Annotated in this window: 104 protein-coding genes and 1 riboswitch (2 of these 105 running past the window's edge); of the genes, 58 read left to right on the forward strand and 46 right to left on the reverse strand. The window is 67.3% G+C overall.

The genetic code is table 11. The features are described from left to right. From H7H34_RS03095 to H7H34_RS03115, 5 genes are all read right to left on the reverse strand, one after another. Window positions 1-649 carry the 5' portion of an ABC transporter ATP-binding protein gene (locus H7H34_RS03095; protein ID WP_185924218.1) on the reverse strand. The gene continues 446 nt to the left of window position 1, outside the view, so the window shows 649 of its 1,095 coding nt (coding positions 1-649); its start codon is at window positions 647-649; its stop codon lies beyond the left edge, outside the window. Continuing rightward, window positions 646-1,749 carry an ABC transporter ATP-binding protein gene (locus H7H34_RS03100; protein WP_185924219.1) on the reverse strand — a complete coding sequence of 368 codons (1,104 nt, stop codon included), beginning with the start codon at window positions 1,747-1,749 and terminating at the stop codon, window positions 646-648. Before H7H34_RS03100 ends, H7H34_RS03095 begins: the two co-directional genes overlap by 4 nt. Next, window positions 1,749-2,654 carry an ABC transporter permease gene (locus H7H34_RS03105; protein WP_185924220.1) on the reverse strand — a complete coding sequence of 302 codons (906 nt, stop codon included), beginning with the start codon at window positions 2,652-2,654 and terminating at the stop codon, window positions 1,749-1,751. The genes H7H34_RS03100 and H7H34_RS03105 overlap by 1 nt, the downstream gene beginning before the upstream one ends. Continuing rightward, window positions 2,651-3,616, reverse strand: coding sequence for an ABC transporter permease (locus tag H7H34_RS03110; RefSeq protein WP_120268490.1), 966 nt, complete (start codon window positions 3,614-3,616; stop codon window positions 2,651-2,653). The genes H7H34_RS03105 and H7H34_RS03110 overlap by 4 nt, the downstream gene beginning before the upstream one ends. A gap of 110 nt (window positions 3,617-3,726) precedes the next feature. Continuing rightward, complete coding sequence (locus tag H7H34_RS03115; RefSeq protein ID WP_120268491.1) at window positions 3,727-5,352, reverse strand: ABC transporter substrate-binding protein; 1,626 nt, start codon at window positions 5,350-5,352, stop codon at window positions 3,727-3,729. A 259-nt stretch (window positions 5,353-5,611) separates the two neighbouring features. On the opposite strand from H7H34_RS03115, the gene fahA reads away from it, so the two are divergent. The 3 genes from fahA to H7H34_RS03130 are packed head-to-tail and all read left to right on the forward strand — an operon-like array spanning window position 5,612 to window position 8,462. Next, window positions 5,612-6,892 carry a fumarylacetoacetase gene (gene fahA, locus H7H34_RS03120; RefSeq protein WP_185924221.1) on the forward strand — a complete coding sequence of 427 codons (1,281 nt, stop codon included), beginning with the start codon at window positions 5,612-5,614 and terminating at the stop codon, window positions 6,890-6,892. After that, window positions 6,889-7,740 carry a fumarylacetoacetate hydrolase family protein gene (locus H7H34_RS03125; protein ID WP_185924222.1) on the forward strand — a complete coding sequence of 284 codons (852 nt, stop codon included), beginning with the start codon at window positions 6,889-6,891 and terminating at the stop codon, window positions 7,738-7,740. Before fahA ends, H7H34_RS03125 begins: the two co-directional genes overlap by 4 nt. A 26-nt stretch (window positions 7,741-7,766) precedes the next feature. Next, window positions 7,767-8,462, forward strand: coding sequence for a fumarylacetoacetate hydrolase family protein (locus tag H7H34_RS03130; RefSeq protein WP_185924223.1), 696 nt, complete (start codon window positions 7,767-7,769; stop codon window positions 8,460-8,462). 86 nt (window positions 8,463-8,548) lie between these two features. On the opposite strand, the gene H7H34_RS03135 is transcribed toward H7H34_RS03130, so the two are convergent. From H7H34_RS03135 to H7H34_RS03165, 7 genes are all read right to left on the reverse strand, one after another. Next, window positions 8,549-10,249, reverse strand: a complete 1,701-nt coding sequence (locus H7H34_RS03135) for an FAD-dependent oxidoreductase (protein ID WP_185924224.1) — start codon at window positions 10,247-10,249, stop codon at window positions 8,549-8,551. Beyond that, window positions 10,246-11,007, reverse strand: a complete 762-nt coding sequence (locus tag H7H34_RS03140) for an SDR family NAD(P)-dependent oxidoreductase (RefSeq protein WP_185924225.1) — start codon at window positions 11,005-11,007, stop codon at window positions 10,246-10,248. Before H7H34_RS03140 ends, H7H34_RS03135 begins: the two co-directional genes overlap by 4 nt. Window positions 11,008-11,033: 26 nt before the next feature. Next, window positions 11,034-11,768: an SDR family NAD(P)-dependent oxidoreductase gene (locus tag H7H34_RS03145; protein WP_120268497.1), complete on the reverse strand. Its 735-nt coding sequence runs from the start codon at window positions 11,766-11,768 to the stop codon at window positions 11,034-11,036. Between the two features lie 83 nt (window positions 11,769-11,851). Beyond that, on the reverse strand, window positions 11,852-12,973 hold the full coding sequence (locus tag H7H34_RS03150) for a C4-dicarboxylate TRAP transporter substrate-binding protein (protein WP_185924226.1): 1,122 nt from the start codon (window positions 12,971-12,973) through the stop codon (window positions 11,852-11,854). A 69-nt stretch (window positions 12,974-13,042) separates the two neighbouring features. Then, window positions 13,043-14,347: a TRAP transporter large permease gene (locus H7H34_RS03155; protein ID WP_185924227.1), complete on the reverse strand. Its 1,305-nt coding sequence runs from the start codon at window positions 14,345-14,347 to the stop codon at window positions 13,043-13,045. A gap of 10 nt (window positions 14,348-14,357) precedes the next feature. Continuing rightward, window positions 14,358-14,882, reverse strand: coding sequence for a TRAP transporter small permease subunit (locus tag H7H34_RS03160; protein WP_209006141.1), 525 nt, complete (start codon window positions 14,880-14,882; stop codon window positions 14,358-14,360). A gap of 2 nt (window positions 14,883-14,884) precedes the next feature. Next, on the reverse strand, window positions 14,885-15,643 hold the full coding sequence (locus H7H34_RS03165; RefSeq protein WP_185924229.1) for an SDR family NAD(P)-dependent oxidoreductase: 759 nt from the start codon (window positions 15,641-15,643) through the stop codon (window positions 14,885-14,887). A 142-nt stretch (window positions 15,644-15,785) separates the two neighbouring features. Here H7H34_RS03165 and H7H34_RS03170 point away from each other — a divergent pair, with 142 nt between their 5' ends. Further along, entirely contained in the window at window positions 15,786-16,529 is a 744-nt protein-coding gene (locus H7H34_RS03170; protein ID WP_185924230.1) for a GntR family transcriptional regulator, read from the forward strand. Between the two features lie 20 nt (window positions 16,530-16,549). Beyond that, window positions 16,550-17,164, forward strand: a complete 615-nt coding sequence (locus H7H34_RS03175) for a glutathione S-transferase (RefSeq protein WP_185924231.1) — start codon at window positions 16,550-16,552, stop codon at window positions 17,162-17,164. Between the two features lie 134 nt (window positions 17,165-17,298). Here H7H34_RS03175 and H7H34_RS03180 read toward each other — a convergent pair whose 3' ends face one another. After that, window positions 17,299-17,946 carry a LysE family translocator gene (locus H7H34_RS03180; protein ID WP_185924232.1) on the reverse strand — a complete coding sequence of 216 codons (648 nt, stop codon included), beginning with the start codon at window positions 17,944-17,946 and terminating at the stop codon, window positions 17,299-17,301. A 463-nt stretch (window positions 17,947-18,409) separates the two neighbouring features. Between H7H34_RS03180 and H7H34_RS03185 the strand changes: the two genes are divergently transcribed. From H7H34_RS03185 to H7H34_RS03235, 11 genes are all read left to right on the forward strand, one after another. Then, entirely contained in the window at window positions 18,410-19,387 is a 978-nt protein-coding gene (locus H7H34_RS03185) for an acyl-CoA desaturase (protein ID WP_245164955.1), read from the forward strand. A 33-nt stretch (window positions 19,388-19,420) separates the two neighbouring features. Next, complete coding sequence (locus H7H34_RS03190; RefSeq protein WP_185924233.1) at window positions 19,421-19,708, forward strand: acyl carrier protein; 288 nt, start codon at window positions 19,421-19,423, stop codon at window positions 19,706-19,708. A gap of 11 nt (window positions 19,709-19,719) precedes the next feature. Beyond that, a complete protein-coding gene (locus H7H34_RS03195; RefSeq protein WP_067220263.1) occupies window positions 19,720-20,607 on the forward strand; it encodes an SAM-dependent methyltransferase in 888 nt (295 codons plus the stop codon). A gap of 143 nt (window positions 20,608-20,750) precedes the next feature. Next, window positions 20,751-22,043 carry a cytochrome P450 gene (locus tag H7H34_RS03200; protein WP_185924234.1) on the forward strand — a complete coding sequence of 431 codons (1,293 nt, stop codon included), beginning with the start codon at window positions 20,751-20,753 and terminating at the stop codon, window positions 22,041-22,043. Next, a complete protein-coding gene (locus H7H34_RS03205) occupies window positions 22,040-22,870 on the forward strand; it encodes a thioesterase II family protein (protein ID WP_185924235.1) in 831 nt (276 codons plus the stop codon). The genes H7H34_RS03200 and H7H34_RS03205 overlap by 4 nt, the downstream gene beginning before the upstream one ends. Continuing rightward, the gene (locus H7H34_RS03210; protein WP_185924236.1) at window positions 22,846-24,645 is read left to right on the forward strand and encodes a fatty acyl-AMP ligase; all 1,800 of its coding nucleotides are present in this window, start codon (window positions 22,846-22,848) and stop codon (window positions 24,643-24,645) included. Before H7H34_RS03205 ends, H7H34_RS03210 begins: the two co-directional genes overlap by 25 nt. A gap of 76 nt (window positions 24,646-24,721) precedes the next feature. Further along, window positions 24,722-25,147: a PaaI family thioesterase gene (locus H7H34_RS03215; protein WP_067220273.1), complete on the forward strand. Its 426-nt coding sequence runs from the start codon at window positions 24,722-24,724 to the stop codon at window positions 25,145-25,147. Window positions 25,148-25,186: 39 nt separating this feature from the next. Further along, window positions 25,187-26,212 carry a TauD/TfdA family dioxygenase gene (locus H7H34_RS03220; protein ID WP_185924237.1) on the forward strand — a complete coding sequence of 342 codons (1,026 nt, stop codon included), beginning with the start codon at window positions 25,187-25,189 and terminating at the stop codon, window positions 26,210-26,212. Between the two features lie 64 nt (window positions 26,213-26,276). Further along, on the forward strand, window positions 26,277-27,086 hold the full coding sequence (locus H7H34_RS03225) for a class II aldolase/adducin family protein (RefSeq protein ID WP_120268507.1): 810 nt from the start codon (window positions 26,277-26,279) through the stop codon (window positions 27,084-27,086). A 92-nt stretch (window positions 27,087-27,178) separates the two neighbouring features. Beyond that, window positions 27,179-28,081, forward strand: coding sequence for a Pnap_2097 family protein (locus tag H7H34_RS03230; RefSeq protein ID WP_371811347.1), 903 nt, complete (start codon window positions 27,179-27,181; stop codon window positions 28,079-28,081). A gap of 323 nt (window positions 28,082-28,404) precedes the next feature. After that, a complete protein-coding gene (locus H7H34_RS03235; RefSeq protein ID WP_185924239.1) occupies window positions 28,405-31,437 on the forward strand; it encodes an AMP-binding protein in 3,033 nt (1,010 codons plus the stop codon). Here the strand turns inward: H7H34_RS03235 and H7H34_RS03240 are convergent. The 6 genes from H7H34_RS03240 to H7H34_RS03265 form a co-directional block, all read right to left on the reverse strand. Next, a complete protein-coding gene (locus H7H34_RS03240) occupies window positions 31,434-33,173 on the reverse strand; it encodes a trypsin-like serine peptidase (RefSeq protein ID WP_185924240.1) in 1,740 nt (579 codons plus the stop codon). The genes H7H34_RS03235 and H7H34_RS03240 overlap by 4 nt on opposite strands. A 2-nt stretch (window positions 33,174-33,175) precedes the next feature. Then, on the reverse strand, window positions 33,176-34,351 hold the full coding sequence (locus H7H34_RS03245; RefSeq protein ID WP_185924241.1) for a S1 family peptidase: 1,176 nt from the start codon (window positions 34,349-34,351) through the stop codon (window positions 33,176-33,178). 67 nt (window positions 34,352-34,418) lie between these two features. Further along, window positions 34,419-35,717: a trypsin-like serine protease gene (locus H7H34_RS03250; RefSeq protein ID WP_185924242.1), complete on the reverse strand. Its 1,299-nt coding sequence runs from the start codon at window positions 35,715-35,717 to the stop codon at window positions 34,419-34,421. Between the two features lie 8 nt (window positions 35,718-35,725). Beyond that, window positions 35,726-37,111, reverse strand: coding sequence for a hypothetical protein (locus tag H7H34_RS03255; protein WP_185924243.1), 1,386 nt, complete (start codon window positions 37,109-37,111; stop codon window positions 35,726-35,728). A 15-nt stretch (window positions 37,112-37,126) separates the two neighbouring features. Beyond that, window positions 37,127-38,512, reverse strand: a complete 1,386-nt coding sequence (locus tag H7H34_RS03260) for a hypothetical protein (protein ID WP_185924244.1) — start codon at window positions 38,510-38,512, stop codon at window positions 37,127-37,129. 29 nt (window positions 38,513-38,541) lie between these two features. Continuing rightward, window positions 38,542-39,453: a hypothetical protein gene (locus H7H34_RS03265; protein WP_185924245.1), complete on the reverse strand. Its 912-nt coding sequence runs from the start codon at window positions 39,451-39,453 to the stop codon at window positions 38,542-38,544. Window positions 39,454-39,658: 205 nt separating this feature from the next. Between H7H34_RS03265 and H7H34_RS03270 the strand changes: the two genes are divergently transcribed. From H7H34_RS03270 to H7H34_RS03320, 11 genes are all read left to right on the forward strand, one after another. Further along, complete coding sequence (locus H7H34_RS03270) at window positions 39,659-41,371, forward strand: type I secretion system permease/ATPase (protein WP_185924246.1); 1,713 nt, start codon at window positions 39,659-39,661, stop codon at window positions 41,369-41,371. A gap of 1 nt (window position 41,372) precedes the next feature. After that, on the forward strand, window positions 41,373-42,713 hold the full coding sequence (locus H7H34_RS03275; RefSeq protein WP_185924247.1) for an HlyD family type I secretion periplasmic adaptor subunit: 1,341 nt from the start codon (window positions 41,373-41,375) through the stop codon (window positions 42,711-42,713). 46 nt (window positions 42,714-42,759) lie between these two features. Beyond that, window positions 42,760-42,863: riboswitch (TPP riboswitch) on the forward strand. 135 nt (window positions 42,864-42,998) lie between these two features. Next, window positions 42,999-43,859, forward strand: coding sequence for a bifunctional hydroxymethylpyrimidine kinase/phosphomethylpyrimidine kinase (gene thiD / locus H7H34_RS03280; protein WP_185924248.1), 861 nt, complete (start codon window positions 42,999-43,001; stop codon window positions 43,857-43,859). Then, the gene (thiO, locus tag H7H34_RS03285) at window positions 43,856-44,866 is read left to right on the forward strand and encodes a glycine oxidase ThiO (protein ID WP_185924249.1); all 1,011 of its coding nucleotides are present in this window, start codon (window positions 43,856-43,858) and stop codon (window positions 44,864-44,866) included. The genes thiD and thiO overlap by 4 nt, the downstream gene beginning before the upstream one ends. Beyond that, a complete protein-coding gene (gene thiS / locus H7H34_RS03290) occupies window positions 44,835-45,032 on the forward strand; it encodes a sulfur carrier protein ThiS (RefSeq protein ID WP_097175695.1) in 198 nt (65 codons plus the stop codon). The genes thiO and thiS overlap by 32 nt, the downstream gene beginning before the upstream one ends. A gap of 3 nt (window positions 45,033-45,035) precedes the next feature. Further along, the gene (locus H7H34_RS03295) at window positions 45,036-45,809 is read left to right on the forward strand and encodes a thiazole synthase (protein ID WP_120268520.1); all 774 of its coding nucleotides are present in this window, start codon (window positions 45,036-45,038) and stop codon (window positions 45,807-45,809) included. Further along, window positions 45,806-46,408, forward strand: coding sequence for a thiamine phosphate synthase (locus H7H34_RS03300; RefSeq protein WP_185924250.1), 603 nt, complete (start codon window positions 45,806-45,808; stop codon window positions 46,406-46,408). Before H7H34_RS03295 ends, H7H34_RS03300 begins: the two co-directional genes overlap by 4 nt. A gap of 32 nt (window positions 46,409-46,440) precedes the next feature. Next, on the forward strand, window positions 46,441-47,376 hold the full coding sequence (locus H7H34_RS03305) for an ABC transporter substrate-binding protein (RefSeq protein ID WP_185924251.1): 936 nt from the start codon (window positions 46,441-46,443) through the stop codon (window positions 47,374-47,376). Continuing rightward, window positions 47,373-48,101, forward strand: coding sequence for a TenA family protein (locus tag H7H34_RS03310; protein ID WP_185924252.1), 729 nt, complete (start codon window positions 47,373-47,375; stop codon window positions 48,099-48,101). The genes H7H34_RS03305 and H7H34_RS03310 overlap by 4 nt, the downstream gene beginning before the upstream one ends. Beyond that, window positions 48,098-48,856: an ABC transporter ATP-binding protein gene (locus H7H34_RS03315; protein WP_185924253.1), complete on the forward strand. Its 759-nt coding sequence runs from the start codon at window positions 48,098-48,100 to the stop codon at window positions 48,854-48,856. The genes H7H34_RS03310 and H7H34_RS03315 overlap by 4 nt, the downstream gene beginning before the upstream one ends. After that, complete coding sequence (locus H7H34_RS03320; RefSeq protein ID WP_067220304.1) at window positions 48,853-49,635, forward strand: ABC transporter permease; 783 nt, start codon at window positions 48,853-48,855, stop codon at window positions 49,633-49,635. The genes H7H34_RS03315 and H7H34_RS03320 overlap by 4 nt, the downstream gene beginning before the upstream one ends. Here H7H34_RS03320 and H7H34_RS03325 read toward each other — a convergent pair. Next, entirely contained in the window at window positions 49,632-50,288 is a 657-nt protein-coding gene (locus H7H34_RS03325) for a thiamine diphosphokinase (protein WP_185924254.1), read from the reverse strand. The two genes, H7H34_RS03320 and H7H34_RS03325, sit on opposite strands and share 4 nt — an antisense overlap. Window positions 50,289-50,381: 93 nt before the next feature. Between H7H34_RS03325 and H7H34_RS03330 the strand changes: the two genes are divergently transcribed. Next, window positions 50,382-51,725: an NAD(P)H-dependent oxidoreductase gene (locus H7H34_RS03330; protein ID WP_185924255.1), complete on the forward strand. Its 1,344-nt coding sequence runs from the start codon at window positions 50,382-50,384 to the stop codon at window positions 51,723-51,725. 11 nt (window positions 51,726-51,736) lie between these two features. Here the strand turns inward: H7H34_RS03330 and H7H34_RS03335 are convergent, their stop codons facing one another. Then, window positions 51,737-53,119, reverse strand: coding sequence for an L-serine ammonia-lyase (locus H7H34_RS03335; RefSeq protein ID WP_185924256.1), 1,383 nt, complete (start codon window positions 53,117-53,119; stop codon window positions 51,737-51,739). 181 nt (window positions 53,120-53,300) lie between these two features. Next, window positions 53,301-54,008, reverse strand: coding sequence for a GntR family transcriptional regulator (locus H7H34_RS03340; RefSeq protein WP_185924257.1), 708 nt, complete (start codon window positions 54,006-54,008; stop codon window positions 53,301-53,303). A 153-nt stretch (window positions 54,009-54,161) separates the two neighbouring features. On the opposite strand from H7H34_RS03340, the gene kynU reads away from it, so the two are divergent. The 8 genes from kynU (at window position 54,162) to H7H34_RS03380 (ending at window position 61,859) form a co-directional block, all read left to right on the forward strand. Then, window positions 54,162-55,424 carry a kynureninase gene (gene kynU / locus H7H34_RS03345; RefSeq protein ID WP_185924258.1) on the forward strand — a complete coding sequence of 421 codons (1,263 nt, stop codon included), beginning with the start codon at window positions 54,162-54,164 and terminating at the stop codon, window positions 55,422-55,424. 17 nt (window positions 55,425-55,441) lie between these two features. Then, window positions 55,442-56,299, forward strand: a complete 858-nt coding sequence (gene kynA / locus H7H34_RS03350; RefSeq protein WP_245164957.1) for a tryptophan 2,3-dioxygenase — start codon at window positions 55,442-55,444, stop codon at window positions 56,297-56,299. Window positions 56,300-56,378: 79 nt separating this feature from the next. Then, the gene (gene kynB / locus H7H34_RS03355) at window positions 56,379-57,008 is read left to right on the forward strand and encodes an arylformamidase (protein ID WP_185924259.1); all 630 of its coding nucleotides are present in this window, start codon (window positions 56,379-56,381) and stop codon (window positions 57,006-57,008) included. A gap of 113 nt (window positions 57,009-57,121) precedes the next feature. Further along, window positions 57,122-57,892 (forward strand): ABC transporter ATP-binding protein, encoded by a 771-nt coding sequence (locus tag H7H34_RS03360; protein ID WP_185926417.1) that lies wholly within the window; start codon window positions 57,122-57,124, stop codon window positions 57,890-57,892. Further along, on the forward strand, window positions 57,889-58,596 hold the full coding sequence (locus H7H34_RS03365) for an ABC transporter ATP-binding protein (RefSeq protein WP_120268531.1): 708 nt from the start codon (window positions 57,889-57,891) through the stop codon (window positions 58,594-58,596). Before H7H34_RS03360 ends, H7H34_RS03365 begins: the two co-directional genes overlap by 4 nt. Before the next feature lie 5 nt (window positions 58,597-58,601). Continuing rightward, a complete protein-coding gene (locus H7H34_RS03370; RefSeq protein ID WP_185924260.1) occupies window positions 58,602-59,474 on the forward strand; it encodes a branched-chain amino acid ABC transporter permease in 873 nt (290 codons plus the stop codon). A gap of 14 nt (window positions 59,475-59,488) precedes the next feature. Further along, entirely contained in the window at window positions 59,489-60,472 is a 984-nt protein-coding gene (locus H7H34_RS03375; protein ID WP_120268533.1) for a branched-chain amino acid ABC transporter permease, read from the forward strand. A gap of 187 nt (window positions 60,473-60,659) precedes the next feature. Continuing rightward, window positions 60,660-61,859, forward strand: coding sequence for an ABC transporter substrate-binding protein (locus H7H34_RS03380; protein WP_120268534.1), 1,200 nt, complete (start codon window positions 60,660-60,662; stop codon window positions 61,857-61,859). A gap of 127 nt (window positions 61,860-61,986) precedes the next feature. Here the strand turns inward: H7H34_RS03380 and H7H34_RS03385 are convergent, their stop codons facing one another. Further along, the gene (locus tag H7H34_RS03385) at window positions 61,987-62,472 is read right to left on the reverse strand and encodes an Rrf2 family transcriptional regulator (RefSeq protein WP_120269218.1); all 486 of its coding nucleotides are present in this window, start codon (window positions 62,470-62,472) and stop codon (window positions 61,987-61,989) included. A 664-nt stretch (window positions 62,473-63,136) separates the two neighbouring features. Here H7H34_RS03385 and H7H34_RS03390 point away from each other — a divergent pair. From H7H34_RS03390 to H7H34_RS03410, 5 genes are read left to right on the forward strand one after another with little or no spacing between them, the layout of a single operon-like run. Continuing rightward, entirely contained in the window at window positions 63,137-63,910 is a 774-nt protein-coding gene (locus tag H7H34_RS03390; protein ID WP_371811348.1) for a TetR/AcrR family transcriptional regulator, read from the forward strand. After that, window positions 63,907-64,716 carry an enoyl-CoA hydratase/isomerase family protein gene (locus tag H7H34_RS03395; protein WP_185924261.1) on the forward strand — a complete coding sequence of 270 codons (810 nt, stop codon included), beginning with the start codon at window positions 63,907-63,909 and terminating at the stop codon, window positions 64,714-64,716. Before H7H34_RS03390 ends, H7H34_RS03395 begins: the two co-directional genes overlap by 4 nt. Next, entirely contained in the window at window positions 64,713-66,251 is a 1,539-nt protein-coding gene (locus H7H34_RS03400; RefSeq protein ID WP_245164959.1) for an AMP-binding protein, read from the forward strand. The genes H7H34_RS03395 and H7H34_RS03400 overlap by 4 nt, the downstream gene beginning before the upstream one ends. Beyond that, window positions 66,248-66,631, forward strand: a complete 384-nt coding sequence (locus H7H34_RS03405; protein ID WP_371811349.1) for a MaoC/PaaZ C-terminal domain-containing protein — start codon at window positions 66,248-66,250, stop codon at window positions 66,629-66,631. Before H7H34_RS03400 ends, H7H34_RS03405 begins: the two co-directional genes overlap by 4 nt. After that, the gene (locus H7H34_RS03410) at window positions 66,628-67,011 is read left to right on the forward strand and encodes a hotdog family protein (protein WP_185924262.1); all 384 of its coding nucleotides are present in this window, start codon (window positions 66,628-66,630) and stop codon (window positions 67,009-67,011) included. Before H7H34_RS03405 ends, H7H34_RS03410 begins: the two co-directional genes overlap by 4 nt. A gap of 99 nt (window positions 67,012-67,110) precedes the next feature. Here H7H34_RS03410 and H7H34_RS03415 read toward each other — a convergent pair whose 3' ends face one another. From H7H34_RS03415 to H7H34_RS03445, 7 genes are all read right to left on the reverse strand, one after another. Continuing rightward, window positions 67,111-67,323, reverse strand: a complete 213-nt coding sequence (locus tag H7H34_RS03415) for a cold-shock protein (RefSeq protein ID WP_067220344.1) — start codon at window positions 67,321-67,323, stop codon at window positions 67,111-67,113. Between the two features lie 258 nt (window positions 67,324-67,581). Then, complete coding sequence (locus H7H34_RS03420; protein WP_185924263.1) at window positions 67,582-68,406, reverse strand: alpha/beta fold hydrolase; 825 nt, start codon at window positions 68,404-68,406, stop codon at window positions 67,582-67,584. Further along, window positions 68,403-69,461: a branched-chain amino acid ABC transporter permease gene (locus H7H34_RS03425; RefSeq protein ID WP_185924264.1), complete on the reverse strand. Its 1,059-nt coding sequence runs from the start codon at window positions 69,459-69,461 to the stop codon at window positions 68,403-68,405. Before H7H34_RS03425 ends, H7H34_RS03420 begins: the two co-directional genes overlap by 4 nt. A 7-nt stretch (window positions 69,462-69,468) precedes the next feature. Next, on the reverse strand, window positions 69,469-70,452 hold the full coding sequence (locus H7H34_RS03430; protein ID WP_208979843.1) for a branched-chain amino acid ABC transporter permease: 984 nt from the start codon (window positions 70,450-70,452) through the stop codon (window positions 69,469-69,471). Between the two features lie 41 nt (window positions 70,453-70,493). Then, on the reverse strand, window positions 70,494-71,219 hold the full coding sequence (locus H7H34_RS03435; RefSeq protein WP_185924265.1) for an ABC transporter ATP-binding protein: 726 nt from the start codon (window positions 71,217-71,219) through the stop codon (window positions 70,494-70,496). Further along, window positions 71,212-72,003, reverse strand: a complete 792-nt coding sequence (locus tag H7H34_RS03440; RefSeq protein WP_185924266.1) for an ABC transporter ATP-binding protein — start codon at window positions 72,001-72,003, stop codon at window positions 71,212-71,214. The genes H7H34_RS03435 and H7H34_RS03440 overlap by 8 nt, the downstream gene beginning before the upstream one ends. Before the next feature lie 164 nt (window positions 72,004-72,167). Further along, window positions 72,168-73,364: a substrate-binding domain-containing protein gene (locus H7H34_RS03445; RefSeq protein WP_185924267.1), complete on the reverse strand. Its 1,197-nt coding sequence runs from the start codon at window positions 73,362-73,364 to the stop codon at window positions 72,168-72,170. 271 nt (window positions 73,365-73,635) lie between these two features. On the opposite strand from H7H34_RS03445, the gene H7H34_RS03450 reads away from it, so the two are divergent. Then, window positions 73,636-73,977, forward strand: coding sequence for a BA14K family protein (locus tag H7H34_RS03450; RefSeq protein WP_185924268.1), 342 nt, complete (start codon window positions 73,636-73,638; stop codon window positions 73,975-73,977). 104 nt (window positions 73,978-74,081) lie between these two features. Here H7H34_RS03450 and H7H34_RS03455 read toward each other — a convergent pair whose 3' ends face one another. The 3 genes from H7H34_RS03455 to H7H34_RS03465 form a co-directional block, all read right to left on the reverse strand. Continuing rightward, window positions 74,082-75,341, reverse strand: coding sequence for a BaiN/RdsA family NAD(P)/FAD-dependent oxidoreductase (locus H7H34_RS03455; RefSeq protein ID WP_245164961.1), 1,260 nt, complete (start codon window positions 75,339-75,341; stop codon window positions 74,082-74,084). Window positions 75,342-75,370: 29 nt separating this feature from the next. Next, complete coding sequence (locus H7H34_RS03460; protein WP_185924269.1) at window positions 75,371-76,144, reverse strand: FkbM family methyltransferase; 774 nt, start codon at window positions 76,142-76,144, stop codon at window positions 75,371-75,373. Between the two features lie 65 nt (window positions 76,145-76,209). Beyond that, complete coding sequence (locus H7H34_RS03465) at window positions 76,210-77,022, reverse strand: glycosyltransferase family 2 protein (RefSeq protein ID WP_185924270.1); 813 nt, start codon at window positions 77,020-77,022, stop codon at window positions 76,210-76,212. A 406-nt stretch (window positions 77,023-77,428) separates the two neighbouring features. Between H7H34_RS03465 and H7H34_RS03470 the strand changes: the two genes are divergently transcribed. Both H7H34_RS03470 and H7H34_RS03475 read left to right on the forward strand, forming a co-directional pair. Then, window positions 77,429-78,622: a porin gene (locus H7H34_RS03470; protein WP_185924271.1), complete on the forward strand. Its 1,194-nt coding sequence runs from the start codon at window positions 77,429-77,431 to the stop codon at window positions 78,620-78,622. Window positions 78,623-78,921: 299 nt separating this feature from the next. Beyond that, the gene (locus tag H7H34_RS03475) at window positions 78,922-80,088 is read left to right on the forward strand and encodes an acetyl-CoA acetyltransferase (protein WP_120268550.1); all 1,167 of its coding nucleotides are present in this window, start codon (window positions 78,922-78,924) and stop codon (window positions 80,086-80,088) included. Window positions 80,089-80,183: 95 nt separating this feature from the next. On the opposite strand, the gene H7H34_RS03480 is transcribed toward H7H34_RS03475, so the two are convergent. Next, entirely contained in the window at window positions 80,184-80,885 is a 702-nt protein-coding gene (locus H7H34_RS03480) for an HAD family hydrolase (RefSeq protein ID WP_185924272.1), read from the reverse strand. Between the two features lie 527 nt (window positions 80,886-81,412). On the opposite strand from H7H34_RS03480, the gene cysG reads away from it, so the two are divergent. The 9 genes from cysG (at window position 81,413) to H7H34_RS03525 (ending at window position 90,166) form a co-directional block, all read left to right on the forward strand. Then, window positions 81,413-82,858, forward strand: coding sequence for a siroheme synthase CysG (cysG, locus tag H7H34_RS03485; protein ID WP_185924273.1), 1,446 nt, complete (start codon window positions 81,413-81,415; stop codon window positions 82,856-82,858). Between the two features lie 21 nt (window positions 82,859-82,879). Continuing rightward, window positions 82,880-83,185: a DUF2849 domain-containing protein gene (locus H7H34_RS03490; RefSeq protein ID WP_120268553.1), complete on the forward strand. Its 306-nt coding sequence runs from the start codon at window positions 82,880-82,882 to the stop codon at window positions 83,183-83,185. 76 nt (window positions 83,186-83,261) lie between these two features. Further along, on the forward strand, window positions 83,262-84,920 hold the full coding sequence (locus H7H34_RS03495) for a nitrite/sulfite reductase (RefSeq protein ID WP_185924274.1): 1,659 nt from the start codon (window positions 83,262-83,264) through the stop codon (window positions 84,918-84,920). Then, window positions 84,907-85,662 carry a phosphoadenylyl-sulfate reductase gene (locus H7H34_RS03500; protein WP_185924275.1) on the forward strand — a complete coding sequence of 252 codons (756 nt, stop codon included), beginning with the start codon at window positions 84,907-84,909 and terminating at the stop codon, window positions 85,660-85,662. Before H7H34_RS03495 ends, H7H34_RS03500 begins: the two co-directional genes overlap by 14 nt. 2 nt (window positions 85,663-85,664) lie before the next feature. Continuing rightward, entirely contained in the window at window positions 85,665-86,189 is a 525-nt protein-coding gene (locus H7H34_RS03505) for a DUF934 domain-containing protein (RefSeq protein WP_185924276.1), read from the forward strand. Between the two features lie 73 nt (window positions 86,190-86,262). Then, the gene (locus H7H34_RS03510; protein WP_371811350.1) at window positions 86,263-87,084 is read left to right on the forward strand and encodes a ferredoxin--NADP reductase; all 822 of its coding nucleotides are present in this window, start codon (window positions 86,263-86,265) and stop codon (window positions 87,082-87,084) included. Window positions 87,085-87,162: 78 nt separating this feature from the next. Further along, entirely contained in the window at window positions 87,163-87,792 is a 630-nt protein-coding gene (locus H7H34_RS03515) for an NUDIX domain-containing protein (protein WP_120268558.1), read from the forward strand. 42 nt (window positions 87,793-87,834) lie between these two features. After that, entirely contained in the window at window positions 87,835-88,839 is a 1,005-nt protein-coding gene (locus tag H7H34_RS03520) for an NADP-dependent oxidoreductase (RefSeq protein WP_185924277.1), read from the forward strand. Window positions 88,840-88,945: 106 nt separating this feature from the next. After that, window positions 88,946-90,166, forward strand: coding sequence for a lytic murein transglycosylase (locus H7H34_RS03525; RefSeq protein WP_185926422.1), 1,221 nt, complete (start codon window positions 88,946-88,948; stop codon window positions 90,164-90,166). Window positions 90,167-90,203: 37 nt separating this feature from the next. On the opposite strand, the gene H7H34_RS03530 is transcribed toward H7H34_RS03525, so the two are convergent. The 3 genes from H7H34_RS03530 to H7H34_RS03540 all read right to left on the reverse strand — a co-directional run bounded on the left by H7H34_RS03530 (window position 90,204) and on the right by H7H34_RS03540 (window position 93,309). Then, window positions 90,204-91,457 carry a diguanylate cyclase gene (locus H7H34_RS03530; protein WP_185924278.1) on the reverse strand — a complete coding sequence of 418 codons (1,254 nt, stop codon included), beginning with the start codon at window positions 91,455-91,457 and terminating at the stop codon, window positions 90,204-90,206. 503 nt (window positions 91,458-91,960) lie between these two features. Continuing rightward, window positions 91,961-92,596 (reverse strand): CoA transferase subunit B, encoded by a 636-nt coding sequence (locus H7H34_RS03535; RefSeq protein ID WP_067340059.1) that lies wholly within the window; start codon window positions 92,594-92,596, stop codon window positions 91,961-91,963. A gap of 17 nt (window positions 92,597-92,613) precedes the next feature. Then, window positions 92,614-93,309, reverse strand: coding sequence for a CoA transferase subunit A (locus H7H34_RS03540; RefSeq protein ID WP_120268562.1), 696 nt, complete (start codon window positions 93,307-93,309; stop codon window positions 92,614-92,616). Window positions 93,310-93,585: 276 nt separating this feature from the next. Here H7H34_RS03540 and H7H34_RS03545 point away from each other — a divergent pair, with 276 nt between their 5' ends. After that, window positions 93,586-95,370 carry an AsmA family protein gene (locus H7H34_RS03545; RefSeq protein WP_185924279.1) on the forward strand — a complete coding sequence of 595 codons (1,785 nt, stop codon included), beginning with the start codon at window positions 93,586-93,588 and terminating at the stop codon, window positions 95,368-95,370. 32 nt (window positions 95,371-95,402) lie between these two features. Here H7H34_RS03545 and H7H34_RS03550 read toward each other — a convergent pair whose 3' ends face one another. From H7H34_RS03550 to H7H34_RS03570, 5 genes are all read right to left on the reverse strand, one after another. Continuing rightward, complete coding sequence (locus tag H7H34_RS03550; protein WP_120268564.1) at window positions 95,403-96,224, reverse strand: ABC transporter permease; 822 nt, start codon at window positions 96,222-96,224, stop codon at window positions 95,403-95,405. 52 nt (window positions 96,225-96,276) lie between these two features. Next, complete coding sequence (locus H7H34_RS03555) at window positions 96,277-97,203, reverse strand: ABC transporter permease subunit (protein ID WP_120268565.1); 927 nt, start codon at window positions 97,201-97,203, stop codon at window positions 96,277-96,279. A gap of 50 nt (window positions 97,204-97,253) precedes the next feature. Continuing rightward, window positions 97,254-98,402 carry an ABC transporter ATP-binding protein gene (locus H7H34_RS03560; protein ID WP_185924280.1) on the reverse strand — a complete coding sequence of 383 codons (1,149 nt, stop codon included), beginning with the start codon at window positions 98,400-98,402 and terminating at the stop codon, window positions 97,254-97,256. A 66-nt stretch (window positions 98,403-98,468) separates the two neighbouring features. After that, window positions 98,469-99,560, reverse strand: coding sequence for a polyamine ABC transporter substrate-binding protein (locus H7H34_RS03565; RefSeq protein ID WP_185924281.1), 1,092 nt, complete (start codon window positions 99,558-99,560; stop codon window positions 98,469-98,471). A gap of 222 nt (window positions 99,561-99,782) precedes the next feature. Then, on the reverse strand, window positions 99,783-101,174 hold the full coding sequence (locus H7H34_RS03570) for a glutamine synthetase family protein (RefSeq protein ID WP_185924282.1): 1,392 nt from the start codon (window positions 101,172-101,174) through the stop codon (window positions 99,783-99,785). 108 nt (window positions 101,175-101,282) lie between these two features. Between H7H34_RS03570 and H7H34_RS03575 the strand changes: the two genes are divergently transcribed. The 4 genes from H7H34_RS03575 to H7H34_RS03590 all read left to right on the forward strand — a co-directional run bounded on the left by H7H34_RS03575 (window position 101,283) and on the right by H7H34_RS03590 (window position 106,287). Then, a complete protein-coding gene (locus tag H7H34_RS03575) occupies window positions 101,283-101,999 on the forward strand; it encodes a GntR family transcriptional regulator (RefSeq protein WP_185924283.1) in 717 nt (238 codons plus the stop codon). 110 nt (window positions 102,000-102,109) lie between these two features. Beyond that, window positions 102,110-103,507, forward strand: coding sequence for a glutamine synthetase family protein (locus tag H7H34_RS03580; RefSeq protein WP_120268570.1), 1,398 nt, complete (start codon window positions 102,110-102,112; stop codon window positions 103,505-103,507). Between the two features lie 55 nt (window positions 103,508-103,562). Then, entirely contained in the window at window positions 103,563-104,960 is a 1,398-nt protein-coding gene (locus H7H34_RS03585) for an aspartate aminotransferase family protein (RefSeq protein ID WP_185924284.1), read from the forward strand. Between the two features lie 34 nt (window positions 104,961-104,994). Next, window positions 104,995-106,287: an NAD(P)/FAD-dependent oxidoreductase gene (locus tag H7H34_RS03590; RefSeq protein ID WP_371811351.1), complete on the forward strand. Its 1,293-nt coding sequence runs from the start codon at window positions 104,995-104,997 to the stop codon at window positions 106,285-106,287. Window positions 106,288-106,300: 13 nt separating this feature from the next. Here the strand turns inward: H7H34_RS03590 and H7H34_RS03595 are convergent, their stop codons facing one another. The 4 genes from H7H34_RS03595 to H7H34_RS03610 form a co-directional block, all read right to left on the reverse strand. Further along, window positions 106,301-108,013, reverse strand: a complete 1,713-nt coding sequence (locus H7H34_RS03595) for an ABC transporter permease (protein WP_245164963.1) — start codon at window positions 108,011-108,013, stop codon at window positions 106,301-106,303. Window positions 108,014-108,175: 162 nt separating this feature from the next. After that, the gene (locus H7H34_RS03600) at window positions 108,176-109,228 is read right to left on the reverse strand and encodes a Fe(3+) ABC transporter substrate-binding protein (protein WP_097175732.1); all 1,053 of its coding nucleotides are present in this window, start codon (window positions 109,226-109,228) and stop codon (window positions 108,176-108,178) included. Window positions 109,229-109,447: 219 nt separating this feature from the next. Further along, window positions 109,448-110,410 (reverse strand): threonine dehydratase, encoded by a 963-nt coding sequence (locus H7H34_RS03605; RefSeq protein WP_185924285.1) that lies wholly within the window; start codon window positions 110,408-110,410, stop codon window positions 109,448-109,450. Window positions 110,411-110,542: 132 nt separating this feature from the next. Next, window positions 110,543-112,506, reverse strand: the final stretch of a protein-coding gene (locus tag H7H34_RS03610) for an ATP-binding protein (RefSeq protein WP_209006143.1). 2,362 nt of this gene lie beyond the right edge of the window; the window shows 1,964 of its 4,326 coding nt (coding positions 2,363-4,326); the start codon falls outside the window, past its right edge; its stop codon occupies window positions 110,543-110,545.

The following is a 112,506-nucleotide window of genomic DNA, read 5'->3' on the forward strand; positions in this document are numbered from 1 at the left end:
GGCCGAGCTCTCGCGACAGCTCGTCGAGCAGTTCCAGCACGCTCGCCTGGATCGACACGTCCAGCATCGACACCGGCTCGTCGGCGACGATGAAGCGCGGCTCGAGCACCAGCGCCCGGGCAATGGCGATGCGCTGGCGCTGGCCGCCGGACAGATCGCTGGGGAACCGGTGGATGTTTTCCGCTGCCGGAATCCGCACCAGATCGAGCGCCCGCTCGACCTTGGCACGGCGTTCGGCTGCCGAGCCGATGCCGTGGATGACGAGCGGCTCTTCGATGATCTGGCCGATGGTCAGGCGCGGATTGAGCGAGCTGTAGGGGTCCTGGAAGATGATCTGCGCCTGCCGGCGGTAGTCCTTCAGCTTGCGCCCCTCAACATGGGTGATGTCGTCCTCGCGGAAGGTGATGCTGCCGGAGGTGGGCTGGTACATGCGCACCAGCGACATGCCGAGCGTGGACTTGCCGCAACCCGATTCCCCGACCAGGCCGACGATCTCCTTCTCGCGAATAGCGATGTCGACGCCATCGAGCGCGCGGGCGACCGGCGGCGTGACGCCGGCCAGCGCGGTGAAGATGCCGGTGCGGCCCTGGAAATGGGTCTTGAGGTTGCGAGCCTCGATCACCGGGCGAGTGGCGGTGGTGTCGGTCATGCGCCTACCCTCATGTTGCGCCAGGTTTCGGGGCGGGCAGCGGCCGCGCGGAACTCGTCGGCCCGGTCGGTGTAGTGACAGGCGGCCGACTGGGCACCGACGGTGTGGAGCTGCGGCGCCGTGGTGCGGCACAGGTCCGTCGCGAACGGGCAGCGGCTGGCGAAGCGGCAGCCCGAGGGCGGCAGCAGCAGGTTCGGCACCGTGCCGGGGATCGAGATCAGCGGCTGGCGCGGCTGGCCGCGCACCGGCAGACGCGGGAAGGCGTTCTGCAGGCCCATTGTGTAGGGGTGCAAGGGGCGCTCCAGCACGTCGGCCGTCGGCCCGCTCTCCGCGACCTTGCCCGCATACATCACCACGACCGTCTCGCAGGTCTCCGCCACCACGGCGATGTCGTGGGTGACGAGGATCATCGAGCGGCGCATGTGCTCGTGGATGCCGCGGATGCGCGACATGATCTGCGACTGCATGATCGGGTCGAGCGCGGTGGTCGGCTCGTCGGCCAGCAGCATGCCGGCGTTGAGCGCCAGCGCCATGGCGATGACCGCGCGCTGGCGCATGCCGCCGGAGAACTGGTGCGGGAATTCGTAGAGACGCGCGGCCGGCAGGCCGACGAGGGCGAACATCTCTTCCGCCCGCGCCCAGGCGACCGCCTTGCCGACCTTCTCATGCGCGAGGATCGCCTCGCAGATCTGGTCGCCGATGCAGTAGACGGGGTCGAGCGAGTTCATCGCGCTCTGGGTGATGAGCGAGATGCGGTTCCAGCGGATCGGCTCGAGCTCCGCGTCCGACAGGCCGAGGATGTTCTCGCCGTCGAGCAGCGCCTCGCCGGAAATGCCGGTGAACTCCGGCAGGAGGCCCATCAGGGCCTTGACCACCGTGCTCTTGCCGCAGCCGCTCTCGCCGACAAGGCCGAGATTGGTGCCGGCACGCACCTCGAAGCTGACATCCTCCACCGCGTGGAAGCGTCCGCGCAGGGTCGAGTAGCCGATGGACAGGCCGTTCACCTTCAGGTGGGCGGCCGGCTTTGCCGAAAGCCGTTCGTCGAGCCGGGCAAGATCCCTCGCGAGCGCGGGGGAGCGGGTGTTGGCGGATCCGGCCATCAGCGCCTCCTCAGCCGCGGGTTGGTCTGTTCCTCATAGGCGCGGCCGATGAGGTAGAGCGAGGAGACGAGCAGGACCAGCGCCAGCGAGGGCGGGACCACCCACCACCAGGCGGTGCGCAGGTTGCCGCTGCTGAAGGCGGTGTTCAGCATCTGGCCCCAGCTCACCACGGTCGGGTCGCCGAGGCCGAGGAAGGAGAGGCTGGCCTCCGTCAGGATCGCGAAGGCGACCGACATGGTCACCCACAGGAAGACGATGCGCACGATGTTGGGCAGGATGTGCCGCATGATGATGTGGAAGTGCGAGGCGCCGGCGGCGCGCGCCCACTTCACATAGATGCGCTCGCGTTCCGTCAGGACGGCGGAGCGGATGATGCGTGCGCCGTTGCGCCAGAACAGGATGGTGATGACGAGAATGATGTTCTCGATGCTCGGCCCCAGCAGAGCCACCGCGACGATGGCGAAGGGCAGGGTCGGGATCGACAGCGCGATGTCGGTAAGGCGCATCAGGAAGTCGTCGACATAGCCGCCGAAGTAGCCCGACAGCACGCCGAACACCGTGGAGATGAACCCGACGGCGACGGCCGCGACCAGGCCGACGATCAGCGCCACACGGAAGCCGTGCAGGAACTGGCTGAGCACGTCGTTGCCGAAGGCGGTGGTGCCGAGCAGATGGGTGGCATTGGGCGGCGACAGGCGGTTGAGCCGTCCGGTTTCGGTCATCATCGCCTTGAACGGCTCGAACGGCGCGAGCCATGGGCCGATGATGGCCAGCAGGATGAAGATCGCGAGGATCGCCACGCCCACGACCGCGAAATTGTCCTCCATCAGCAGGCGGAACGACTCTCGCGCCGAGCTGAAGAGGCTGCGCCCTCGAATGGCGCCCTGATCGGGAACTTGCGTCATTTGTAGACAACCCTGGGATCGAGCTTGCCGTAGACGAGGTCGGCGGCGAGGTTGGCCAGCACGATCATCACGGCGAGAAGGAAGAAGGCCGCCTGGGCGAGCGGATAGTCCTGGCGGGTCACGGCGAGCACGAGCTCGCGTCCCACGCCCGGCCAGGAGAAGACGATCTCGATGACCACGATGCCGGCGATGGTCTCGGCCAGTGCCGGAAACAGCCAGGTGATCAGCGGCAGCATCGAGTTGCGCGCGGCATGCCAGGCGACACGCCGCTGCGGCACGCCCTTGGCGCGGACCAGCTCGATATAGTCCTCCGTCCGGTTCTCCACGACGCCCGAGCGCATCAACAGCAGGTTCTCGGGCATGAAGTAGATGATGACCGCGATCAGCGGCAGCGCCAGGTGATGCAGGAAGTCTAGGGTGAAGTAGCGGGCAAAGCCCGTCGTCTCGCCCGGATCGCCCATGCCGAAGCCGGGAAACCAGCCGAGCGTCGAGGAAAACACGGTGAGCAGCGCGATGCCGATGACGAAGTTCGGCACGCCGCGGATGACGGTGGCAAGAAAGATGCCCGAGCGCTCCAGCTTGCCGCCGCGCCGGGCCCAGCCGACGGCCGTGCCGATGGCCGCGCCGAGGGCGGCGCCCAGCAGCAGACCGGGAACGGCGATCCACAGCGTGTTGACGATCAGCGGCCACAGAACTTCCCACACCGGCTTGCGGTAGAAGAAGGAGGAGCCGAAATCGCCCTGGAGAAGGTTGCCCAGATAGGCGAGGTACTGGTCCCACATGGTGCCGGTCAGGCCCCACTGTTCCAGCAGCGCCTGGCGCGCTTCGTCGGTGAGGCCGCGCTCCAGCAGGATCGCGGTCGGGTCGGCGGGCATCACGCGGAACATGAAGAACATGATCGTCGTGACGGCCCATACGACGAGCACGCTCTGGGCGAGACGTCGAAGGATATAGGCGCGCATGGCTTACTCGGGCTGGCTTGTGCGGGACCGTGCCCCGCTGCGACAGGGCGCGGCGGGGTGGTCAAGTCAGTCGGGGAGCCGGGGCGCGGAACGCCCCGGTCCGGGATGGCTTACTTCTTGGGGAAGTGCAGGCGGCCCTGTCCGTCCCAGCCGTAACCCGCGTCCTCGAGGATCTTGCGGGCGGCGTCGACGTCGAAGGGAACCTGCGGCAGCTCGGAGTTGTGCCACATGCCGAGCTGGACCGGCACCGGGCCTTCGCCGGCCGGGACGGCGAAGCCGAGCCAGCCTTCGATCGCAGCCCGCTGCTTGGCGGTGGCAACGCGCAACGCCTTGCGGAACGCAGGGTCGGTGAACGGGGCCTTCTGGTTGTTCAGCCAGATGAGCATGGAGCCGTGCGAGGGGATCTCGAGGAAGTCGAGATGGTTGTTCTGCGCGGCAAGGTCGCTCATCGCGGCAACCGGCAGCACCATGCTGGCGATATCGCCGGTGCCCGAGAGCATGGCCGAGCGGATCGCATCCGCCTGGCCGAGCGCCAGACGACGCACGCCGTCATATTCGGCAGCGTGGAAGTGCTCGGTGAAGGTCTCGAGCTCATGCGTCTCGTTGACCCGCCAGCTCTTGAACTTGAAGGGACCGGAGCCGATCACGGCGCCGTCGGCGACGACATCGCGAGCGACCTTGTCGCCTTCATAGTTCGCCCAGTGATGCTCGGGCAGGATGAACAGGTAGGTGAGGACGGTCGTCACGAAGGACGCGTCCGGAGCCTTCAGCTTCACGTTGAAGGTGAGGTCGTCGACCTTCTCCGCGCCGGCCAGGTTGGCGATGCGCGAGGACATTGCCGGCGGCTGCAGCTCGACCACGGTGTTGATCGTGAAGACGGCGTCATCCGCGTTCACGGCCTCGCCGTCGTGGAACTTCATGCCTTCGCGCAAGGTGACCTTCACCGTCTGCGGATCGGTGAATTCCCATGCGGCGGCGGCCCACGGCACGGTCTCGCCCTTGGAGTTGTTCTTGGCGAACGTGTCGAAGATGAAACGCACCCAGCCCACGGCGCCTTCTTCGGCCATCGGGTTGTAGGTGGTCACGTCCTCGTAGTGCGCCCAGTCGAGGATGCGGTCGTCGGTCTTCGGCTTGGCCGAAAGCCACGGATCGACCAGGCCCTCATGCGCGGCGACCGGCGCCGGGCTGGTGACGTTGTCCCACTTGTCGCTGTTCCACAGGATGCCGTAGACGGTGTTCGTCGCCGGCCACCAGGGCGCGACATCGTGGAAATACTTCTGCGCCTCGTGCACCAGCGCCAGGCGCTCGTCCTGGTTCACCAGTTCGCGCTGCTTCTTGACCATCTCGGTATAGGCTTCGTCGCACCACTTGGCGCCGTTGCGCCGGGCGCCGCAGGCGCCGAGGTCATGAAGCCAATAGGTCGGATCCACGCGATCCGGGTCCGCGCCGACGGTGAAGACGGCCATGTCCTCGAGGCCGCCGCCGACCATGATGTTGGAGATGAAGCTGCTGAACTGGACCGGCTGCATCTGGAAGGACAGGCCGAGCTTGGCCCATTCCTCGCTCAGGACGCGTGCGGACTGTTCGTACATCGGGCCCATGTCGGCCGCGTAATAGGCGATCTGGAGCTGGGGAACCGGCTCTCCGAGATCCTGGGCCATGGCGGGCGCGCAAAGCGCAGCAATACCGGTCGACAGCGACAGCGTCGCGGCCAACCGCCTGATCTTGGCAGTCATAGCGTTGTTTCCTCCCACGCACCTTGCCTTGTTTCCTCCTCGAGACCGGAACGGTGCGGCTTTGCCGCGCGTTTCGGATCCCTCGTTTCGGTAGGTGCTGATCAAAAGTGTATACGAAAATGCCGACTGTCAATGATTTCGATCTTGATTTCCTGCCATCAATGTCAAAAGTGAATGCAATACAACGTTGCCAGCTGGCGCAAGCCGGAGGACGGACAAGGGGCAAACACCCTTTGGGCAGCGTCTTTGGGAGGAAAAAATGCAATCTTCTTGGGTGCCTGGGGCCAATTCGCCCTCAGGAGACTTTCCCTTGGCGAATCTGCCATACGGGGTGTTTTCGCGTGGCGGGGACGCTCCGCGCTGCGGTGTCGCCATCGGCGATCATGTGGTCGACCTTGCCGCGCTGGCGGCATCCGGCCTGCTCGGCGAGGCCGCCGGCGGCTGGGGTCTTGACGAGCCTGGCATCAACAGCTTCATGGCGGCCGGTCCGAAGGCCTGGGCTGCCCTGCGCGCCCGCCTGACCGACCTGCTCGCCGAGGACGGCTCGCCGGACCTGCGCGACAATGCGGCGCTCCGCGCCTCGGCCCTTCCGCTGATGAGCGAGGTGCGCATGCACCTGCCGTTCCGCGTCACCGGCTACACGGATTTCTATGCCGGTCGCCAGCACGCCTTCAATTCCGGCTCGATCCTGCGCGGCCCGCAGAATGCGCTGACGCCGAACTGGCCGCACATGCCCATCGGCTACAACGGCCGGGTGTCCACCGTCGTCGTCTCGGGCACGCCGGTGCGCCGGCCGCTTGGCCAGGTGCGGAGCGAGGGCGCCGAGATGCCCGAGCTGACCGCCTGCCGCCGGCTGGACATTGAGGTCGAGTTCGGTGCCGTCGTGGCCCTGCCGACGCAGATGGGCGAGACCCTGTCGGTCGCCGAGGCGTGGGAGCACCTGTTCGGCTTCGTGCTGCTCAACGACTGGTCGGCGCGCGACATCCAGCGCTGGGAGGGCCAGCCGCTCGGACCGTTCCAGTCCAAGGCCTTCGCCACCTCGATCAGCCCCTGGGTCGTGACCCGTACGGCGCTCGAGCCGTTCCGCTGCGGCCCGCCTGAGCGCGACACCCCGCTGCTGCCTTATCTGCAGGAGCCGGAGGACTATTTCTTCGACCTGACGCTGGAGGCGCATCTGACGCCCGAGGGCGGCGCGCCGAGCCGCATCGTGCGCACCAACACCAGGCATCTCTACTACTGCGCACCGCAACTGCTGACCCATCACGCCCTGTGCGGCTGCCGGATGCAGACCGGCGACCTGCTCGGATCCGGCACCATCTCCGGGCCGGAGCGCGAGGCTTTCGGCTGTCTGATGGAACAGACCTGGGGCGGCCGCGACCCGGTGGAGCTGTCCGCCGGCGGCTCGCGTGTCTTCCTGGAGGACGGCGACAGCGTGACGCTGACCGGCTGGGGCGAGGTGAACGGCCAGCGGATCGGATTCGGACGGTGCGAGGGAACGATCCTGCCCGCGCCGCAAAAGGTCGGGAGGACCGGACAATGAAACTGTGTCGTTTTGGAGAAAACCGCCTGGGCGTGGTGCGTGGAGAGGGCGTTCACGACGTCTCCGCCGTGCTGGAGGACCTGCCGTCCCACACCTATCCGCTGCCCGATCATGACCCGCTGATCGCCGCGCTGGACGGGCTGCGCCCGAAGATGGAGGCGCTTGCCGACGAGACGCCGGCCGTGCCGCTCGCCAGTGTGCGCCTGCTGCCGCCGGTTGCCTCGCCGCGCAAGATCATCGGCGCGCCGGTGAACTACCGCCTGCATCTCGACGAAGCGCTGGAAGACCCGAACATCCATCACGGCACCAACATCATGCCGATCGACAAGGCGGGCCTCTTCCTCAAGGCGACGAGCTCGCTGATTGGGGCGAGCGAGCCGGTGACGATCCGGTTTCCGGAGGTCCGCAACGACCACGAGGTCGAACTGGTCGCGGTAATCGGCCGCAAGGCCGACCGGGTGTCGCGGGAGACCGCGCTGGACCATGTCGCCGGCTATGCGATCGGGCTCGACATGACCGTGCGCGGCACGCAGGAGCGCAGCATGCGCAAGTCCTGCGACAGCTACTCGGTGCTCGGCCCCTGGATGGTGACGGCGGACGAGATCCCCGACCCGTCCGATCTGGAGCTGGAACTGGCCGTGAACGGTGTGACGCGGCAGAAGGCCCGCACCGCCGATCTCATCCGCGACCTGGCAACGCTGATCGAGCGCGCCTCGTCCTTCTACACCCTGATGCCGGGCGACCTGCTGTTCACCGGCACGCCCGAGGGCGTCAGCGAGGTGAAGGCCGGCGACGAGATGCGCGCCAAGATCAGCAGCATCGGAACCATGACGGTCGCGGTCCGCTGACCGCGACGAGGAGGGAAGGAAAGACCATGGATTACATCTTTGAGCCGACACCGGTCAGCAGCCTGCCGGTCGCCGGTGAGACTGGGCGGTTTCCGGTACGCCGGATCTTCTGTGTCGGCCGCAACTACGCCGACCACATTCGCGAGATGGGCTTTCAGCCGGAGCGCGAGCCGCCGTTTTTCTTTACCAAGCCGGCCGACGCGCTGGTGCAGGACGGCGAGACGGTCGCTTATCCGCCGCTGACCGAGAACTTCCACCACGAGGCCGAACTGGTGATCGCCGTCGGCAAGGAAGGCGCGGACATTCCGGTCGAAAAGGCGCTGGAGCATGTCTACGGCTATGCGACCGGCAACGACCTGACGCGCCGCGACATCCAGATCGCGCTGCGCGACCGCGGCCGCCCGTGGGACTGGAGCAAGGCGTTCGATCGTTCCGCCGTCTGCGGCGAGATCACTCCGATGCCGGGCAAGGCGCTGCCGGACGAGACCCGCGTGCTGCTCACGGTCAACGGCGAGACCCGCCAGGATGCAACGCTCGACCTGCTGATCTGGTCGGTGCCGGAGATCATCGCCGCACTGTCTTCGTCCGTGACCATCCGCCCCGGCGATCTCGTCTACACCGGCACGCCGGCCGGCGTCGGCGCGATGGTGCCGGGCGATGTCTGCCGTGTCGAGATTTCCGGCCTTGCGCCGGTGACGACGACAATCGGACCGCGCGGCTGAACGCAGCCACAGTCTACCCCAACGCATTGCGGCCTGCTCCGGCAACCGGGGCAGGCCGCAGTCGTTTCAGGGGTTTGTCGATGAGCTCAAGGCTCCAGCCCTGCCGCCGTGTGGCCGACGATATAGCCGAAGGTGAGGGCGGGGCCGAGCGTGATGCCGGCGCCCGGATAGCTGCCGGCCATGATCGAGTTCATGTCATTGCCGCAGGTATAGAGGCCGGGGATCGGCGTGCCGTCGGTGGCGAGGACCTCGCCGCGCCCGTTGGCCGAGAGGCCGATGCTGGTGCCGATGTCGCCTGGGAAGATCTCGATGGCATAGAGCGGCGCCTGGTCGAGCGGCCGCAGGCAGGGATTGGGAGCGTTTTCCGCATCGCCCAGATACGTCTGGTAGGCGGTCGATCCCTTGCCGAACGCACGGTCGGTGCCTTCCGCCGCATCCGTGTTGAAGCCGGCGATGGTCTGCGCCAGCGCAGCTTCCGGCACGTTCATGGCGCGGGCAAGTTCCGCCGCAGTGCGGCCGCGCTTCAGGTAGCCCGAGCGCAGGTGCTGGCCGAAGGGCGCGGGGAACGGGCGCACCGCACCCATGCCGTAGCGCCGCAGCGCCTGATGATCGCAGACCAGCCAGGCCGAGGTATTGCCGCTCGACAGCATCGCCTGGACGAAGTCGTGATAGGACGTCGCCTCGTTGGCGAACCGCTTGCCGTCGGGCCCCACCGCGATGACACCGGGCTTTGCCCGGTCGAGAAAGAGGTGAGGGAAGGGGCGGGGGCCGCCCTTGCCCGGCAGCAGCGAGACCGGCGTCCAGAACGCGGCGTTGCTGTTGCCTTCGGTGATCGCTGCGCCGACCTTCGTTGCGAGGTCCAGCGTGTCGCCGGTGCTATCGGCCGGCGACATGGAATAGTGCGGGGCGCCGGCTGCGACATGCGGCATCACCTGCTTGCGCCGGGCCGCGTTCTGCGGAAACCCGCCCGCCGCCAGCACCACGCCGCGCCGCGCGGTGAGCGTGCGTGTCGCGCCGTCATGGATGACGTCCACGCCGTCGACCCGGCCGTCGGTGCGGCGGATGCCGGCAAGCGGCGTTTCCAGGAAGATCGGGATGTCGAGCGCCAGCACGCTTTCGGCCAGCCGGCCGGCGACGGCCTGCCCGAGCACCAGGCGGGTGCCGCGCGGATGGGTCAGCCGGTCGCGAATATGCCGGGCCATCAGCCGCGCCGCATGCATCGCGGAAGGCAGCGAGCGCGTCATCTTCATGAAATGGCCGATGTCGAAGCGGTTCAGCAGCAGCCCGCCGAAGATGGTGAAATCGGCGATTGGCGGGCGCAGCTTCGCGAACCAGCGGCCGAGCCGGCGGCCGTCATAGTCCTTGGCGTCCAGCACGCGGCCGCCGAGCGCGGCGCCCGGCGTGTCCGGATGATAGTCGGGCGAGTAGGCCCGGTAGTCGAACTGAAGCGCGGTGTGCTTCTCGAAGAAGTCGACCATGCGCGGGCCGTTGTCGAGAAAGGCGTGTACGACATCGGCGTTGAGCCGGTTGCCGGTCTCGGCCTCGATGTAGCGGAAGGCCTCCTGCCTGTCGTCGCTCATGCCGCCGGCGCGCATCTTCGGATTGTCGGGGATCCAGATCGCCCCGCCGGAAACCGCCGTCGAGCCGCCGAAATGGGCCGATTTCTCGATGATCGCAACCTCGAGCCCGGCAAGCCGTGCGGCGATGGCGGCCGCCATGCCGGCTGCCCCCGAGCCGACGACGATCAGGTCGTACGCATCCTTCAGGACCGGATCGTTCCGTGTCATGCGACATCTCCCGGGCGGGGGTAGCGGCCGACGGCCCAGCCGCCGTCGACGCGAAGCGTCGCGCCGGTGATGAAGGCGGCCTCGTCGCTGGCGAGGAAGGCGACGGCGTCTGCCACCTCGCCCGGCGTTCCGACCCGGCGCAGCGGCGCCTGCTCGATGAAGACATGCTTGCGCCAGGTCTCCGTGCGGATCCGCTCGGCGGTCAGCGGCGTTTCGATGAGGCCGGGAGCGACCGCGTTGACGCGGATGTTCTCAGGCCCGAAGTCGGTCGCCATCTGGCGGGTCATGCCGTCGACGGCGGCCTTGCTGGTGCTGTAGCCGGCGCTGCCGGTCGCTCCGACGATGGCGTAGATCGAGGCGATGTTGACGATGGCACCGCCGCCGGTGCGGCGCATCTCGCCGACTGCGAACTTGCTGAGCATGAAAACCGGCAGCACGTTGATCTCGAAATAGCGCCGCACATCCTCGGCGCTGGTCTCGTCGGCGCGGCCGCCCCCGCCCACTCCGGCATTGTTGACCAGAATGGCGAGCGGGCGCCCGGCAAGGGCATTGGAAAGAGTGTCGGGCAGCGCCGGGTCGGTGACGTCAGCCGTCACCGTCTCGATGCCTTCCGGCAGTCGGGACAGCCCGTCCGCGTCGCGGTCGACGGCGATGACGGTCGCTCCTTGCGCGGCAAGGCGTTCGGCGATGGCGAAGCCGATGCCGGAGGCTGCGCCCGTGACGATGGCCAGACGGCCAGAGAAACGATTGGTGTCCATGATCCCGTCCTCGGGTCGGGGGATGGTCAGAAGCTGGTGGTGCCGCCGAGCGAGCGGCCACCGTCGACAAGCAGCACCTGACCCGTGATGAAGCCGGCTTGCGGCGAGCCGAGAAAGGCGACGGCATGGGCGATATCGTCCGGCGCGCCGAGCTGGCCCATGGGCTGCTGCGCCCGCAGGCCGTCCAGATCGGTATCCGAGCGCGCCTTCAGCATGTCGGTCTCGATGACGCCGGGGGCGACCGCGTTGACGCGGATCTTGCGTTCGGAAAGGTCGAGCGCCATGGCGCGGGTCAGGCCTGCGACGGCCGCCTTGGAGGCGACGTAATGGGCGTAGTGGCGCGCGCCCAGCATCGCCCGCGAGGCGATGTTGACGATGGCGCCGCCCGGCTGCATGCGCGCGGCGATCTTCTGCGACAGGTCGAACAGGGCGACGAGGTTGACCTCGTACATCCGCCGGAAATCATCGGGCGCCAGCTCGAAGAAGCCCTTCACGTTGAAGATGCCAGCATTGTTGACGAGCAGGCGCACGTCGCCGGCCTCCTCGGCGAGGCGGGCGACGGCAGCCGCATCCGTGACGTCCAGTGCATGGGCGCGGGCGCTGCCGCCGCTTGCGCGGATGGCGGAGGCGACGGCTTCCGCGTTGTCCGCGGCAAGATCGGCGACGATGACCTGATGGCCGTTCTCGGCAAGGACACGGGAAATGGCCGCGCCAATTCCCGCGCCGCCGCCGGTCACGATGGCGATGGGGTTCTGTGTCATTGGCAATGATCCGTCAGGTCGAAAGGGGAGGCAAAAGAGCGGCGGGCACCGTGGGGAGAGGTCCGGCACCCGCCGCAGGAGCGTCAGTTCAGGCCGAAGCTGTTCTCGTCGATCTTCGAGTACAGGTTCTCCTGGAGGATCTTGGCCAGCGCGTCGGCGTCGGTGCGGTCGACCCCTTCAAGCAGCCCCTTCCACTTCGTCTGAAGTGCCTGGAACTCCTCGATGAGGTCGGTCGGATCCTCGACCTTGCGGTCGTCCATAGACTTCTTCGGCAGGCCTGCGACGAAGTTGGTCTGGAACTCCTTCAGCTTGGCGCTGAGGTCCTCGGACGGCTCGATGATCTCGAGGCCGCGCTCCTTGGAGCCTTCCATCGCCGCGGCGACGCCGACGTGATAGGCGACCTGCGCACGAGCATTGCCGATGGCCATGTTGTCGAGCAGCACGCGTCGCTGTTCGGGGGCAAGCCCCTTCCAGAAGCCCGGGTTGATCACGTAGTTGGCGCCCAGCACCACGCCCATCGGCAGGGTCGTCACGGACTTGGCGACTTCCCAGAACTTGTTGCCCTTGTCGAGGTTGGTCGGGTCCGACATGGTGCAGTCGATGGAGCCGCGGCTGAGGCCGGAATAGACGTCGCCGATCGGCACGGAGACCGGAACGCCGCCGAGATTTTCGACCCAGGAAGTCTGGGCGCCGCCGGCGGTGCGGATCTTCAGGCCCTTGGCATCGGCGGCCGCGCGGATCGGCTTCACGCAGATGAAGTTGTAGACCGGGGTCGAGTAGCCGCCGGCGAAGATGCCGCCGTTCTTCTTCCACTCGCCGACGATGCGCGCGTTGGTCATGCCCATTTCGGTATAGGCGAAGGCCGAGGCGATATCGTCATCGGAAACGAAGACGAGGTCGTTGAGCACGTTGTTGAGCGGCAGCTCCGAGGGGGTGTAGCCCGGATAGACGATGCCGAGCTGGGCGACGCCGTCGCGGATCGCCTGCATGGTCGACTTGGCCGGCACCAGCGCGCCGCTGGAATAGACCTCGAAGGTGATGGCGCTATCGGTCGCGGCCGCCACGTCCTTGGAGAACTTCTGGTAGGTCTCCTCGTTGAGGATGTGGACCGGAGCCATCCAGTTGGTGGCCTGGTACACGTCCGCATAGGCGGCCGAGCCCATCAGGCCGGCAGTCAGGGTCGCAAGGGCGAGCAGTTTCTTCATGTCTTCCTCCCATGTTCCGGCGCTTCTTGTCGGGCGCCGATCGGATCAGGCGAACGAGGTGTTTGGGGGTCAGTTCGCCATGATTGCGGGCAGCCACAGGCTGATGGCCGGGAAGGCGATCAGCAGGGCCAGCGTGATGAAGTCGGCCAGGATGAACCAGCTGACGCCGGCAAAGATCTGGCCGAGGGGTATGGTGCTGCCGAGACTGGATCTGATGACGTAAACGTTCATCCCGACCGGCGGCGTGACGAGGCCGATCTCCAGCAGCTTGACGGTCAGGATGCCGAACCAGATCAGGTCGACGCCGAGCAGGGCCAGCATCGGCGCCAGCACCGGCAGGGTCAGCAGCATGATCGAGATGCTTTCCAGGAAGCAGCCGAGCACCAGATAGAGCGCGCCGATCATCAGGATCACGGTCAGGGCGCTGTAGCCGTCGAAGAAGTTGGTGACCCAGACCGGCACCGTGGACAGGGCGATGAAGCGGGCGAACAGCGCTGCGCCGACGACGATGATGAAGATCGCCGCGGTGCCGAGCGCCGTGTCGATCAGCGCGCAGCGCATCACCCGCATGTCGAGCTGGCGCCGGGTGATGGCGATGATGCAGGCCAAGAACGCGCCGATGGCGCCTGCCTCGGTGGCTGTGAAGATGCCGGTGAAGATGCCGCCGAGCACGCCGGCGATCAGCACGGGCAGCGGCCACACGTCCTTGATCAGCTCGATCTTCTCGGCCCAGCTGTAGACGGCATCGCTCTTGGGCGCGAGCTGGGGATTGAGCATGGTGCGCAGCGAGATCATGCCGACGAACATCACGGCCGACAGCAGGCCGGGAATGAGACCGGCGATGAACAGCTCGCTGATCGACACGTCCATCATCAGGCCGAAGACGATCAGCAGGACGCTCGGCGGGATCAGCGAGCCGAGCGTGCCGGCCGCCGCGACCGAACCGGCCGCAAGCGAGGGGGCATAGCCGGCCTTCAGCATTTCCGGGATGGCGATGCGCGAGAAGGCGGCGGCCGTCGCGACGCTCGACCCGCTGGCGGAGGCGAACAGCGCGCTGGAGGCGACCGTCGCCGAGGCGAGCCCGCCGGGCACCCGGTTGAGGAACACGCGGGCCGCGGCGAACAGGCCCTTGGTCAGGCCGGCGCCGGAGGCGATGTAGCCCATCAGCAGGAACATGGGCACGGCGGACAGGTTCCAGTCGCCGACGAGCTCGTAAGGCACGGCCTTGACGATGCCGATCGCCGGCATGGTGCCGAGCATGGCGAAGATGCCGCCGACCGCGACCGCACCCATGGCAACGCCGATGGGAACGCGCAGGCCGATGAGGACGAGCGTCAGGACGATGCCGACGAAACCGATTTCAAGACGGTCCATGATCGGGGCCTCAGACTGGATCAGCGTGCTGGGGCTGGTCGTCCGCCGGCAGGACATCGCGGCCGGACAGGATCAGCACGAGGCGGGTGAACTGGGCGAGGCAGGCAAGGCCGAGGCCGAGCGGCAGCAGGAACTTGGTCGGCCAGACGACGACCTTCCATGCGCCTTCGACGATCTCGCCGATTTCCCAGGCATAGATGGCCGGCTGCCAGGAGAGCCAGGCGATCAGCCCGTAGACGGCGAGCGACAGCAGCGTGCCGAGCAGCAGCATGGCACGCCGGGTGGCCGGGCCGGCCATGTCGAAGAACAGCTCCACCACGATCGGGCCGTTCTTCACCTCGAGCCAGGCGAGCGGCAGGAACACGACCGAAATCATGTAGTAGCTGGCCACCACCTCGGCGGTGCCCGGGATCGGGGCGTTGAGGAAGTACTTGCCGGCGACGTCCGCCGTCACGTGCAGCATCATCGCCAGCAGGGCGAGAGCTGCGAGCCCGGCAAGCAGGGCGGCGATCTGGTTGAGGGCACGCTCCAGCATGATCATTGCATCCGGTAGCCGCCGTTGATGTCCAGCGTGGCGCCGGTCACATAGGCACCATCCGGACCGGCGAGATAGGAAACGGCTCCGGCGACATCCTCCGGCGTGCCGATCCGGCCCATCGGGATGTTGCGGGAAATCTCCGCGTCCTGGGACGGGTCGAGCGACAGGCGCAGCATCGGCGCGTCGATCAGCCCGGGGGCGACCGCGTTGACGGTGACGCCGAGGGGCGCAGCCTCGCGGGCACCGGCCTTGATGAGGCCGAGGATCGCGCTCTTGCTGGCGATATAGGCCGAGCTGGAGCGGTAGCCGCCGAGCTGGGCCGCGACGGAGGAGAAGCCGACGAAGCGGGCGTGATCCAACGGGGCGCGGGTGCGGTGGCGCAGATACTCGCGCAGCAGCAGGAACGTGCCTGTGCTGTTGATCGTCTGCGTCTTGTCCCACTCCTCGAAACTGGTCTCGGTGAGAGGACGGCGCTGGCCGTTCTCGTCGAGGATCAGGATGCCTGCGGCGGCCACGAGCACGTTGACCGGGGCGATGTCCGTCTCGACCTCGCGAAGGCAGTCGATCACCGCCTCTTCGCTGCTGACGTCGAGCGCAAGTCCGACATGACCGGTGCCCGGCAGCGAGGCGGCAACCTCGCGCCCCCGCTCGGCGTCCATGTCGGTGGCAATGATGGAAAAACCGTCCGCGGCAAGCCGCTGAGCGACGGCGCGGCCTATACCGCCTGCCGCGCCGGTGACGAACGCTGTGAGCGCCATCCGTATCCTCCCTTATTTGATCGGAAGGATTGGATACATTCTAACGTCTGTCAATGGCATTTCTGCGGTATTGTGATTGTTTTGGATAAATTCCTGAGCAAGCCAGCTTGTCAGCCCGCCAGAAACAGGTCATTTTGGATCCATGACATCGCTCGATCAGGTTTCGGCAAACACAGCCGACGTCACCAGCGCAGATGCTGCGGCAACCGCCATCCGCGAGATGATCCTGGAAGGCAGGTTTGCTCCCGGCGAACGGCTGCATCAGGACCAGCTTGCGGAAATTCTTGGCGTTTCGCGCACGCCCTTGCGCACCGCGCTGGCCCGGCTGGCCCAGGACGGGCTGATCGACTACGAACCCAATCGGGGCTATCGGATTCGCCGCTTCCTGGTCACCGACATCCGCCAGGCCTTCACCGTCCGGGCGAACCTGGAAGGGCTGGCGTGCCGGCTGGCGGCGGAGGCGGGATTGAGCCAGGGGCAGCTGGCCCGCATGGAGGCGCTGGTCGACGAGGGCGATGCGATCCTGTCCGTCGGGCGTCTCGACCCGGATCAGCTGCCGGCCTATCGGCGCATGAACGTGGAGTTTCACGAGACCATCATCGGTGCGGCCGGAAACCGATGGATCGGCCGCTTCGTGCACCAGTCGCACAACGTGCCGCTCGTCTCCGACCGCGTGATCCTGTGGGATGATTTCGAGGTTATCCACCGCTCCCATGACGACCATCGCCGCATTCTCAAGGCGCTGGGCGACAGGGACGGCACGCGGGCGCAGAACCTGATGAGCGAACATGTCATATTCGCCGGCCAGCTGCTCGCCGACCGGCTGGAGGCCGACCCGGAGGCGGCGCTGCGCCAGGCGAGCCAGGCACAGGCCGGACATTTCTGAAAACCCACTGGAGATTGTTGATGAAGCTCTTCTTTTCCTCCGCCTCGCCCTATGTGCGCAAGGTCATGGTCGTCGCTCACGAGAAGGGGGTGGTCGACAAGATCGAACTGCTCGGCTCAGCGGCAAACCCGGTCAATCGCGACCAGACCATCGTTGCCAAGAACCCGTCCGGCAAGGTGCCGACCATGCTGCTGGACGACGGGTCCGCGATCTATGACAGCCGGGTGATCTGCGCCTATGTGGATGCCCAGGCCGCTTCGCCGGTCCTGGTCCCGGCCGAAGGCAACGAGCGCTTTGCGGTGATGACGCTGGAGGCGCTCGCCGACTCGATCCTCGATGCGGCGCTGCTGGCCCGCTACGAGAAGATCATGCGGCCCGAAGCGCTCTATTGGGCCGACTGGCATCGCGGCCAGATGGAGAAGATCGACAGCGGCCTCGATGCGCTGGAGACGACCTGGCTGTCGCACCTGGAAGGACCGCTGTCGATGGGATCGATCGCGGCGGCCTGCACTCTCGGCTATCTCGACTTCCGTTTCCCCGACAAGGATTGGCGCAGCGCCCATCCGGGCATCGCGGCCTGGTTCAAGACGGTCTCGGAGCGCCCGTCGATGAAGGCGACCATGCCGAAGGGCTGATCCCTCTGGCCCGCCGCTGGCGTGGCTGTCCATGGTGATGAAGAAAGGGGCGCGGATCGCAAGGGTCCGCGCCCTTTTTCGTCGGTGCGTAGCGGCCGCTATCTAAAGTGTGCCGGTTGGCGGGGGCGGCAGGCTCAGGTCTTCAAGCTGTCGAGGATCAGCCACAGGCCGGACAGGCCATAGACGGCGGCCAGCGCATAGCGGAAGCCGGTCGAGTTGGCGACCTCCTCGCGTTTCAGCACGCGAGAGGAAAACAGCAGCACATAGGCCGAGAAGATGCACAGGCCCAGGACGAGGCAACCCAGCACGATCACCAGCGGGGCGTACCAGGGCGAACCGGGCCGCACTCCTGCGGTGATGATCAGGATCCAGCCGACGCTCGCCTTGGGGTTGAGGATCTGGATCAGGAAGCCGCGCCGGAAATGGCCGGCAAGCCCCGCGATGCCTTTGGCCTGCGGCGTCTCCGGCCCACCGGCCGGCCCCGTTGACGGTTTCCAGTGGCGGAAGGTCTTCCAGGCCAGCCACACGAGGTAGCCGCCGCCGGCAAGTCCGACCGCCATCATTGCCGCCGGCATGGCGACCAGCACCGACGAGAGGCCGAAGGCGGCGAGCAGGGCCCAGGTCTGTCCGGCGGCCATCACGCCGGCCATGACCGCAAACCCGGACGGACGGCCCTGCCGGATCGCCGTCGTGGCGATCGTCATGTTGCCCAGGCCCGGACTGGCTGCCCCCACGATGTAGATGAGAAACGCCGAGATCATGTTGGCTTCGTCGTAAGTCATGACCGGCAGGGACTTTCGGGACGGAGGGAGGTAGGCGGCGCTTCCTTTACAGGCTCGCCGACAGGTAATGCAAGTTTTGATTGCATGAGTTCATTTGCTCGCGCGGTGGTTCATGTTTGCCGATTTCTCTTCTTGCAGCGTGATGCGCGCGCGCCTCGACGATTAACGTCAAAACACTTCTTTGGAAGCAAGAAGAAATCAATATCGTTACAAATTACAATGATGCTGAATTTTCGTAAATAACAATCCTTCGAGCTCTTTGTAATCGTCTTCATATTTGAAGGGACCCACGTCATATATTTAAAGAATTTCGGCATCAAAAGGCGCGCTGTTAGCCTGATCAAGTGATAAATAGAGTTTTTTCGTCCTAGCGCGATGTATTTTTCGCGAAAAATACTTCGTGCAAAGAGGTCATCCGACGGTCCGTTCCGGCGACTTGCGGGCTGCGATTGGAGGAAGAGTCATGCTGAACAGAGGCGACCAGATCGCTCATCAGATGTTCCAGGAGGCGCAACTGCCAGGGCAGCCGCGCCAGAAGGTCATCGACAGTCCGCACCTGCACAAGATGCAGAGGATGCACTTTTTCCTGTTCGATGTGCTGCCGATTCTCGGCACTGCCTGCGCGATCGTGTTGCTCTTCTTCCATCCGGTCACGTCCGTGGACCTGACGCTCTTCCTCGTCTTCTGGACACTGAGCGGTCTCGGTATCTCGATCGGCTATCACCGCCTTTTCACCCATCGCAGCTTCAAGGCCTCGGCGCCGGTCCGGGCGCTTCTCGGCATCTTCGGTTCGATGGCGGGGCAGGGCGGCGTGATCTCCTGGACGGCGATGCACCGGCGTCACCACGAGCTGGGCGACCAGGAGGGTGATCTGCACTCGCCGAACCTGCACGGCAGTGGTTTTTCAGGGAAGATCAAGGGCTTCATCCACGCGCACTTCACCTGGATGGTGGCGCATCCCTATCCCAACGTCGTCCATTACGCGCCGGACCTGCTCAAGGACCGCGTGATGATCTGGGTGAACCGCCACTACTATACCTGGATCATCCTCGGCCTGCTGATCCCGACCGTCATCGGCGGGCTGGTGAGCCAGTCCTGGATGGGCGCGCTGACGGGCTTCCTATGGGGCGGCATGGTGCGGATGTTCGTGGTCGAGCAGGGCATCTTCGCGCTCAACTCGCTCTGCCACCTGATCGGCCGGCGTCGCTTCGTGACCGACGATCAGAGCACCAACATCAGCTGGCTCGCGCCCTTCATCTTCGGCGAGTCCTGGCACCACAACCACCATGCCTTCCCCGGTTCGGCGTCCTTCGGGCTCGCCTGGTACCGCATCGATCCCGGTTACTGGGTCATCCGCTTGCTCGCTCTTTTCGGTCAGGCCTGGGACATCAAGGTCCCGTCGAAAGAGCAGATCAAGCGCCGGGAAATTCGCAGCGCCTGACCCGACGCACTTGCAGGAAGAGGAGGAGTTCCCATGGATCACGTTCAGATTGCGGAAAAGGTCGACGAGGCCGCCGTATTTGCCTGGCTCAAGACCTACATCTCCAACGTGCTCGGCATGGACCAGGCGTCCATCAAGGGCAGCGACGGCCTCGATTCCCTCGGTCTCGACTCCGCCCTGACCACTGCTCTGGCGATGGACCTGGAAACCTGGCTCGGCGTCGAAATCCCGCTCGCGATCCTGTTCGAGGCGGAAACGCTCGACAACATCGCCGCCGGCGTCGCCCGTGAGGCCGAGCGCCAGCACGCGACGGCAGGATGAGGGCAGATACCATGAAGACGGAACAGCCCGACTACGGCGGCTCAATGGCCGCGGTCCAGTACCACTACGATGTCAGCCGCGATTTCTACCGCCTGTGGCTCGACGAGTCGCTCACCTACTCCAGCGCCCTGTGGGAGGGCGAGGACGACACGCTGGCCGCCGCCCAGCAGCGCAAGATCGACCATCACCTGCGCGAAGCCCGGGCGGACAAGGCGGAATCCCTGCTCGACGTCGGGTGCGGCTGGGGCGCGCTGGTGCGCAAGGCCAGCAGCTATTCCGGCCTGAAGCGGATCGTCGGCCTGACGCTGAGCGAGGACCAGGCGGACAATGTGCGCAGTTTCGGCATCCCGCAGATCGAGGTGCGCCTCGAGAGCTGGACCCAGCACAAGCCGGACCGGCCCTATGACAGCATCATCTCGGTCGGCGCCTTCGAGCATTTCGCCAAGCCCGAGGACAGCCGCGAGGTGAAGATCGAGACCTATCGCGACTTCTTCGCCACCTGTTCCAAGTGGCTGACGCCGGGCGGACGCATGTCGCTGCAGACCTTCGTCTACGGCACCATGCGCAACGAGGAAGCCAGCCAGTTCATCAACGAGGAGATCTTCCCCGCCGCCGACCTGCCGCGGCTGGACGAGATCGCCGCGGCGGCGGACGGGGTGATGGAGGTGACCTATCTGGTCAACCACCGCCTGCACTACGCCCGCACCTATGATGCGTGGGCGCGCAACCTGCGCCGGCGTCGCGACGAGGCGGTGAAGCTGGTCGGCGAGACCGTCACCGAGCGCTACGAGCGCTATCTCAAGCAGACCTCCATCGGCTTCTACACGGGCAAGATCGGCCTGCTGCGTATTTCGCTGCGCCCGACCGATCGCCCGGTTTCCGAAACCTCGAGGATGTGAGTGGAGCCGGGTCGGCGCTTCTCGCCGGCCCGCCACCCGCATCGGAAACACTACCGGCGGCGCGTGCGCGTGCCGCCGGACGCCGAAGGCTTGCCGTCTTCTTGCCCGCCCAGCGACAGGGACCAGCAACAGGGAACCGTGCCATGACCGTCACCGCCCCAGCAGCAGAAACCCAGGCAGGCAGCGTTGCTGCCCGCGTGCCGGCCGGCCAGGACATCGTCTTCAACCCGCTCGATCCGGCGTTTCGTGCAGATCCCTATCCGGTCTATGCGCGCCTGCGCCGCGAGGCTCCGATCCTGCGCACCAAGGGCACGCTAATCCTGTCGCGCTATGAGGACGTGCTTGCCGTCATGCGCAGCCGCAAGTTCAGCGTCCGCCTGATCCCCGACACGGTGGTCAAGCAGGCCGCCCGTCTGCGGTTCGAGGACTACGGCCAGATGCTGCGCTTCCTGCAGACCTCCATCGTCTTCACCGACAATCCCGAGCACATGCGCCTGCGCCGGCTGGTCAACCAGGCCTATTCCAACGAGGCGATCAACGCTCTCCTGCCGGTGCTGACCGACCGGATCGAGCGCCTGCTCGCGGCCCATGCCGCCCGTGGCGGTTGCGACATCATGGCGGACGTCGCCGTGCCGCTGCCCATCGACATCCTGTGCGACTGGATGGCGGTGGATGACGAGGCCCGCCCCGGCATTGCCGAGAAGGTCCATGCGGTGCGCTACCTGCTCGACCCGGGCATGATGAACCGCTCCGCCTTCCAGAAGGCGGCAAGCAGCATGCGCGAGCTGACCGGCTATTTCGGCGAGCACGCCGCCCGCATCCGCAAGTCGGGCAAGGACACGATCATCGCGAGGCTCTGCGAGGCGCAGGTCGATGGCGCGGGCCTGACGGAGGAGGAGATCGCCTTCGCCTGCGTCATGTCTTTTGTCGCCGGGACCGAGACGACCCAGTGCCTCATCGGCAATCTCGTCGATGCCATCCTCGATCACCGCGAAAAGTTCGAGGCGCTGGGCGATGACCCGGCCTCGATCCGCTCCGCGATCGAGGAAGTCACCCGCTACGAGACGCCGCTGCAGTTCACCAAGCGCCTTGCCGTTGAGGATTGCACGGTCGGCGGCATCGACATCTCCGCCGGCGAGCAAATCCTGCTCTGCCTCGGCTCGGCCAATCGCGACGGCGAGGTCTTCGAGGCCCCCGACGAGCTGCGCTTCGACCGCAAGGGAACCGCTCATATCGGCTTCGGCTTCGGCATGCATTCCTGCCTCGGCGCACTGCTCGCCCGTGTCCAGGGCGATGCCTTCCTCAAGGTGCTGCTGAACGGCTACGGCGATTTCGAGCGCGTCGATCCCGAGCGCCGCTGGCAGGCCAACAGCCTGATCCTGCGCGGCCCTGAGCGGCTGGACATCCGCTTCTCCACGCAACGGGGGACAGCGTGAGCGCGAGGGCTGAAATCTTTGCCAGCGACCGCGCGCGGGCGGCGGTCGATCTCTACGTGTTCCACCATGCCGGTGGCAGCCGCCACTCGTTTGCGGCCTGGCAGTCGAAGTTTCCCGCGGAAGTCGCGCTGCACCGGGTGCAGCTTCCCGGCCGCACGGCGGAGACCTGCCACGTCCTGCCAAAATGGGCCGGTGCCCTGGTCCCCGGCCTTGTCCGCAACTTCCTGAAATCCCGCGCGGGATCCCGGCGGCCTTTCGTCTTCTACGGTCACAGCTTAGGTGCGCTGATCGCCTTCGAGCTGACCCGCTTCCTCCGGCTGATCGGCGAGGACATGCCCGCCGGCCTCGTCGTCGCCAGTCGCCGCGCGCCCCATTGCCAGCTCAGCCACGGCGAGCTGTTCAGCCTTCCCGATGATGAGCTGGTTGCCGCGCTCCATCGCCTTGGCGGCGTGCCGGAGCATATGCGCGGCAAGGAGGACTGGCTGCGTCAGGTGCTGCCCGTCATTCGCGCCGACCTGCAGCTGTCCGACATCTATCGCTATGCCGGCCAGCCGCCGCTCGACTGCCCGATGCTGGCGGTGAAGGGCTCCGACGATCCGATCATGTCGCTGCGCGAGCTCATCGAGTGGTCGGCCCACACCACCGGCAGTTTCACCTGCGGCGAGCTGCCGGGCGCGCATTTCTTCGATGCCGACGGGACGCGCCGCCTTGAGGCGATCCTCATCAGGACCCTGGCCCGCTGGGCCGAATTCGAACCCGCGGGCACGTCCGCCCGCCCCATGCCCCTTCCGGAGGAGAGACCATGCTGGACAAGAGCCGGGATCTGAGCAGCGTCAGCGTTCCCACCCTTTGGGGGCTCCTCGATTCCTACGCGGCCGCGCGGCCGGACGACCGGGCCTTCCTCTATCTCGGCCCGGAGAATGTCGAGCAGGAGGCGCTGACCTATGCCGAGCTGCACCGGCTGGCGCGCATCTACGGCCAGCGGCTGCGGCAGCACACACGCCCCGGCGACCGGGCGATCCTGATGTTCCCGACCGGCCTTGCCTTCGTCGTCGCCTTCTTCGCCTGCCATTTCGCCGGCGTCGTGCCGGTGCCGATGGTGCCTCTCAAGGGCTCGCGCCTGCGCAACACGGTGCATGCCATCGCCGAGAACGCGGCCGCTGCCGTCGTCTTCAGCAATCTCGACCAGGCTTCGCTCGTTCACGCCCAGCTGAGCCCGCTGCCGAGCTACCGGGACGCCACCTTCATTGCCATCGATCTCGATGAAGGCGGGCCTGCGCCGACCGCCGACCCGCATGAGGCGCTGCCGCACGAACTCGCCTTCATCCAGTACACGTCCGGCTCCACCTCGGTGCCGCGCGGCGTGATGGTCAGCCATGCCAATCTCGCCGCCAACCTGGAGATGATGGCCGAGGCCTTTGGCAACGACGACAATCCGACCTATGTCGGCTGGGCGCCGCTCTATCACGACATGGGGCTGATCGCGAACGTGCTGGAGCCCTTCTATCTCGGCACGTTCTGCATCCTGATGTCCCCCAATCTGTTCGCCCACCGGCCCTGGCTGTGGCCGAAGGCGATCAGCGATTATCGCGCGGTGGTCAGCGGCGGGCCGAACTACGCCTACGACCTGTGCATCGAGCGCCGCGACCTGATCATTGATGCCGGCCTCGACCTGTCGTCGTGGAAGCTTGCGTTCAACAGCGCCGAGCCGGTGCGCGCCGGCACCCTGCAGCGCTTCACCGAGGCCTTTTCCGGCATCGGCTTCCGTCCCGAGACTTTCTACCCCTGCTTCGGCATGGCGGAGGCGACGCTGCTGATCACCGGCGGCAGCCGGAGTGAGGTGCCGATCCTGCGGCCGGTGAGCCGGGTAGGGCTGGCGCGGGGCGCGGCCGTCGCACCGAGCGACGAGAAGGACGAGACGCAGGCGATCGGCTGCGGCAGGGCGCTACGCGACGAGACGCTGCGCATCGTCGATCCGGAGACCTTCGACGCCATGCCCGATGGCGAGATCGGCGAGATCTGGGTCGCCGGCCCGCATGTGCCGCTCGGATATTTCGACAATGAGGAGGTCTCGCAGCGCACCTTCCATGCCCGCATTGCCGGCGAGGAAGACGGCGAGCGCTATCTTCGCACCGGCGACCTCGGCTTCGTGCTGGAGGGCGAGCTCTATGTCACGGGCCGCCACAAGGACCTGATCATCGTCCGCGGCCACAACGTCTACCCGCAGGATATCGAATATGTGGCGGAGCGTGCCTGGCCGGGCCTGAAGAACAATTCCGGCGCAGCCTTCGCGGTCGAGGATCCCGACAGCGGCATTCAGACGCTGGTGCTCGCCCAGGAAGTGCGGATCGGCAACCGCCAGTCGATCGATATCGACGCGGCGACGCGGGCGATCCGCCAGGAGATCCTGCGCGAGGCCGATGTCACCTTCCACAAGATCATCCTGCTGGAGCCGGGCTCGATCCCCAAGACCTCGAGCGGCAAGATCCGCCGGGCCGAGACCCGCAAGCGCTACCTAGACGAGACGCTCGCGATCCTTGCCCGCCGGCCGTCCCAGGCTGCCGAGGCCGAACCGGCAAAGGCGGCGAGCGGCGACGACTGACCGAATGCGGACCGGGCCGGCAAGGCCCGTCCGGTCCGCGGATTTTTTGCAAACGTGACGAGGTGAAGACAGGTCCATGTCCGAGGAAAAACTGCCGGTTCTCTCGCGTGACGAGATTGGAGCAGTGATCGGCAAGACGCCTTTCGCGGTATGGGTCGGGGCGAGCCTCGATACCTATCGCTACGGCGAGGTGGAAATTAGCATTCCCATGCGCCGCGAGCTGACCCAGCATCACGGCTTCGGCCATGGCGCCATCATCGGGTTTCTGGCCGACAGCGCCTGCGCCTGGGCGGCCGCCTCCGTCGCCGGCGATGTCGTGACCTCCGAATACAAGCTCAACATGTTCGCTCCCGCCGTCGGCCAGACGCTGGTCGGCCACGGCCAGGTGCTCAATTACGGCGGGCGCCATGCCGTCTGCCGCGCCGATGTCTACGCCCTTTCGGGCACGCGCAAGAAGCTGGTGGCGACGGCGCTCGCCACGATCTTCCAGGTCAAGCCGTAAGGCCGGCCTTCCGACCCACCCCAACCAGGAGTTCGCGTCATGCAGCACGTTGAAAGCACTCTCGGTCCCGATGTCCCGATCGTGGTCTGGTCGCCGCGCGACGGCGCCCGTTTCAGCCTCGACGAGCTCGCCGCCTATCTTGCCGAGTCCAAGGACCGGATTTCCGCGCAGCTCGATGAAAACGGTGGCGTCCTGCTGCGCGGGTTCGACTGCGTTCACACGTCCAGCGACTACCAGAAGGTCCTCGACGTGGTCGCGCCCGATCTGATGGACTATGTCGGCGGCACCTCGCCGCGCAAGGTCGTCAACGGCCGGATCATGACCGCGACCGAGATCCCCGGGTCCTACTCGATCCCGCTGCACCAGGAAATGTCCTACACGGACAATTCGCCCGACCGCATCTCCTTCTTCTGCGAGCGGCCGCCGGAAGAGGGCGGGCAGACGACCATCGGCGACATGCGCGCGATCACCCGGGCCATCGACCCGAAGGTCCGCGAGCGCTTCGAGGTCCATGGCGGTGTGCAGCTCTGCCGCAACCTGCCGCTGCCGGAGAAGGTCGCCTCCCGGCCGGGCGTGCCCAAGACCTGGCACGAGGTTTTCGCTACCGACCGGCGCGAGGACGCCGAGAAGGTCGCCGCCAAGTCCGGCTGGCGCTACGAGTGGCTGGACGACGGATCGATGCAGCTGTGGCAGGAGGTGCGGCCCACCACCCGGCAGCACCCGCGCTCCGGCGACGATGTCTGGTTCAACCAGGTGCACATCTTCTCGCCCGTCTCCGCGCTGAAATGGGCCCGGCTCGACGGCCGCACCGAGGCCGCCGACCGGTTGGCCCGCGCGCTCGAGGAGGCGCCGCAGCTTCTCGACCACATGCGCTACGGCGACGGCACGGAGATCGCGGCCGAGGACGTGCTGCACATCTACGACGTGCTGCTGGAGAACGAGAAGCCGGTGCAGTGGCAGAAGGGCGACGTGCTCGTCCTCGACAACATCCTTGTCGCCCATGGCCGCAAGCGCTTCTCCGGCGACCGCAGCGTTCTGACCGCGCTGATCCAGCACGCCCACTGACCCTCGTGCCCAAGGCCCGGCGGCGCGCCCGCCGGGTCAAGCCCCATCCGAACGGGAGACAGCCATGCTGAAGACGGTTTCCAGCACAAAATCCGGCGAGGCGCAGGACGAGATGGCCGCCGAGGAGCGGCGCATGCGCGTCCAGCTTGCCGAGTTCTATCATCTCGTTGCCTATCTCGGCTGGACCGAGATGATCTTCAATCATATTTCCTTGCGTGTTCCGGGGCCCAACCGCCACTACCTCGTCAATCCCTTCGGGCTGCACTACGAGGAGATCACGCCGGACAATCTCGTGAAGGTCGACGTCGAGGGCAACCTGGTCGAGCCGTCGGACTATCCGGCCAACCGGACGGGCTTTGCCCTGCACGGGGCGATCCACGAGGCGCGCGACGACATCCACTGCATCGCCCACACGCACACGACGCCGATTTCCGCGATCGCGCTGAAGGAAGGCGGCTTCACCTATGACGACTTCTATGGTGCGCAGCTCTTCGGCCGCGTTGGCTACCACGCCTTCGAGGGCGTGACGGTCTTTGCCGACGAGCGTCCGCGCATGGTCGCCAGCCTTGGCGACAAGAACGTGCTGGTACTGCGCAACCACGGCATTGCGGTCGGCGAGCGCGACGTGCCGCGCACCTTCTGGCTGCTCTACAACGCGCAGCGCGCGGCCGAGATCCAGTGCCAGGCCGGCATGCTGCCCGGTGCCAATACCCCTCTCACCGACGAGGTGCGGCTCCGCAGCGCGGCGGCGGCCGAAGAGCTGGTCGCGGGCGATGCCTTCGCCGCCAAGCTCTTCGACGCGATGGTACGCAAGGTGCGCCGTGATCGTGGTCCGCTCTGGGCCAGGGATACCGGAACCGACCGGCTCGAATAGGCGGCGTCCCGCCGGCCTGCCGACCCCGAAATCGCGGAGGATCATGTCCCGTGACACTGCAAGAGAGAAACCGGTCCCGGTCCGGGCCAGGGGTGGCGTCCCACCGGGACCGCGCAACAGGCTGGGCAAGCACCCACCGGGTCCATCTCGGCATGCCGCATCTCGCCTTCAGCGGCCTGTCGGAGGCATGGCTGCTGAAGGAGCTGGGCCATCGCCACTGGATCCAGCTCGCGCGCATGGCGGAATACGACTTTCCCGACTTCTATGACGAGGCCGGGCACACGGTCTATGCCGCGTTCCGCTCCGTGCGGATCGAGGGCGCGCGCTTCGATCTGGCCAAGGAAAACGACACGCTGGTGATCCGCTCCAGCCTGTTCCGCCTGTCGCGCACCCAGGTGCAGAGCGAGCACCGGCTGAGCATCGGCGGTGCCCTGCTCGGTGTGGTGCGCATGGTCTCGGTCTTCGTTCACCGCAACGGCCAGACGTCGAACCGGTCGGTGGTCCGCGTCGAGATCCAGGGTCTGCCGCCGGTCTCCGAGGCCAGCAAGCCGAACCTGGCGAACGGCGGTGTCGACGGCACCTTGTGGGCCTGGGACGAGGGGGCGATCGTTGCCGCCGATCATCGGCCGCAACTGTTCTTCCCCTGTCCCTCGCAGGACTTCAACGGGGCTGGCTTTCTCTACTTCGCCAATGTCCCGGCCTTCGTGGACCGGGCGGAGTGGAACGTCGATCCGGACTTTGCGCGCAACGCCATCACCCGTTGGCGCAGCGTCGCCTATCACGCCAATATCGATCCCGGCGAAGCCATCTCCATCGAGCTCGTCGACTTCGAGCGGGACGACCTGTTGTGGCGGCACCGCTGCCGGGTGACCCGGGCAACTGACGGCAAGCACATGGCGGATGTCCTGAGCGTGCGCAGCCGCGTCGAAGTGGCCGGATCGCGGCGCGTGGCCGCCCGGCAGGAAGTCGGCTGCGCCGACCGGCCCGACTGTTGACCATCTGACGGGACAAGGGCAACCGGGCGAGGAGCGGCCAGGCGAACGGCGCGCTCGCCCGGCAGGGGGTCTTTGTTCCCATCCAGAAGTTGCATTTCCTGAAATATGGAGTGCGAACAGCGGTTGGTGATAGGGAAAATTTACATCGCCACGTTGTCGTGATACCCCTCTTCAGATCCTGCATAAGTGCGGAACATCTGTAATCTCAAACTCTTTCAAGAAAAAACCCGTTCAGAGCGCCTGAGGGCCGAATTGATGCCGTCTTGCATCGCGGTTTCCTACGTCCTGCAGAAGGGTTTGGTTGCGGTCATCGGGAGAAGGGTATGACATATTCGGTGTTGCGGCGGATCGAGGAGCTTGCCTTCGGTCAAGGTGACCGCGTCGCGATGGAAGAGGGCGCCCGCCAGCTGACCTATGCCGGCCTGTACGAGGCGATCCGCAGGGCCGGCCGCCAGGGCCTGTCCCGCTCGGCCCGCGGGCTTGTCGGGATCAATGGGCGTCCCTCGATCGAGTCCGGCGTCGGCATTCTCGCCGCCATGGCATCGGGCGATGTTGCCGTTCCGGTCGACGGGCGCTTGCCGCTCGCCCGCCAGCAGGCCCTTCTCGACTGGTGCGACACCTTGAGCGACCATCAGGAGATCGCCGGCATCGTCGCCGAGCTGGACGGCAAGGCGCCGCAGCCGGATGCGCGCGGCTGCATCGCGCCGCGCGCCCCGCGTCAGGCCGCCTACATCGCCTTCACCTCCGGCACCACCGGCGAGCCCAAGGCCATCGAGGGCACGATGGAGGGCATCGACCATTTCATGGCCTGGCAGTCGGGTCTTGTCGGCAGCTTCTGCGAGGTGCCGCGCGTCTCCTGGCTGACGCCGCTGTCCTTCGACGTGATGTATCGCGACCTGCTGTTGCCGCTGGTGACGGGGGGCACGCTGGTCATTCCGGATGCGGAAGCCGGGTTCAACATCGCCTCCGGCTGGCAATGGCTGACGAGCGAGCGGATCGACATCGCCCATGTGGTGCCGTCAATCGTGTCCGCGTGGCTTACCTCCGGCGATCTGCCCAAGCTCGACGTCAAGGCGCTGTTCTTCGCCGGCGAGCCGCTGAAAGTGCCGTTGGTTGCCGCGCTGCGCGGCCGCTATGGCGGACGCATCTACAATCTCTACGGCCCGTCCGAGGGCACGATGGCGAAGTTCTGCCGCCTGATCGACGAAGACTGTCCGACGAACGGGACGCTCTATCCCGTGGGCCGCCCCATCGCCGACGACGTGACATTCGAACTCGCCGACAATGGCGAGATCGTGCTCGCCTCGCCGCATCTGACCAACGGCTATCGCCAGCGCGACGGCGGCGCCGATCCGTTTCCGCAGGTCCGGCCCGGCTGGTACGCCTATCGTACGGGCGACAGGGGCGAGGTCATCGGCGGTGATCTCTTCCTGCTCGGCCGTCTCGACAACCAGATGAAGGTCAACGGCATTCGCATCGAGGCCGGCGAGGTCGAGCGCCTTGCCGAAGGATGCGAGGGCGTCGAGCGGGCGGTCGCGGTCAAGCTGTCGCCTCCCGAGGTGCCTGGCGAGACGCTTGCCCTGTTCTGGCAGGGCGCCCCGGACCGGGAACCGGCCCTGCGCGAGCGCCTTTCGGACGCTTTGCATCCGGCGGTGATGCCCTCGCTCTACACGCATCTTGCCAGCTTCCCCGTCACCTTGAACGGCAAGGTCGACCGCAAGGCGCTCGTCGCGGACGCAGCCGCCTTCCTCGCGGCCGGACAAGGAGACCTCTCCGGCGACATCCATGGCGACCCAGCCGAGCGCCACGTCCAGCAGGTGATCTCGCGGGTGCTGCGCCGCCCCTGCGGCCTCGATACGGATTTCATCGGCCTTGGCGGCAATTCGCTGATGTTCGGCCTGATCGCCTTGCAGCTGGAGACGGCCTTCGGCATCGCCATTCCCCAGTCGCGCTTCTACGAGGCGGGCACGCCGCGCGCCATCGCTGCCTGGCTCCTCGCCAATGGCGGGGAGCTGCGTGAGGGGGCGGCAGACGGGAACGAGGTCCAAGCCCCCGCATCCTTCGACGTGGCGGACGGGGACTACCGGCCGCTCACCAGCCGTCAGCAGACGATCTACGACATCTTCTGCAAGGACATCTTCGGCGCCGCTATCAACATGACCCTTCAGATGCCGTTCCGCGCTGCCGAGGCCGAGCGGCTGAAGCGCGTCTTGCTGCGCCTGATCGAACTCAACGACTGCTTCCACCTGCGCTTCCGCCGGAATGGCGACACGCTGCTGCAGACCATGGTCTCGAACGGTTTCGGCCCGGCCGATTTCGAGGAGGTCACGGCCGACGATGCAGAGTTCGATCCTCTGTCCACCGCCTTCGGCGAGCGGACCTTCGACCTCGACGGGGCGCGGCCCTTCCGGATCCTGCTGCTGACCAGCCCCTCGGGCGCGGGACGTCTCGTCCTGTCCATGCATCACCTCATCAGCGACGGCATGTCGCGCGAATACATCCGCCGCGACATCGAGGATGCGCTGGCCGGGGCGCCGGTGCCGGTGCGCAGCCCCTTCCGCGCGGCCATCGCCGCCGAGACCGGCGAGAGCAGGGCCCGCGCCACCGCCTTCTGGCATGCGCATATCGATGGTGCACCGCCGATGCCGCGCTTCGTCTCCGGCCTCGACCGTAGGAATCTCTCGGCGCGTATGCTGACCTTGCCGCTCGGCGTCGATCACGGCGCGCTGCTTGCCCGCGCTCGTGCGCTCAACGCCAGTGTCTTTCCCTATCTGATGGCGCATTTCTACCGGGCGATGGCCGCCCATTCCGGGGTCTCGGACCTGATCATCCGGGTCACCACCCATGGGCGCTATCGCCCCGAACTGCTCGACACGCTGGGCCTGCTGTTCAGCGCCGTCCCGCTGCGGATCAACGGGGCGGGGCAGAGCACATCGGCCATCGTCGCCAAGCTGTCGCGCATGCTGGAGGCCGCGCCCGGGCATCAGGACGTGTGCTTCCGCGATCTTGCCCGTCTGGTCGGCGAGCCGGACGACGAGCATGTCCACCCGGTCACGGGGGTCAGCTTCGCGCTCGATGGCTACGACGTCAGCGAGGCGATGCCCGCCGGTCTTTCCCTCGATGCGCGTTCGCAGGTCATCCGCGCCTCGTTGCCGCATGAGGCGCTGGTCTTCGCGCGGACCTACAGCGATGGCTGCGTGCTGCGGTTTCTCTACCGCTCCAAGGCGTTTTCCGACAGCGACATCCAGTCGATTGCCGCGCATATGCGCGAAACGATCTCGCGGGAACTGGCGGAGGCCGAAAGCGAGAACCTGGCGGAAATCGAGATGGGCCGCCGCGCGGCGCAGTGCTCCTAGCGCGGCAGAGGGAAAATCCGGGAGGCGAGGTTGAGCCGGTCGCTCTCCTCGCTCGTGCTCTTGCACTCTTCCGCCAGTTCCACCCGGTAGGCCCGTGACACGATCCCCACCACCGCGACCTCGCCGTCCGGCAGGGCGGCCAGCACCGGCCCACCGGAGGCCCCTGAGAGCGTGTCGGTGGAGATGCACAGGTAGTCGGCCTCGGGTTTCTGGCTGTCGATCGGCAGCGGGTTCTCGCGATCCTTGGAACTGTTGGACGAGATCGTCGCCGTGCAGGAGGACGACGGGTGCACCGCGCCGTTGGCCAGCATGGCGAGACGGGCGGTGTGGGGGAAGCCGAAGCCGGCCAGCCGCGTGCCCGGCGGAATATCGCCGCCGGCTGCACTTTGCGCGGAATAGACGGGCATGCCGGAGGCTGCGAGCTGCTGCGGGACGTCCGTGTCCGTATCGAGCTGGACCCTGACCGTATCGTGGCTCGTGCGCGTCACCGCCCGGCAGCCATAGACGCTGCCGGGCGCAAGCGGCTGCTCCTCGCCGATTCGCGCGGCAAGGCCGAACACGGCCCGAAAGCCTGCTCCGGGCGGACAGGCGATGGTTTCGCCGATGTCCGGCAGCTCGCTGCGGCCGGTTCCCGGGGTGTCGATCAGATGAAGATTGGCGAGGCAATGCGCTGCGGTCCAAACGTGCCTGCGGTCGACATCGAGAAAGCCCGAGCAATGGCTGCGCGACTGGAACTTGCAGTGTTCGGCAGGCAGCAGGTCGAGCAGCATGTCGCCGCCTGAGCGGCGCACGAAACCGGCCTCGGTGACGAGGGCGACCGCGCCGGCCATCCGCTGCAGGCGTTCCGCGTGGCTCGGGCCCGGACAGGCGATACGATAGCTCGTCGTTGCACCGACGTCGCAGGCGGTTATCTCGCCGAACGTCGCGGCGGCAGCCATTCGGGCGGAACCTTCCATGGCGACACCGGCAATGCCGTCGTCGCCGATGATCATCTTGTGGATGTCGACTGTGCCGATGATCGAGAAATACCTTGCGTCCGCGAAGGGAAACCCGTCGGGACCGAGCTGCTCCAGGACCGGTGTTCCGGGCTCTGCCTGGAGCACCTGGCGCAGGAACTCGTGATACTCGCCAACGGTGACCTGACGCGGGCCGGACGCGGCAAGCAGGTTGGCGATCTCGCGATTGTCGAGCAGCGCAGAGGCCGAAGGCAACAGCCCCTCGCGCCGCAACGAAAAGCCCTCCCGGGCAAAGTCGGCCGCGGTCAGCCGCAACGCCCGCTCTGGCTCGTCTTGCAGCTGCAGGTGTTCCTCGAGCCGGACGCGGAATTGCGACAGCCGGTCGAGGCCCGGTTCCGCGGAAGGGAAATTGCTCAGCCGGCGGGCCAGCTGCGGATCGAGCCGCTGCAGCAAGGTCTCGCTCTGCTGGCGCAAGCTCTCCGTTTGCGGCAGCAGCTGGCCGTGCTGCCCGGCGACGGCAGGCGGCTGCCAGCCGTTCTGCAGCCAGGGCTGCGCGCTGCTCCCATTGAGGCCGGGCAGGGCTCCGGGGTTTCGCAACCCTTCCAGGCCCCGCAGCTCGCGCAGCTCCCGGAGTTGCTCCTGGAACTGCCGGGTGTTCTGCAGCTCCTGGCGGAATTGCTCCTGGCCCGCAGCACGTCCGGCACCGAGCAGCAGGACAAGCACGCTCATGACGATGACGGGCGGAAGCAGACGACGAGGGTAGTCCCTGAAGATCTTCATGGTCATTGCTCCGTCCCGCCAGCAAGCCCGATCTCGCTGGGATCGATGCCGAAAGCGGATGCCATTCCTGCGATCTCGGCATGGTAGGCCAGGAGGTTGGTGAAGTGGCTGAGCGTGCGTGGGTGCAGGCAGAAGCTCGGGTCATCGCCTGCCGCGCCTGTTCCGGGCGAAAAATCCGCGTTTCGTCCGAAGCTGGTCAGGCCGATCAGGCGCGGTCCGGCGGCGGCGGCGATGGCGGGGCCGATATCCTGGACCGGTGCCGCATAAAAGCCGCCTCCGCTGTCGCCGACACAGGCGCGAGACATCGGCTCGTCCGGCCCGCTGCCGCCGCTGACAAGCGGTCCGGACAGCAGCTCCAGCCACGTGTCCCGCTGATGGGGCGGGACCGGCTGCTCGCCGGCATCCAGCAGCATCAGCCGGGCATAGAGAAGCCACTGCGGGCTCGTCAGCCGGTCGTTGTCCGTCTCCACTGTCTTGCCCCAGCCGGCGGTGAAGAAATGCAGCCTGTCCTTCTCCAGCATCTCGTCATCGGCGAGACGCGCCGGCATGACTTCGGAGCCGGAAAGCGGTTCCGGCAGGTGGAGCGCCGCAAGATCGAAACCCAGCTCCGGCTGAAGTCGCCTGTAGCGCCCGGCGATCAGCATTGAGGATGCCGGGTGAGGGAGCGAAAGCGCGCGCTGCTGGTCCCGGCGGTGGTGTCCGTACCAGACGGTGACTTCGCTGAGATAGAAGTTGAGGTCTTTCGGGATCAGGCAATGGGCGGCGGTCAGCACCAGTTGCGGGTGCACCAGCACGCCGCTGCACTCTGTCGCTTCCCTAGCGGGACTGGCTCCATGTTTCAGCACCATCGTCAGGCGGACCATGTCCCGCAGGCTGCCCGGCTGTGCGGGCAGTCCGCCGATGATCGTCATGCCCGGAGCCGGCGGCAGGGGCGTGAAATCCGTCGGATCGGGCAAGGGCGGGGCGAAGGCCGCGCTGGGCAGGTCCGCCTCCGGCCGGGACCGCTCGCGCTCCAGGAAGGCATCCAGCGCGAGGACGAGCGGTGGTTCGGTCGAGGGGGCCTTTTCGGTATCGCCCGTCCCGTTGGCCGTCGCGCTTGCAGCCGGAAACAAGGTCGCCAGAAGCAGGGCCGCAACAACGCGTTTCAGCCCGCATGCCGATGTCCTTTCCGCGTCCATTGCGATCCCCCTTTGCGCCGTCTCGCGGTTTCCGTTCCCTGTCTCGATATCCGCCCAGCTTGCCCGGTCAGAACGCCGGATCGCCGACGCGCTTGCGCCAGTTGATCCAGGCCATCACCTGCGGCGTGATCAACGTGTAGATGCCGCCTTCACCGCATCGTCCTCCTGTGGCGGCGCGCGAGGTGATGCCGGCAACGTAATAGGCTCCGAAATACCGGATGAAGGCCGGCCCGCCGCTGTCGCCCTGGCACGTATCGCCGCCGGTATGTCCGTCGACGAGCACGGCCTCCCGCCCCGGCGCGCAGTCGTAGTTGGCCTGGGCATAGGCCCTGCTGCAGGTCGGATCCGCGACCGGCACGCGTACGCCGACCTTTCCCCAGTAGCGGCGGTCGTCGGAGATGAAATCGGAGATCCCGAAGCCCACGACGGTCATGTGCTGCAGGGCGGGGGAGGTCAGCAGCTCCAGCGGGGCGAAATGGGCCTTTGCGCGATCCTGGATGAGATCGACTAATTCCGGCTTGTCCGCGGGGCTGTCCATGGCCGTCCGGTCGGGATCGAGATAGATCAGCGCCAGGTCGCTCCCCTTCAGCAGGCGCCCCTGCGATAGCGCTGCGCAAAAGGCGGGGTCGAGCAGGGCAGGCTGCCGGGTGCGGTCGATACGGCTCGAACGCTGGCCCGCCAGCAACGGCCCGTACTCGTAGCGGGACCGAGGCTCGGCGATCGGGGCAAGCAGATACTTGCCGCGCCGGTCGGCAACGGAATCGTAGACGACCACGGCAGTCGCTCGGCCATCCGCCGACAGCAGATCGAGATCGCAAACGCAATGGGCGGCGGTCAGCACCGTCAGATCGCTCACCAGTACGCCGGTGCAAAGACCGGAAAGCGCAGCATCGTCCTCGCCGGCGCCCCGTGTCTGGAGAATGGCAACGGTTTCGCGGAACCGCTGTCCTGCCGTCTGTGCATTTTGTCCGACGATGCGAGCCCCGATGCCGACGACAAAGGGGGTGAGGCTGCTGTCCCGCGGCGCGCTCAGGCGGTTATGCACCAGCGGATCGCGGTCGAGCGCGGTCTCGATGTCGCGCCCCCGGCTTGGTCCCCCCCGTTCCATCCAGTCGTTGAATATCGCCCTGTAGGTCTCGGGGCTGGTGAATGTCTGGCTTCCACGATCCGAGAATGTCTCGATCTTCTGCGCGCCAGACGCGTAGTCCTCGCCCAATTGGCCTCTCAGTGCGTTCAGGTCGCCAAGAGTGTCGCGGAATTCTCGCTCGACCGACATTTGCGCCCGTGCCGGCCCGCTCGGCAGCAAAGCCCCGCCGGCAATCGCCGCGACGCAGCACACCAGACGCAGGAGGGCGGGGCCGGCCATCGCAACCCCTACTGTCCGATGGAGCAATAGCGGGCGCAGTCCGGCGTGTCGCCGCGCCCAGAGCACAGCAGCTGGCACGCGCAGATCGCCTCGCAGCTGTCGCTGCCGCCAAAGCTGCTGCAGCGCGCGATGCAGGCCTGCACGCCTCCCCCCGAGGACAGGGCCAGCCCGGCGGCCACCGTCTGCGCGTCGGTCGCTCCACCGCCTCCGCTGCCGCTTCCACCGGTTCCCTCTCGCGCTTCCCTGAGGGCCGCAAGGGCGGTGATCAGTTGCGCTTCCGCGGAGATGAGATCGGCACGCGCACGAATGAGGTTTGCCTCGCCGCTCCCGATATTGATCTTAAGCTGGATGATCTGGGCCGGCAGGTTGACGATGGCCTGGGCGATGTGGAGCGGAACCTTGACGAAGGATTCAAGCTCGCTGGTCTTTTCGATTGTAACGTCCCGCAGCATTCCCTCTTCGAAATCCAGGGTGGTGGTGCGGGTCGCGAAGAAGGTGCGATTGACGCCGACGGACAGGATCGGCGCCTCGTTCTCCATGGCGATCATCGACTTGTCGAGGATCTGCCAGCCGCCGGCGAGCTTGCGGTTCTTCTGCGTCAGCACATAGACCGCATAGGGCAGGCGAGGCCGATAGAGGATGCCGCGATTGTAGCTGGCGGCCGGCAGCGCGGCGCCGCCGCCTTCCCGGTAGGCAAGTTCGCCCGTGCTGCCCGAGCCGAGCAGAAGCCGGTCGCGCTCGCGGCGGCTGAGCTTGCGCTCGCACACGGACGACAGATGCGCGAGCGACACGACCTCGTCCTGTCCGGGCACGACGACGCACAGGCCGAAGCTCCTGAGGTTATCGTTGAGCACCCGCATGGATGCCGGATCGAACGGATCGAACGTATCCTTGTATCTGCGTTTCAGCCCGGCTGCCTGAAGTCCCGCTTCGCTGCGCAGGGCCGCGGCCTTGGCCAGCGCAAAGCCGGTGTCGGCGATCGTCTTGAGGATCTCTTCCGACCTGTCCTCGGCATTCGCGGTGATCTTGGACAGGAGCTGGCTTGCTGTCTTGACGATGGCGAGCTTGTCGTTGGAGGTCGGTGAGCCGAGAAAGTCGAGGCAGTAGCTGCGCCGCCGGTCCGGAAGCCGCACGGGCGTGAGCGTCTGGACGCGCACGTCGGTCGGACCCGTCTCCTCGACCGAGATGTTGAGGTAGGTCTTCGGCAGGAAATACGAGCCCGCGCTGCCGTGGCACCCGTTCGTGGCGGTGGCGCCGCCGGTCTCATAGTCCTGCGTGCCGACCATGCTGCAGGCGGCGGTCGCGAGCGTGGCGAGACCTGCAAGGGCACTGATGATCAGGCGTCGACCGTGTCCCTGTTCCTGCGCCCTTGCGAATATGCGAGTGGAAATCATCCTGTGCCTCGCCTGTCATTTCTGGTTCGAAAAGCCGGCCACCGGATCGACCGATGGGCCGGCGAGTGCCGCGGGGCAGCCGTAGTAATCCGTCGCCTTGTCGGAGAAGAACGCCTGCTTCCGCCATTTCTCGCGGGCGGTCTTGCGCTCTCCGTCCAGTTTCGCGGCTTTCAGGATCTCGTTGAATTTCGCGTCCGCGACCGCCGCCGGCAAAGCGCTGGCGCTTCCGGTGGAGGGGGCGGAGCCCAGTCGCGGGTCGCGGTCTTCCGCCAGAGCGGCGATCATCTCGGTCTGCAGGTCGGCAAGGTAGGTCTCGAGCTCGGCCAGCCGTTCGCGGTCCTGCGCGGTGTTGATCTTCACCTGGATCAGCGTCGCCGGCAGGGCGACGAGGGCGCTCGCCACCAGGAACGGGACGGTCGCGGCCGCTTCCAGTTCGCTGCCCTTGTAGATGCAGACATTGCCGAGCACGCCGTTGTCGAACCGCAATATCGTGATCCGGTCGGAGAAGAAGGCGCGGCTCACCCCGACCGAGAGGATCGGCGAGACGTTTTCCAGCAACAGCCGCTCGCGCCGGGTCAGCTCCCAGCGGCGATGCGCGCGCTTTTCCAGTACCAGCAGCGTGTGATCGAGGCGCGGCCGGTAGAGGATGCCGGACAGCAGCCTCTTGTCGGTCACCTTCGGCGCCAGCGGCGTGGTCGGCAACAGGGCGCCGCGACGTCCTGCGCCTTGCCGCCTCTGGGCCGCGACCCATTTCGGCGGAGCGTGTCGCGCAGTCTTTTCGGGGGCATCGCAATATGCGTCGATGCCGGCCCGGTCCGGGTCGAAGGACCAGCCCGGATTGATCAGGCAGAAGCCGAGCGAGGAGAGCCGCTCGTTCATCGCCGCCATGTCGGCATGGTCGAACGGGTCGACCTCGTAGCGGAACGGGACGCTGCGCGTTGTATCGGAGCCCAGCGTCTGCGACCGCAGACCCGTGGCGAGCGTGAAGGCCGCCCGCGTCAGGGTGACGGCGATCTCGCGGCTCCTGTCGATGATATCGGTGGCAACTAGCGTCAGCAGGCCGCCATTGGTCTTCTTCACGTCGACGATGTCGTCGGAGGTCGGGCTCGCGAGATAGTCGAGGCAGTAGACATGGCGCGGATCGGCAACGGCCCGTACATTCGGACCATCCAGGGTGCGTTGTTTCCCTCCGCCGTCCGTCGTCTCGACCACGGCGATCTGCAGCACGGAGCGCGGCAGCGCGTAGCTGCCAAGGCTGGCCGAGCGGCAGGAGACGGCATGCGTGTCGTCGAGAAACTGCGATCCCGCGACGGCGCAGCCGGAAAGAGCGGCGGCCGCCGCGACCAGCAGCGCGGCAAGGTGCCATCGGCGCGCGGGCGCCGCGCATCCGTCGCGCGCCAAGCGCGCGCTCCGGGTGGTTTCGGTCCCGCTCATGGGCAGACCAGTGTCAAGGTGCCGCCGCTGACGATGCTGGCTCTCAGCTGCTGGCCGCCCGGGCCGCAGCGGAAGAAGACGCTGATGAGCCGTTCGCCCTGCGGATTGGGGTCATAGCCTCCGCACACGGTGGTGATGTCGACATTGGCGATCTGGCAGGCCGCAACCTCGGTCCGTCGTTTCAAGGCATTGCTGCTGCTGACGTCGCCGCCCGGCTTGACCGGGTCGAAAAGGCACTTCGAGCGCACCCAGTTGGTCACCGTGGAGCTCTCGCATCTGAGGTTCTGGATGGCCCGGTCGCCGGCCCAGGCGCCGAGAATTTCCAGTTGAGGCGGGAGGAGATCGGCGGGGGGAGGAGGGGCGCCAGTTGCAAGGCTGGCCGCAAGGGCATGGGTGTCCTGCGTCGCGTCCTCCAGGCACGCGGAGAGAAGCTGCAGGTTCGACAATCGCTTGGAGAGTTTTTCGTCGGCTGGGGCGTCGGCCTTGATCTCGCTCGTTCCCTCGCATTTGCAACTGGCGGCGAACGCCGCCTCCGACGGGGTCAGCAGCTTGATGATATCGTTGTGGCAGGCCTGGGCGCGGGCCGAGCCTTCCTTGAGCCGCACCATCAGCGCGCCGGCTTCGGCAAGCCCCGTCAGCGGCCCAGCCGTCTTCGCGGGTGGCGGCGGGCTCGCAGGCTCGGCCGGCGGCGCATCGGGAGCTTTCGCGCCCGTGGCCTGAGCGGGCCCGGCGTCGTTTCGCGCTTCCCTGTATTTCTTCGACTGTTCGTCGCAGACCACCGCCCGCACGTCCGGCGGCGCGCAGTCTATGTCGTCGTTTGCACCGGCGTTGCCGTTAAGAACGGCCAGAAAAAAGACGCCGGCAACCACCCCCCGTAGCGCCATGGTAAACAAATCCTTAAAGTGCAATGCGCAACCCTAGGTCAGGTTGTGGTGAAAACTCAATCTGAATCTCTTGCTCATCCGGAAGGGGCGGGTGCCGAGAGGGCCTAAAAAATGCCCCCGGTTGCGGCCAGAAAGTGCTAGTTTCCCGTCGGATAGCGTGGCATGCGACCACGATATCGAGTGCGATAGTGACGTGGGCTGGGGCTGGAACTTGCGTAAGGAAAAGTCGATGACGCGGGCGCCGGCGGGCGCAACGGTGGTGGACCGGGTCTTCCGCAGCGTGAGGTCTGCGCTTTTCGGCGTGGCGGTGGTCAGTCTTCTGGTCAACCTCCTGATGCTGACCGGCCCGGTCTACATGCTGCAGGTCTATGATCGGGTTCTGGCCAGCGGTTCTGTGCCGACGCTGCTGGTGATCAGCGGGTTCGCCCTGGTGCTCTATGCCGTTTTCGGCATTCTGGAGGGGCTGCGCTCCCGTATCCTGGCGCGCATCGGCCAGCGGATCGATGCCCAGCTTTCCGGCCTCGCTTTCGCGATTTCGTCCCGGCTGCCGCTGCGCATGGGCGCCGGCGCGGCGAAACTGCGGCCGGTGCAGGATCTCGACGCCGTTCGCACATTCATGTCCGGCCCCGGACCGGCGGCGATCTTCGACCTGCCCTGGATGCCGGTCTATTTCGCCCTTCTGTTCCTCTTCCACCCGCTGCTCGGCTGGCTCGCCATCGGCGGTGCCGCACTGATCTGCGTCCTGATCGGCCTCAACGAGGCGACCTCGCGCAAGCCGGCCACGGAGGCCGCGCGCGCCGCCAGTCGCCGTGCGGCGGTCGAGGAGGCCGGCCGCCGCAATGCCGAGGCACTGGGCGCCATGGCGATGGATGGCCCCCTGACGCAGCGCTGGGAGCGGGAGAACGAGGCCTTTCTCGATGTCCAGCGCCGGGCGCAGGACTGGTCCGGCTTCTTCGCAACGGCGATCAAGACTGTGCGCTTCCTGCTGCAGTCCGCCGTGCTCGGTCTCGGTGCCTGGCTGGCGATCCTGGGCGAGGTGACGCCGGGCGTCGTCATCGCCGGATCCATTCTCACCTCCCGCGCGCTTGCCCCGGTGGAGCAGGCGGTGGCCCAATGGCGCCCCTTCGCGGCGGCCCGTCTTGGCCGTCGCCGCCTGCGCGAGGTGTTCGCCCAACTGTCGGAGCCGGAGATCGAGCGCCTGGAGCTGCCGCTGCCGCTGCGTTCCCTGACGGTCGAGCAGCTCGCCTGCGGCCCGGCGGGCGTGCCGCGTCCCGTGGTGCAGGGCGTCGCGCTGGAGCTTTCCGCCGGCGACGGGCTCGGCATCATCGGCCCCTCCGGCTCGGGCAAGTCCACGCTGGCCCGCGCCCTTGTCGGCCTGGTGCCGCCGCTGCATGGCTCCGTTCGCCTCGATGGCGCGGAGCTTTCGCAATGGCCGCCGTCTCGACGGGGCCGCATCATCGGATATCTGCCGCAGGACGTGCAGCTGTTCGACGGGACGGTGGCGGAAAACATCGCCCGTTTCGAGCAGGAGGGGGAAGACGAGGCGGTGATCGAGGCGGCCCGCATGGCCGACATCCACGACTTCATCACCGGCCTGCCGGAAGGCTACAACACGCTCATCGGCTCGGAAGGCATGGTCCTGTCCGGCGGACAGCAGCAGCGCATCGCGCTCGCCCGCGCGCTGTTCCGCAAGCCGTTCCTGGTGGTGCTGGACGAGCCCAATTCGAACCTTGATTCCGACGGCGAGGCGGCCCTGACGCGGGCGATGCGCGACATGCGCGCCGCCGGGTCCGTCGTCGTCGTCATCGCCCATCGGCCCAGTGCGATCGCCGCTGTCGACAAGGTTCTGTGCCTGCGCGATGGCCGCATGGCGGCCTTCGGCCCGAAGGACGAGGTGCTGAAGCGCGTCGTCGCGCCGGTGCCGCAGTCGGGAGTGGCATGAGATGGCCCCTCGCGAAACCGACCGCTCTGCCGGTGCCGGTCATGTCGACCGCCAGCTGAGCCGCAGCGTCCGCCGCCATCTGCTCGTCTCGCTGCTGGTCGCCGTGCTGCTGCTCGGCGGGTTCGGCGGATGGGCGGCGCTCGCTCGCATTTCCGGCGCGGTGGTCGCGCCCGCCGTCGTCGTGGTGGAAACGAATGTCCGCCGCATCCAGCATCAGGAAGGCGGCATTGTCCGCGAGATCGCCGTGCAAAACGGCGACCGCGTTTCGGCCGGCGATCTCCTGGTGCGTCTCGACGACACGGTGACCCGCGCCAATCTGGCCGTGGTGACGCGCCAGCTTGTCGACCTGTATGCGCAGGAAGCCCGCCTGGTCGCCGAGCGCGACGAGAGCGAGGAAATCGCCTTCAACGAACGGGCCCGCGAGCTTGTCGACGAGGACCAGCTGGCGCTTGTCGAGGACAGCCAGAAGAGCCTGATGGACGCACGGCGCAAGTCCGTCAGCGGCCGCAAGGACCAGCTGGGCGAGCAGATCGTTCAGTATCGTCGGCAGATCGAGGGGCTCGACGCGCAGCTTGCCGCCAAGGGCGAGGAGATCGCCCTCATCGAGGACGAGCTGACGGACCTCATGGGGCTTCTCGAAAAGCGCCTCGTCGCGCGGGCCCGCGTCACCGCCCTGCAGCGCGACCGCACGCGGCTCAAGGGCGAGCATGGCGGCCTCGTCGCCAAGATCGCCGAGGTCAACGAGGCGATCAGCGAGCGGCGCATCCTGATGCTGCAGATCGACGAGCAGTCCCGCGCCGAGGTGCTGGAGCAGCTGCAGGACACCCGTGCCCGCATCGCCCGGCTGGAGGAGCAGAAGATCGCGGCCGAGGACCAGCTCCGCCGCGTCGAGGTGCGCAGTCCCCACGCCGGCACGGTCCACCAGCTCGCGGTGCACACGATCGGCGGCGTCGTCGGCCAGGGCGAGACCTTGATGCTGATCGTGCCACAGGGCGACCTTCTGGTAATCGAGGCGCAGGTGCAGCCGCGCGACATCTCGCAGATCGTGCCGGGGCAGGAGGCGCGTGTCCGCTTTCCCGGCTTCGACCAGCGCACGACGCCCGAGCTTGCCGCCCGCGTGCGTACCATCTCGGCCGATCTGGCCCGGGACAATGTGACCGGCGCCCGCTACTTCATCGCCCGTCTCGTCATTCCGGACGAGGAGCTGGCGCGTCTCGATGGCGAGCTTCTGGTGCCCGGCATGCCGGCGGAGGCCTTCATCACGACCGAGGACCGCACGGTGCTGTCCTACCTGGTGCGCCCGGTCACCGATCAGATCGCTCACGCCCTTCGCGAGCGATGAGCCCGACCCCCGCTTGACGTCCCCTTCCTTCCCTCCTATCGTGCCGCAAAATTCGTTGGGGTGCCTTAACCGGCTGAGAGACGCGAACCGCGTCAACCCACTGAACCTGATCCGGGTCATGCCGGCGTAGGGAACGAATGCAAGCCCGAACGGCCGCAAGGCCGGGCTCTGCCGCAAGATCGTCGCGGCCATCCGTCTTCCCGAAACCGCAGTCCGGATCGTGCCTTTCACGCGGCGCGTCGCTTCCCTTCGTCGGAGCCGCGCCCGGCAGGAACGGGGAACGTCGTGGCAAGGGACACGAAACCGGACTACGCCGCGGGCGGATCGGGCAAGGGCCCGGCCATCGCGCTGACCATCGCCGGCTCGGACAGCAGCGGCGGCGCCGGCATTCAGGCGGATCTCAAGACCTTTTCCGCGCTCGGCGTTTATGGCGCCAGCGCGATCACGGCGATCACGGCGCAGAACACCCGCGCCGTGACCCATATCCACGACATCCCGCTCGACGTGGTCACCGGACAGATCGCCGCCGTTCTCGATGATCTCGACGTCGGCGCGGTGAAGATTGGCATGCTGTCCTCGCCGGAGATCGTCACCTGTGTCGCCGCCGCGCTTGCCGGCTATGCGGGACCCGTGGTCGTCGATCCGGTCATCGTCGCCAAGTCCGGCGCCAAGCTCCTGCGCGAGGAAGCGATCGCCGCGCTGAAAGATCAGCTGCTGCCGCGCGCAACGCTGATCACGCCGAACCTGCCGGAAGCCGCCAGCCTGCTCGGCGAGGCACCGCTGCGCGACACCGGCGAGGCGGAGCGCCAGGGCCGCGCGCTGCTGGCGCTCGGTCCCGGCGCCGTCCTGATGAAGGGCGGCCACGGGGAAGGGGCCGAGTGCACCGACCTCCTGCTCGCCGCCGGCGAGCCGCCGCTCGCCTTCACGGCGGAGCGGCTTCACACCCGCAACACCCACGGGACCGGCTGCACGCTCTCCTCGGCCATCGCCGCCGGCCTCGCCAGAGGCCTTCCGCTCGCCCGTGCTGTCGCCGAAGCTCATTCCTGGCTGCACGCGGCCATCGCCGCCGCCGACACGCTGCATGTCGGCTCCGGCCACGGCCCGGTGCATCACTTCCATGCCCTGTGGCGGGAGGATGCACGATGAAGATCTCTGTCATCGGCGGCGGCGTCGTCGGCCTCTGCGTTGCCACCGTACTTGCCGAGCGCGGGCAGGAGGTGACGCTGTTCGAACGTGCCGAGGCGCCGGGCCCGGCCTCCTGCTCCTGGTGGGCGGGCGGCATGCTCGCCCCCTGGTGCGAGGGCGAGAGCGCCGAGGAGCCGGTGGTGCGGCTCGGCCGCGACGCCATCTCCTGGTGGTCGCAGCGCGTCGGCGGCGTCGTCCTCAACGGCAGCCTGGTGGTTGCCCCGCCGCGCGATACCGCGGACCTGCGCCGCTTCGCACGGATGACCGAATGCCATGAGGCGGTCGACGGCGAGCGCATCGCCGAGCTGGAGCCGGACCTTGCGGGCCGCTTCCGCCAGGGGCTGTTCTTTGCCGGCGAAGGACATCTCGATCCGCGCCGGGCACTGGCCGATCTCGTGGCCCGGCTGCAGGGGCTGGGCGCCGACTTGCGCTTTGCGACGGACATGCTGCCGCAGGATGCGCCGGGCGACCGCGTGATCGATTGCCGCGGCCTGGGCGCTGCGGCCGACGTGCCGGAGCTGCGCGGGGTCAAGGGCGAGATGCTGGTCCTGCATGCGCCGGACGTGTCGCTGTCCCGGCCCGTGCGCCTGCTGCATCCGCGCATCCCGCTTTATGTGGTGCCGCGCGGCGAGGGCGTCTTCATGGTCGGTGCCACCATGATCGAAAGCGGCGAGCGCTGGCGCATCACCGCCCGCTCGATGATGGAGCTGCTCGGCTCCGCCTACACGCTGACCCCCGCCTTCGCCGAGGCCGAGATCCTGGAGACCGGCGTCGATGCGCGCCCGGCCTTCCCCGACAACCTGCCGCGCCTGTTGCGCGACGGCCGCATCCTGCGGGCCAACGGCACCTATCGGCACGGCTATCTGCTGTCGCCGGCACTGGCCCAGCAGGCGGCCGATCTGCTTCTCCACCCTGAAACCGAACCGGAGTTCTTCCATGGCCATAACCGTCAACGGCGCTCCGCTTGAGCTTGCGCCGGGGTCGCTGGCCGCGATCCTCGAGGCGCTCGACTATGGCGACGCCATCGTCGCCACCGCCCTCAATGGCGATTTCGTCCCGGCAGAGGAGCGCGCCGACACGCAGGTGCGCGACGGCGACCGGGTCGAGATCCTCGCCCCCATGCAGGGAGGCTGACCCATGCCCGTCTTCTATGGCGAAACCATCGAGAGCCCGATGCTGCTCGGCACCTCGCTCTATCCCTCCCCGGCGATCATGGCCGAGGCGGTGCGGGCCTCTGCCTGCGATATCGTCACCGTATCGCTGCGGCGCGAGTCCGGCTCGGCCCGCGCGGGGCAGGATTTCTGGGGCTTCATCCGCGACCTCGGCGTGCGCGTCCTGCCCAACACCGCCGGCTGCCATTCGGTGCGCGAGGCGGTGACCACGGCAAAGATGGCGCGCGAGGTGTTCGGCACGCCCTGGATCAAGCTCGAGGTCATCCATGACGCAGAGACGCTGGCCCCCGACGTCTTCGGCCTTGTCGAGGCGGCGCGCATCCTCTCGGGCGAGGGGTTCCAGGTGTTCCCCTACTGCACCGAGGATCTCGGCGTTGCCGAGCGGCTCGTCGAGGCCGGCTGCGAGGTCCTGATGCCCTGGGGCGCGCCCATCGGCTCGGCCCGCGGGCTCAACAACGTCTACGGCCTGCGCTCCCTTCGCGCGCATTTCCCGGACATTCCGCTGGTGGTCGATGCCGGCCTCGGCGTGCCCTCCCATGCGGCGGCCGCCATGGAGCTCGGCTACGACGCGGTGCTGCTCAACACGGCGGTGGCCAAGGCCGGCGATCCGGTCGCCATGGCTCGTGCCTTCGCACAGGCCGTGGAGGCCGGACGCCTCGCCTACACGGCCGGGGCGATGGAGCCGCGCGACATGGCCGCCCCGTCCACGCCGGTTCTCGGAAAGGCTTTTCTGGAATGACCGCCTTCGACCGCTTCTATCCCATCGTCGACAGCGCCGCCTGGATCGACCGCATCGTGCCGCTCGGCGTGCGGCTCGTGCAGCTGCGGATCAAGGACCGCAGCCCGGCGGAATTGCGCGCTGAGATCCGTGCCGCAGAGGCTACCTGCCTTGCGAATGACTGCCTGCTGGTGGTCAACGACTATTGGCAGCTCGCCATCGAGGAGGGCTGCCGCTTCGTCCATCTCGGGCAGGAAGACCTTGCCGATGCGGATGTCGGCGCGATCCGCCGCGCCGGGCTCGGCCTTGGCCTCTCCAGCCACGACGGCGAAGAGCTTGAAACCGCGCTTGCCGTTTCGCCGGACTACATCGCGCTCGGGCCGGTCTATCCGACCATCCTGAAGAAGATGAAGTGGGCGCCGCAGGGGCTGGAAAAGCTCGGCGACTGGAAGCGCCGGATCGGCGACATCCCGCTCGTCGCCATCGGCGGCATGAGCGTGGAGCGCGCTGCCGGTGCCTTCGCCGCCGGTGCCGACATCGTCTCCGTCGTCACCGATATCACCCTCAACCAGGATCCCGAGGACCGGGTCCGGCAATGGCTCGCGGCAACGCGCGCCTGATCTTGCACACCTTCAGCCGAGGTTCGTCACCAATGCGTATCCTGACTTTCGTTCTCGCCCTTCTCGTCGCCCTGCCGGCCGCTGCGGCCGACAAGATGACGCTGCTGCTCGACTGGTACGTGAACCCCGATCACGGCCCGATCATCATCGCCAAGGAGAAAGGCTTCTTCGCCGACGAGGGCCTCGACGTCGAGGTCGTCGCTCCGGCGGATCCGTCCGCGCCGCCGAAGCTGGTCGCCGCCGGCAAGGCGGACCTTGCGGTCTCCTACCAGCCGCAGATCCACCTGCAGGTCGCCGAAGGCCTGCCGCTCAAGCGCGTCGGCACGCTGATCGCCTCGCCGCTCAACTGCCTGATGGTCAAGGACGACGGCCCGGTGAAGACCATCGCCGACCTCAAGGGCCGCAAGGTCGGCTACTCCGTCGCCGGCGTCGAGGAGGCGCAGATGCGCGCTGTGCTCTCCCGCCACGGGCTGACGATGGACGACATCGAGATGGTCAACGTCAACTGGTCGCTCGCCCCGTCCGTCATGTCCGGGCAGGTCGATGCGGTCATCGGCGCCTATCGCAATGTCGAGCTGCACCAGATGGCCATCGAGGGCGTGAAAGGCCGCTGCTTCTTCATCGAGGAAGAGGGCATGCCGTCCTATGACGAGCTGATCTACGTTGCCAATCCGGAGCTGATGGACAAGGCGAAGATCGTCCGTTTCCTTGCCGCGACCGAGCGCGCCACCCAGTACATCGTCAACCACCCGGAGGAGAGCTTCGAGATCTATGCCGGCACCGCGCCGGAGCTGAACGACGAGCTCAACAAGCGCTCCTGGGCCGACACGATCCGTCGCTTCGCCCTGCGCCCCGCCGCGCTCGACCATGGCCGCTACGCCCGTTTCGAGGAGTTCCTCAAGGAGCACGGCCTGATCGAGACCATCCGCCCGGTGTCCGACATCGCCATCGATGTGAGCGTCCAATGAGCGGCGCGGAGAGGATCGTGGAGGCAGCTTACGGCTCGCCGGTCTACGGCGCGTGGCGCCAGGAGGCGGCCGGCGACTGGCAGGCCTATACCCACCATGCCTTCGTCGAACAGCTCGGCGCCGGCACGCTGCCGCGGGAGATCTTCCTGCATTACCTGACGCAGGATTACATCTTCCTGTTCCACTTCGCTCGCGCCTGGGCGCTGGCGGTGGTGAAGTCCGAGACGATTGCGGAGGCGCGCTTTGCCTCCTCCATCGTCGACGGGCTGATGAACACCGAGATGAGCCTGCATGTCGACATCTGCGGCAAGGCCGGCATCTCGGAGGCGGCCCTGCTTGCCGCCGCCGAGGAGCGGGAGAACCTCGCCTATACGCGCTTCGTGCTGGATGCCGGCATGTCGGGTGACTTCCTCGATCTCGTCGCGGCGCTGGCGCCTTGCGTCATGGGCTATGGCGAGATCGGCGCGCGGCTTGCCCGCGAGGGTGCGGTCGACACGCCGTACCGGCAGTGGATCGACACCTATGCGGGTGAGGACTACCAGGGCCTTTGCGCCAGCGTCGGCGAATTGATCGAGACCTCCGTGCGCGGGCGGCTCGGCGATGCTCCGGCCGCCCTGCCGCGCTGGGCCAGCCTGTCGAAGCGCTTCCGCACCGCTACGCGGCTGGAAATCGGCTTCTGGGAAATGGGCCTGCGCGGCCCGACCGTTGCCCCGGACCTGACGTGAGCAAGGCAGCAGCTCAGGTCTCGGCGCCGGCTTCGGCGCCGGCGCTGCGGCTGACCGGCGATTTTCACCACGCCGGGCGGCGGCTGTTCTCCGGTCTCGATCTCCCGATCTCTGCCGGCAGCTGGACCTGCCTGCTCGGCCCGTCCGGTGTCGGCAAGTCTACGGTCCTGCGCCTGCTTGCGGGGCTCGACACCGGCGGCACGTTCGAGGGGGAACTCTCGGCGAGCGACGGTGCACCGGTCGCAACCCGCATCGCCTTCATGGCCCAGTCGGACCTTCTGGCGCCTTGGCTCGACGTCGTCGGCAATGTGACGCTCGGCGCGCGGCTGCGCGGCGAGGCGCCCGACCTTGCCCGTGCCCGCGCCCTGATCGAGCGCGTCGGCCTTGCCGGCCATGTCGACAAGCGCCCGGCGAGCCTTTCCGGCGGCATGCGCCAGCGCGTGGCGCTTGCCCGCGTGTTGATGGAAGACCGGCCCATCGTGCTGCTCGACGAGCCTTTCGCCGCGCTCGACGCCCGCACGCGGGCCGAGATGCAGGAACTTGCCTTCGAGGTTCTGGAAGATCGCACTGTGTTGCTCGTCACCCACGATCCGGCCGAGGCCGTTCGTCTCGGCCATCATCTCTTCATCCTCTCCGAGGAGGGGCTGGCGCGGGTCGAGGCCCCCGCCTCGCCGCCGATCCGCGAGGTGGACGCGCCCGAGACGATGGAAATGCAGGCGCGCCTGTTCCACGCCTTGCGGGGGAGGCCGGCATGAGCGCACCCAGCCGTCTGACGCCGATGCAGCGGCTGCGCGATGCGCTCGTCGCGGTCGCTGTGGCTCTGTCGCTGTGGCAGGCCATCGTCTGGATGAGCGGCGTCCCGCCCTTCATCCTGCCGGGCCCCTGGCGGGTGGCGGTGACGCTTGCCGACAATATCGGCCTGATCGCCGATCACGCGCTGGTCACCATCGCCGAGGTGCTGATCGGCCTCGTCTTCGGCGCCCTGCTCGGCGCCGCCACGGCGCTGCATCTGATGGTCTCGCCGGCCGCGCGCCGTATCGCCCTGCCGATCATGGTGTTCAGCCAGGCCGTGCCGGTCTTCGCGCTGGCGCCGCTGCTGACCCTGTGGCTCGGCTACGGCATGGCCTCGAAGATCGCCATGGCGCTGCTGATCATCTATTTCCCGGTGGTCTCCACCTTCTATGACGGGTTGCGCCGCACCGATCCGGGCCTGCTCGACCTTGCCCGCACCATGGGCGCAACACCCACGCGTACCCTGCTACATATCCGCCTGCCGGCGGGCTTGCCGGCCTTCGGGTCGGGGCTCCGGCTTGCCGCCGTCTATGCGCCCATCGGCGCGGTGATCGGCGAATGGGTGGGGGCGTCCAACGGCCTCGGCTACCTGATGCTGCTGGCCAACGGGCGCGCCAAGACCGACCTGATGTTCGCCAGCCTCTTCGTGCTGGCGGCCTTCGCGGTGGCGCTTTACGCGCTGGTCTCGTGGGCAACGCGGCGGATGACGTCCTGGTCGCGCGAGAGCCTCGATACGCTCTAAAGACCGTCCGGATGGGGCCGGGCGAGCAACACCGCGTTGCCGCACCCGAGCCTGACCTTCAGGCCCTCGCTTCCCGCCACCCGGTTGGAGAGGGTAAGGGACGAGCCCATCGGCACGTCGCGGTTCGTGAGCGGCCACTCGACGCCGCGCAGCGTCAGGCCGGCCAGATCCGACAGCGCGAGCACGGAAAACAGCGAGCCGGCAGGCAGGTCGATCTCCTGCTCGCCCGGCAGCAGCGGCCAGCCTTCTTCGTCGCCGCTGGTCATCAGCACGGGAATGCCGCGGGCCCTGAGCGCTGCCCCCTGCAGCAGGTTGCCCATGGCGTGGTCCGAGCGCGCGCCGCCGAAGACGCCGGCGATCACCAGCCCGCTAGCGCCACGGGCGATGGCCTCCGCCGCCGCCAGCTCGCCGTCGGTCATGTCTTTTGCCGGCGGATGGCTCTGGCGCGGCACGTCGCGCCAGGCGGCCGCCATGTCGCTGCCGCTGGAGTCGAAGTCGCCGACCCACAGCTCCGGACGCACGCCCAGCGGCTCCGCATGACGGATGCCGCCGTCGGCCGCGATGGTGCGCGCGCCGGCGATCTGCCGCAGAAGCCGCGGCGTCGGGTCGAGATCCCCGCCGAGCAGGATCAGGAACGGCATCGTTCCGATCATCGGTCAAGCCTCCTGTCCGATATGACTTATTGCGAAATCAGCCTTGTATTATCGGTTTTTTCCCGTCCATGCTCGCGCAAAAGGGAGGACTTCATGAATCTGTCCAACATGCTTGCCCACCGCGCGGAGACGGGCCGTCCGGTGCGTGTCGCGCTGATCGGCGCCGGAAAGTTCGGCTCCATGTACCTGACCCAGGCGCGCCTGACGGTCGGTGTCCATGTCACCGCCATCGTCGATCTGAATCCTGCCCGCGCGCGCCGCACGCTGGCGACCTGCGGCTGGCCGGACGAGCAGTCGCGGGCGATGTCGCTGGACGATGCCTGCGCCAGCGGTGCAACCTTCGTCACCGACGATCTGGCCGCCGTGCTCGCCGACGGGCGCATCGAGGTGGTGATCGAGGCGACCGGCGATCCGTCGGTCGGCATCCGCCATGCGCTGGCGGTGATCGAGGCCGGCAAGCATGTTGTGATGGTCAATGTCGAGGCCGACGTGCTGGCCGGACCGCTGCTCGCCCGCCGGGCCGAGCAGGCCGGCGTCGTCTACTCGCTGGCCTGGGGCGATCAGCCGGCCCTGATCTGCGAGCATGTCGACTGGGCGCGCGCCTGCGGCTTCAAGGTCGTGTGCGCGGGCAAGGGCACCCGCTATCTCCCCACCTATCACCAGCTGACGCCGGAGACGGTCTGGGACGTTCTGGTCCAGTATCTCGGCATCACCGACCGCAGCCTGATCAATCCGAAGATGTTCAACTCGTTCCTCGACGGCACCAAGTCGGGCATCGAGATGACGGCGGTGTGCAACGCCACCGGCCTGTTGCCCCAGCCGGACGGACTGTCCTTCCCGCCGGCGAGCCGCTTCGAGCTGTCCACCGTGCTGCGGCCGAAGGAAGCCGGTGGCACCCTGCCGATCACCGGCACCACCGAGGTTGTCTCCTCGCTGACGCGCGATGGCGCCGACGTGCCGCATCACCTGGCCATGGGCACCTTCGTAGTGATCGAGGGCGAGACCGACTACGCCCGCCAGTGCTTCCGCGAATATCACATGCTGGAGGACGAGACCGGCCGCTATGCCGCGCTCTATCGCCCGACCCACATGATCGGCATGGAGCTCGGCCTGTCGGTCGCCTCCGCCGTGCTGCGCAAGGAGCCGACCGGCATGCCGCGCGGCTTCGTCGCCGACGTGGTGGCGACCGCCAAGCGCAATCTCAAGGCCGGCGAGATGCTGGACGGCGAGGGTGGGGCGACCGTGTGGGGCAAGCAGCAGCCGGCCTCCGTGTCGCTGGATCGCGGCCTGCTGCCGCTTGGCCTTGCCGCCCATGTCAAACTGGTGCGCGACATCGCCGAAGGCGAGATGCTGCGCTGGGACGATGTCTCCATCGACACGACCCAGACCGCCGTTCGCATCCGCCGCGAGATGGAAGAGGCCTTCAGCGCCGGCTGACGCGCCGGCCCTCAGCAGGCCACGACATTGACCGCAAGTCCGCCTTTCGAGGTTTCCTTGTACTTGTCGGTCATGTCGAGGCCGGTCTGCCGCATCGTCTCGATGCAGCTGTCCAGCGGCACGAAATGGACGCCGTCGCCCCTCAGGGACAGGGAGGCGGCGGTCACCGCCTTGACCGCGCCGAAGGCGTTGCGCTCGATGCAGGGCACCTGCACCAGCCCGCCGATGGGGTCGCAGGTCATGCCGAGATGGTGCTCGAGCGCGATCTCGGCTGCGTTCTCCACCTGCTCGTTGGTGCCGCCGAGCGCCGCGCACAGGCCCGCCGCGGCCATCGCCGAGGCCGATCCGACCTCGCCCTGGCAGCCGACTTCCGCCCCCGAGATCGAGGCATTCGCCTTGATGATGCCGCCGATCGCGGCCGCCACCAGCAGGAAGGAGCGGATGCCTTCCTGATTGCAGTCCGGGCAGTGGTCGAGATAGTAGCGCAGCACCGCCGGCACCACGCCCGCCGCTCCGTTCGTCGGCGCGGTGACCAGCGTTCCGCCGGCCGCATTTTCCTCGTTCACCGCCATCGCATAGACGCCCAGCCAGTCCATCACCGTATGCTGGAAGGGGCGGTTCTGCCCGGCCTCGCCCACCAGCTTGGCGTGGATCTGGTGCGCCCGGCGCTTGACGTTCAGCCCGCCGGGCAGGGTGCCGCCGCGCGACAGCCCGCGCTCCAGGCAGGCGTTCATCACGCTCCAGATGCGGTCGAGCCCGGCATCCAGGTCGCCGTCGGGCGTACGTGCCACCTCGTTGCGCCGCTTCATCTCGGCGATGGGCAACCCGCTGTCGCGGCCCATTTGCAGCATTTCCGCCGCGCTCTTGAAGGGGAAGGGGACGCCCGTTTCCACCGTCGCGGCCATCGGCTCGTTCTGCGCGGCAAGCTCCGCTTCGCTGACGACGAAGCCGCCGCCGACCGAATAGAGCGTTTCCTCCGCCAGCACGGCGCCGTCCGCATCGAAGGCGCGGAAGATCATGCCGTTGGCATGGCCCGGCAGCGGCGGGCCGTAGTCGAAGACGAGATCGGTGGTCGGATCGAAGTCCATGTGGCCGACGCCTTCGACGGCCAGGCGCTTATCCTGCGTCAGCCGGGCGATCTCCTCCTCCACGCAGTCGGGGTCGATGGTCGCCGGATCGTGGCCGAGCAGTCCGAGGCAGATCGCCCGGTCGCTGGCGTGGCCCTTGCCGGTGAAGGCGAGCGAGCCGTGCAGCGACACCGCAAGGCGCGCCGGCTTCAAGCCCTGCGCGCGCAGAAGATCGAGGAAGCGGGCCCCTGCCACCATCGGCCCCATCGTGTGCGAGGACGACGGGCCGATCCCGATCTTGAAGATGTCGAAGACGCTGATGAACAATTGATCCTCCCGAAACCGCCGGCGGTGTCGCCGGTGCGCGCAAGCCTCTCCCGAACCCGTCGCGCGGTCGCGATCATGCGTCGGGAAGCGGCTCGTGTCACCCGTTGCCGGGGGCGGTGACGGTTAAGGGAAAATCGCTGTCGCTTTCGCAAGGCCGCGTGTCGCGGCTCAGGCGTCCCCCTCAGGCGTCTTCAGGCCACAGGAAGGCGTAGACGGCCAGCGAAAAGCCGATGTGCTCGGCCAGCAGCGCCACCGCACGGGCGCTGTCGCGCGCCAGCGCCGCCTCCATCAAGGCCGTGTGATGGGCAAGGCCGAGCGTGCGTTCCACCAGGGCGCGGAAGTCGGCCATCGCCTCCTGCGGCAGGCCGTGGCGGGTTTGCGGGTCGAACAGCATGTGCCGGTGATGGCGCTGCAGCTGCTCGGTGATCTGCTGCTGGAAACGCGACAGGCTCTCGGAGCGCCCGGCCGACAGCAGCGCGGCGTGGAAGGCGTCGTGCCGCTCTTCCCACAGCGACATGCCGGCATCGTCGATGCCGGGTTGGGGCGCGGGCGTCAGCGACAGGCGGTGATGGGCGGCGACGATCCGCGCCTCCCAGTCCGCATCGCCCGCCTCGATGGAGCGCACCAGCAGCGCCTCTTCCACCGTGCGGCGGGCGAGCTGCAGGTCGCGGATCGCGGCGGCGGAGACCGGTGCGACCCGGTAGCCGCGATTGTGCTCGGAGATCACCAGCCCTTCCGCTTCCAGCCGCGACAGCGCCTCGCGCAGCGGCGTCCAGCCGAGGCCGTAGCGCGCCTTCAGGCCGGCAACGACCAGCGGCGCGCCCGGCGCGATGCGGCTGCGCAGCAGGTCGGCCTTCAGCCGCTCGTAGGCTTCCTCGGTCTTGGCCATGGGCTCCCGCGCTCTGTCGCCGGATTCGGGTTGGATCGGCATTTCGATATAATCGATCCAATTATATATAATTCTTGGCACCCCTCGTCCACACTGTTAGGATCGCCGGCGACAGAACGGAGCGCCTTTTCTGCGAGGCGACAGGAGACGGACATGCTGACAGGCCAGGACGCGGCCGGCGGAGCCTCGGAGAAGGCTCCCGACATCGCCGCACTCGATCGCAACGACCCGCTCAAGGACAGGCGCGAGCTCTTTTCGATCCCCGAGGGCGTGATCTATCTCGACGGCAATTCGCTCGGCGTGCTGCCCAGGGCCGTGCCCGCCCGCCTTGCCGAGGCGGTGACGAAGGAATGGGGCGAGAGCCTTATCCGCGCCTGGAACGAGCATGGTTGGATCGACCTGCCGCAGCGCGTCGGCGACCGTATCGCCCGCATCGTCGGTGCGGCCCCCGGACAGGTGACGGCCTGCGACAGCACCTCGGTCAACGTGTTCAAGGTTCTGGCCGCTGCGCTCGCGCTGCGCCCTGACCGCAAGGTGATCCTCTCCGACAGCGGCAATTTCCCGACCGACCTTTACATGGCGCAGGGCCTGCGCGACTTGCTCGGCCAGGGCCACGAGCTGAAGATCGTCGCGCCGGAAGAGGTCGAGGCGGCCATCGGTGAGGATGTCGCCGTCGTCATGCTGACCCAGGTCGACTATCGCAGCGGCCGCCTGCACGACATGGCGGCGATCACCGCGATGGCGCATGCCGCCGGCGCGCTGACCATCTGGGATCTTGCCCACTCGGCCGGCGCCCTGCCGGTGGAGCTGGACGCGGCCGGGGCGGACTTCGCCGTCGGCTGCGGCTACAAATATCTGAACGGCGGCCCCGGCGCCCCGGCCTTCCTCTATGTCGCGCAGCGCCATCTCGATCATGTCGCACCGCCGCTGACCGGCTGGATGGGCCATGCCGCGCCCTTCGCCTTCGATCTCGACTACCGCGCGGATGCCGGCATCGGCCGCATGCGGGTCGGCACGCCGCCGATCCTCTCGCTGGTGGCGCTGGAGGCGGCGCTTGCCGCCTTCGACGGCGTCGACATGGGCGTGCTGCGCGCCAAGTCGATCTCGCTGTCCGAGCTGTTCCGCGCCGAGGTCGAGCGCCGCTGCCCGGAGCTGGAACTCGCCAGCCCGCGCGATCCGCAGGCGCGCGGCAGCCAGGTCTCGTTCCGTTTCGAGCATGGCTATGCCCTGATGCAGGCACTGATCGCCCGCGGCGTCATCGGCGATTTCCGTGCGCCCGACATCGCCCGCTTCGGCTTCACCCCGCTCTACCTGTCCCATGCCGACGTGATGGCCGCTTGCGACATCCTTCAGGAGATCATGGAGACGCGGGCCTGGGACCGGCCGGAGTTCCACCGGCGGGCCAAGGTCACATGAGCGGGAAGGGGGGAGAGATGACGACGGGTAGTCCTTACGCGAGCGGGCCTTTCGATCCGGCCGAGGACGGCGCGGAGATGGAATTCGACGGTCGCATGTCCTATGGCGACTATCTCAGCCTGAGCCGCATCCTGACGGCGCAGAACCCGCTGTCCGAGGCCCATGACGAGATGCTGTTCATCATCCAGCATCAGACCTCGGAACTTTGGATGAAGCTCGCCATCCACGAGCTGGCCGCGGCCAAGGGGCGCATTGCCGCCGACGACCTGCAGCCGGCCTTCAAGATGCTGACCCGCGTCTCGCGGATCTTCGAACAGCTGACCGGCGCCTGGCAGGTCCTGCGCACCATGACGCCCTCGGAATACACCCTGTTCCGCGGCGATCTCGGTCAGTCTTCCGGATTCCAGTCGCACCAGTACCGTGCCATCGAGTTTCTCGCCGGCAACAAGAACGCGGCGATGATGCGCCCGCATGCGCATGTGCCGCGCGTGCACCACTGGCTCGACCAGATCCGCCGCGACACCAGCATCTACGACGAGGCGATCCGCCTGCTTGCGCGTTCGGGCCTGCCGATCGACGAGACGCACCTGGCCCGCGACATCTCGCAGCCCTACGAGCGCAACGACAGCGTCCGCCTCGCCTGGCTGGAGGTCTATCGCGACCCGCATCGCTACTGGTCGCTCTACGATCTTGCCGAGAAGCTGGTGGACTTCGAGGACTATTTCCGTCGCTGGCGCTTCAATCACGTCACCACGGTCGAGCGCATCATCGGCTTCAAGCGCGGCACCGGCGGCACGTCCGGCGTTATGTATCTGCGCCGCATGCTGGAAGTGGTGCTGTTTCCCGAATTGTGGGAGATCCGCGCCGACATGTGAGCACGGCGCGCTATATGCCGTATCAGGCAAGGCCGGCCTTGGGAGAGGCCGATGGGGACGGGGTCATGGGGAGGACTTCATGCCGACGGGACTGATCGACATCACGCCGCCGCTGCGCCCTGGTGCTGCGGTGTTTCCGGGCGATGCGCCCTACCGGGTGGAGCAGACCTTCGCCATCGGCCCCGGCTGCCCGGTCAACGTCACCTCCGTCTCGCTTTCCACCCATTGCGGCGCCCATGCCGATGCGCCCTTGCATTACGATGCCGACGGCGCTCCCATCGACGCCCTGCCGCTGGAGGACTTCATCGGCCCCGCGCGGGTGATCGATGCGCGCGGGGACGGCCCGCTCTGCCTGCCGGGAGAGATCGAGGGATATCTGGACGGCGCGCCGCCGCGCGTGCTGCTGCGCCTTGCCGAGGCGCTCGATCCGCAGGTCTGGCCCGAGGGCTTTCGCGCGCTCAGCCCCGAGACGGTGGAGCTGCTCGCCTACCGCGGCGTGCGCCTCGTCGGGGTGGACGTCCCGTCCGTCGATCCCGACACGTCGAAGGACCTGCCCGCCCATATGGCATTTCGGCGTCACGACATGCGGATTCTGGAGAATCTCGCCCTCGCCCACGTCGAAACCGGGGATTATGAGTTGATCGCCCTGCCATTGAAGCTAGAAGGGCTGGACGCGGCGCCGGTGCGCGCCCTGTTGCGGCGCCTTTAGGGGCTTGACCCAGGGGCGCGCGGAAAAAAACACCGGCAGGGAGAGCGGTCGGAAAGGCCGCCACATCGGACCGGGGAGGTCCTGGCGAGGGTACGATGAGCGGACAGGACACGATGCTTGAGGTCGAGGACCTCGTGATGACCTATGGCGGCTTCAGGGCCGTCGACGGGTGCTCCTTTTCCGTGCGCGAGGGGACGATCACCGGGCTGATCGGTCCCAACGGCGCCGGCAAGACGACGATGTTCAATCTGGTGGCCGGCGCCTTCCCGCCGACATCCGGGCGCATCCGCTATCTCGGGCGCGACGTCACCGATCTTTCCACCGACCGGCGGTTCCATCTCGGCCTGGTGCGCACCTTCCAGATCCCGCACGAGTTTCACCGGCTGACGGCGCTGGAGAACCTGATGATGGTGCCGCCGCGCCAGTCGGGCGAGGGCCTGCTGGCCAACTGGCTGTCGCCGGGCCGGGTGCGCGCCGACGAGGAGCGCGTGCGTGCCAGGGCTATCGAGACGCTGGCCTTCCTGGAGCTCTCCCATGTTGCGGACGAGCGCGCCGGCAACCTGTCCGGCGGCCAGAAGAAGCTGCTGGAGCTCGGCCGCACCATGATGACGGATGCGAAGCTGGTGCTGCTCGACGAGCCGGCCGCCGGCGTCAACCGCACGCTGCTGCGCAAGCTGGAGGAGAAGATCGCCATTCTCAACCGCGAGCGCGGCTACACCTTCGTCCTCATCGAGCACGACATGGAGATGATCGAGAAGCTCTGCGATCCGGTCATCTGCATGGCCGAGGGCCGCGTGCTGATCCAGGGCGACTTCGCCGCCGTGCGCTCCGATCCGCGTGTGCTGGAAGCCTATCTCGGCGAGAGCGTGGGAGACGCCGCATGAACGACATTCTCGACATGCGCGATGTCGTCGGCGGCTATGGCGAGGCGGACATCCTGCAGGGCGTGACCCTGCGCGCGGCGAATTCCGAGATCGTCGTCATCGTCGGCCCGAACGGGGCCGGCAAGTCGACGGCGATGAAGGCGATCTTCGGCCTGCTGCATGTGCGCGGCGGCTCGATCCGCGTGGACGGCGCCGACATCACCGGCCTTGAACCCAACCGCATCGTCGAGGCCGGCGTGTGCTACGTGCCGCAGGTCAACAACGTCTTCCGCGAGATGACGGTGCACGAGAACCTGGAAATGGGCGCCTTCCTGCGCTCCGGCGACCTGTCGGCCGCTTATGACCGGGTCTATGCCCTGTTCCCGGACCTGAAGGAGCGGCGCAAGGCGCTCGCCGGCAACCTGTCCGGCGGCCAGCGCCAGATGGTCGCCATGGGCCGGGCGCTCATGCTGGAGCCCAAGCTGCTGCTGCTCGACGAGCCGACGGCGGGGCTTTCGCCGAAATACATGGAGCAGATCTTCCAGATCTGCCGCGACGTGCGCGACACCGGGGTGACGATCCTGCTTGTCGAGCAGCACGCCAAGCAGGCGCTGGCCTTCGCCGACCGCGGCTATGTGCTGGCCGCCGGCGCCAACCGTCACGAGGGGACGGGCGCCGAACTCCTCGCCGACGAGGATGTCGCCGCCATGTTCCTGGGAGGCTGACCGACATGGATGCGATGGAACTGATCAACTTCTATCTGGTGCCGGGCATCGTCGTCGGCTCGATCTATGCGCTCGGCGCGGTCGGCATCACGCTGGTCTTCGCGATCCTGCGCTATGCGCATCTCGCCCATGGCGACCTGGCCACCCTCGGCGCTTTCCTGGCGCTGGCCGTGGTCACGCTGGGCGGCGTGTCTCCCTATGTCGCGCTGCCGATTGCGGTGCTGGCGACCGCCGCCGTTGCCGTCGGCATCGACAAGGCGTTCTACGCCTATCTGCGGGAGCGTCCGAAGATCGTCACGGTGATGGCCTCGCTCGGCGTCGCCCTGATGGTGCGCGCGGTGGTGCAGATCGTGTGGGGCGTCGATTCCCAGACCTATACGCGCGGCATCGTGCGGCCCGAGAACTGGTTCGGCATCCGCGTCCGCGACCGCGAGATCGTCACCGTGCTCGCGATGATCGCTCTCGTCGCGGCCCTGCAGCTCTTCCTCAAGTACAGCAAGTGGGGCAAGGCCATGCGGGCCATGTCCGACAATCCGGACCTTGCGCTCCTGTCGGGCGTCGACAACCGCAAGGTCGTGGTGCTGACCTGGCTCATCGTCGGCGGGCTGTGCGGCGCGGCCGGCGTCTTCCTCGGCCTCAATTACGAGCTGAAGGCGATGATGGGCTGGACCATGCTGCTGCCGATGTTCGCCGCGGCGATCCTGGGCGGTGTCGGCCGGGTCGAGGGCGCGGTGCTCGGCGGGCTGATCGTCGGCATCGCCGAGGAGATGTCGGCGCTGTTCCTGCCGACCGAGTACAAGGCGGCCACCGCCTTCGCCATCCTGCTGTTGATGCTCCTTGTGCGGCCGACCGGCCTGCTCAAGGGCAAGGTCCTGTAAGGAGGTCGCGCGCGATGGAATGGCTCGGCTTCGTCAACTACGCCGTCTTCATGGCGATCTTCATCGGCATCTATGCGCTGCTGGCGCTGGGGCTGAACATCCAGTGGGGCTATACCGGCCTCTTCAACGCTGGCATCGCCGGCTTCTTCGCCGTAGGCGCCTACACCTCGGCGATCCTGACCACGCCCTTCGTGGACGGGCGCGTCGGCGGCTTCGATCTGCCGGTTCCGGTCGGCTGGCTGGGGGCGATGGTGGCCGCTGGCCTGATCGCCTGGCCCATCGGCAAGATCTGTCTGCGCCTGCGCTCCGACTATCTGGCCATCGCCACCATCGGCGTCGCCGAGATCATCCGCCTCGTCGTCAAGTCGGAAGGCTGGCTGACCAACGCCGCGCGCGGCATCACCAACATCCCGCGTCCCTTCGGCGATCTGGCCTACACCATGTCGCAGCTGGCCTATCTCGCCATCGTCGCCGGCGTGTTGCTCGTCGCCTACCTCTTGGTCGAGCGGCAGTTCGCCTCTCCCTGGGGGCGGATGATGCGTGCCATCCGCGACAACGAGGATGCCGCCCGTGCCATGGGCAAGGACGTGCCCTACCGGCGGCTCGAGGCCTTCATCTTCGGCTCGGCGCTGATGGGGCTGGGCGGTGCGCTCTTCGCCCATTTCAACCGCACGATCACGCCCGAGGCGATCGACCCGATGGTCGCGACCTTCCTCGTGTGGATCATGCTGATCCTCGGCGGGTCGGGCAACAATCGCGGCGCCATCCTCGGCGTTGCGGTGGTCTGGATCATCTGGTCCATGTCGGAGATCGTCACGGACCGTCTGCCGCACGAATATGCCGTGAAGGCCAAGTATCTGCGCGTCTTCCTGATCGGCCTGATGCTGCAGGTGGTGCTGCGCTTCCGGCCCGAGGGGCTTTTGCCCGAACCGCAGGGGAGAGGCCGCAAGCCGGACCCTGCGGCAAGCGGTGCACGCCCGCCGGCGGCGTCCGATTGAGGCTTGTGAGGGCGGCGCGTTTCGGTTGAAACTGCCGCCACCGGGCAGCCGGGCCTCCGGCTGCCGCAAGCGCGGAAGGCGCCGTTCCGGGCAGGGCCGCATGGCCCGCGGGGAGCGCCTGCCGCGAGACAGAGAACGGCCGGGGAGATTTCATCCCGGCCGGATAACCATAAGGTGGAGGTTTATCATGAGGACGTTCCGTATTGCCGCGGCTGCGGCTCTCCTGGGAGCGACGGCGCTCGCGGCGCCCGCCCATGCGGACGTGAAGATCGGTCTGCTCGGCGGTGTTTCCGGTCCGATCGCGGCGATGGCGCCGGCGATGATCGACAGCGCCAATCTCGCCATCAAGCAGGTGAACGATGCCGGCGGCGTTCTCGACGGCCAGAAGCTGGTCGGCGTGGTCGGCGACAGCGCCTGCAACCCGCAGAACGCCACCGACGCGGCCACCAAGGCGGTCAACATCGAGGGCGTCGTCGCCATCGTCGGCCCGCATTGCTCGGGCGCAGTGCTCGCCGCCGCCAACTCGGTGACGATCCCGGCCGGCATCGCCATCGTCACCCCGTCCGGCACCTCGCCGGAGATCACCTCGCTGCAGGACAACGACACCGTGTTCCGCACCGTGCCCTCCGACGACTATCAGGGCCGGGCGCTCGCCCGCACCCTGCTGGAGCGCGGCACCAAGAAGGTGGCGGTCGCCTATCTCAACAACGATTACGGCAAGGGCCTTGCCGAGTCGTTCCGCGCCGAGTTCGAGGAGAAGGGCGGCGAGATCGCCGGTTTCGCCGCGCATGAGGGCGAGAAGGCCTCCTACCGCTCGAACCTTGCGGATCTGGCATCCGGCGGCGCCGACACGCTGGTCATCCTCGACTACGGCGACGGCTCGGGCCTGACCATGCTGCGCCAGGCGCTGGAAAACGGCTTCTTCGAGAACTTCATCGGCGCCGACGGCATGAAGTCCGATGCGCCGATCAAGGAGCTCGGCGCCGAGAACCTCGAGACCTTCCTCGCCTCGGCTCCGGTCGGCGAGCAGTCCACGTCGCTGGATGCCTTCAGCAAGGCCTTCTCCGATGTCGGCGGCGACCCGAGCGCGATCTTCGTGACCACGTCCTACGATGCGGCCTTCATGCTGGCGCTCGCCATCGAGAAGGCGGGCGGCGACAAGGCCAAGGTGGCCGCTTCTTTGCGCGAGATCTCCAACGGCGAAGGCGAGCCGATCCTGCCGGGCGAATGGGCCAAGGCCAAGGAGCTGATCGCGGCCGGCAAGGCCATCGACTACAAGGGCGCGGCCGGCGACCACAACTTCGACGAGGCCGGCGACGTTCCGGGCGCCTATGCCCTGTTCAAGGTGTCAGGCAACGCGTTCGAGGTCGTCTCGGAGATGAAGTAAGCCTTCGTCCGACCGGGGCGCTCGCGTCCCGGTCGGATCCTCCCCTTGGCGGGGAGCGGAAACGCGAAACGGCGGCCCTGTGAGGGGCCGCCGTTTTCATTTCGCGGTCAGGAAATTGTTATGTGCCTCAGGCGCCGGCGCCCTGCAGGCTCGCCATCTTGCCGGAGGTGGCGATCTCGCCATCCATCTTCAGCAGGAAACGGATCTCGGTGCGGTCCTCGGCCAGCTCGGCGATGGTGTGGGAATCGAGCACCATCATGAACGCTTCCAGCGCCTCGTGCAGCAACCCGTTGAAGCCGCAGGACGTGATCAGCGGGCAGTCCTTGCGGCCCGATTCGAAGCACTCCGCGAGCAGGAAGCTCTCTTCCGCTGCGCGCACCACCTCGCCGACGGAAATTTCCGCCGCCGGGCGCGCGAGCAGGATGCCGCCGTTGCGGCCGCGCAGGGTGCGCACGAAGCCGCCGTCGACAAGAACCTTCAGGATCTTGAAGAGATGCGTCTCCGACATCTCGAAGCTGGCCGCGATATCCGCGACACGGCTCGGGGATCCGGGATTTGCCGCACAGTAGATGAGGGTGCGGACAGCGTAGTTGGTCTGCTGGGTCAGGCGCATGTGCATAGATATGCGGTGCCGGGGCGGGAACGTCAACGGCTTTGATGGAAAAACCTGACGATGCAATTCAACTTTTGCAACGCCTTTATGCCGCTACGTCGGATCGGGGTGGGGAGGGGACGGGAGAGTGAGGGAAGGGCAGTGTAGTCTACAGAATGCGAAATAATGCGAAGGCTGATGCGGCTCTCCTCCGCCCTGGAAGCCAATAGGCCCCGGATCTCGCGATGCCCGTCCGGGGTGACGGCAGAAGGGATGCGGGGCCGTGCCTCTGCCTCGGAAGGTCATCCCGGCCGCAGGCGAAGCCGGAGAGCCGGGACCCATTGGCACCCTCAGCCGGGGTGAGGCGGGAACGCATTGCCATCCCCAAGGCTGTCATACCTGCGAAGGCAGGTATCCAGTATCCGCCGGAACAGATGGTGGCGCCAAGCCAGCCGCCACCGGTGGTCCAGCGGCAGCGCCGAGGCTCGGGCAAAACCGTTCCGGGATTACTGGATCCCGGTCTTCGACTTCGCCGAAACCGGGATGACATCCTGCGGGTAGGGTTCACGTCGGAGGATCGTTTCCACCGTTCCCTCGCTCCATCCTCTCCCTTGCTTTGCGCTTGAAACTCGCTCCCAGAACATGAATAGTGATTCATAATTCATATTACACGGGGGGAGACGTCGTGGGCGAAGCGAGAACGGGCAGGGGCGCGGGGCAGGCCACAGGCCGCGGCACCGCCGCGCGTGGACGCAAGGCTCCGGCCGGGGCGGGCGTCGCCAAGCCGCGCGCGCCCAAGAATGACGCAACGGGAACTGTTCCGGCAAGTGCCGTCGCCACCGGCGGCGAGGAGGCCGCCTCCGGCATGCCGAAAACCGCGCGCGGTGCGGCCACCCGTCGGGCGATCCTCGAGGCTGCCGAGCGTGTCATCGGCCGTCAGGGCTTCAACGAGGCCTCCATCGGTTCCATCACCCGCGAGGCCGGCGTCGCGCAGGGCACATTCTACATCTATTTCGCCAGCAAGGACGAGGTCTTCTCCGAGCTCGTTGCCGAAATGGGCCGCATGCTGCGCCATGCGATCAGCGAGGCCACGTCCGGTTACGCGGACCGTCTTAAGGCCGAGCGCGAGGGCCTGCGCGCCTTCCTCGCCTTCGTCTCCGCCCATCCCGAGCTCTACCGTATCGTCCAGGAGGCGCAGTTCGTCGACCGCGACGCCTATCTCGCCTACTTCCGCACCTTCGCCGAAGGCTATCGCGAGGGGCTGGAGCGAGCCGCAAGCGCCGGCACCATCCGCCCCGGCGATGCCGAGATCCGCGCCTGGACGCTGATGGGCATCGCCCGCTCGCTCGGCGAGTTCCAGGTGGTGTTCGGCGGCGACATTCCGGTCGACACCATGGTCGATGTCGCCCACGACCTCATCGAGAACGGCCTGAAGGTCGGCGCAAGGGACGGCGAATGAGCGCCGCCGCTGCCGCCCCGGTGCATTTCGACCGGCGGGAGGATGCCGTCTGGCTGACGCTGGACCGTCCCGGGCGCGGCAATGCGCTGGTGCCCGAACTGCTGGCCGCCTTGCGCGAACGGATCGACGAGGCACGGCGGGCCGAGGCCCCGGCGCTCGTGTTGACCGGGCACGGCCGGGCCTTTTCCGCCGGCGGCGATGTTGCCCGCTTCGCCGAGCTTGCCCGCGACCGCGAGGCCCTGCTGCGCTTCGCGCGCGAGATCGTCGGCCCGCTCAATGCGGCGATCCTCGATCTTCTCGCCTTTCCCATGCCGGTGATTGCCGCCGTGAACGGTCCGGTCACCGGCGGCTCGGCCGGCCTGATGCTGGCCGCCGACATGGTGGTGATGAGCGAGGACGCGTTTCTCCAGCCCTATTATGCGCAGATGGGCTTTGCGCCCGATGGCGGCTGGACCGCGCTGCTGCCGGGCCGCATCGGCACCGCGCGGGCGCTGGAGGTGCAGTATCGCAACCAGCGCCTCACCGCCTCCGATTGCCTGCGCCTTGGTCTGGCGAGCGAGATCTGCCCGCGCGCCGAGCTGGAGGCGCGCGTCGCTGCGCTGACCGCCTCCCTTGCCGAAATGGACCCCGGCACCCTCGCCATGACCCGCGCCAATGTCTGGAACAGGGAGCGCCGGGCCGCCGCCGCCGAGGCGCTGGAGCGCGAGCTTCAGGGCTTCCTGGCGCTGATCGCCCGTCCCGAAACGCGGGCGCGGATGGAGGCCTTTCTCGCGCCGGCGATGCTGGCCGGGGAGGGGCGGCGATGATGTCCTGGGTCACCGACATGGCGGCCAAGCGCGCCGAACTGACGCCCGCGCGCGTCGCCTTCACCGACCACGAGACCGGCGTGCAGCTGACCTTCGCCGAAGTCGAGGCAAAGGCCAACCGCTCCGCCCGCGCCCTGCTGGCGCGCGGGATTGCCGCCGGCGAGCGTGTCGCCATCCTGAGCCACAATCATGCGGACTTCTTCGTCCTGCTCTTCGCCGCGCAGAAGACCGGCATCGTGCTGCTGCCGCTCAACTGGCGCCAGCCGCCGGCCGAGCTTGCGCCTGTCGTTGCCGCCTCCGGCGCGCGGCTGCTGCTGCATGACGGCGCAACGGCGGCGACCGCTCAGGCGCTTGCCGGTGATCTCGGGCTCGATCTTGTCGGCTTTGCCGATGCGCCCGTTGCGGGCGAGGCGCCGCATCTCGACGGGCTTGCCGCAGACCTTTCCTGGGCGCCGCTCGGCGACATGCGGGTCGAGGCCGGCCGGCCCTGGTACCTGCTGGCCACCTCCGGCACCACCGGCACGCCGAAACTGGTGATCCAGACGGCGGAAATGGCCTGGGCCAATGCGGTCAACTACACCCAGGCGACCGGCCTTTCCGGCACCGACCGCGCGGTCAACTTCCTGCCGCTGTTCCACACGGCCGGCATCAACCTGATGACCCTGCCGCTGTTCCTTGCCGGCGGCGAGAGCATCGTTCTGCGCAAGTTCGATGCCCCGGCGGTGCTGTGGTTGATCGGTGCCGGCCGTCTCACCGCCTTCTTCGGCGTGCCGGCGATCTACCAGGCGATCGCGCTGGAGCCGAGCTTTGGCGAAACGGACTTTTCCGCCCTGCGCTCGCTCGGCTGCGGCGGTGCGCCGATGCCCGCGCCCCTGCTTGAGACCTATCTGTCGCGCGGCGTCACCGTGTGCAACGGCATGGGCATGACCGAGACCGGGCCGACGGTGTTCCTGTCCGATCCGGACAATGCGCCGCGCAAGATCGGCTCCGTCGGCAAGGCGCAGATCCTCGTCGAGGTGCGCCTCGTTTCCGTCACCGGCGAGGTGGTCGAAGGGGAAGGCGAGGGCGAGCTGCAGATCCGCGGGCCCGGCGTCACGCCCGGCTATTTCGGCAATCCGCAGGCAAGCGCTGCGGCCTTCGCGCCGGGCGGCTGGCTGCTGTCGGGCGATGTCGCCCGCCGCGATGCCGACGGCTACTACTACATCGTCGACCGCATCAAGGACATGTACATCTCCGGCGGCGAGAACGTCTATCCGGCCGAGGTCGAGCGGGTGCTGGTCGCCCATGAGGACGTGCTCGACGCGGTGGTGATCGGCGTGCCGGACGAGAAGTGGGGCGAGGTCGGCGCCGCCTGGCTGATCGCCCGCCCCGGCGCGGCGATCGATGTCGCCGCGCTGACCCGTTGGTGCCGGGAACGGCTCGCCGGCTACAAGGTGCCGCGCAGCTTCCAGGTCGTGGACGACCTGCCGCGCACCGCCGCCGGCAAGGTGCAGAAACACATCCTGAGAACGCTGCATGGGGAGAGTGGCCGGTGACCACGGCAATGGACGAATGGACGGCGCGCTGGGTGCCGACACAGGCGGATTTCGACGCTTTCGCGGAACTGTCGGGCGACGACAATCCCATCCATGTCGATGCGGAGTTTTCGGCGCGCACCCGCTTCGGGCGCACCGTCTCGCACGGCATGCTGCTCTATTCGCGCCTCTGGGCCCTGCTGCGCCAGCGCTATCCGGAGCACCGCCACGCGGTGCAGGCGCTGATGTTCCCCAATCCCGCCTATGCGGAGGAGGAGCTGGAACTCGCCTTCTCGCAAGCCGGTACCGGCGAGGCCGGCGAGGTCGCGATCACCATTTCGCGGGTTGCAGACGGGGCACCCGTGCTTGTCGGTCAGTGCAGGCTGGAGGCGGGACGATGAAGCTGGACGTGGGACAGAGAGCCGAGGTGAGCCGCCGCTTCCCGGCATCGGATGCGGCCGTCTTCGCCGGTCTTGCCGGCATGGACACGCTCCCGCAGGAGGTGCCGCAGCCGCTGATCGGCGGGCTCTTCTCCTATCTGCTCGGCGTCCGGCTGCCGGGCTTCGGCACCAACTACCTGAAGCAGGAGATGCGGTTTCTCTCGCCCGCGGGCTTCGGCGAGATGCTGACGGCACGCGTCACGATCACGCGCCTGCGCCCGGAAAAGCACCTCGTGGACCTTGAGACCGTGTGCCTCGGCGAGGACGGGCGGCGCGTGTGCGAGGGCCGCGCGCTGGTCTATGTCGAGGATGTTGGGGTGAAGGATGTCGGGGTTGCCTGAGCGCGGCTCGCCGCGCGTTGCGCACCGCTCAACGAGAAACGCCGCCGGCGATGCCGGCGGCGTCAAAACCGGTTCCTTGCGGAACGGCTCGTCTCGTCGTTAGGCGAGCTCGAGCTGGGCGGCCTGCAGGCCGCGACCGCGACGGTCTTCCTCGGTCACGAAGGTGAGCGTGGTGCCCTCGGCCGGCACGGCCAGGCCCGAACGCTCGAAAGCGGTGATGTGGACGAACACGTCCTTGCCGCCCTCGGCCGGGGTCACGAAGCCGAAGCCACGATCATGGTTGAAGAACTTCAGGGTGCCGGTCTGGCGCATGGGAGAACTCCTGTCCCGTGTCGATAGTTAAGCGCAAGTAAGCGCGCTTGCTTGCGCGAGCGTGGCATTCAGAAACGGGAAAGGCAGTTCTGTTCGACAGAACCGGTCGACTGGACCAGGAAGCGCCGCATACCGAAACTTTCTTAACCGGGTTCGAATTTTCAAGCCCGCTGGGGCCGGTCCGAAAACCGACCGGGCGAAGTGTATGCGAAAACCCTCAGACCGGCAAGCCGTCGCCGCAGCGTCCGCAGCGGTTCGTTACGTGTCCGCAACACCTTGCACGCCGGCCCGGCTTTCGACGAGGCGTGCCAGCATGTCATTGAACCTGCTCGCTTCCTCCAGATGCGGCGAGTGGCCGGACCGGGGGAAGGTCTCGATGCGGGCATGGGCGAGATGCGCCGCCTGCCACTCGGCGGCGGCCAGGCTGTAGAGCTGGCTTTGCGCGCCCCGCGCCAGCACGACGGGCACGTCGATGCGCGGCGTCAGGGGGCGGAAATCCTGGGTCGTGAGCGAGCGCCACATGGCGGCGAGCAGCGGCGGGCTCGCCCTTCGCATCTCCCGTTCGGCGAAGTCGACGAGCTCCCGGGGCGCATCGGCGGCAAAGCTCCGCCGGGCGGTCGCCGGCGCCAGCAGCGGCCACTGGCCCTCGATGGCCTTGAGGAACACCGCGTTGCGCGGCCCGTCGAGGCCGTTCAGCGTACCCAGCGTCCAGTCGGGTCCGTTGATCACCCGCGGCGCCATGTCCTCCACCACCAGTCCGGCCAGCCGGCCGCTGCCGTGGCGCTCGATCATCGACCAGGCAACCAGCGCGCCCATCGACCAGCCGACCAGCACCGCGTTCGCGATGCCCTCTTGCTGCATCATTGCGGCGAGCGCATCCGCCCCCGCCTCGATGGTCGGCGCCACCGTGTCGCCGGTCTTTCCGTGGCCCGGCAGGTCGGGCGCGATCACCTCGGTGAGGCCGCTAAGTGCCTCCAGCTGCGGGGCGAAGAAGCCGCCATGGCACGACCAGCCGTGCAGCAGGATCAGGATGGGCACGCCCGGCCGGCGGCGGCCGGCCCGATGCAGATGCAGTCTGCTCATCCGCGGTTCCTCAGCCGGCCGACGATGCCGTCCGGGAAGAAATAGACCGACAGGATAAACAGCGTGCCGAGCCATAGCAGCCAGCGTTCGGGCGCCAGCATGTCGGGCAGCAGCGGCACGCCGCGCGTTGCCGCTTCGGCGCTGGCCATCAGGCTCTGCAGGTAGGTCTGGGCGAGGATGAAGAGGCTCGCGCCGATCACCGCCCCGTACATGGTGCCCATGCCGCCGATCACCACCATCAGGAGGATGTCGATCATGATCTCCATGGACAGGGTCGTCGCCGGTCCCGTGTAGCGGATCCAGATCGCCAGCAGCGCGCCGGCAAGGCTCGCCATGGCGGCGGACAGCACCGTCGCCGTGGTGCGGTAGAGCACGACCCGGTAGCCGATCGCCTCGGCGCGGAAGGCATTGTCGCGCACGGCCTTCAGCGTGGAGCCGAAGGGCGAGTTGACGATGCGCAGCATCACGAGGAACAGCACCAGGGCGCTGAAGAAGACGAGGTAATAGGCAAGCAGCCGCCCATCGAGGCGCACGTCGAAGATGCGCATGTCGGTCAGGCGGAAGGCCGGCGTCAGCTCGCGCGGGATCCGGTAGGTCAGCCCGTCCTCGCCGCCGGTGATCGACGACAGCTGGGAGACCAGCACGGCGAAGGCGCTGGCGACCGCCAGCGTGACCATGGCGAAGAAGATCGCCTTCACCCGCAAGGAGAACAGGCCGATGGCGAGCGCGAGTGCGCAGGACAGTGCCGTTCCGGCCAGCACGCCGATAAGGATCGCCAGGAACGAGGCCCCGAGACTGCCGAGCGCCAGCGCCACGCCATAGGCGCCGATGCCGAAGAACATCGTGTGGGCGAAGGAGACGATGCCGGTATAGCCGAGCAGCAGATCGTAGCTCGCCACCAGCACGATGAAGATGCAGATGCGCGCGGCCGTATCGAGCGGCTTGGTGCCGGGAAACAGGAACGGCGCGAAGGCAAGGCAAAGGCCGATTGCGACCAGCAGCAGCGCGAGCGGCCGGCTGTGCGGGCGGTCGCCGGAAAGGAGGGTGTCGATCATCTTGCGCCTACTTTGCCTTGACCACGGGGTAGAGGCCCTGCGGCCGCCACATCAGCACGCCGACCATCAGCGCGATGGTGGAGACCAGCGCCACCTTGGGCGCCAGGAACGCCATGTAGTTGGACAGGAGACCCACCAGCAGCGCGCCGATGAAGCAGCCCTCGATGGAGCCGAGCCCGCCGATGATCACCACGACGAAGACCAGCACCATGATCTCCGAACCCATATGCGCGGTGATCGTCTCCTGATAGAGGCCCCACATGATGCCGCCGAGGCCGGCAAGCGCCGATCCGGCCATGAACACCAGCAGGAACAGCCGGTTGATCCGGTAACCGAGCGCCTCGACCATTTCGCCGTTTTCCACCCCGGCCCGCACCAGCAGGCCGAGCTTGGTCGCCCGCAGCACGTGGCGCATGGCGACGAACAGCACCAGCCCGATGGCCACCGCCAGCATGCGGTATTTCTCGATGGCGGCCTCGCCGACGATGAACGAGCCCTGCAGCGAGGGCGGGCGGGCGACATGGATCGCATCCGGCCCCCAGACCACGTGGATCAGCTGCTGGGCGACGATCAGTCCGCCCATGGTGACGAGGATCTGCTTCAGGTGGTGGCCGTAGACCGGCTTGACGATCACCCGCTCGAAGGCGAGCCCGAGTGCGCCCGTCACCGCCATGGAGGCGAGGATCGCCAGGAACACGGCGGCAAGGTTCAGCACCACGGCCGGGTTCTGCGTCCAGCCGGACAGCCAGGCGAGCACCGTGAAGCCGACGAAGGCGCCGACCGAGACGAAGGCGCCATGGCCGAAATTGATCACGTCCATCAGGCCGAAGACGACGGTGAGCCCCGAGGCCATGATGAAGATCATCAGCCCCATGGCGAGCCCGGCGACCGTCAGCGTCAGCCACACGGACGGATCGCCGACGGCGACAAGCCCGGCGAGGGCCAGCACCGGCGCCAGCAGCAGCGGCGCCGCCTTGCCGAGCCGTTCCATTGCCGTCGGCCCCACCAGGCGGGGGCGGATCGCGGTTTCGCTCACTGGTGCACCTCCAGGCTGAGGCCCATCAGCTTCTCCTGCAGCGACGCGTCGGCGGCAAGCTCCGCCATCGCGCCCGCATGGACGATGCGCCCGTCATCCATCACCGCCACCGTGTCGCCGAGCGCCGAGGCCATGGCGAAGTTCTGCTCCACCAGCAGGATGGTGGTGTCGGTGTCCTTCAACTCTTTCAGCGCTGCCGTCATCGCGGCGATGATCGCCGGCGCCAGTCCCTTGCTCGGCTCGTCGATCAGGATCAGCCGGCGCGGCTCGATGATCGCGCGGGCGACCGAGAGCATCTGCTTCTGCCCGCCCGACAGCGTGCCGGCAGCCTTGTCCCAGAACGTGCCGATGGGCGGAAACAGCTCCTTGATCCAGGCAAGGCGCCTCTCGTCGAACGGCCCGCGCGTGGCGGCAAGGCGCATGTTCTCCGCCACCGTCAGGTCGGCGAAGATGCCCATGTTCTCAGGCACATAGGCAATGCCCGCCCGGGCGATGTCGGGGGTTGCCAGCGTCTGGATCTGCCGCCCGTCGAAGGTGATGGTGCCGCGGCTCGCCTTCCACAGGCCCATGATGGTGCGCAGCGTCGTCGACTTGCCGGCGCCGTTGCGGCCCAGCAGCATGGTCACCCCGCCGCGCGGCACCGCGAAGCTCACCTCATGCAGGATGTGATAGGGGCCGATATGGGTGTGGACGCCCTCGAGCGTCAGCAGCGCGTCAGCCATGCGCGGTCTCCGTTGCGGCAGCGGTATCCGGCGCCTTGCCGAGATAGGCTTCCTGCACGATGGCCGAGCGCATCACTTCGCCCGGCTCGCCGTCGGCGACCAGCGCGCCGTTGTGCAGCACGACGATGCGGTCGGCCAGGGTGCGGATCACGTCCATCTTGTGCTCGACCAGGAGGATCGTGCGGTCCTTGTCGGCCTTCAGCTCGCGGATCAGGTCGAGGATCACCGGCACCTCGTCGACGCTCATGCCGGCGGTCGGCTCGTCGAACATCAGCACCTGCGCGCCGAGCGCGATCATCAGGGCGACCTCCAGTTTGCGCTGGTCGCCATGCGGCAGGGCGGAGACGGTGACGTCGCGCTTGTCGGCAAGCCGCACCTCGGAGAGCACGTGCTCGGCCCGCTCGATCAGCTCCACATGCGAGCTGGCCCGCGAGAACAGGTCGAAGCCGCGTCGCGCGCGCGATTGCGCCACCAGCCGCACGTTCTCGCGCACGCTGAGGCTGGGAAACAGGTTGGTCAGCTGGAATGCCCGGCCGATGCCGCGCTCGCAGCGGTCGGCGACGCCAAGGCGCGTGATGTCCTCGCCGTTGAGCCGCACCGTGCCGGCGCTGGCCTTCAGCTGGCCTGAGACGAGATTGAAATAGGTGGTCTTGCCGGCGCCGTTGGGTCCGACGATGGCGGTCAGCGTGCCGCGCTCGAAGGCGCAGGTCACCGCGTCGACCGCGACATGGCCGCCGAAGCGGATCGTCAGGTCCTCGGTCGCAAGAACGGGCGGTTCGCGCATGAGGGCTCGGCTCCGGGAAAGGGCGCGGGAAAGGCTCGGTGTCGGAAAGTTCGGGCGGCCCGGCCGCGGCGAAGGGGCCGGGCCGCCTCGCGTGGCGGAATTTGAAACACGCTTTGGGAGTGCCGCCGAAACGACGCGTGTTCCAAACCCGCCACGCCAGAGCGTCAGCGCGTGTTGCGGATCGGGATGTTCATGTCCTCGATCTTCAGCTCGCGCACCAGTTCCGGAATGCCCCACTCGACCTCCGGGTCGACCCGGATCTTGAAGTGGTACATGGACTGCAACGCCTGGTGATCCTCCGCGCGGAAGGTCATCGTGCCCTTCGGCGTTTCGAAGGACATGCCCTCCATCGCCGCGATCAGGTCTTCCGTATCGGTCGAGCCGGCCTTGCGGATGCCCTCGACGACGGCGATGGCGGCCGACATGCCGCCGGCGGTGAAGAAGTCCGGCGGCGAGCCGTGGCGCTTCTCGTGCTCGGAGACCAGCCAGTCGTTCGCCGGGTTCTTCGGGATGTCGTGGTAGTAATAGGTGGCGCCCTCCATGCCCGGCAGCGCCTTGTAGGCCTTCATCGCCGCCAGGATGTTGCCGCCGGTGGCGATCTCGATGCCGAAGCGCTCCGGCTCCATCGCCTTGATCTTGCCGATCGGGTTGTTGGCGCCGGCCCAGATCACGAACAGGAACTTGCGTCCCTCGATGTCCTTCATCGCGTCGAAGATGCGCTGGGCGCTGGCGGTGAAGTCCTGGGTGTCGGTCGGGGCGTATTCCTCGAAGGCGAGCTTGGCGCCAGTATCGGCCAGCGCCTCGCGGAAGGCGGCGACGCCGTCGCGGCCGAAGGCGTAGTCCTGCGCCAGCGTGGCGATGGTGACGCCGTCCTTGCCGAGCGCGACCGCATTGGCGATGGCGTCCTGCGAGGAGTTGCGCCCCGTGCGGAAGACGTAGCGGTTCCAGTTCTCGCCGGTGATGGAATCGGCCACCGCCGGCTCGACCAGGAGCAGCTTGCCGTATTCCTCGGCGACCGGCAGCATCGCCAGCGCGACGCCCGAGGACACCGGCCCGACGGCCAGATGCACGTCGTCGTCGCCATAGGCCTCGGCCAGCGCGGCGCGGCCGATATCCGGCTTCAGCTGGGTGTCCTTCTCGATGACGACGATCTTGCGGCCGTCGATCTCCATCGTGCCGTCGGTCGCGTATTCCAGCCCCATCATGAAGCCGATATGCGACTGCTTGGCATAGGCCTCCAGCGCGCCGGTCTTGCCGTAGACATGGGCGATGCGGATGTCCTCGGCCTGTGCCCCGGCGCCCAGCGGCGCGGCGGCAAGGGCTGCGGCGAGCAGCGCGGCCGCGGTGGCATGTCTGATCATGGTGTCCTCCCTGTGGCGCGGATCGCGGGCCGCTCCTCCAGCCCGCCGGTCCGTATCGCCGTCGTTATATGACGCATGATTCATGTTTCATGTCAATTCAGCCGGGCGGCAGCCCTCGCAGGGCCGCGAAGAAGGTGGCTCCCGGGATGCGTCATCCCGTGATCGCCATCACAGTTGTCTTGGCAAAACCCGTCTATCTTCTGATCATGGACGCAGGGAAAAGCGGCGTCATAGGGATCAGTAAGAAGCATCAAGCAGAGGGAATGAAGTCATGTTCAAGAAGATCGCAGCCACAAGTCTTGCAGTCGCCCTGACCGCCGGTGCGGTTCTGGCATCCGGCACCACCGGCGCCGAGGCCAAGAAGGGCTGGCACCACAATAACGGCTGGGCCGCCGCCGGTGGGTTCGTTGCCGGTGCGGTGATCGGCTCCGCCCTGTCGCAGCCGCGCTACTACGAGCCGGCCCCGCGCTACGAACCGGCCCCGGTCTATTATGGCCGCCCGGCCCCGTGGACGCCGGAATGGTACAGCTACTGCTCGTCGAAGTACCGTTCGTTCAACCCGGACACCGGCTACTTCCGCACCTATTCGGGGCGCTACCAGTTCTGCCGCTAGTCACCCGAAGCTGAAGTTCGCCATACCAGGCGGAACACCCCTAGCTGGGGATCTGAAGAGGGCCGGCCTTTGCCGGCCTTTTTCCGTTTTGCGAAGGGGAGGGGCTACCGGCCAACCAGTGTCCGGGCGATGCCGTCCGCTGCCGCAACGCCGCTGGCGAAGGACGCCTGCAGCAGGTAGCCGCCTGTCGGGGCTTCCCAGTCGATCATCTCGCCGGCGACATGGACGCCCGGCAGCTTGCTGAGGCCGAAATCCGCGCCGATCTCGCTCCACGCGATGCCGCCGGCCGTGGAGATCGCCCGGTCCATGCCGGAGAACCCCGTCGCGGTCAGCGCCAGCCCCTTGATGCGGCGGGCAAGTTCGAGCGGGTCGCTGGTGCGCTCGCCCGTTTCCCACAGCAGCGCGATGGCGCTTGGGGGCAGGCCGGCCACCTTGCGCAGGTGATTGGAAAGCGACTGCTTGCCGCGCGGGCGCGCAAGCCGCACTGCCAGATCCGCCTCGCCGAGATCCGGGCGCAGGTCGAGCAGCAGTTCCGCCGTCCCGTTTTCCTCGAAGGCTGCGCGCAGTTCCGCCGACAGCGCGTAGACCGCGCCGCCCTCCAGCCCGCGCGCGGTGATCATCGCCTCGCCGGCAACGCGCGTATCGCCGACGCTTGCCGCGATTCGCTTCAGCGGCGTTCCGGCGAAGCGCTCCTTCAGCAGCTCCGACCAGTCGATGAGAACGCCCGCATTCGCCGGCGTCAGCGGCGTCACCGCCACGCCGTGCCGTGCGATCGGGTTCACCCAGCCGCCGTCGCTGCCGAGCCGCGGCCAGCTCGCCCCGCCGAGCGCCAGCAGTACCGCATCGGCCTCGATGTCCTTTGTCCCGTCCGGCGTTTCGAAGGAGAGGCGCCAGCGCGCGGGCGCTTCCGCGCTCGCCTCCAGCCCTGTCTTCTCCAGCCCCGTCCAGGTCCAGCGTGTGTTGAGCTGCACGCCGCGCGCGGCGAGCCGCGCCAGCAGCGCCCGCACCAGCGGCGAGGCCTTCATCTGGACCGGAAACACCCGTCCGCTCGAACCGACGAAGGTCTCGATGCCGAGCTCTGCGCACCAGGCTCTCAGCGCTGCCGGGTCGAAGGCGGCGATCGCCGGCGCCAGCTGCGCTTCCGCGTCCCGGTAGCGGGAGAGGAAGACGGGCATCTCCTCGCCATGGGTGAGGTTGAGCCCGCCGCGCCCGGCCATCAGCAGCTTGCGCGCAGGCGAGGGCATGCGCTCCGCGATGGTGACGGCAAGGCCTGCTGCCGACAGCCTGTCGGCGGCGATCAGCCCGGCCGGCCCGGCGCCGACGACGACCACCTGCGGGACCATCCGCGTGCCGTTCTCGCTCATTGTTGTGTGTCCCGTTTCGGCCCGCGCGCTCAGCGCAGCGGCGCCCGGCCCTTGGAGAACAGGAAGCCGCGCTTGGCCTCGAACAGCCACAGGCCGAGCTTTGCCAGCAGCTTCACGTCGCCGGCGGGCAGCAGCGACTTGCGCCCGACGCGGGTGAGATTGAAGCCGCGGAAGGTCTGGAACACCCGGCGCGTCATGCCGAAGGTCTTGTGGAAGCGCGGGTGCCCGCCGGCCGCAAAGCGCGGATGGAACGAGACGAAGCAGTCGACCCGCTTGCGCTGCAGGAGCGGTGCCAGCATCGGCGCCACGTCGTATTCCGCGCCCTCGATGTCCATCTTGATGAACAGCTTGTCGTTCGGCCCGATCATCGCGGCGATCTCCTCGATGGAGATGCAGTCGACGTCGAAGGTCACGCTCGCGTCCTTGTGCACGAAGGAGGACATCGAATCGCCCGGCGCGGTCTTGGCGGCCATCTTGCGGCTGCCGCTCTGCGTCCACACCGCCTTGCGCAGAACCGTGACCTTGTCCTTGATCGCCGGGTTGAGCGCGAGATTGGCCTCCAGTTCGTCGGCTGCCGCCGGGTCCGGCTCGAAGGCGATGACCTTGCGCGCCCGCTGCGCCTCGTAGAGCACGGTCGGGCCGACCCAGGCGCCGAAGTCGAGGCAGACGGTGTCCTCGTCGACGCAGGCGTCGAGAATGTCGTAGGTCGGCTTTTCCCAGTTGCCGTTTTCCGCCTGCCGCCAGAAGCCGGGGCGCGCATCGTTCACCTGGAAGGAAATGTCGCGGATCGTCACGCTATGCATCTGGGTGCCACCGGCTCTCTTTATCTATATGTGTCCTGCAAGGTGCCTCGCCGAAGGGGCGGGCCTCAGCTCCGCCGGCGCTGTTCGGCCCGCTCGCAAAGCTCCCGCTCATAGGCCTTCGCAAGCCGCAGGAACCTCGTATAGGCGAAATTGACGGAGATCACGATCCCCCACCAGCCATAGAGGGCATAGCGGCGGATCGCATAGGCCTTCAGGAAGGCGAGGGGGAATTCGGTGGCGATGCGCCAGCGGGCGATCCGCCGGCCGCGCGCGGCCATGTCCTCGGCCTGCATGGTCGAGTAGCGGTTCATCTTCTCCACGTGGAAGGCGACCGAGCGAATCGAGCGGTGCTCCATCGCCCCCTTCAGGCGCGCGCGCCTTGCGCCGTCCGGCGGACGCACCGTGTCGTGCACGGGCGAATCGGAAAAGCGTCCCGCGCGCCGGTCGTAAAGGCGGATCTGGATATAGCCATAGGCCCAGGGCGCCGGACCGTCCTCATGGGCGAAGACGTCCTTGATCGCCACGTCCCAGAACGGCGCCGAGGTCAGCGCGCCGGAGGCGGCCAGTTGCGCGATCTCGCGCGCCAGCGCGGGCGTTGCCGCCTCGTCCGCATCCAGGTTGAAGATCCAGTCGTTGCGGCACTGGTCCTCGCCGAAGCGCTTCTGTTGTCCGTAGCCCGGCCAGGCATTCTCTATGACGCGCGCACCATGCGCGTGCGCGAGGTCCTGCGTCCCGTCGGTGGAGCCGCTGTCGACCACGACGACCTCGTCGGCGAATCCGGCGACGCTGTCGATGGCGCGGGCGATGCGGTCGGCCTCGTTGTGGGCAATGATGAAGACCGATATGGCGACGGGCGTCCCGCCAACTGTCGTCTGCATCCGTTCACGTCCCCGTTTCCAGCCCTGTGGGCGTCTTGACTGCCACGAATCGAGGCAGGGCCTGCCTGCAAAAGCGCGCCGATGCGGCATTCGGGCCCTCTTTACGGGTCGCGAGGGGCCGCTTCAAGGCTCTCGCAGCGCAGCATGGCGCGGAAGGCCGAAAAGCCGCGCCGGCGGCCGAAAACGGCAGAACCGCAGGAAACCTCGGTCATTTGCTAACAGAGGCTTAACGGGGTGTCACCACAAAGACACACTGTGTCCGTCGAGTGCCGCTTTCGGGTATTTGCCGGTTGCTAGCCGCCGACGGCCTCGCTTAGAAAAGGATCGAGCTCGCGGGGAAGCTTGCTCAACTCTTCATCTCCCGTTGGCCGCTAGGTCACACAGGGAATAACGACGAGGTCAGGAAATGAACATCAAGAGCATCCTGCTCGGCGCTTCCGCTGCTGCCATGGCAGCCACGGGCGCTCAGGCCGCCGATCTCCCGGTGGCTCCGGAGCCGGTCGACTACGTTCGCGTTTGCGACGCTTTCGGCACCGGCTTCTTCTACATCCCGGGCACCGAGACCTGCCTGAAGATCGGCGGCGGCGTTCGCGTCGAGTTCCGTCTGTTCGACATGCTGGACAACGGTGGTTCCGCTTGGGACGACCGCACCGACACCTCGACCGGCATCCGTGCTCGTGGCTACCTGAACTTCGACAGCCGCACCAACACCGAGTACGGCCTGCTGCGCACCTACGTCGCGGCTTGGTCGACCACCGACAACGCCGGTGCGTCTGACTTCTACCTCGACGAAGCCTTCATCCAGCTGGGTGGCTTCGTTGCTGGTCGTACCGCTACGTACTTCCAGTTCTACACCGGCAACAACTGGGGTTCCGTCCTCGACCAGGGCTTCACCGATTACGGCGAGACCAACCTGTTCGCGTACACCGCTCAGTTCGGCAACGGCTTCTCGGCCTCGGTGTCGGCTGAAGTCGCGAACAAGCGCGGCACGATCGTTGGCCCGGTTGCCGGCGTCAACTACTACGGCGGCCACAAGATCCCGGACTTCGTCGCCAACCTGCGCGTCGATCAGGGCTGGGGTTCGGCTCAGATCATGGGTGCTCTGCACCACGTCTACGGTGCCAACGTTGCCGGCGTGACCGGTGGCAAGAGCAAGCTCGGCTGGGCGATCGGCGCTGGCGCCACGTTCAACCTGCCGATGATCGCTCCGGGCGACAACATCTCGCTGCAGGCGGTCTACTCGCAGGGCGCGATCGGCTACGTCAGCTCGGCTTGGGACGGCGTGTTCTCTGACGCTGCTTACAACGCTGGCGGCGCTCTGAAGATGTCGACGGCTTGGGGCATCGGCGGTGGCTTCACCCACTTCTGGACCCCGGCGATCTCGACCGCGATCACCGCTTCGTACAACAGCCTGGATCAGGCTGCGAGCGCTGGTCTGGCCGACATCCGCGACCTGAACGTCCAGGGTAACATCATCTGGCGTCCGGTCTCCGGCCTGTACCTCGGTGCTGAGCTCGAGTACCGCAACCGCGACATCAAGGGCGTTGCTGGCAACGACGACGCTCTGGTCGGCGTGTTCCGTATCCAGCGCACGTTCTAATCTGATCCTCTGAGGATTGGATTGAGAGGCCCGGCAGGCAACTGCCGGGCCTTTTTCTTTGCTCGCATTCAGGCCGGAGGAGGTGTGTTGGATGCGGGAGAGTTTCTCAAATTTCATCTAAGTTCATATATATAAATAAGAAATCCTTCTCTATTGACGTTTTCGTAAATAAGGCGCTTGCAAGCCTGCCTGCGAAGTGGAATCTTCCCCACCATTGAAGGAAACGGCCCGGGATCCGGACAGGCCCGCCCGCATGGGCAGCCGGCGATCCGCGTCAGGGCGTTTTGGCGGAGGTAGTCATGACTGCAGCAATTGTCGGCTGGGCCCATACCCCCTTTGGCAAGCATTCCGACGAGACGGTCGAGAGCCTGATCGTCCAGGTGGCGCGCGATGCCATCGCCGATGCCGGTTTCGAGCCGGCGGATATCGACGAGATCGTGCTCGGCCATTTCAACGCCGGCTTCTCGGCCCAGGACTTCACCGCCTCGCTCGTGCTGCAGGCCGACCCCGGCTTGCGCTTCAAGCGCGCGACCCGCGTCGAGAATGCCTGCGCGACCGGATCGGCCGCCGTACATCAGGGCGTGCGCGCCATTGCTGCGCGCGAGGCGCGGGTGGTGCTGGTGGTCGGCGTCGAGCAGATGACCACGACCCCGGGTCCGGAGATCGGCCGCAACCTGCTCAAGGCCTCCTACCTGCCGGAAGACGGCGACACGCCGGCCGGCTTTGCCGGTGTCTTCGGCAAGATCGCACAGGCCTATTTCCAGAAATACGGCGACCGCTCGGACGCGCTGGCCGCCATTGCCGCCAAGAACCACAAGAACGGCGTCGGCAATCCTTACGCGCAGATGCGTAAGGATCTCGGCTTCGACTTCTGCCGCGCCGAGAGCGAGAAGAACCCCTTCGTCGCCGGCCCGCTGAAGCGTACCGACTGCTCGCTCGTCTCCGACGGCGCCGCCGCGCTGGTGCTGACCGATATCGAGACCGCGCTCGGCCGCAAGAAGGCCGTCGCCTTCCGCGGCCTCGCCCATGCGCAGGACTTCCTGCCCATGTCGAAGCGCGACATCCTCGCCTTCGAGGGCTGCGGCGAGGCCTGGCGCCGGGCGTTGACGGCGGCGGGTCTGTCCATCGGCGACCTGTCCTTCGTCGAGACCCACGACTGCTTCACCATTGCCGAGCTGATCGAGTACGAGGCGATGGGCCTGACCGCGCCGGGCGAGGGGCATCGCGCCATCCTCGAGGGCTGGACGCAGATGGACGGCCGCCTGCCGGTCAATCCGTCGGGCGGCCTCAAGGCCAAGGGGCATCCGATCGGTGCCACCGGCGTTTCGATGCATGTGCTGTCGTCGATGCAGCTGACCGGCACGGCCGGCGACATCCAGGTGAAGAATGCCGAGCTCGGCGGCGTCTTCAACATGGGCGGCGCTGCGGTCGCCAACTACGTTTCGGTGCTGCAGCCGCTGCGCTGAGGGCGGCGGGGGCATCGCCCCCTAGGGCGCACGAACGAGAGGGCGCGGGGGAACTCCCGCGCCTTTTTCTTTGGCTGGCTGCCTTTGGAAAGGGGTCAGTAGACGGCCGATTCCATGTAGCGGGCGAGATCCAGCAGGTCGAAGGCGACGATGTCCCAACTGTCGCGGGGGGCGAGGTCGTTGCGCTGATCGGCGCCGAATTCCTTCGGCCTTGCAAAGAAGGCGGTCTTCAGTCCCACCGCCCGGGCGGCGGCCAGGTCGGCATTGTGGGCGGAGGCATACATGACCTCGGACGGCTGCAGGTCGAGCGTCGCCGCCGCCTTGAGGAACAGGCTGCCGTCGTGCGTCTGCCCGTCCAGCAGGTCCGATCCCAGCACGAGATCCCACGGCAGGCCCGCATGCTTGGCGAGCCAGGTCATCGGTGCGGTCGGAAGGTCGGTGCAGGCGGCGATGACATATTCGCGCCGCAACGCGCGCAGGCCCGGCACGCTGTCCGGCCAGGCCGGGAAGCGCTGCCAGCAGGACAGAAGCAATTCCTGTTCGCGGCTGCCGGCCGAAGCTTCGAGTCCGGCTTCTTCCAGAACCCTGATCAGGCTTTCAGCCAGGTGTTCCTGCGCCTGGATCGCTCCCGTGCTGGAAGCCAGCCGCGCGCGATAGTCCCTGTACCATGCACTTGCCAGGGTACTCGCCGAGATGTCCTTGCCACTTTTTGCGAAGGCGCGTTCGAAACCGCTGGATAGACCCCTGTTCCAATCGACAATGGTGCCCAATACATCAAAGAAAATAGCTTTTACCACGGGTTTTCACTCGATACCGATATGTCTGAAACGCTACTGGGGTGACCAGTATTAGTTGCTTGACTGTGGGAATCAACCAAGAGTCTTCCTTGTCGCAGGTACAGTAACATTCCCTAACCTGAATTCCTGAAGAAAGCAGAATTATGGATAAGGGGCGAAAACCAAAAAGAAAACACAGGAAATCTCATCAATGTTGAGCGGGATTCGATAATTTTTCGAAATTATGGCGAAGCGGTTGCAAAGGCTCGCAAGAGCGCGCCAAAGACTACGGTTCTGAATTCCGTCAAGGGAAAACCTCTCTCTTGGGTTGTGGTCGGGCGACAGGACGCCTTTTCGTCTTGCGGCAGCAAATTCGTGTCGGCTGCCGGCAAGCATTTCGGATCCGCCCGCCTCCAAAACCGCCGGAAGCCCGATCCGTAGCATGATTTTTCCCTGCCGCTTCCCTCGATTGAAATGCCATGCCCGGCGCAAGCGGGGCCGAGGCTTTATCTCTAGGGCTGTTTCAGACCGCCCGGAGATCGCGCCAGATGGCACGCCACGCACAGGCATCGGATCGCAAGCTCGCTGTCTTCCCGGCCTTTCACAAGGTCGAGGGCAAGCGCGTCGTCGTCGTGGGCGGCGGCGACGAGGCAGCCGCCAAGGTTCGTCTCCTCGCCGAGACGCTCGCCGATATCGTCGTCATTGCGCCGCAGGCCGAGGACGTCCTGCGGGACGCCGTAGCCCGTGCCGGCGGCACCATTCTCGCTGAAGCCTTCGCTCCCGCTCACCTTGAGGGTGCCGTCCTCGTCTTTGCCGCCAGCGGCGACGAAGCGGAAGATACCGCCGTGGTGGCGGCCGCACGCGCGCTGGGGCTTCCGGCCAATGCGGTCGATCGGCCGGAGATCTGCGACTTCTATGTCGGCGCGCTGGTCAACCGCGCGCCGGTCGCCGTCGCCATCACCTCCACCGGCGTCGGCCCGGTGCTGGCCCGCCACATCCGTGCGCGCATCGAGGCGATGCTGCCGCGCGAGACCGGTGATCTCGCCCGCCTTGCCGAGAGCTTCCGCGACACGGTCGTTCGGGTCATCGCCAGCGGCGTCGAGCGTCGGCGCTTCTGGGCCCGCTTCTTCTCCGGCCCGGTCGCTGCCCATCTGCAGTCCGGGCGCCCGGATGCGGCGCGCGCCGAGGCGCAGCGCCTGCTCAACACCCGCAACGAGGAAGCCGGCTTCGTCTGGCTGGTCGGCGCCGGCCCCGGTGCCGAGGACCTCTTGACCCTTCGCGCACAGCGCCTGCTGCAGGAGGCCGACGTCATCGTGCACGACGCGCTGGTGCCCGAGGCGGTCGTCGCCATGGGCCGGCGCGATGCGGAACGCATTTCGGTCGGCAAGCGCAAGGGTCGTCACTCGGTTTCGCAAGCCGAGATCAACGCGATCCTGGTGCGCGAGGCCTCGCACGGCCGCCGCGTCGTGCGGCTGAAGGCGGGCGATCCGCTGGTCTTCGGCCGCGCCGGCGAGGAGATCGCCGCCCTGCGCGCCGCCGGCATCGCCCATGACGTGGTGCCCGGCGTCACCGCGGCCCTGGCCGCCGCCGCCAGCACCCGCATTCCGCTCACCCTGCGCGGCGTTGCCTCCGACCTCGTCTTCGCCACCGGCCACGACCGGGACGGCGAGACGCTGCCGTCCTGGGGCGCGCTGGCGCTGCAGGGCGCGACCGTTGCCGTCTACATGGGCCGCACGGTCGCCGTCCGCGTCGCCGACCGCCTGCTGGAGGCCGGGCTGTCGCCCGCCATCCCCGTTGCGGTGGTCGAGAACGCGGCGCAGCGCAACGAGCGTTTCTTTGCCGGCACGCTCGCCGACCTGCCGGCGCTTGAGGACCGTCACGAGATCGACGGCCCGACCCTCATCATCATCGGCGAGGCCGTCGGCCATGCCGATCTCGCGAACAGCCAGCCCCTGCGCGTCGTGCCGGCCGAAAGGGCCGTGGTCGCCGCATAGCCCCCCTGAAGGAGCGATTGCATGAAGGCTTTGACAGCCAACCGACTGATCGATGGCGAAGTGGTGTGGCTCGGCCGCTCCGGCCAGTGGGTGGAGACCCTGGCCAGCGCCTGGCTGCTGGAAACGCCCGAGGCTATCGCCGAGGCGGAAGCGGCAGGGGCTGAGGCCGAGGCGGCCCAGCTCATCGTCGAGCCCTATCTCATCGATCTGACGCGCCAGGACGGCGAGATCCTGCCGGTCCGCTTCCGCGAGAAGATCCGCGCCAAGGGGCCGACCGTGCGCCAGGACCTCGGCAAGCAGGCCCGGCGCGAGGTGTCGGCGGCCTGATCCGGCCGCGACACGTTACCCGATAAGGACCCAGAACCCGGACGCGAAGCGATCCGCCGTTCCAGGAGTTGCAAGCATGTACCGCTATGACGAGTTCGACGCCCATTTCGTGTCCGCCCGCGTGGACCAGTTCCGCGACCAGGTGCAGCGCCGCCTTGCCGGCGACCTGACGGAAGAGCAGTTCAAGCCGCTGCGGCTGATGAACGGCGTCTACCTGCAGCTCCACGCCTACATGCTGCGCATCGCCATCCCCTACGGCACGCTGAATGCCGGCCAGATGCGGCGCCTTGCCCATGTCGCGCGTACCTATGATCGGGGCTACGGCCACTTCACCACGCGCCAGAACATCCAGTTCAACTGGCCGCGGCTGAAGGACATTCCCGAGATCCTGTCGCAGCTGGCGGAAGTCGAGATGCACGCGATTCAGACTTCGGGCAATTGCATCCGCAATGTCACGGCCGACCATTTCTCGGGTGCGGCCGCCGACGAGATCCTCGACCCGCGGCCCTATGCCGAGATCCTGCGCCAGTGGTCCTCGCTGCATCCGGAGTTCTCGTATCTGCCGCGCAAGTTCAAGATCGCGGTCACCGGCGCCCCGCACGACCGCGCGGCGGTGCAGGTGCACGATATCGGCCTGCAGGCGGTGCGCGATGCTGACGGCAATGTAGGCTTCCGCGTCTTCGTCGGCGGCGGCCTTGGCCGTACCCCGATGGTCGGCCGGCTGGTGCGCGAGTTCCTGCCCGAGGCGGACCTGCTCGCCTACAGCGAGGCGATCCTGCGCGTCTACAACCGCTACGGCCGCCGCGACAACAAGTACAAGGCCCGTATCAAGATCCTGGTCCACGAGACCGGCCTTGAGGAGCTCAAGGCCGATATCGAGGCGGAATTCGCCGAAATCCGCGACGGTGTCCTGACGCTGCCGGCCTCGGAGATCGAGCGCATCACCGCCTATTTCGCGCCGCCGGCCTTCGAGGTCGCGGTCGGGGACGAGGCGGTGCTGGACGCGGCCATCGCCGCGGATCCGCAGCTCGAGGCCTTTGCCGCGCGCAACGTCCACCCGCACCGCGCGCCCGGCTATGCCAGCCTCACCATCTCGCTGAAGCCCATCGGCAAGGCGCCGGGCGATGCCACGGCCGAACAGATGGAGGTCGTCGCCGACCTTGCAGAGCGTTATGGCCATGACGAGATCCGCGTCAGCCACGAGCAGAACCTGGTGCTGCCGCATGTGCGTCGCCGCGACATCCCGGCGATCCACGCCGCGCTGGTCGCAGCGGGCCTGGGCGAGGCCAATGCGGGCCTGGTGACGGACATCATTGCCTGCCCGGGGCTCGACTATTGCGCCCTTGCCACCGCCCGCTCGATCCCGGTCGCGCAGCGCATTTCCGAGCGTTTCGCCTCGCCCGAGCGTCAGCGCGAGATCGGCGATCTCAAGATCAAGATCTCGGGCTGCATCAATGCCTGCGGCCATCACCATGTCGGCCATATCGGCATTCTCGGCGTCGAGAAGAAGGGCGAGGAATACTACCAGATCACCCTTGGCGGCTCGGCCGACGAGAACACCTCGGTCGGCGAGATCATCGGTCGCGGCTTCTCGTATGACGAGGTCGTCGATGCGATCGAGAAGGTCGTCGACACCTATGTCGGCCTGCGCGAAACCCCGCAGGAAGACTTCCTGGCCGCCTATCGCCGTGTCGGCGATCAACCGTTCAAGGAGGCGCTCTATGGCACTGCGTGAGGCCTATGCGGTCCGCGAGGACCTGCCGACGCCGGCCCTCGACGCGGCCTGGCTCGCCGACCGGTTCGTCTCGGCCTCGGCGGAGGCGGTGATCGCCGCCGCGCGCGGCCGCTTCGGCGACCGGCTGGCGATGGTGTCCTCCTTCGGCGCGGAAGCGGCGGTGCTCCTGCACCTCGTTTCGCGCGTCGACCGGACGATCCCCGTGCTGTTCATCGACACCGGCAAGCTGTTTCCCGACACGCTGCGCTACCGCGACCTCCTGGTCGAGCAGTTCGGCCTTTCGGACGTGCGCACCCTTGCGCCCGATCCGGCGGATCTCGAGGCCGTCGATCCGGCCGGCATGCTGTGGATGAGCGATACGGACGCCTGCTGCGAGATCCGCAAGGTCCGCCCGCTGGCGCGCGCGCTCAAGGGCTTCGACGCCTGGATCTCCGGGCGCAAGCGCTTCCAGGCGAGCACCCGCTCCAACATCCCGGTCTTCGAGGTCGATGGCGAGCGTATCAAGGTCAACCCGCTGGCCGACTGGGACCCGTCGGACCTGCGCGCCTATGCGCAGGCGCAGGACCTGCCCAGCCACCCGCTGGTCGCCAGGGGCTACCCGTCCATCGGCTGCATGCCCTGCACCAGCCCGGTGGCAGAGGGCGAGGACCCGCGCGCCGGCCGCTGGCGGGGGCGCGACAAGACCGAATGCGGCATTCATCTGGCCCTGCCGATGGAGAACGAACAGGGAGCCGGGATCTGACCATGGCGGCAAGACTTTACCGTAACGGCGGCTTCGTCGCCGACACGTGGACCCATCTGGACGACGAGGCGGAGCTTCCGGCGGAAGGCGCGTTCGTCGTGCCGCTGGCCCGCTTCCTGGGGGCGGCGGCCGATCTGCCGCAGGGCGTCAAGCTTGCGCCGCTGGTCAAGGCGGGCGACGATCCGGCAAGCCTTGCCGGCCATCTCGCCGCGCTGGAGCTGGTGGTGGTGGACTTCGCCAAGTTTTCCGACGGGCGCGGCTACTCCACCGCCCGCCTGCTGCGCCAGCGCTACGGCTTTGCCGGCGAAGTCCGGGCGAGCGGCGACGTGCTGCTCGACCAGATCCCGTTGATGCGGCGGGTCGGGTTCGATGCGTTTTCGGTCGTCAACGAGCCGACGATCCGGGCGCTGGAGGCTGGCCACGACGTCGACGTGCCACTATACCTCCAACCTGCGGAACGGGCAGGCGAGGTGCCTGCTGGCGCGCGCTACTGGGCCCGGCGCCCGGCAGGTGCGCAGCTTTCCTGATGTCGCCGGCGCGCCGTTTGGCTATTCTGCCGCCGGACATTCGGGTACACGTATTGTTCGACATGTAGTGAGGATGCAACGCATGAATGTGGTCAATCTTGCCGGCGATCTCGCCGACGCCGTACCCGCCGGCGCCACCGCCGAGACGGTGACCGAGGTTCAGCACTACACGGACGACCTGTTCCGCTTCCGCATGACGCGCCCTGCGAGCTTCCGCTTCCGTTCGGGAGAGTTCGTGATGATCGGCCTGATGGTCGGCGACAAGCCGGTCTTCCGCGCCTATTCCATCGCCTCTCCGTCCTGGGACGAGGAGCTGGAATTCTTCTCGATCAAGGTTCCCGACGGCCCGCTGACCCAGCATCTGCAGAAGATCAAGGTCGGCGACAAGGTCCTGATGAAGAAGAAGCCGACCGGCACGCTCGTCAACGACGCGCTGGTTTCCGGCAAGCGCCTCTACATGTTCTCCACCGGCACCGGCTTTGCGCCCTTCGCCAGCCTGATCCGCGATCCGGAGACCTACGAGAAGTTCGAGGAGGTGATCGTCACCCACTCGTGCCGCTTCGTGGCGGAGCTCGCCTATTCGCAGCAGACGGTGGCCGCCACCCGCGATGACCCGCTGATCGGCGAGCTCGCGGCCAGCCAGCTGCGCCTGTTCACCTCGACCACCCGCGAGCCGCACGAGCATACCGGCCGCATCACCACCCTGATCGAGAATGGCGACCTGTTCCGCGCGCTCGGCGTGCCGCCGCTCGATCCGGAAACCGACCGGGCGATGATCTGCGGCTCGATGGCGATGCTCAAGGACACCAAGGCGCTGCTCGAGGCTGCCGGCCTGACCGAGGGGGCCAACAACCGCCCGGCCGAGTTCGTCATCGAAAGGGCCTTCGTCGGCTGACGACTTTTGCCCCCCTTGCGCTGCTTGCCCGTGGCTGACATGAGTGTGACGCCGTGTCGCGGCGCATCGGGAGAGTTTATGCAAAAAGAAGACAGGCAGGACCCGGCCGAACGGGATGGGGAAGAGGCTGTGCGCGTGATTTCGGAGCGCAGCCTCTACGAGGGCTTCGGCACCTACCGAGAGATGGTTGTCGAACAGCCGCTGGCCTCCGGCGGCAATATTGAGATTTCAAGAGAGTTTCAGGCACGGCGCGATGTCGTCGCCGTTCTTCCCTATGATCCGGTGCGGCGGGTCGCCTTGCTCGCCCGCCAGCTCCGCGTACCGCTTTTCGCCCGCGGCGATCATGACGGTTACCTAGAGGAAGTGCCGGCCGGTTACATCGACGAAGGCGAGGTCGCCGACGAGGCCGCCCGCCGCGAGGCCGCCGAGGAAGTCGGCGTCAAGGTCGGCGAGCTGGAACACGTCGCCGACGTCTTTCCCTCGCCCGGCGCCATCACCGAACGGCTCAGTCTCTATCTTGCCCGCTACGGCGCCGGCGATGTCGTCTCCAGCGGCGGCGGCCTTGCCGAGGAGGGCGAGGAGATCGAGGTGCTGGAATGGCCCATCGCCCGCCTCGGCGAAGCGGTGCAGGAGGGCAGCCTCCACGACGCCAAGACGCTGATCCTGGTTCAGGCCCTGATGTTGCGTGCGCCCGAGCTTTTCTCGTAGCCTTGCCGCTATCGTATCTCCAACACGCGAAAAGGGACCGCCATGCCGATGAACCGCGTCGTGCGTCTGGTCAAGCGCCCGGCCCCGGGCCTTGTCACGCCGGATTGCTTCGAGATCCGGGACGAGCCGCTGCCGGAGCCGGGGGAGGGCGAGTTCCGCGTCCGCATCAGCCATGTCTCGCTGGATCCGGCCATGCGCGGCTGGGTCAATGAGGGCAAGTCCTACGTGCCGCCCGTTGGCCTCGGCGATGTCATGCGCTCCTTTTCCGCCGGTGTCGTGGAGGCCTCGCGCAATCCCGACTTCCAGGAGGGCGAGGCCGTCGTCGGCCTGTTCGGCGTGCAGACCCATGCCGTGTCGGACGGCAAGGGCGTGCAGCGCGCCGACACCTCGATCGCTCCGCTGCAAAGCTGGATCGGCGGCCTCGGCATGCCGGGCCTGACCGCCTATTTCGGCCTGCTGCGGGTTGCCGAGGCGAAGGAGGGCGATACGGTGGTCGTTTCCGCCGCCTCCGGCGCGGTCGGCTCCATCGTCGGCCAGATCGCCAGGATCAAGGGCTGCCGGGCGGTCGGCATCGCCGGTGGACCTGAAAAGTGCCGGGCGCTGGTCGAGGAGGACGGGTTCGACGCGGCGGTCGACTACAAGGCCGGCAATCTTACCGCGGATCTGGCCGCTGCCTGTCCGGGGGGCATCGACGTCAATTTCGAGAATGTCGGCGGCGAGATCCTCGACACGGTGCTGGCGCAGATGAACACGTTCGGGCGCATTGCCGTCTGCGGCCTGATCTCGGCCTACAACGCGACGACGCCGCAGCCGGGTCCCGCCAACCTGCGGTTTCTGCTGACCCAGCGGCTGCGCATGCAGGGCTTCATCGTCTTCGACTTCATCCGCGAAAACCCGGTCGCCCTTGCCGACCTGTCGCAATGGGTCTCGCAAGGGCGGCTGAAGTTCCGCGAGGACGTGCGCGAGGGCGGGGTGGACGCCTTCCCGCAGGTGCTGAACCTGCTCTATACCGGCGGAAATTTCGGCAAGCTTTCGCTGAAAGTCTGACCTCTCCGCCATCCTGCTGACAAGATGTCGCGGCCTCATCGAAGCCGTCTTTTTCGGACGGTGGGAGCGCGGGATGCGGCGGATCGGGCTGGGGTCGATTGCAGGAATGGGGCGCTCTCGGGCGGGGCCCGCAAAGGCGCGGGGCGCGGTGCCGGCGCTTGCCGGCCCGTTGCTGGCATTGTCGCTGGCGCTCGGCGCTTCGCCCGCTGCCGCATCGCTGGAAAGCTGCCTGCCGCAGATGCGCGCCGAGGCCGTGAAGGCCGGCGTCAGCCAGCGCACGGTGGACGCCGCGCTCGCCAATGTCGCCTATGACGAAAAGGCCGTGCGCTTTTCCACCAGCCAGCCGGAATACAAGACGCCGATCTGGGACTACCTCGCCTTCCTCGTCGATGCCGAGCGCATCGCCGACGGCCGCAAGATGCTGTCCCGTCATGCCCGCGTGCTGGAGCAGGTCGAGAAGACCTACGGTATCGACCGCCACATCGTCGTCGCCGTGTGGGGCGTGGAGAGCGATTTCGGCCAGTTCCGCGGCGACTTCCACGTTCCCCATGCGCTGGCCAATGTCGGCTGTTCCGGCCGGCGGGCGAAGTATTTCCGCTCCGAGCTGATCGAAATCCTCAAGATCGTCGACCGCGGCGACGTGCGCCTTGCCGACCTGCAGGGCTCCTGGGCCGGTGCCTTCGGCCAGACCCAGTTCATGCCCTCCACCTATCGCCGTCTTGCGGTCGACTTCGACCGGGACGGGCGCAAGGATCTGGTCAACTCGGTGCCGGACGCGCTCGCCTCCACCGCCAACTATCTCAAGAACGCCGGCTGGGTCACCGGCATGCCCTGGGGTTATGAGGTCAAGGTGCCGGCCGGCTATCGCGGTCCCTCGGGCCGCAAGTCCAAGGTCTCGGTCACCGAGTGGGGCAAGCGCGGCATCCGCCATCTCGACGGGGGCGATCTGACCGGCGCGGCGAAGGCCGGCCTGCTGCTGCCCGCCGGCGCGGAAGGGCCTGCCTTCCTCGTCTTCAGCAATTTCGATGCGATCTACACCTACAATGTCGCGGAAAGCTACGCGCTGGCGATCTCGCATCTCGCCGACCGGCTGCGCGGCGGCGGGCCGTTCCAGGTCGCCTGGCCGACCAGCGATCCGGGCCTGTCGCGCAAGGAGCGGCTGGAGCTGCAAAAGCTGCTGCTGCGCGCCGGCTACGATATCGGCGAGGCCGACGGGCGGGTGGGGGCCGCGACCCGCGAAGGCATCAGCAAGGCCGAGGCGCGGCTCGGGATGCCGGTCACGGGTCGTCCGGGCCAGCGCATCTACAAGGCGCTCGGCGGCCGCTGAGCCGCCGGCCGGCTATTCCGGAAACAAGAGTAGGAGGTCAGGACGCGACCGTGCGGTTGCGTCCGCCGTGCTTGGCCTCATAGAGCCGCATGTCGGCGATCCGCATCGCCGCCTGCAGGGACGCCTCGTTGCCGTTCGACAGGCCGACGCTGATCGTCACATTGCCGAGCAGGCGCAGCGGCCCCTCGTGCCCGGTCAGCTCGGCCAGTCCCTTGCGCACCTTGTCGATGAAGGCGACGCCGTCGGCCGGTTCGACGCCGGGCAGCAGCACGCAGAATTCGTCGCCGCCCAGGCGCGCCGGGAAGGCGCGCTGCGGGCAGTGCTCGCGCAGCAGCATGCCGAACAGACGGATCAGCTCGTCGCCCTGTTCGTGGCCGAACCGGTCGTTGACGGACTTGAATGTATCGATGTCGATAGCCGCCACTGTCACAGTCTCGCCGGCGCGGCGCGTCCGCTCGAACATGCCATTGCCCTCGGAAAACAGGTGGCGGCGGTTCGACAGCCCGCTCAGCGCGTCGCCATGCGCCATGCCCGACAGGGTCTGGATCCGGTCCAGCATGTCGAGGTTCTGCGAGATCCGCAGCATGAACTCTTCAGGCGTGCAGGACTTCGGCAGGAAGTCGTTGGCGCCCGATTTCAGGAAGCGGGCGATCACCTCGGGGCCGGCCTTGCCCGAAAGGCCGATCACGGCCAGCTCGTTCATGGTGAAGCGCCCGCGCACGGCCCGCAGCACCTCGAACCCGTCGATCCGCGGCATCACATAGTCCAGCACCACCAGCCGCAGGTTCTCGAACGTGTCCAGCAGGTCGATGGCGGTCTTGTGGTCCGGCGCGGTATGCACCCGCAGCTGGTAGAGCGACAGGCGCCGGGCGATCACTTCCGTGTCGACCCGGCTGTCGTCGATCACCAGCGCATCGATATGGCGGTTGGCATGGACGCGCTGCACCAGCGTCGTCAGGTAGGTCAGGCTCGCCGGGCTGTCCTTCAGGATGTAGTCGACCACGCCCTTGTTCAGCAGCGTGTGCCGCAGCTTCTCGTCGAAGCGTCCGGAAAACACGATGGTCGGCAGCTGCGCGTTCAGCGTCACATCGACGATCTCGCCGTCGGGCGCGTCCGGCAGGGTCAGGTCGACCAGGGCCACCACCGGCTTGAAATCGGGTCGCGCCAACAGGGCCTCGGCCTCCGCTCGTGTCGTCGCGGAAACAACCTCCAGCCCGTGCAGCTCGCTCAACTGACGGCGAATGACCCGCTCGAAGAATGACGCATCCTCTACAAGCAGAACTTGTCCCATCTCGCACGCCCCAACTCTCTCCCAGGGACCACGACCATTGTCCGGGATCGGTGAAGGAAACGTTTACCGAATCGCGTTTCCGCCGATGATGCGGGCGGCTGCTTCGGCTGAAATTCGTCTGAAATCCGGCGCTTGGCTCAGCGAGGGGATAAGACGGGACGACGGCGGGGATAGTGCGCGCGGGATGCTGCGTCCGCCATCCGATACCGGGAGGGCCTTCGTTCCGGCCCGTGTCCGGGGATAAGTCGCCGCGCCTGCGCCTTCGCGCTGCATCCGCAGATTGTCGTGTTTGCGCGGAAAAACGCAAATCCCGCGGTTATTGAGACGGGATTTTGCAAAATCCTGCGCAACTTTTCTCGAAATTGCACGGCGCCTTCGCACGGCTCGCGCTTTATCGCCCGCCGGCCATCCCGGCCCAAACAAAAAGGCGGACGGGAGGTCCCGTCCGCCTTTGCTGGTCTTGCAGATGATCCGGCCGATCGGGCCGGATCACTACCGGCTCATCAGGCCGGAATGGTCAGCTTGGCCGTGGTGCTGGCCTTGACCTCGTCCGCGGTCACGTCCTTGGCCAGTTCCACCAGCACCAGGCCGTCCTCGGTCACGTCGAAGACGCCCAGATTGGTGATGATCCGGTGCACGCAGTTGACGCCGGTCAGCGGCAGGGTGCACTCGGGCAGCAGCTTCGGGTCGCCCGACTTGGACGTGTGGTCCATGATCACCACTACGCGCTTGACGCCGGCGACCAGGTCCATGGCGCCGCCCATGCCCTTGACCATCTTGCCAGGGATCATCCAGTTGGCGAGATCGCCCTTCTCGGACACTTCCATGGCGCCCAGGATCGACAGGTCGATATGGCCGCCGCGGATCATGCCGAAGCTGTCGGCGGACGAGAAATAGCTCGTCTGCGGCAGCTCGGTGATCGTCTGCTTGCCGGCGTTGATCAGGTCCGCATCCACCTCGTTCTCGGTCGGGAACGGGCCCATGCCGAGCATGCCGTTCTCCGACTGGAGCGTGACGTGGACGCCTTCGGGAATGTAGTTCGAGACCAGCGTCGGGATGCCGATGCCGAGATTGACGTAGAAGCCGTCCTCCAGCTCCTGCGCGGCCCGCTGGGCCATTTCGTCGCGAGTCCAGGCCATTGTTCTTCTCCTTGTCCTCAGGCGGCGCGGGTGGTGCGCTTCTCGATCCGCTTCTCGTGCTGGCCGAGAATGATGCGGTCGACGAAGATGCCGGGCGTGTGGATGGTGTCGGGATCGAGTTCGCCGAGCCCGACGATCTCTTCCACCTCGACAAGGGTCGTCTTGCCGGCGGTCGCCATCATCGGATTGAAGTTGCGGGCGGTCTTCCGGTAGATCAGGTTGCCTTCCGGATCGGCCTTCCAGGCCTTCACCAGCGACACATCGGCGACCAGTCCGGTCTCCAGGATGTAGGTCTCGCCGTTGAAGTCCTTGTGCTCCTTGCCTTCCGCGATCAGCGTGCCGACGCCGGTCTTGGTGTAGAAGCCCGGAATGCCGGCGCCGCCGGCGCGGATGCGCTCGGCCAGGGTGCCCTGCGGGTTGAACTCCAGCTCCAGCTCGCCGTTGAGGTACTGACGCTCGAAAGTAGCATTCTCGCCGACATACGAGGAGATCATTTTGCTGATCTGGCGCGTCTGCAGCAGCAGGCCAAGGCCGAAATCGTCGACACCGGCATTGTTGGAAATCGCCGTGATGTTCTTCGCACCGCTGTCGCGCAGCGCCGCGATCAGGTTCTCCGGAATGCCGCAAAGACCGAATCCGCCGGCCATCACAGTCATGCCGTCAAACGTCAGTCCCTCAAGCGCGGCGGCCGCGTTGGGGTATACCTTATTCATCTGGCGTCTCCTCGCATCAGCGTCTCCTCGCAACGGGTCCTGCGGACGGGGCAGGGGCGCGAGCGCCGCCCGTCCAACATGAACCTTTCGTCAGGCGCCCTGTGATACCTTCCCTCACCGGTGATCTCAAGCGCCATCCATTCGGCCCGGGATTTCCTGCGGTTTCGTCTTGAACCGCGTGCCGCGAACTCCTATCCCGATGCAGGATGCGGCGTGGTGCGCCGCGGCCTCCCACGTTGAAGACGATGCGCCGGATGGCGCTGGCCGGATTGTGTCATGAAGCGCCTGGTGGCGATCCTCCTTGCAGCCCTTGTCCTCGTCGCGGTGGCGGGCATCGCCGGCTATCTCCTGATCTCGCGCGAGGTCTCGCGCGAACGCGTCGAGGCGAGCCTGGCGGCCCGGCTCGGCGGCACGCTGCGCCTTGCCGGCACGCCCGCCGTTTCGCTCGCGCAAGGGCCCGCTCTGGTGCTCGGCGGCGTCCGCTGGCAAGGGCAGGGCGGCCGCTGGACGCTGGCGGCCGAGCGCATGGTTGCGGGGATAGATCCTGCCGGCCTCCTTTGGGGCGAGGTGCGTCTGTCGTCCTTCCAGCTGGAAGGCGCGCGGCTTCACCTTGCCGGGGCCGATCCGGCGGACGGCGCCCTTGCGGACCTCGGCCGTGATCTGTCGCGGGTTCTTGGGGCGCAGGTCACCGTGTCCGGCGATGCGATCAGCTGGGGTGCGTCCGACAAGCCGCGCCTTGGAGCCTTCGCCTTCCGTCTTGCCCCCTCGGGCGAGGGCGGTACCCTTCGCGGGTCAGTGGAGGCCGGCGACCAGACGGTCGAATTCGGCATCACTCTCGGACATCGCGGCATCCTGACCGGCACGGCCAGCGGGCCGGTGGCCGTATCCGTGGTCTCGCCGCTTGCCGGCTTCCGCATGAGCGGGGCGGTCCGCAACCCGGAAGCGGCCCGGATCGAGGGAAATTTCGATTTCAATACCAGCGACTTGCGAGGGCTGGTCGCCCGCTTCGGCAAGACGCTGGTCGGAGAGGCGAGCTTCGGCGCCTTGCGGATCACCGGCGATGGCGCGCTCGACTTCTCCCGCCTGGAGCTCGACACGGCGCGTCTGGAGCTCGACGGCAATGTCGGCGAGGGCCGCCTCGGTTTCGGGCTCGGCGCCACGCGGCCGCGGCTGGAGGGAACGCTCGCCTTCGAGCAGTTCGACCTTTCCGCCTATCTCGGCGAGCTGCGCAGCCTGGCCGGCGTCGAGGACGAGGCGCCCCAGGGCGACAGCCTGCGCGACCGGTCCCTGTCGGGCTTGCTGCAGTCGGCCGATATCGACCTGCGCCTGTCGGCGAACCGCTTCATTGCCGGCCCGCTGTCGGGCGGTCCGAGCGCCATCGCGCTGTTGCTGCGCGACGGCGACCTGTCGCTCGACCTCAGCGAAACGCCGGTTGCCGGCGGCACGCTGGAGGCGACGGCCCGGCTGAAGCCGGCGGGCGGCGACACGTTCGACCTTGCGGCGAGCGCCATCGCCGAGAAGCTGGACGTGCGCCAGCTTCCTGCTCTCGAGGTGGTGACGATGCCACAGTCGGGGGCGCTGACCTTCCGTCTCGGCCGCACCGGCAAGGGGCAGACCCTTGCCTCGATACTGGGATCGGCCGGCGGCGAGGCCCATCTTCTGCTCGAAAACGCCACCTATCCGGCCGGCGGCGAGGTGCTGGCCCGGCTCGCGGCCTCGGCAAGCGAGGCAGGCTCGTCCGCCTCCTCGCTGGTGCTCGAGCGCGTGACCGGACGCGGCGGCATGGAAGGGCAGGAGATGCGCCTCAGCGATGTCGAGGTTTGGTCGGGCAAGCATCTCTTGCGGCTCGCCGGGCGCCTGTCGCTGGCCGATGTGTCGCTGTCGCTGCGCGGCAGGCTGCTGCCGCGTCCGGCCGAGGCCGATCCCGCGCCCGGCGCGCCAACGACAGCAGTGCCCGATCCTGCAGTGGGACAGGCTTCCGGCGGCATCCCGGTGCTGGTGCGCGGCACGCTCGCCCGGCCGAGCCTCCTGCCGGACATGACCGGCATCGGCGCGCCCTAACCGGCGAAAACGGCTGGCGTTCTGATCCCAGGTCAGCCCTGCGCTTCGGCCCGCCGCATGTCCTGTGCGCGCCGCACCTCGCGCCGCTTGGTCAGCAGCGAGGTACAGACCACCACCACCGTCACCACACCGACCAGGATCGTGCAGACCGCGTTGATCTCCGGCGTCACGCCGAGGCGCACCTGCGAGTAGATCTTCATCGGCAGGGTCGTGGCTTCCGGCCCGGTGGTGAAGCTGGCGATGACCAGGTCGTCGAGCGACAGGGTGAAGGCCAGCATCCAGCCGGCGACGACGCCCGGCAGGATGATCGGCAGGGTGATCGAGAAGAAGGTGCGCGCCGGCGGGCAGCCCAGGTCCTGCGCCGCTTCCTCCAGCGACCGGTCGAAGCCGGCAAGGCGCGATTGCACCACCACAGCCACGTAGCACATGGCAAAGGTCGTGTGCGCGATCATGATCGTCCAGAAGCCGCGGGCCTGGTCGATGGCGACGAAGAGCAGCAGCAGGGAGAGGCCCAGGATCACCTCCGGCATCACCAGCGGCGCGTAGACCATGCCGGAAAACAGGCTTCGGCCGACGAACCGGCCCGAGCGCACCAGCACCAGCGCGGCCAGCGTGCCCAGGACCGTGGCGATGGTCGCCGAGGCGAAGGCGACCCGCACGGTCACCCAGGCGGCATCGAGGAGCTGCTGGTTACCGAGCAGCGTGCCGTACCATCTCGTCGAGAAGCCGCCCCACACGGTGACGAGCCGCGAGTCGTTGAACGAGTAAATCACCAGCAGCACGATCGGCAGGTACAGGAAGGAAAATCCCAGCACCAACGAGGTGACGTTGAACCAGCTCGGCCCCTGTCTCATCGTGCCGTCCTTTCGCGCGTGCCGGCCGCGTTCGGGTCTGTCGGTCGGGTGCTCACAGGCCTTTCTCCGCGGCTTTCTGCTGCTGGTTCTGGAACAGCACGATCGGCACCACCAGGATGAGCAGGAGAATGACGGCAACCGCCGAGGAGACCGGCCAGTCGCGGTTGGTGAAGAACTCCATCCACAGCGTCTTGCCGATCATCAGGGTTTCCGAGCCGCCCAAAAGGTCCGGAATGACGAACTCGCCGACGGCCGGAATGAAGACCAGGAAACAGCCGGCGATGACGCCCGGGATCGCCAGCGGCACCGTGATCGTCCAGAAGCTGCGCCAGGGCGGGCAGCCGAGGTCCGCGGCCGCTTCCAGCAGGCTGGTATCCAGCTTTTCCAGGTTGGCGTAGAGCGGTAGCACCAGGAACGGCAGGTACGAGTAGACGATGCCGATATAGACCGCGATGTTGGTGTTGAGGATCGTCAGCGGCTGGTCGATCAGCCCCAGCCACATGAGAAACTGGTTGAGCAGCCCTTCGTTCTTCAGGATGCCGATCCAGGCGTAGACGCGGATCAGGAAGCTGGTCCAGAACGGCAGGATCACCAGCATCAGCAGGGTCGTGCGCCACTCCTTCGGCGCGCGCGCCATGCCGTAGGCGATGGGAAAGCCGACCAGCAGCGTAATCAGCGTCGAAACGGCCGCGATCGAGACGCTGGAGAGGTAGGACTTCCAGTACAGGTCGTCCTGCGTCAGCCAGACATAGTTTCCGAACGACAGTCCGCCGAGCATCTTCATGAGCCCGTCCCAGCCGGCGGCCGGGTCGAAGGTCGGCATGTAGGGCGGGATCGCGACGGCGATCTCCGACAGCGAGATCTTGAAGACGATGAAGAACGGCGCTAGGAAGAAGAACAGCAGCCACGCATAGGGCACGGCGATCAGCAACCAGCCGCCAAGGCCGCGCCTGGGTCTCGTGCTCACCTGCTCGGGCATCGTGTCGTCTCCCCGTTGAGTCCGGCGGCCTCATGGCGCGCCGGACGGCGTCACTTCGTCAGAATGACCCCGGCATCCGCGTCCCAGGACAGCCAGACCTTGTCGTCCCAGCCGACCGGCCGCTCGACGACGCGCGAGCGGTTGGCGACGGTCGCCCGCACGGTCTGCTCGTTGGCGATATGGGTGTGGTAGATCGACACGTCGCCGAGATAGGCGATGTCCCAGACCTCGCCGGTAAGCGCGTTGATCTTGCTCGCCGGCTCGTCGAAGGAAATGCGCACCTTTTCGGGGCGGATCGCGAACCACACCGTCTCGCCGACCGCCGCGTCCAGCGGCTGCATCACCTCGATGTCGCAGCCGAACTCCACCGACTTCAGGCGGGAGCGCTCGCTGCCGCGCTCCATGATCTTGCATTCCATCAGGTTGATATCGCCGATGAAATCCGCCACGAAGCGGGAGTTCGGCAGCTCGTAGATTTCCGCCGGCGTGGCGATCTGGATGATCCGCCCACGGTCCATGACGGCGATCCGGTCGGCCATGGTCATGGCCTCTTCCTGGTCGTGGGTGACGATCAGGAAGGTCATGCCGAGCTCGTATTGCAGGTCGGTGAGCTCGAACTGGGTCTCCTCGCGCAGCTTGCGGTCGAGGGCGCCGAGCGGCTCGTCGAGCAGCAGCACCTTGGGCTTCTTGGCGAGCGAACGGGCCAGCGCGACGCGCTGCCTCTGGCCGCCGGACAGCTGGTGCGGCTTGCGCCTGGCGAAATCCTGCAGCTTCACCAGCTTCAGCATTTCTTCCACGCGCGCGGCGATCTGGTCCTTCGGCATGCCCTCCTGCTTGAGGCCGAAGGCGACATTCGCCTCCACGCTCATGTGCGGGAACAGCGCGTAGGACTGGAACATCATGTTGACGGGGCGCTTGTAGGGCGGCACCCCGGCAAGGTTCTGCCCGTCGAGAAAGATCTCGCCTGCGTTCGGCGTCTCGAAGCCGGCGAGCATGCGCATCATCGTCGTCTTGCCGCAGCCGGAGCCGCCGAGCAGGGCGAAGAACTCGCGCTCGTAGATCTTGAGGGAAAGATTGTCGACGGCGGTAAAGTCGCCGAAGGTCTTGGTAACGTTCCTGAATTCGATATACGGCTTCGCCTGCGGGTCGTCCCAGGGTGCGAATTCGCGGCGCACCGGCCCGATCGGTTTCTTTCCCAAGTCAGCCCCCTCGTCGACGGGAGGAAAGGGCCCGGCCGCCGGTCGGCGGCCGGACGAAGATCCGCCTTACTGGCCGGTCTTGACCCGGGTCCACTCGCGGGTGCGCGACCGCATGGCCTGGGGCGACTTGGTGGTGGTGGTGAACAGCTTGTCGACGGTCTCCGCGCTCGGGTAGATCGCCGGATCGTCCAGCACTTCCTTGTCGACGAACTCCTGGCTCGCCTTGTTGCCGTTGGCGTAGAAGACGTAGTTGGTCGCCTTGGCGACGACTTCCGGCTTCATGATGAAGTTGAGGAAGGCATGGGCCTCCTCCACATGCGGCGCGTCGGCCGGGATCGCCATGTTGTCGAACCACATCATCGCACCCTCCTTGGGGATGACGTATTCGACCGTGACGCCGTTATTGGCCTCCGAGGCGCGGTCGCGCGCCTGCAGAACGTCGCCGGACCAGCCCACGGCCAGGCAGATGTCGCCATTGGCCAGCGCGTTGATGTACTCCGACGAGTGGAACTTCTGGATGTAAGGGCGGATCTTCATGAGAAGTTCGCCGGCCTTCTTGAAGTCTTCCGGATCGCCGCTGTCGGGGTCGAGCCCGAGATAGTTCAGCGCGGCCGGAAAGATCTCGTCGGCGGTGTCGAGCAGGTGCACGCCGCAATCGGCGAACTTGGAGATCACTTCCGGCTTGAAGATCATGTCCCAGCTGTCGAGCGGGGCGTCCGGCATGCGCTCCTTGATCTTGTCGACATTGTAGCCGAAGCCGGTGGTGCCCCACATGTAGTTGATGGCGTGCTCGTTGCCCGGATCGAACTTCTCGATGCGGCTGGAGATCTCGGGCCACATGTTCTTCAGGTTCGGCAGCTTCGACTTGTCGAGCTTCTGGAACACGCCGGCCTGGATCTGGCGGCCGAGGAAGGTTCCGGTCGGCACGACGACGTCGTAGCCGGTGCCTCCGGCCAGCAGCTTGGTCTCCAGCATCTCGTTGCTATCGAACACGTCGTAGACGACCTTGATGCCGGTCTCCTTGGTGAACTCCTCGAGTACCGACTCGTCGATATAGTCCGACCAGTTGTAGACGCGCACTTCGCGGTCCTGGGCGGATGCCGCGGTGGCGGCAAGCACGCCGAGCATTGCGACGCTGGTGAACAGCAGCTTCTTCATCAGTCCCTCCGTCTGGCCTGCGCCGGCGCGGCTCGCACCCCGGCCCCTGTCGTTTCCGGCTGCGGACGCTGGCGCCCGTTCCGGATCGTGTCTTTATGGTCGGCCGCGTGCGGCCCCTCTGCCCCGCAGCCTAGAAGCGATGCCGCCCGTCCTCAAGAGAGCATCCGTGCCAATCGCCACGAACTTCCCCAACGGACAGGCATTTCCCCAGCCGCGGCCGGATCACAGGTAAGTCTGTCGTTCCAGTGACGAAATCTCGCGTCCGAATGCGAAGAGTTCGTGACGCTTGATGTCGACCAGCACCTTGTGCATTTCCTCGCCGACCGCGTCCTGCATCCGCTGCGAGGCGGCGAAGGCGTCGATCGCCTCGTCCATCCACGGCGTCAGGCGCGGGGCGGTTTTCTCGTAGGCATTGCCGTCCACGGCCGGCGGCGGCGGCAACTCGCCGAGCACCCCCTGCATCATCCCCGCCAGCACCCCGCTCAGCACCAGGTACGGATTGGCGTCGGCACCGGCGATCCGGTGCTCGATCCGGGCCGAGGCCGGCGTTCCGGCAGGCACGCGCAAGGCGACCGAGCGGTTGTCGTAGCCCCAGCAGATCGAGGTCGGCGCATAGGAGCCCGGCTGCATGCGGCGGAAGCCGTTGAAGGTGGAAACGAACAGCAGATGCGCTTCCGGCATCGTGTCGAGCAGCCCGCGGATCGCGTAGCCGAGGCGCGTCTCGCCGGTCTCGGGATCGGCGAAGATGTTGCCCGTGCCGTCCTCCATCGAGACATGGACGTGCATGCCGTTGCCCGGCCACTCGACGAAGGGCTTGGCCATGAAGGAGGCCTTGAGATTGTGCTTGCGGGCGACGCCCGCGACCAGCCGGCGCAGCAGCACCGCGTCGTCCGCGGCACGCAAGGGATCGCGCTGGTAGTGCAGGTTGAGCTCGAACTGCCCGGGCGCGGCCTCGGAGACGGCCGCGTCGGCCGGAATGTCCTGCGCATCCGCCGAGCGGCGGATCTCGTCGACCAGCGGCATCAATGCCTCGAGGTCGGACAGCGCATACATGTTTTGCCGTGCCGGACCCAGATGGGTGGAGAAGACCGGCGTCGGCGCGCTGCTCCAGTCGCCGTCGTCCTTGTCCTCGAACAGGTAGAACTCGAGCTCGAAGGCGGCCGTCGCCGTCAGTCCGTGCTCGCCCAGCCGGTTGGCCATGCGCGCCAGCACGTGGCGCGGATCGCACATGAAGGCGCTGCCGTCGCGGTCGTGCATCGACAGCAGTACCTGCGCCGTCGGGCGCTCGGCCCACGGCACGGCGCGCAGCGAGCCCGGCACCGGCCAGCACACGCCGTCCTTGTCGCCGGTCTCGATATGCATGCCGGTCTCTTCGACCTCGCGGCCCCAGACATCGAGGCCGAACAGCGAGAAGGGCAGGGCGACGCCGCTTTCGAACACCTTGCGCAGCGCGCTGCCGGGCAGCCACTTGCCGCGCAGAACCCCGTTGCTGTCGGGCAGGATCACCTCCAGCGTGTCGAGGTCGGGATATTCCGCCTCGAAGCGGGCCACTTCTTCCTGCCAGTCGACGCCGCCGGCCGGGCGCTGCCAGGCCGTGCGATGGGTCTGCAACATCAGATCCTCCAGGGCGCGGATCTGTGGTCCGCGCGAATTGCCGTTTATGCAAAAATGTGATCACGTAGCGGCAAGGCTGTCAAGCAAGGCCGGGAGGGAACGAGGGAAATGGCTGACCGTAGCCGTCCGCAAAAGGCGCAGGACGCGCCGGAGACTGCCGATGCGCCGGCGCGCCATTCCCTGCGCGAGACGGTCGAGCAGGCGGTGCGCGAGGCGCTGCTGACCGGACGCTTCGTTCCCGGGCGCGCTGTCACGCTGCGCGGGCTGGCGCAGGAACTCAAGGTTAGCCCGATGCCGGTGCGCGAGGCGGTGCGGGCGCTGTCGGCCGGCCATGCGCTGGAGATTCGCGCCAACGGACGCATCCAGGTGCCGACCATGACCGCTCCGCGCCTTGCCGAGATCGTCAAGGCACGGGTGCTGCTGGAGCCGGAGCTGGCTCATGCCGCAGCGGCGCATCTGGGGCCTCGCGATGCGACGCGGCTTGCCGCCATCGACGACCGGATCGACGCCAGCCTGGATGGCGGGGATGCCGAGACCTACATGCGCCTCAACCATTCCTTTCATTTCGCGATCTATCGTGCGGCAGGCTCGCAGGTGCTGCTGCCCCTGGTCGAAAGTCTGTGGTTGCAGTTCGCCCCGTTCATGCGCACCGTCTACGGGCGGGTGGGAACGTCGGCCCTCGTCGATCACCACAAGGAGGCGATCGACGCCGTGCGGGCCCGCGATGCCGCAGCCCTGCGCGAGGCGGTGGCGGCGGACATCCGCTGCGGAATGGATCTGCTCGACACCGGGCTTCCCGATGGCGGGCCGTCGGTTGCCGAATGATCGCCGGCAATTGACTCGTTGAAAATGTGATCACAAAATGCAGCGTATGTGGTGAGGAGGCGGAAAGGTGTCCGCTGCCCCGCGTGCCCTGCGCCCGAAAGGCGAGACCCGTGAGCAAGAAGAAGAAATCCGCACCGAAGATTGCCAGCCGCCGGGGCGTCGAGAGCTTCGACGCGGCCCAGCTGTGGCTGTCCGAGCGCGGGATCGAGGACATCGAGTGCATCGTGCCCGACCTTGCCGGCGTGGCGCGCGGCAAGATGATGCCGACGGAGAAGTTCTTCTCCGGCCCGGTGATGACGATGCCCGCCTCGATCTTCGCTCAGACCATTTCCGGCGATTACCCGCCGGACGACGAGCGCTTCCAGCACAACACCACCGACGGCGACCTGTTCTTCCGCGCCGACTACTCGACGCTGACCGCCGTGCCCTGGGAAAGCGACCCGACCGCCCAGTTGATCCACGACGCCTATACCCGCGAGGGCATTCCGGTGGAGACGGCGCCGCGCAACGTGCTCAAGCGCGTGCTGCAGCTCTATGAGGACGAGGGCTGGGCGCCGCTGGTCGCCCCGGAAATGGAGTTCTATCTGGTCCGCCCGAACACCGATCCGGACTATCCGCTGGAGCCGCCGACGGGCCGCTCGGGCCGGCCGGAGGTCGGTCGCCAGTCCTATTCGATTTCCGCGCTCAACGAGTTCGACGACCTGATCGACGACATCTACGACCTGTCGGAGGCGCAGGGTCTGGAGATCGACACCCTGATCCACGAGGAAGGCGCCGCGCAGATGGAGATCAATCTCCGGCACGGCCATCCGCTCGAGCTTGCCGATCAGGTGTTCCTGTTCAAGCGCACGATCCGTGAGGCGGCGCTGCGCCACGACATGTACGCGACCTTCATGGCCAAGCCGATGTCGAACCAGCCTGGCTCGTCCATGCACATCCACCAGTCGGTGATGGACGCGGACAAGGGCACCAACATCTTTTCGCGCGAAGACGGCGAGCCGACCAGCGAGTTCCTGTCCTTCATCGCCGGCCACCAGGCCTATCTGCCGGCGGTGACCTGCATCCTGGCGCCTTACGTGAACTCCTACCGCCGCTTCACCCGCGGCACCACGGCGCCGGTCAACGTGCACTGGGGCTACGACAACCGGACGGTGGGCTTGCGCGTGCCGAACTCCAAGCCCGGAGCCCGCCGGCTCGAGAACCGCGTTCCCTCGTCCGACGCCAATCCGTATCTGGCCATCGCCGCTTCGCTCGCCTGCGGCTATCTCGGCATCAAGCAGCGCCTGACGCCGGACGAGCCGCGCAGCGGCAACTTCAGCGAGGACATGCACGCCCTGCCGCGCGGCCTGCTGGAAGCGGTGGCGCTGTTCGGCGAGTGCGAGGAGCTGATCGACGTGTTCGGCGAGAAGTTCGTCGCCACCTACCGCGCCATCAAGCAGGAAGAATTCGAGACCTTCATGAAGGTCATCAGCCCATGGGAGCGGGAATACCTGCTGCTCAACGTCTGACGCGTGTCGGGCGGGGCAACGAGATCGACAACCAGAAAAACCGGGAGACGCCACCATGACCGGTGCCTCGAACCTGTACCCGACCTCCGACCTGCGCGCCCGCGACGCTGCGCATCATTTCCACCCCTTTACCGATACGGGGGCGCTGAACCGGGAGGGCGTGCGCGTCATCACCTCGGCCAAGGGCGTGTGGCTGACCGACAGCGACGGCAACCGCTATCTCGACGGCATGGCGGGCCTTTGGTGCTGCCAGGTCGGGCACGGCCGCGACGAGATCGTCGACGCGGTCGAGAAGCAGATGCGCGAGCTCGACTATTACAACACCTTCTTCAAGACCAGCCATCCGCCGGTCATCGCCCTGTCGGAACGCCTGGCGCAGCTCAGCCCGCCGCAGTTCAACCGCGTGTTCTTCACCTCCTCCGGCTCGGAGGCGAACGACACCGTGTTCCGCATGGTCCGCACCTATTGGGACCTGATGGGCAAGCCGGAGAAGAAGACGATCATCGGCCGCTGGAACGGCTATCACGGCTCCACGCTGGCCGGCACCAGCCTCGGCGGCATGACCGGCATGCATGCGCAGGGCGACCTGCCGGTGCCCGGCGTCCATCACATCCCCCAGCCCTACTGGTTCGGCGAAGGCGGCGAGATGTCGCCGGACGAGTTCGGTCTGTGGGCGGCACGCGAGCTGGAGCGCGCCATCGACGTCCTCGGCGAGGGCAAGGTGGCGGCGTTCATCGCCGAGCCGATCCAGGGCGCGGGCGGCGTCATCATCCCGCCGGACAGCTACTGGCCGGAAGTCGCCCGCATCTGCCGCGAGCGCGACATCCTGTTGGTCGCCGACGAGGTGATCTGCGGCTTCGGGCGTCTGGGCAGCTGGTTCGGTTCGCAGCATTACGGCATCGAGCCGGACCTGATGCCGATCGCCAAGGGCCTGTCCTCCGGCTACCTGCCGATCGGCGGTGTGATGATCGCCGACCGGGTGGCGGACGCCTTCATCGAAAAGGGCGGTGAGTTCTATCACGGCTACACCTATTCCGGTCATCCGGCCTGCTGCGCCGCGGCGCTCGCCAATCTCGACATCATGGTGCGCGAGCGGCTGGTCGAGCGGGTGGCCGACGATATCGGGCCCTATCTGCAGCAGCGCTGGAAGGCCCTGGGCGACCATCCGCTGGTCGGCGAGGCGCGTATGGTCGGTCTCGTCGGCGCGCTGGAGCTGGTGCCGGCCAAGGGCGACCGCTCGCGCAAGTTCGCGCCGGTCGGCGAGGTCGGCACGCTCTGCCGCGACATCTCCTTCGGCAACGGGCTGGTCATGCGCGCGGTGCGCGACAGCATGATCATCTCGCCGCCTCTGGTGCTGACCCACGAGGAGGCGGACGAACTGGTCGCCCGTGCCGCCCGCACGCTGGACGAGACCTATGCGGCCCTGAAGAAGGACGGCCGGCTCGCAGCCTGAGACGCGCCGCACACCAAACCGCGGGGAGGCGGACGTGACCGAGATCGCCCATGCCCATGCTCCGTCCTACTACGCGACCAGCGTAGAGGACCGTCCTGTCCGCCCGGCGCTGTCCGGCGCGCGGCAGGCGGACGTGGCCATCATCGGCGGCGGCTTCACCGGCCTCAACGCGGCGATCACCCTTGCCGAGGCGGGGCGCTCGGTCGTCCTGATCGAGCAGAACCGCATCGGCTGGGGCGCCAGCGGGCGCAATGGCGGCCAGCTGCATAGCGGCCAGCGGCGCGACCAGGCGCATCTGGAAAAGCAGTACGGCCTCGACATCGCCCGCCGGCTTTGGACCTTCGCCGAGGAGGCCAAGGCCCTGTTGCACGACCGGGTGCAGCGCTTCGGCATCGACTGCGACTGGACGGAAGGCCTGATCCACGCCGCCCACAAGGAGCGGTTCGTTGCCGAGGAATGGGACTATGCCGAGAAGCTCGCCCGCGACTACGGCTATGACGCGGTCACGCCGCTGGACCGGGCGCAGCTGGCGGCTGCCATCGGCACGAAGCAGTATTTCGGGGGCGTACGCGATGGCGGGGCCGGGCATCTGCACCCGTTGAAGCTGGCCCAGGGGCTCGCCGATGCGGCGGAAGCAGCCGGCGCCGTCCTGCACGAGGCGACCCATGCCGTGTCGTTGCGGCATGCGGGCGGGCGCGTGCTGGTCGAGACGGGGCAGGGCGAGATCGACGCCGGCAGCGTGCTTCTGGCCGGCAACGGTTATCTCGCCGGGCTCGACCGCGACAGCGAGGCCCGCGTCATGCCGATCAACAATTACATCCTGACCACCGAGCCGCTGTCGCGCGAGGCGGCCGATCACCTGATCCCCGGCCGCGAGGCGGTCTCCGACAGCCGTTTCGTTGTCTATTACTGGCGCCTGACCCGCGACTTGCGGCTGCTGTTCGGCGGCGGCGAGACGTACCGGCGCGGCTTTCCGCCGGACCTGCGCGCCTTCGTGCGCTCGCATCTGAGCAATGTCTATCCGCAGCTTGCCACCGCGCCCGTCTCCCATGCCTGGGGCGGTACGCTCGGCGTCACGACCTCGCGCATGCCGTGCCTGCGGCGCACGGCGCCGGGCGTCTACGTCGCGGCGGGATTTTCCGGCCACGGCGTCGCGATAGCGGGCTTTTGCGGCCATGCGGCGGCCAGCGCCATGCTGGGCGATGCCGAACGGTTCGACGTGTTCGAGAAGCTCTCGCCGCCGAAATTCCCGGGCGGCCGGGCGTTCCGCTGGCCGATCCTGGTGCTGGCGATGAGCTGGTTCGCCCTGCGCGACCGGCTCTGGTAGCCGGCCGGATCCGTCAAAGGCGCGTGCTGCCCTTGTCGCGGAAGCTGCGGGCGGAGGTGCGCGCCAGCAGGATCGACGGCAGCAGGCCGACCAGCACGATCAGCAGCGCCGGCAGGGCGCCTTCCCCGAAGGCCTCGCGCGAGGCGGCATTGTAGACCGTCGTCGCCAGCGTCTCGAAATTGAACGGGCGCAGCAGGATCGTGGCGGGGAGTTCCTTCATGCAGTCGACGAAGGCCAGCAGCAGCGCCGTCAGCAGCACCGGGCGCAGGATCGGCAGGTGTACCTGGAACAGGATCCGCCCGGAGCTGCGCCCCAGCGTGCGCGCCGCCATGTCGAGATGCGGCGTCACCTTGCCGAAGCCGCCCTCGATCTGGCCGTAGGAGACGGCCAGGAAGCGGACCATGTAGGCATAGACCAGTGCCGTGCCCGAGCCGATCAGCAGCAGTCCGGTGGAATAGCCGAAGGTCGATCGGGCGATGCCGTCGATGAAATTGTCGAACTTCGCCAGCGGGATCAGGATGCCGACGGCAAGCACCGTGCCGGGAATGGCATAGCCGATCGAGGCGATGCGACCGAACAGCTGCGTCGTCCGGCTGGCCTGGACGCGGTGGGCATAGGTCAGGACCACGCCGATCACCACGGTCAGCACGGCGGCGGAGACCGACAGGACCAGCGTGTTCTGCATCGCCGCGAGCAGGCGCGGGTCGAACAGGTCGTCGAGCCGGCGGCTGGCATAGTCGGCAAGCAGCGCGGCCGGGAAGACGAAGCCGATCAGGATCGGCAGCGCGCAGGCGGCGGTGGCCAGCCATGCCCGCGGCCCGCTCAGCCGGTAGCTCGGCAGCGTCTTGTAGCTGGCCGAGGGGGTGTGGAACCGCTGGCCCTTGCGGGCGCGCCGCTCCATCCATAGCAGCGCGAAGACCAGCGCCAGCATGGCGCAGGCGATCTGCGCCGCGCCGGCCAGGCTCGAGCGATGCACCCAGGTGTCGTAGACCGAGAAGCTGAGCGTGTGGACGCCGAAAAAGGTCACCGCGCCGATGTCGTTGAGGCACTCCATCAGGGCGAGCGAGATGCCGACGACGATGGCCGGGCGGGCAAGCGGCAGCGCCACGCGGAAGAACAGGCGCATGGGGCCGGCGCCGAGCGTGCGCGACACGTCCAGCGTCGAGGCCGACTGCAGCAGCAGCGAGGCGCGCGTCGTCAGGTAGACATACGGGTAGAGCACGAAGCCCATCACGAAGATCGCGCCGCCGAGCGAGCGGATTTCCGGGAACCAGTATTCCCGCGAGGTGCGGAAGCCGAAGATCTCGCGGACGAGGCTCTGCACCGGCCCGGTGAAGGTGAGGATCTCCACATAGGTATAGGCGATGATGTAGGTCGGCACCGCCAGCGGCAGCAGCAGCGCCCAATCGAAGAGGGCGCGGCCGGGAAAACGGCACATGGTGACGAGCCAGGCGGTGCCCGTGCCCACCACCAGCGTGATCAGGCCGACGCCGAGCAGCAGCAGGAAGGTGGTCTGGAGCGAGCGTGGCAGCACCGTGCCGATCAGGTGGCTCCACACATCGCCTGTCGGCTGGGCGGCAAGGACGACGAGGGCGCCGATCGGCAGCAGCGTCAGACCGGCGACGATGAGGCCCGCGACGAGCCACAGCCGGTCGGCGAGGCTGCGCGAGGCGCGCGGGGCGACCGGGATCGCGGTCATGTCGTCGAGGCGGGCAGTGTCGCTCATGGGTGCATCTGACGGGGCTTGATCAGCGAAACCCGGCAGGTCGGGCCCGGATCTGGCTGGTCTGGGGGCCTTTTCCGGCATCGGCCGGAAATGGAGAACGGCGCCCGGTCGCAAGGACCGGGCGCCGCGGAGTTTCGAGGCAGCGCGTGAAAGGACGCGGCCTTAGCTCTGCGGACCGTCGTTGAAGCCGACCTTGTCGACCAGCTCGCTGGCGGTCTTGCGGTTCTTGGCGATCTCGTCGAGCGACAGGGTGTCCGGCTTGAACTCGCCCCACGAGGCGACCAGCTCGGAGATCTCGACGCCCGGCTTCACCGGGTACTCGTTGTTGGCCTCGGCGTAGATGTGCTGGGCCTCCTCGGAGGAGAGGAACTCGATCAGCTTGACGGCGGCTTCCGGGTTCGGAGCATGCTTGGCCATCACGACGCCGGAGATGTTCACGTGGGTGCCGCGGTCGCCGGTGTTCGGGAACAGGATCTTGACCGAGTTGGCCCAGTCCTTCTGCTCCGGCTCCTTCTCGTTGTTCAGCATCGCACCCATATAATAGGTGTTGCCGAGCGAGATGTCGCATTCGCCGGCGAAGATCGCCTGGACCTGGCTGCGATCGTTGCCGGTCGGCTTGCGGGCGAGGTTGTCGCGCACGTCGGCGAGCCACTTCTCGGCTTCCTCGGCGCCCTTGTTGGCGACGATCGAGGCGAACAGGGCGACGTTATAGACGTGCTGGCCGGAGCGGGTGCAGATCTTGCCCTTCCACTTCGGGTCGGCCAGCTCCTCATAGGTGATGCTGTCCTGCTCCACGCGCTCCTTGGAGGCGTAGACGATGCGCGCGCGGGTGGTCAGGCCGATCCAGTGGCCCTCCGGATCGCGGAACGCGGCCGGCACGTTCTCGTTCACGACCTCGGACGTCACCGGCTGCGTGATGCCAGCTTCCTTGGCGCCGTCGAGGCGGCCGATGTCGACCGTCAGCAGCACGTCGGCCGGCGAGTTCTCGCCCTCGGCCTGGATGCGCTCGGCAAGGCCGTCGGCGGCAAAGATCACGTTGGTCTTGATTCCGGTTTCCTTGGTGAAGGCCTCCAGCAGCGGCTCGATCAGGAACGGCTGGCGATAGGAATAGATGTTGACCTCACCCTCGGCAGCGGCCGGCGTGGCGATCGCGGCGGATGCGAGAAGCGCGGCGGACAGAAGGCCGGTGCGCAGAGCGGAAACCTTGTGGAACATGGAAATCTCCCAGCGATCAGGGGACAAGGCCCTGATGTCGGTTGCATTGGCCCGCAGGACTGCCGTTGCGGCAATTCCTCGTCAGGCGCTGGCATCCTATAAACAGGAGTTCTGGTGTCAAGAATAATCGCCTGCAAAATCAATAGTTTAGAATTATTCTAAGTTAAGGTGAGTGTGTTTGGCAAGTTTTCGCGGCTTGCGGGAAGCCGCGCTGATTTCTCACGCGGCAGGCGTGCCACCGGCCAGGATCTCGGCCATCCAGGCGGTGTCGATATTCTGCCCGCTGAGCACGATGCCGGCGACCTCTCCGCGCCTTTGGTCCTGCAGCAGCGCGGCAAGGGCCGCCGCGCCCGAGCCTTCCGCGACGGAGTGCGTGGTGCGGTAGAGCAGGCGCACGGCCTCGGCAATCGCCTCGTCGCTGACGCGCAGGATGTCGTCGACGCCGGCGCGAATGACCGCCAGCGCGGTCTCGTCCGGCCCGCGCACCGCCATGCCGTCGGCGAAGGTGACGGCGCTTGCCGTCTCCACCCGCTGGCCGCTTTCCAGTGACAGCGCATAGGCGTCGGCCTTGTCGGATACGACGCCGACGATGCGCGTGCGCCGACCGAGCAGGTTGCGCGCCGAAATCATGCCGCAGATGCCCGAACCGAGGCCGATCGGCACATAGACGACGTCGAGATCGTCGGCCGCCCGGAAAAACTCCATCGCGTAGGTGGCAACGCCGCGCACCAGATCGGGATGGAAGCTCGGCACCATCAGCAGGCCGCGCTCGTCCGCCAGCGCCATCGCATGCTGCTTGGCCTCGTCGAAATCGCTGCCGGCCTCGATCAGCTCGGCCCCGAAGGCGCGCATCGCGGCATTCTTCTCGGCCGAATTGCCGTGCGGGACGACGATGGTGCAGGCCAGCCCGTTGCGGGCCGAGGCGAAGGCAAGGCTCTGGCCGTGATTGCCGCGGGTGGCGGAGATGATGCCGGTGCCGGCGGGCGAGTTGCGCGCGATGCCGCTGGTGATCACCAGTCCTCCGCGCACCTTGAAGGCGCCGGTCGGCGTATGGTTCTCGTGCTTGACCCAGACCTTCCGTCCTACCGCGTCCGCCAGCAGCGGCCAGGCATATTGCGGGGTCGGGCGCATCGACCGGTAGACGGTCTCGGCGGCATCCTCGATGGCGGCAAGCGTCAGCATGGCGGATCCGGAAAATGGTGGCGGGACCTGCAAAGCAGCTCCCCGTTTGGCGAGGCCGGTACAGTGGCGCGCCCGGAGGGGCGGGTCAATCCCCGCCCATCCCGCACGCAGAGCCTTCGCGAAAGGCTCCGGTTACTCCGCCAGCACGCGCTGCGGCGGGAAGGTGACCTCCACCAGCGTGCCGTGATTGACCTCCGAGTCGATCCGGAAGCTCGCCCGGTTCGCCTCTACCAGCGCCTTGGTCAGCGGCAGGCCGAGCCCGGTGCCGCCGCCGTGGCGGGCGGTGTGCAGCTGGCGGAACGGCTCCATCGCCGCCGCCAGGTCCTGGTGGCTCATGCCCATTCCGGTGTCGCGCACCCGCAGGATCACCTCGCCGGTGTCCTCCAGCGCCGTCGAGACGATCACCTGTCCGCCCGGCTGGTTGAACTTGATGGCGTTGGACAGAAGGTTCAGCACGATCTGGCGCACCGAACGGCCGTCGGCGACGATCTTCGGCACCGAGGTCGGAAGGCTGGCGCGGATGATCACCCGCTCCCGGTTGGCCTGCGGCTGCATCAGGGCGACGCATTCGCGGATGATGTCGTTGGCCGACACCGCCTCGAAGGTCAGGTCCAGCTTGCCCGCCTCGATCTTCGACAGGTCGAGCAGGTCGTTGATAAGGCTCATGATATGCGAGCCGGAATTGTGGATGTCGCGCAGGTAGCCCTTGTAGCGGTCGTTGCCGACCGGGCCGAAGCGCTCCTCCATCATCACTTCCGAAAAGCCGATGATCGCGTTGAGCGGCGTGCGGATCTCGTGGCTGATCTTGGCCAGGAAGTCCGACTTCTGCGAGCTGGCGTTTTCCGCCTGCCGCTTGGCGTCGGTCAGTTCCTCCTCGGCCGTCTTCCACTGGGTGATGTCGCGCAGCACCGTGCAGAAGCGCGGCCCTTCCGAGCCGTGGCCGACCCGGCCGATGGTCATGAACAGCGGGATCAGCCCGCCGGAGCGCAGCTGGCCGATCACCTCGCGCCCGTCGTTCAGCACGCTGGCAACGCCGTTGCGGGCCAGCCCGTCCAGATAGTCGTTGGCGTCCCGATGGCTTTCCGGGGCCAGGAAGTCGGTCAGCGGCGCGCCGATCATGTTCTCGCGCGCCCCGTCGAACAGCGCCTCGGCCGAGCGGTTCACCTTCATGATGCGGCCGCCCTCGTCGAGGATCAGCACCCCGTCCGTCGCGGTTTCCAGCACCGCATCCATCTCGGCCAGGTGCTCTTCGGCCAGCGCCAGCGACGACTGGGCCTCGTGCAGGCGGTCGAGCGCGGCTTCCTGCGCCGGGTCGTGCCGGTCGAGCAGCGACATCATCAGCGCCGTGCCCTCCTTCCACGGGACCGTGTGCAGCCGCGCCTTCACCGGCTTGGTGCCGCCATCGGCGAGCCGGATGCGCATGGTCCGCTCGGTCATGGCGCCGGGCAGGGCGCTCGGCCAGTCCTCGGGCTCGGCAAAGACCGAGTCGAGCCCGCCGACGGATTTCAGCGTGTCGAGATCGGCATAGCCGAGCAGGTCGAGCAGCGTCGCATTGGCGTAGTCGACATCCTCGCCGGCAATGATCGCGACACCGACCGGCAGCTTGTCGAGCAGGCTGGTGCGCGCCGCGCGCGGTGCCGGGGCCTGCACGCGCGGGATGATGCCGAGGCTCGCAACGTTGGAGGCTTCGCGTCCGCCGACGATGCCGGCAGTGTCCGGCGTGGAGGCGGCGACCGGTCCCGGTGCGGCGGCTGCCGCGTCCTTTGCCGCATCCTTGGCGGGGGCATTGGTCGCAGGCGCCTGCGGGGCAGGGGCTGCGCTGCGGGTCGGCTCGGCAGGCGGTGCGGCCGGTTCCTCCGGCTCGTTGCGTGCGCCGAGCGCTTCGGCGATTTTGCGGAAGGCCTCGCGCTCGGGCTTGGACAGGCGCGATGTTTCGAGGCTGTCGTCGCGGCGCGCGGCAATGCCGGCCTCGCGGTCCGGCGTCCCGGTGCCCGACCGGGCGTCTGAACGAGTGTCCGGCGTGTGGACCGGTGCCTGCGGCTCGATCAGCGGCAGCAGGCCGGCTTCCACCGGAGCGGCCGTCTCATCGGCGGATT

Source organism: Stappia sp. 28M-7, from assembly GCF_014252955.1.
In the GTDB taxonomy this organism is placed as follows: domain Bacteria; phylum Pseudomonadota; class Alphaproteobacteria; order Rhizobiales; family Stappiaceae; genus Stappia.

Bases quoted from the DNA above. Each gene is read 5' to 3' on its own strand.
- H7H34_RS03100 (WP_185924219.1), bottom strand. From the start codon at position 1,749: ATGGCCGGATCCGCCAACACCCGCTCCCCCGCGCTCGCGAGGGATCTT.
- H7H34_RS03105 (WP_185924220.1), bottom strand. From the start codon at position 2,654: ATGACGCAAGTTCCCGATCAGGGCGCCATTCGAGGGCGCAGCCTCTTC.
- H7H34_RS03110 (WP_120268490.1), bottom strand. From the start codon at position 3,616: ATGCGCGCCTATATCCTTCGACGTCTCGCCCAGAGCGTGCTCGTCGTA.
- H7H34_RS03115 (WP_120268491.1), bottom strand. From the start codon at position 5,352: ATGACTGCCAAGATCAGGCGGTTGGCCGCGACGCTGTCGCTGTCGACC.
- fahA (WP_185924221.1), top strand. From the start codon at position 5,612: ATGCAATCTTCTTGGGTGCCTGGGGCCAATTCGCCCTCAGGAGACTTT.
- H7H34_RS03125 (WP_185924222.1), top strand. From the start codon at position 6,889: ATGAAACTGTGTCGTTTTGGAGAAAACCGCCTGGGCGTGGTGCGTGGA.
- H7H34_RS03130 (WP_185924223.1), top strand. From the start codon at position 7,767: ATGGATTACATCTTTGAGCCGACACCGGTCAGCAGCCTGCCGGTCGCC.
- H7H34_RS03135 (WP_185924224.1), bottom strand. From the start codon at position 10,249: ATGACACGGAACGATCCGGTCCTGAAGGATGCGTACGACCTGATCGTC.
- H7H34_RS03140 (WP_185924225.1), bottom strand. From the start codon at position 11,007: ATGGACACCAATCGTTTCTCTGGCCGTCTGGCCATCGTCACGGGCGCA.
- H7H34_RS03145 (WP_120268497.1), bottom strand. From the start codon at position 11,768: ATGACACAGAACCCCATCGCCATCGTGACCGGCGGCGGCGCGGGAATT.
- H7H34_RS03150 (WP_185924226.1), bottom strand. From the start codon at position 12,973: ATGAAGAAACTGCTCGCCCTTGCGACCCTGACTGCCGGCCTGATGGGC.
- H7H34_RS03155 (WP_185924227.1), bottom strand. From the start codon at position 14,347: ATGGACCGTCTTGAAATCGGTTTCGTCGGCATCGTCCTGACGCTCGTC.
- H7H34_RS03160 (WP_209006141.1), bottom strand. From the start codon at position 14,882: ATGCTGGAGCGTGCCCTCAACCAGATCGCCGCCCTGCTTGCCGGGCTC.
- H7H34_RS03165 (WP_185924229.1), bottom strand. From the start codon at position 15,643: ATGGCGCTCACAGCGTTCGTCACCGGCGCGGCAGGCGGTATAGGCCGC.
- H7H34_RS03170 (WP_185924230.1), top strand. From the start codon at position 15,786: ATGACATCGCTCGATCAGGTTTCGGCAAACACAGCCGACGTCACCAGC.
- H7H34_RS03175 (WP_185924231.1), top strand. From the start codon at position 16,550: ATGAAGCTCTTCTTTTCCTCCGCCTCGCCCTATGTGCGCAAGGTCATG.
- H7H34_RS03180 (WP_185924232.1), bottom strand. From the start codon at position 17,946: ATGACTTACGACGAAGCCAACATGATCTCGGCGTTTCTCATCTACATC.
- H7H34_RS03185 (WP_245164955.1), top strand. From the start codon at position 18,410: ATGCTGAACAGAGGCGACCAGATCGCTCATCAGATGTTCCAGGAGGCG.
- H7H34_RS03190 (WP_185924233.1), top strand. From the start codon at position 19,421: ATGGATCACGTTCAGATTGCGGAAAAGGTCGACGAGGCCGCCGTATTT.
- H7H34_RS03195 (WP_067220263.1), top strand. From the start codon at position 19,720: ATGAAGACGGAACAGCCCGACTACGGCGGCTCAATGGCCGCGGTCCAG.
- H7H34_RS03200 (WP_185924234.1), top strand. From the start codon at position 20,751: ATGACCGTCACCGCCCCAGCAGCAGAAACCCAGGCAGGCAGCGTTGCT.
- H7H34_RS03210 (WP_185924236.1), top strand. From the start codon at position 22,846: ATGCTGGACAAGAGCCGGGATCTGAGCAGCGTCAGCGTTCCCACCCTT.
- H7H34_RS03215 (WP_067220273.1), top strand. From the start codon at position 24,722: ATGTCCGAGGAAAAACTGCCGGTTCTCTCGCGTGACGAGATTGGAGCA.
- H7H34_RS03220 (WP_185924237.1), top strand. From the start codon at position 25,187: ATGCAGCACGTTGAAAGCACTCTCGGTCCCGATGTCCCGATCGTGGTC.
- H7H34_RS03225 (WP_120268507.1), top strand. From the start codon at position 26,277: ATGCTGAAGACGGTTTCCAGCACAAAATCCGGCGAGGCGCAGGACGAG.
- H7H34_RS03235 (WP_185924239.1), top strand. From the start codon at position 28,405: ATGACATATTCGGTGTTGCGGCGGATCGAGGAGCTTGCCTTCGGTCAA.
- H7H34_RS03240 (WP_185924240.1), bottom strand. From the start codon at position 33,173: ATGAAGATCTTCAGGGACTACCCTCGTCGTCTGCTTCCGCCCGTCATC.
- H7H34_RS03245 (WP_185924241.1), bottom strand. From the start codon at position 34,351: ATGGACGCGGAAAGGACATCGGCATGCGGGCTGAAACGCGTTGTTGCG.
- H7H34_RS03250 (WP_185924242.1), bottom strand. From the start codon at position 35,717: ATGGCCGGCCCCGCCCTCCTGCGTCTGGTGTGCTGCGTCGCGGCGATT.
- H7H34_RS03255 (WP_185924243.1), bottom strand. From the start codon at position 37,111: ATGATTTCCACTCGCATATTCGCAAGGGCGCAGGAACAGGGACACGGT.
- H7H34_RS03270 (WP_185924246.1), top strand. From the start codon at position 39,659: ATGACGCGGGCGCCGGCGGGCGCAACGGTGGTGGACCGGGTCTTCCGC.
- H7H34_RS03275 (WP_185924247.1), top strand. From the start codon at position 41,373: ATGGCCCCTCGCGAAACCGACCGCTCTGCCGGTGCCGGTCATGTCGAC.
- thiO (WP_185924249.1), top strand. From the start codon at position 43,856: ATGAAGATCTCTGTCATCGGCGGCGGCGTCGTCGGCCTCTGCGTTGCC.
- thiS (WP_097175695.1), top strand. From the start codon at position 44,835: ATGGCCATAACCGTCAACGGCGCTCCGCTTGAGCTTGCGCCGGGGTCG.
- H7H34_RS03295 (WP_120268520.1), top strand. From the start codon at position 45,036: ATGCCCGTCTTCTATGGCGAAACCATCGAGAGCCCGATGCTGCTCGGC.
- H7H34_RS03300 (WP_185924250.1), top strand. From the start codon at position 45,806: ATGACCGCCTTCGACCGCTTCTATCCCATCGTCGACAGCGCCGCCTGG.
- H7H34_RS03305 (WP_185924251.1), top strand. From the start codon at position 46,441: ATGCGTATCCTGACTTTCGTTCTCGCCCTTCTCGTCGCCCTGCCGGCC.
- H7H34_RS03310 (WP_185924252.1), top strand. From the start codon at position 47,373: ATGAGCGGCGCGGAGAGGATCGTGGAGGCAGCTTACGGCTCGCCGGTC.
- H7H34_RS03320 (WP_067220304.1), top strand. From the start codon at position 48,853: ATGAGCGCACCCAGCCGTCTGACGCCGATGCAGCGGCTGCGCGATGCG.
- H7H34_RS03325 (WP_185924254.1), bottom strand. From the start codon at position 50,288: ATGATCGGAACGATGCCGTTCCTGATCCTGCTCGGCGGGGATCTCGAC.
- H7H34_RS03330 (WP_185924255.1), top strand. From the start codon at position 50,382: ATGAATCTGTCCAACATGCTTGCCCACCGCGCGGAGACGGGCCGTCCG.
- H7H34_RS03340 (WP_185924257.1), bottom strand. From the start codon at position 54,008: ATGGCCAAGACCGAGGAAGCCTACGAGCGGCTGAAGGCCGACCTGCTG.
- kynU (WP_185924258.1), top strand. From the start codon at position 54,162: ATGCTGACAGGCCAGGACGCGGCCGGCGGAGCCTCGGAGAAGGCTCCC.
- kynA (WP_245164957.1), top strand. From the start codon at position 55,442: ATGACGACGGGTAGTCCTTACGCGAGCGGGCCTTTCGATCCGGCCGAG.
- kynB (WP_185924259.1), top strand. From the start codon at position 56,379: ATGCCGACGGGACTGATCGACATCACGCCGCCGCTGCGCCCTGGTGCT.
- H7H34_RS03360 (WP_185926417.1), top strand. From the start codon at position 57,122: ATGCTTGAGGTCGAGGACCTCGTGATGACCTATGGCGGCTTCAGGGCC.
- H7H34_RS03365 (WP_120268531.1), top strand. From the start codon at position 57,889: ATGAACGACATTCTCGACATGCGCGATGTCGTCGGCGGCTATGGCGAG.
- H7H34_RS03370 (WP_185924260.1), top strand. From the start codon at position 58,602: ATGGATGCGATGGAACTGATCAACTTCTATCTGGTGCCGGGCATCGTC.
- H7H34_RS03375 (WP_120268533.1), top strand. From the start codon at position 59,489: ATGGAATGGCTCGGCTTCGTCAACTACGCCGTCTTCATGGCGATCTTC.
- H7H34_RS03380 (WP_120268534.1), top strand. From the start codon at position 60,660: ATGAGGACGTTCCGTATTGCCGCGGCTGCGGCTCTCCTGGGAGCGACG.
- H7H34_RS03385 (WP_120269218.1), bottom strand. From the start codon at position 62,472: ATGCGCCTGACCCAGCAGACCAACTACGCTGTCCGCACCCTCATCTAC.
- H7H34_RS03395 (WP_185924261.1), top strand. From the start codon at position 63,907: ATGAGCGCCGCCGCTGCCGCCCCGGTGCATTTCGACCGGCGGGAGGAT.
- H7H34_RS03400 (WP_245164959.1), top strand. From the start codon at position 64,713: ATGATGTCCTGGGTCACCGACATGGCGGCCAAGCGCGCCGAACTGACG.
- H7H34_RS03410 (WP_185924262.1), top strand. From the start codon at position 66,628: ATGAAGCTGGACGTGGGACAGAGAGCCGAGGTGAGCCGCCGCTTCCCG.
- H7H34_RS03415 (WP_067220344.1), bottom strand. From the start codon at position 67,323: ATGCGCCAGACCGGCACCCTGAAGTTCTTCAACCATGATCGTGGCTTC.
- H7H34_RS03420 (WP_185924263.1), bottom strand. From the start codon at position 68,406: ATGAGCAGACTGCATCTGCATCGGGCCGGCCGCCGCCGGCCGGGCGTG.
- H7H34_RS03425 (WP_185924264.1), bottom strand. From the start codon at position 69,461: ATGATCGACACCCTCCTTTCCGGCGACCGCCCGCACAGCCGGCCGCTC.
- H7H34_RS03430 (WP_208979843.1), bottom strand. From the start codon at position 70,452: ATGGAACGGCTCGGCAAGGCGGCGCCGCTGCTGCTGGCGCCGGTGCTG.
- H7H34_RS03435 (WP_185924265.1), bottom strand. From the start codon at position 71,219: ATGGCTGACGCGCTGCTGACGCTCGAGGGCGTCCACACCCATATCGGC.
- H7H34_RS03440 (WP_185924266.1), bottom strand. From the start codon at position 72,003: ATGCGCGAACCGCCCGTTCTTGCGACCGAGGACCTGACGATCCGCTTC.
- H7H34_RS03445 (WP_185924267.1), bottom strand. From the start codon at position 73,364: ATGATCAGACATGCCACCGCGGCCGCGCTGCTCGCCGCAGCCCTTGCC.
- H7H34_RS03450 (WP_185924268.1), top strand. From the start codon at position 73,636: ATGTTCAAGAAGATCGCAGCCACAAGTCTTGCAGTCGCCCTGACCGCC.
- H7H34_RS03455 (WP_245164961.1), bottom strand. From the start codon at position 75,341: ATGAGCGAGAACGGCACGCGGATGGTCCCGCAGGTGGTCGTCGTCGGC.
- H7H34_RS03460 (WP_185924269.1), bottom strand. From the start codon at position 76,144: ATGCATAGCGTGACGATCCGCGACATTTCCTTCCAGGTGAACGATGCG.
- H7H34_RS03465 (WP_185924270.1), bottom strand. From the start codon at position 77,022: ATGCAGACGACAGTTGGCGGGACGCCCGTCGCCATATCGGTCTTCATC.
- H7H34_RS03470 (WP_185924271.1), top strand. From the start codon at position 77,429: ATGAACATCAAGAGCATCCTGCTCGGCGCTTCCGCTGCTGCCATGGCA.
- H7H34_RS03475 (WP_120268550.1), top strand. From the start codon at position 78,922: ATGACTGCAGCAATTGTCGGCTGGGCCCATACCCCCTTTGGCAAGCAT.
- cysG (WP_185924273.1), top strand. From the start codon at position 81,413: ATGGCACGCCACGCACAGGCATCGGATCGCAAGCTCGCTGTCTTCCCG.
- H7H34_RS03490 (WP_120268553.1), top strand. From the start codon at position 82,880: ATGAAGGCTTTGACAGCCAACCGACTGATCGATGGCGAAGTGGTGTGG.
- H7H34_RS03495 (WP_185924274.1), top strand. From the start codon at position 83,262: ATGTACCGCTATGACGAGTTCGACGCCCATTTCGTGTCCGCCCGCGTG.
- H7H34_RS03500 (WP_185924275.1), top strand. From the start codon at position 84,907: ATGGCACTGCGTGAGGCCTATGCGGTCCGCGAGGACCTGCCGACGCCG.
- H7H34_RS03505 (WP_185924276.1), top strand. From the start codon at position 85,665: ATGGCGGCAAGACTTTACCGTAACGGCGGCTTCGTCGCCGACACGTGG.
- H7H34_RS03510 (WP_371811350.1), top strand. From the start codon at position 86,263: ATGCAACGCATGAATGTGGTCAATCTTGCCGGCGATCTCGCCGACGCC.
- H7H34_RS03515 (WP_120268558.1), top strand. From the start codon at position 87,163: ATGCAAAAAGAAGACAGGCAGGACCCGGCCGAACGGGATGGGGAAGAG.
- H7H34_RS03520 (WP_185924277.1), top strand. From the start codon at position 87,835: ATGCCGATGAACCGCGTCGTGCGTCTGGTCAAGCGCCCGGCCCCGGGC.
- H7H34_RS03525 (WP_185926422.1), top strand. From the start codon at position 88,946: ATGGGGCGCTCTCGGGCGGGGCCCGCAAAGGCGCGGGGCGCGGTGCCG.
- H7H34_RS03530 (WP_185924278.1), bottom strand. From the start codon at position 91,457: ATGGGACAAGTTCTGCTTGTAGAGGATGCGTCATTCTTCGAGCGGGTC.
- H7H34_RS03535 (WP_067340059.1), bottom strand. From the start codon at position 92,596: ATGGCCTGGACTCGCGACGAAATGGCCCAGCGGGCCGCGCAGGAGCTG.
- H7H34_RS03540 (WP_120268562.1), bottom strand. From the start codon at position 93,309: ATGAATAAGGTATACCCCAACGCGGCCGCCGCGCTTGAGGGACTGACG.
- H7H34_RS03545 (WP_185924279.1), top strand. From the start codon at position 93,586: ATGAAGCGCCTGGTGGCGATCCTCCTTGCAGCCCTTGTCCTCGTCGCG.
- H7H34_RS03550 (WP_120268564.1), bottom strand. From the start codon at position 96,224: ATGAGACAGGGGCCGAGCTGGTTCAACGTCACCTCGTTGGTGCTGGGA.
- H7H34_RS03555 (WP_120268565.1), bottom strand. From the start codon at position 97,203: ATGCCCGAGCAGGTGAGCACGAGACCCAGGCGCGGCCTTGGCGGCTGG.
- H7H34_RS03565 (WP_185924281.1), bottom strand. From the start codon at position 99,560: ATGAAGAAGCTGCTGTTCACCAGCGTCGCAATGCTCGGCGTGCTTGCC.
- H7H34_RS03570 (WP_185924282.1), bottom strand. From the start codon at position 101,174: ATGTTGCAGACCCATCGCACGGCCTGGCAGCGCCCGGCCGGCGGCGTC.
- H7H34_RS03575 (WP_185924283.1), top strand. From the start codon at position 101,283: ATGGCTGACCGTAGCCGTCCGCAAAAGGCGCAGGACGCGCCGGAGACT.
- H7H34_RS03585 (WP_185924284.1), top strand. From the start codon at position 103,563: ATGACCGGTGCCTCGAACCTGTACCCGACCTCCGACCTGCGCGCCCGC.
- H7H34_RS03595 (WP_245164963.1), bottom strand. From the start codon at position 108,013: ATGAGCGACACTGCCCGCCTCGACGACATGACCGCGATCCCGGTCGCC.
- H7H34_RS03600 (WP_097175732.1), bottom strand. From the start codon at position 109,228: ATGTTCCACAAGGTTTCCGCTCTGCGCACCGGCCTTCTGTCCGCCGCG.
- H7H34_RS03605 (WP_185924285.1), bottom strand. From the start codon at position 110,410: ATGCTGACGCTTGCCGCCATCGAGGATGCCGCCGAGACCGTCTACCGG.